Raw genomic sequence first — 115,343 nt, 5'->3', positions numbered from 1 at the left:
GCGTAGACCGAGGCGGACTGGTCGATCATCAGGCTGCCGATGAACAAGGTCGGGATGATCACGGCGACGAAGATGATCAGCAACGTCAAGGCGGCGGCGAGATTGCGGCGGTCGGGCCAGCGCTTGAGCAGCCACTGGTACAGCGACTGGAACAGGATCGCCGCGAGTGCGCTCCACAACAGCGCCGCCGCGAACGACGACACGACCACGCACAACGCGATCGTGATCGCCACCAGGAAGGTGATGAAGCCCCCCGTTTCCAGTCGACGCCTGTCGATCATTGCCGTGTCCCCGTCATAATAGCGGCCGATTGAGCCGGTCCTTTCAAAACGTCAAAGCCGCCCCCCGGTGTGTACCGGAAGGCGGCCAGGACGCCGGCGCTGGTGTGCGCCTAGAAGATCAGCGGAGCTTTTCGCTGCCGTTGACCAGTGCGTCCTTCTGGGCCTGCGGCATCGCCTGCGCGTTCACGTCGGCGTCGTCGATCGCGTCCGACTGGCGGTCGCCGTCCTTGCGAACTGCCTTGGCCTGCTCTTCGAGATTGTCGGCGGTCGCTTCGAGCGCGTCGGCGCGGTTGTCTGCGGCCTTCTCGACCTGGCTACCGAGCTTGTCATCGCCCTTGCCGCCGCATGCTGCGAGCGAGACGGCCATGGCGGCGAGCGTGACGGCGATGGAAAGCTTCTTCATTGGGATAGTCCGTTCTGGTTACGATGCGGTGGCAACCGTCACGCGGGCGTAACGGTTCCGCTATCCCCTTGCCGATCCTTACAAATATCGATTTCGCCGCAATCTGTGGTCAACGGGTAACACTCGGTTGCGTCGAACCATTCAGGCCTTGGCGTGCTCGATCAGCAGGGGCGCCTTGCTGGCCACCGCCGTCTCGACCACGGGCGCGACCCGGTCGAAGACCGCGCTGACGAGCGCTTCGGCGATCCAGCCGACCGCGGCGCCGACGACGAGATCGGAGAGGTAATGCTTCCCGTTCACCGGTTGCGCCGCCGCGACCGCGCCGGAGATCAACGCAGCCGGACCACCGGCGCCCGTGATGTCGCGCGACGCAGCACGTGCAACCGCGACCGCGCCGGCAGTGTGACCCGACGGAAACGACGTCTGCTCGTGATCGTCGCTCTTGCCCGGCTCGAACCGCGTCTTGCCGTCCTCGATCGCCTTTTCGGGGCGGGTGCGGTCGACCGACGCCTTGATAGCGGACTTGACGAAGGTCGCCGCCGCGTGCGCCGCCAGCATCCGTACACCGCCAAGGATCACATCCGGCCTGCGCGCGATCAGGCCGATCACGACCGTGCCGATCGACGTCGCCACGAGCTGTGGCTGGTCGCCGATCTCGGCGAGGAACCCGGTCGCCTTGACCAGCGGTTGGTCACGGTGCTCGGCAGCCTTGTGCGTGGCCTTGCGGTCCGCCTTCTCGACGGCCTTCGCGGCGTCCTTGGTCTTGCCCATCAGTTTTCGCCCTGTCCGTCCATTTCACCGCGCACCTGTGCATGCGCGAGCAAGGCGAACAACCCCGCACCGCCCAGCAAGTTGCCGAGGATCGCCGGTACCATCAGTCCGCCGAGCGCCTCCGCGACGCCGACCTTACCCGAAAACACCAGCAGCCACGCCTCCACCGATCCGACGATCGAATGGCTGAACGCGGCGATCGCGACGACATAGGTGATCGCGACGATCACGAGGAACGACTGTTCGCGCGCATTCGGCAGCGACCAGGCGAGGATCGCGATCATGAACCCGGCCGGGACCGCGTTGACGAACGTCGCGCCCGGCGAGAGTTCGGTGATCGCCATCGACACCTCGATCATCGCGGTACGAAGCTCGCTGCCGCCGAGCAGGCCGGCCGCGATCATCCCGCCGGCCAGCGCCGTCCCGATGAGGTTGGCGCCGAGCACCACACTCCAGAGCCGCAAGGTGCGCCGCAATGCCCAGCCCGACGGCTTGGTCACCAACGGCAACATGGCGGTGATCGTGCTCTCGGTGAACAACTGCATCCGCCCCAGGATCACGACTAGGAACCCGATCGGATAGCCAAGCGAGACGATGACCGTCCGCCACGGCGTATCGGGCAGCGCGTGGTGCAGCGCGCCTTCCGCGATCAGCGAACTGGCGATCGCCATGCCCGCGGCCAGCCCGGAGAAGAACAGCGACGATACCGGACGATCGAGTTCCTCCTCACCCTCCTCGCGAACCGCCTTGTGCAGATCCTGCGCATCGGCGGCCTTGAGATCCTCGACGTCTTCGCCGGGCGGATTGGAAGCGTTGTCGACCATTACGAGAGTGCAACGGTCCGCGTCGCGCTTTGCTCCGGCGCAATCGCCCGCTAGAGCGCGCGGCGATGAACGATCCTTCTGTTATCCGCCGCCTCTATGGCCGTCGCCAGGGCCACAAGCTGCGCCTCGGCCAAGCCGCGCTCGTCGAGGAAACGCTCGCCGACCTGTCGGTGCCCGAGGAAGGGCCGATCGATGCGATGACGTTGTTCGGCGAGGACCGCCCCTTGCACGTCGAGATTGGCTTCGGCGCGGGCGAGCATCTGGCGGGACAGGCCGCGATGAACCCCGACGTCGGCTTCATCGGCTGCGAACCGTTCCTCAACGGCATGGTCGGTGCGCTGGCGCACATCCGCGACGGCGAGCTGACCAACGTGCGGCTGCACATGGGCGATGCGCTGGAGGTGATCGAGCGCCTGCCCGACGCGAGCCTGGACCGGCTGTACCTGCTGCATCCCGATCCGTGGCGGAAGGCGCGCCATGCCAAGCGCCGCATGGTCAACCACGGCCCGCTCGACACGATCGCTGCCAAGCTCAAGCCCGGCGCGGAGTTCCGGCTTGGTACCGACGATCCGACCTATTGCCGGTGGTCGATGATGATCATGAACGCGCGCCGCGATTTCGAGTGGCAGGCGAAGACGCCGCATGACTTCCTCACCCGCCCCGACGACTGGCCCGAGACGCGGTACGAGCGCAAGGCACGGCGGCAGGGTCACGAGGTCTGGTATTACCGCTACCTGCGGGTTTGAAGCTCGGGGCGGCGGTTCGGCAGTCAGGTCGCGATACCGCCGCCGATCGCGCGGACGGTATCGACCGCGATCTGTAGCCGCGTGCTCTGCACTTCGAGCAACAGGCGTTGCGCGTCGAGCGCTGCGGTCTGCGCGGTGACGACGTCGAGATAGTCGGACGCGCCGTCGCGGTAGCGGATGAGCGCCAGGTCGCGCGTGCGTTCGGCGGCGCGGGTTGCGGCCAGCTGGTCGCGTTCTTGATCCACCAGGGCACGCGAACGCGCGAGGTCGTCCTCGACTTCGCGGAAGGCGGTGAGGACGGTCGAGCGGTAGGACGCCGCCGCCTCGTCATATTGCGCGCGGCTGATGCGGACGCGGGCCCGCCGTGCACCGCCGTCGAAGATCGCGAGCGCGGCGGATAGCGGCCCGAGTGCCCAGAAGCTGTTCGAGGCACGAAGGATATTGCCGTTGCCTGCCTCGAACCCGCCCGACCCGCCGAGCGTGAGCGACGGGTATTGGGCTGCGCGTGCCACGCCGATCTGGGCGTTGGCGGCCGCGATCCGGCGCTCGGCCGCGACGATGTCGGGGCGGCGTTGCAACAGTATCGAGGGTACGCCGACGGGAATCGCGGGCGGACGCTGCAACGTGTCGGCGACGGGAATTGTGAAGGTCGAGGGGGTCTCGCCGACCAGCGCGGCAATCGCGTGCTCGAACGCCGCGCGTGCGCCGGCGACCGCTGACAGTTCCGCGCGGGCGCTCGACAGCAAGGCGGCCGAGCGGCTGACGTCGATCCCGGAGGCGATGCCGCCGGTGTGGCGCGTGTCGGTCAGGTCGTAGGCCCGCTGGAACGCGGCCACCGTCTGGCGCAGCAGCACAGTGCGCGCGTCCAGCCCGCGCATCTGGAAATAGGAGTCCGCGAGCGATGCCTGGAGCCCGAGGCGGACGGCGACTATGTCCTGCGCGCTCGCCTCTGCCGAGGCCGTATCCGCGCGGACCGAGTTGCGGACGCGGCCGAACAGGTCGATCTCGTACGCCAGCGACGCGCCGAGCGAGAGGTTGTTATACGTTGCGGCGTTCCCCGGCGACAGCGGTCGACCGGCGGATACGCGCGAACGGCCACCGTCGGCCCCTATCGATATCGACGGCAGTAGCGCGGCACGGGACTCGCCAAGCAGTCCGCGCGCCTGATCGTAGCGCGCGACGGCGGCAGCGAGGTCGGGATTGCCCGCCTCGATCCGCGCTTCGAGTGCGGTCAGCGTCGGATCGTCGAACGCGGTCCACCACGCGGCGGGGAGCGACGTGTCGGTGGCGGCTGGCTGCCAGGGCCCCTGCCCTTGCGGTCCGAGTTCCCTGTACGCCGCCGCGGCCGGGCTCGGCGGAATGCTGTATGGCGGCGCGAGCGAGCACCCGGCCAAGCTCGCCGCCACGACCGCCGCCATGCCCGGCCTAGCGCTTCGCACGGGCCGGTCCTGTCGAAGGCGCGATACGGACCGGGTCGCCGGTCTGGAGCGAGTCCGGCGGGCTGTCGATCACGCGGTCGCTGGCGCTGAGCCCTGCGCTGATCGCGACGCTGTCGCCATCGTCGCGGCCGATCGTGATCGTCTTGAGATGCGCCTTGCCGTCGCTGCCGACGACCGCGACCTGCGTGCCCTTAGCGCCGATCACCAGCGCGCTCGACGGCAGCCGCACGCCGGTGCCGCCCGCACCGACCGGGAACTTGACCTGCGCATAGGCACCCGGCTTGAGCGCACGATCGGTGTTCGCCGCCTGCAACTCGACCAGAACGGTGCCCGACTGCGGATCGACCGCGTCGGCGCTGCGGGTCAGCGTCACGTCGAAGGCGCGTCCCGGATATTCTGGCACGGTCAGCGTAGCGTGCATCCCCTGCCGGGTCTGTCCCGAATAGGCCTGCGGCACGCGGACATAGATCCGCATCCGGTTGACGTCGGCGATCGTGAACAGCGGGGTGGACGCGGCCGTCCCTGCGGTCACCAGTGCGCCGACCTGCGTCGAGCGGCTCGTGACGACGCCCGAGAACGGCGCGGTCAGGCGGGTGAAGCCCTGCAACGCGCCGAGCCGGCGGACGTTGGCCGACGCGGCGTTGGCGATCGCGGACTTGGCGGCGAGGTCGCCGATCTTCTCGTCGGTCTCCTGCTTCGACACCGCATCCTTGGCGAGCAGATCGCGCCAGCGCGTCGCGGTCGACGCGGCGAGCGAGCGGTTCGCGCGGGCGGTCTGGAGATCGGCCTGCGCGGCGGCGACCTGCTGGTCGACCTCGGGCGCGTCGAGGATCGCGAGCGTCTGGCCTGCGCGGACCGGGTCGCCGATGTCGACGAACCATTTGCGGATATAGCCCGTGGTGCGCGCGTAGATCGCCGCGCTGTTATACGCCTGCACGTTGCCCGGCAGCGTCAGCGCATCGCTCGCGCCCTCGGCGGTCGGGCGGATCACGGTGACGATCGGCGTCGACTGTGCGGTGGTCCAGGTCGCGAGTTGCGAGGCCGAGCGGTAGCGCGTGAAGATGCCGAACGCCACCAGCGCCAGCGCGATCACCGCCGCGACGATGCCGACTTTCTTCAGCGACCCGCGCTGCGGTTCGGTGGCGACGGGATCCGGATGAACGATCTCAGACATGCGCTTCCTCTAAAATCTCGTCGCGGCGGGCTTTGGCGGCGGCGCGCTCTGCGTCCTTGCGGTGCACGAGGCTGAAGATGACGGGCACGAACATCAGCGTCGCGAACGTCGCGACGATCAGCCCGCCGATCACCGCACGGCCAAGCGGCGCATTCTGCTCGCCGCCCTCGCCGAAGCCCAGCGCCATCGGCAACATGCCGATGATCATCGCGAGCGCGGTCATCAGCACCGGGCGAAAACGCGTCATCCCCGCCTCCATCGCCGCCTTGTGCGAGTCCCCGAGTTCGGCGAGTCGCTCGCGCGCGAAACTCACCACCAGGATCGCGTTGGCGGTCGCGACGCCCATGCACATGATGGCCCCCGTTAGCGCCGGCACTGACAAGGGCGTGCCGGTCAGGAACAGGATCCAGACGATGCCGGCGATCGCACCGGGCAACGCGGTGATGATGACGAACGGATCGAGCCAGCTCTGGAAGTTCACGACGATCAGCAGATAGATCAGCACGATCGCGCCGATCAGCCCGAAGAAGAGCCCTGAGAACGCGCTGTTCATCGTCGCATATTGGCCGCGCAACGCGACCGTCGTGCCCTTCGGCGCGGACGCCTTGGCATCCGCCAGCACGCGCTTGATGTCGCCCGCCACCGCGCCGAGATCGCGGCCATTGGGGGTCGCGTAGATGTCGATCGCCTGCGCGATGTTGTAGTGCGAGACGACGGCGGGCGAGGTGCCGCGGACGACCGTGGACAGCCCGCCGAGCACCTGCGACGTACCGCCTGCACTGGTGCCGGTGACGGGGATGTTCGACAGGTCGCTCATCGATCCGACGCGGTATTCGGGGGTCTGCGCGACGACGCTGTACGATACGCCGTTCTCTGGGTTGAGGTAGTAGACCGGCGCGGTCTGGATCGTGCCGGCGAGCGAGGATCCGACGCTGGCGGTGACGTCGCGCTCGGTCAGCCCGAGTTGGCCGATCCGGCTGCGGTCGATGTTGACGCGCAATTCCGGGTAGCGCGCCGATTGCTGGATGCGTGCATCGGCGACGCCCGGGATCGCCGCGATTTTCCGCAACAGCATCCGCGCATAGGCATAGTTGCCCGCCGCATCCTTGCCGGTGATCTGCACGTCGATCGGCGCGGGCGCACCGAAGTTCAGGATCTGGCTGGTGATATCCGCGGGCAGGAACGAGAAGGTCGCGCCGGGGAACGCGCCGGGCAGCGTCTCGCGCAGCTTGCGCACGTAATCGGCGGTCGGCGCATGCTCATGCGCGAGCTGGATCAGGATGTCGCCGTCCTGCGGGCCGATCGTGCCGGAGTTGTTGTAGGTCGCGTTGATCGAGCTGACCGGCAGGCCGATGTTGTCGACCACCGACACCAGTTCGTTGGCGGGAATGATCTGGCGGACGCGACGCGCGATCCGGTCGAACTGGGCCGACGTGCTTTCGATCCGGCTGCCGATCGGCGCGCGGACGTGCATCGTGATCTGGCCCGCATCGACCGCGGGGAAGAAGTTCTGGCCGAGGAACGGGATCAGCAGCATCGACAGCGCGACCACCGCGAGGAAGCCGAGCAGGAACGGCTTGCCGGTCGCCAGCGCGCGCTCCAGCAACCGGCCATAACCGCTTCGAAACCGCTCGAACCGCGCCTCGAAACCGCGCTGGAACCTGATCAGCGGATTGCGCGACGTCGGCGTGCCCGCGGCATGGACGTCGCCCGCATGCGGCTTCAGCAGGTACATCGCCATCGTCGGCACCAGCGTCCGCGAAAGAACGAACGACGCGATCATCGCGAAGACGACCGACAGCGCGAGCGGCACGAACAGGAAGCCCGCGACGCCCGGTAGGAAGAACATCGGCACGAACACGATGCAGATGCACAGCAGCGACACGAACGCCGGGGTGACGATCTGCGCGGCACCGTCGAGGATCGCCTGGCGGACGCTCTTGCCCTGTTCGAGATGCCAGTTGATGTTCTCGATCGTCACGGTCGCATCGTCGACCAGGATGCCAACCGCGAGGCTGAGGCCACCGAGCGTCATCACGTTCAGCGTCTGGCCAGTCGCCGACAGCGCGATGATCGCGGCGAGGATCGCCAGCGGGATCGAGATCGCGATGATGACCGTCGACCGCCACGACCCGAGGAACAGCAGGATCATCAGGCTGGTCAGCGCGGCGGCGATCGCGCCTTCCTTGACGACGCCCTCGACCGCCGCCTTCACGAACAGCGACTGGTCGCCGATCGGCACGATCTTGAGGCTGTCGGGCAAGGTCGCCTGGATCGCCGGCAGCGCATCCTTGATCCCCTGGACGATCGCCAGCGTCGAGGTCGATCCGTTCTTGAGGATCGTCATCACCACCGACCGCGACCCGTCGACATGCACCACGTTGGTCTGTGGCGCGCTGCCGTCGCGGACGTGGGCCACGTCGCGCATGTAGATCGTCGCGCCGTTGACGACCTTCACCGGCAGGTTGTTTAGCTCGTCGATCGAGCCCGGCGCGTTGTTGAGCCGGACGTTATATTGAAAGCCGCCGATCTTCGCGAAGCCGGCCGGGTTGATCTGGTTCTGCGCGGCGATCGCGAGGCCGACGTCCTGCGCGGACAGACCCTTCGATTGCAGCGCCTGCGGGTCGAGATCGATCTGCACCTGTCGCTGGCGCCCACCCGACGGATACGGGATCGCCGCGCCCGGCACGGTGACGAGGCCGGGGCGGATCTGGTTCACCGCGGTATCGAACAGCTTGCCCTCGGACAGCCCGACTCCCGACAGTGCGAGCTGCAGGATCGGCACGGTCGAGGCGCTGTAGTTGAGGATCAGCGGCGGGGTGACGCCCGGCGGCAACTGGCGCAGCACGGTCTGCGATACCGACGTGACCTGCGCGGTGGCGGTGCGGATGTCGGCGCCCGGCTGGAAATAGATCTTCACGACGCCGATGCCCGGCATCGACTGGCTCTCGATATGGTCGATGTCGTTGACGGTGGTCGACAGCACGCGCTCGTACGGCGTGATGATCCGCCCCGCCATGTCGTCGGGCGACAGGCCCTGGTACGTCCAGGCCGCGGCGATCACCGGCACCTTGATGTCGGGGAAGATGTCGACCGGCGTCCGCACGGCCGCGAGCACGCCGACGACCGCGACCAGAATGGCCATGACGATGAAGGTGAGCGGGCGCGATAGGGCGACCCTGACGATACCGATCACGGATGATCTCCAATCCGAACGCGGCACGACTGGTGGCGACTCCCGGAGCCGCCAGACCTGCCCGACGATTCCCCTTTGCCGCAGCGCAGCAGGAGAGTGCAAGGGTCAATGTTGCTTACGTTTATGGCGCGACCGCCGTGAACGCACGCGTGCTGGCACTATGCGCGTAGTTCGATGATTTCGGTCGGGGGTGGAGCGGGTAACGGGAATCGAACCCGTGTATTCAGCTTGGAAGGCTGCTGTACTACCATTGTACTATACCCGCATGCTGTTGAAACCGTTGGGTTTCCAAGCAGGCTCTCGGGAGTGTTCCGACACGAGAGCGGTGCGGCGATAGCGCGGGCGGATGATCGGTGCAAGCCGCTAGCCGTCGCGGCGCGCCACATACCGGTCGACGACGGGCGCGCTTCCTGTGCTAGATCGTCGGCTCAATCCTGAACCGGAGCGCTGCCATCGTCGGGCCAAGTGTCATCGTCGCGATCCTGACCTATGGCGCGCTGCTGTTCGGGATCGCCTGGATCGTCGACCGGCGTGGGCTGTCGGTGCGGCTCCAGCGGATCGCCTATCCGCTTTCGCTGGCGGTGTATTGCAGCAGCTGGACGTTCTTCGGCGGGGTCGGCACCGCGGCGACGCGGGGGTGGGATTACCTCGCAATCTATCTCGGGCCGGCTTTGGTGTTCCTGCTCGCACCGAAGTTTCTCGCGCGGCTTGTAAGGTTGGCGCGCGAGGAAGGGTCGAGTTCGATCTCGGACTTCATCTCCGCGCGCTATGGGCGGAGCCGAGGGACTGCGGCGATCGTCGCTGGGACGGCGTTGCTCGCGTCGGTGCCGTATATCGCGCTTCAGCTGCGATCGGTGACGCTGAGTTTTGGCGCAATCGCGGGTGTGGGGAGTTCGGCGGAGGTCGGTACGTTCGTAGCGCTGCTGCTGGCGGTGTTCGCGATCGTCTTCGGGGCGCGGCGGTATGAAGTTGCGGGGCGCAACCCCGGCGTCGTCGCGGCGATCGCGGCGGAGTCGCTGATCAAGCTGCTGTGTTTCGTCGTGCTCGGGGTGGTGACGGTGGCGCTGCTCGCCGACGTGCCGGCGGAGATGCTGGCGCCGCCGATGGCGCGGCTTCGGTCCGGCTTCACCTGGGACGCGCTGACGTCCGATTTCTGGGTTCGGACGCTGCTGTCGGCGCTCGCGATCCTGTGCCTGCCGCGGCAATTCTATGTCGGCGTGATTGAGGCGCAGGGTCCGGAGCCGGTCGCCAAAGCGCGCGGGCCGTTCATTGCGTACATGGTCGTGATCTCGCTGCTCGTGCTGCCGCTGGCGCTCGCCGGGATGACGCTGCTGCCGGGCGATGCCGAACCCGACCTGTACGTGCTGGCGGTGCCGTTACAGCAGGGCCATCACTTGGTCGCGCTGCTCGCGTTTCTGGGCGGTTTCTCGGCGGCGACGGCGATGGTGGTGGTCGAGACGATCGCGCTGTCGACGATGGCGACCAACGACCTGCTCGCGCCGTTGCTGCTCCGGCGGCACGGCGAGGCGGGCGAGGGCGAACTCGGCCGGCGGATGCTGCGCGTGCGGCGGGTCATCATCGCCGCGATCGTCGCGGTCGCGCTGCTGTATGGCCGAAGCCTCGGCGCGGACCTGCCGCTCGCGTCGATCGGGCTCATCGCATTCGCCGGCGTCGCGCAGTTCGCGCCTGCGCTGATCGCGACGGTCGGGTGGAACTTCGCCAACCACACCGCCGCGCGCGCGGGACTGGTCGGGGGCGTGATCGTCTGGATCTACTGCCTGTTGCTGCCGTCGATCGGCGAGGGCGTCGGCCCGGCGCTGGCGCAGTTTACGCGGGGGTGGCTCGATCCCGATGCGTTGCTCGGCTGGCGGATCGGCTCGCCGCTGGTCAATGGCACGGTGTGGAGTCTCGGCGTCAACGTCGCGCTGATGGCGGGTTTGCACGTCCGCGAACGCCAGCGCGGCAACAGCGCGCTCGATCACGTCACGACGCTCGGCGAGTTGAAGTCGCTCGTGGCCAGGTTCGTCGGCGATACCGAGGCGCTGGCGCTGGATCTGGTGTCCGCCGATCCGCGCGCGCCGATCGACGGGCCCGCCGCGCGCACTGCCGAGCGGTTGATCGCAGGCGTGATCGGCGCTCCGTCGGCGCGCAAGATCGTCGCGTCGAGCATTGCCGGGTCGGCGATCGACGTCAGCGACGTGGTCCGCCTGCTCGACCAGCGCGGCCGCTCGCTGCGATTCTCGCGCACGCTGTTGTCCGCGACGCTGGAGACGATCGATCCGGGCGTCAGCGTGATCGACGCGGACCTGCGGCTTGTCGCGTGGAATCCGCGCTATGTCGAGATGTTCGACTATCCCGAGGGCTATGTCGTCGTCGGGCGTTCGATCGCCGACCTGATCCGCTACAATGCCGAGCGCGAAGGCATCGCGGGCGATATCGCGGCGCATGTCGGGCGGCGGGTGGCGCACCTCGCGCGCGGGACGCCACATAGTTTCGAGCGGCAGCGACCGTCGGGGCGGTGGATCAAGATGGTCGGGCGGCCGATGCCGGGCGGGGGGTACGTTCAGAGTTTCACCGACATCACCGCGGAGAAGGAGGCGCAGGCCGATCTCGAGGCGCGGGTGGCGGCGCGGACGCAGGACCTCGCGCGGTCGAACCACATGCTCGGCGAGGCGCGCGCGATCGCCGAGACCGCGACGCGCGACAAGACGCGGTTCCTGGCGGCGGCGAGCCACGATTTGTTGCAGCCGTTGCACGCGGCGCGGCTGTTCTGCGCGGCGCTTGCCGAGGACAGGGCGCCGCATCAGGCCGAGCTGGTGCGCGCGATCGATGGCGCGATCGGGTCGGCGGACACGTTGCTGCGCGCGCTGCTCGACGTGTCGCGGCTCGATGCGGGGGGCGTCGTGCCGAAGGTCGAGCGGTTTGCGCTGGGGGCGTTGATCGAGGAACTGGCGGTGCAGTTCCGGCCGTTGGCGGGCGAGCGCGGGCTGGTGCTTGCGGCGCATCCCGGGGCGTTCAGCGTCGCGACGGATCGGTCGCTGCTGCGCTCGATCCTGCAGAATTTCCTGTCGAATGCGGTGCGCTATTCGGCGGATGGGCGGATCTGGATCGGGGCGCGGCGTAGGGGTGGCGATGTGCTGATCGAGGTGAGGGATAACGGGCCGGGGATCGCGGCGGCGGACCGCGAGCGGATCTTCGAGGAGTTCGAGCGGTTGGAGAGCAAGGGCAGCGCGGGCGGCGGCGTCGGGCTCGGGCTGGCGATCGTCCGGCGGATAGCGCGGTTGCTCGGGTCGGCGGTGGAGTTGCGATCGGACTTGGGGCGGGGGACGACGTTTGCGGTGCGGGTGCCGCTCGCGCCTGCCGGGTTGGACGTGGCGTTGCCGACGCCCTTGGCGACGCGCGCGCTGGTGCCGGGGTTGCGGGTGCTGTGTCTCGATAACGATGCGACGATCCTGGCGGCGCTCGATGCGGCGTTGCGCGCTCGGCGGTGCGTGCCGTTGCTAGCCGCGACGATCGCCGAGGCGATGGAGCTGGCGGCGGACGAGGAGCCGGATGTGGCGCTGGTCGACTTTCATCTGGACGAGGCGGAGGATGGGCTGGATGTCGTGGCACGGCTGCGGGCGATGGTGCCGGCGCCGGCGATTGCGCTGGTGACGGCGGATCGCTCGGTTGCGGACGATCCGCGGTGTGTTGGGCTGGTGGTGCTGACGAAGCCGGTGGTGCCGGCGGATTTGTGGCGGTTTATCGAGGATGCGTCTGCGGCCGCGGCGTGGGGGAGTTGATCCTCCCCCGCAAGGGGGAGGTGGCAGGCGCTTGCCTGACGGAGGGGGAGGAAAGAGGGAACTGCTGTTGCGTGTTCCTCCCCCTCTGTCGCCTCCGGCGCCACCTCCTTCTGGCGGGGGAGGATCAAGCCACGGTCACAAGCCGTCATCCTGACGAACGTCAGGACCCAGAGTTTCGATCGGTGTGGGTGGTATCCTGGGTCCTGACTTTCGTCAGGATGACGTTGGGGCAGTAGGTGGCGCGCGATTAGTCGGCGAAGTGGATGTCCATCGCCCTCGCCGCGAGGACGGCTTGCGTGCGGTTCTGGACGCCTAGCTTGCGCAGGATGGCGGTCATGTGACCCTTTACCGTGCCTTCGGAGATACCGAGGTCGAAGGCGACTTGCTTGTTGAGGCGACCGGCCAGCACGCCGAGCAGGACTTTGAGTTCGGTCGGGGTGAGGCTCGCAACCCGCGTCGCCATGTCATCGACGGAGGCACTCTCACTCGGCGCGTCGCGTTCGCCGGCGAGTGCGCGGGCTACGGCGGTTTCGAGCGTGGCGAGGTCGGCGGTCTTGGAGACGAAGCCTATTGCGCCATACGCCCGCGCACGCGGTGCCGCCTCTGCTTCGTCAGCCGAGGAGATCACCATGATCGGTGTGTCCGGGCGTTCGGCGTGGAGCAGCGCGACGCCCGCGAACCCTTCCGACCCCGGCATCCGCAGGTCGAGCAGGATCAGGTCGAGCCGCTCCGCCGCGCGCACCGCGTCGACCGCCTCACAAAGTTGCCCCGCCTCGATCACGACCGCATCAGGCGCGGCGCGGCTGACCGCCAGTTTTAACGCCTGGCGGAACAGCGGGTGATCGTCCGCGATGAGGATCGTGCGCGTCATGCGGGTACGGGAGCGGCCTCCTCGCGGCCCGCGATCAGCGCATCGACCACCGCGGGATCGGCGAGTGTCGACGTGTCGCCGAGCTGATCGAGCTGGTTCTCCGCGATCTTGCGCAGGATCCGGCGCATGATCTTGCCCGAGCGTGTCTTGGGCAAGGCGGGCGCGAACTGGAGGATGTCGGGGGTCGCGATCGGCCCGATCTCGCGGCGGACCCATTGGACGAGTTCCTTGCGCAGGTCCTCGCTCGGCTCGGCGTTCGCGTTGAGCGTGACGTACGCGTAGATGCCCTGGCCCTTCACGTCGTGCGGCATGCCGACGACCGCGGCTTCGGCGACCTTCGAATGCGCAACGAGCGCGCTCTCGACTTCGGCGGTGCCCATGCGGTGGCCGCTGACGTTGATGACGTCGTCGACGCGGCCGGTGATCCAGTAATAACCGTCCTCGTCACGGCGGCAGCCGTCGCCGGTGAAATACTTGCCGGGATAGGTCGAGAAGTACGTCTGGAAGAAGCGCTCGTGATCGTTCCACACGGTCCGCATCTGGCCGGGCCAGCTGTCGGCGATGACGAGGTTGCCCTCGACCGCGCCCTCCAAAACCTTCCCGTCCGCATCGACCAGTTCGGGCATCACGCCGAACAGGGGCTTGGTCGCGCTCCCGGGTTTAAGCGCGGTCGCCCCGGGCAGTGGCGAGATCATGTGCCCACCTGTCTCGGTCTGCCACCAGGTGTCGACGATCGGGCAGCGACCGTCGCCGACGACGGTGTGATACCAGTTCCACGCTTCCGGATTGATCGGTTCGCCGACCGAGCCGAGCAAGCGGAGCGACTTGCGGCTCGTGCGCGTCACCCAGTCGTCGCCCTCGCGCATCAGCGACCGGAGCGCGGTCGGCGCGGTGTAGAGGATGTTGACCTGGTACTTATCGACGATCTGCCAGAAGCGGCTGTGATCGGGATAGTTCGGCACGCCCTCGAACATCACGGTGGTCGCGCCGTTGGCGAGCGCGCCGTACAGCGAATAGGTGTGGCCGGTGACCCAGCCGACGTCCGCCGCACACCAGAAGATCTCGCCGGGGCGGTAGTTGAAGACGTATTCATGCGTCATCGACGCCCACACCAGATAGCCGCCGGTCGAGTGGAGCACGCCCTTGGGCTGGCCGGTCGAGCCGCTGGTGTAGAGGATGAACAGCGGGTCCTCGGCGTTCATCGGCTCGGGTGTGCAGTTTGTCGACTGGCCCTCGACGCAGTCCGCATACCAGCAGTCGCGACCTTCGGTCATGGTGACCTTGCCGCCGGTGCGGCGGACGACGATGACGGTCTCGACCGCGAGATCACCGTGGTCGAGCGCGGCGTCGACATTGGCCTTCAACGGCACGGTCTTGCCGCCGCGCAGGCCTTCGTCGGCGGTGATGACGATGCGGCTGTCGCAGTCGTGGATGCGGTTGCACAGGCTCTCGGGCGAGAAGCCGCCGAACACCACCGAATGGATCGCACCGATCCGCGCGCAGGCGAGCATCGCGAACGCCGCCTCGGGGATCATCGGCAGATAGATGGTGACGCGGTCGCCCTTCTGGACGCCCTTCGCCTTCAGCGCATTGCCGAGCTTCGACACCTCGTCGCGCAGTTCGGCATAGCTGATCTTGCGGTCGTCGGCGGGGTCGTCGCCTTCCCACAGGATCGCGGTCGCGTCGGGGCGCGCGTCGGCGTGGCGATCGACGCAGTTCGCGGCGACGTTAAGCTGGCCGTCCTCGAACCAGCGGATGTGGAAGTCGCTCTCGTCGAACGACGTATCCTTGATCTTGGTCGGCGGCACGATCCAGTCGAGGCGCTTGGCCTCCTCCGCCCAGAACGCGTCGGGGTCGGTCGCGGCCTCGGCATACATCCGGTCATAGGCGGCGGCGTCGATCAGGGCGTCCTTCGCCCATTCCGCGGGGACGGGATAGCTTGCCTCGGTCATCTGGCTCTCCTTTTGCCGCGCTGTACGCTGTCGTGTCGGCACGATCATCCCGCACCAAAGTAAGGGGTGGACGGAGGGACGCAATGCGCCATGATGACGACGCTAATTCCACGCGTAAGACCAGTGGAAAAGCGCGGAGACGGGGATGACATTCATGGCGTTCAAGAAACGGCTGGCCTTGACGGCGCTGCTCGCGGGCACCGCGCTGGTACCCGGCTTGGCGCAAGCGCAGACGGCGCGCGAGGTCGAGCTCGAGACTCGGCTGAAGGCGCTGGAAGCGGCGGTGCAGGACCTGCGCGGCGAGCTGAACGCAGCGCGGGCGACGGCTGCGGCCCCGCCACGACCTGCTGCTCCAGCGACGTCGACCGCCGCACCGACCGCGGTCGCGTCCGCGCCGAACGATCTGCATCCGACGCCCCCCGTCGGGCCGACCGCGCCGACCGCGCTTGCCGAGGCGAAAGCACCCGCCGCAGCGTCGACCGACGGGTTCAAGGTCGCGGGGACGACGGTCAAGCTCAACGGCTTCATCAAGACCTGGGCGTCGGTCAGTCGCTACAGCGGCGGCAACATCGCCCCCGAGTCGGTCGGTCGCGACTTCTATTTTCCCAGCATGATTCCGGTCGGCGGTCGCAACGAGGGCAACAGCCTGGAATCGCATGCCAAGCAGACGCGGATCGTGCTGGCGACGGATACGCCGATCGCGGGGCACAGCCTGAAGGGTCTGCTCGAAGTCGATTTTCAAGTCGTGCCGGGATCGCAGGGTAACCAGCGCGTCGTCAGTGGATACAACCCCGGCCTGCGTCGCGCGTTCTTCACCTACGACAACTGGCTGTTCGGTCAGGAATGGACGACCTTCCAGTATATCGGCGCGCTGCCCGAGACGACCGACTTCATCGGACCGTCGGAGGGTAGCGTGTTCGTTCGGCAGGCTCAGATACGGTATACGCGCAAGTTGAGCGATACACTGACGGTGTCGGTCGCGGCCGAGAACCCGGAGACGGCGTCGACCGGCCTGACGTCTGCCGCGATCGTCGAGAATGCGGACGATCGCCTGCCCGACGTCGCGGCTCGGCTGAACTACAAGACTGCGTTCGGCGAGTTCTCGCTCGCGGGTCTGGCGCGCAAGCTGACCATCGACACCGGACCGCTGAACGAGAGTGCGACGGGCTGGGGCGTGTCGTTTGCGGGCAAGGTGCCACTCGACGTGTCGGGCCGTTCCGATATCCGCTTCATGGTCACGCACGGCGACGGGATCGGCCGGTATGTCGGCCTGAACCTCGCGCCCGACGCCGTCTTCGCGGCGGTGCCGGGAGCGGAATTGCGGACGCCCAGCCTCACCGCTGGCTTCGCGGCGCTCAAGCTCGGCTGGACCGACAAGCTGCGCTCGACCTTCATCGGCAGCGTCCAGTCGATCGACTACCCGACCGGCGGCGAACCGATCGGCGCCAGCGCGTCGGCGTGGAGCACGTCTGCCAACCTGTTCTTCTCGCCGATCAAGGCCATCGATCTGGGTGTCGAGTTCCGCCACGCGGAACGACGGCTGGTCGACGGCCAGGTCGGCAAGCTCGACCGCGGCGAACTCGCCGCACGCTACTCGTTCTAAAACATAATCGCTCCACCTGAGAGGATACTGCCATGGCGACTACAACAGGGGATGCTTCGCCCCTCGGGCACGTGAAGCAGAGCCAGCCGCTCATCATCATCGCGTCGTCGCTCGGCGCGGTGTTCGAATGGTATGATTTCTACCTCTACGGCCTGCTGGCGACGATCATCACCGCGCAGTTCTTCTCGGGCGTCAACGAGACGACCGGGTTCATCTTCGCGCTCGCGGCGTTCGCGGCGGGGTTCGCGGTGCGGCCGTTCGGCGCGCTGGTGTTCGGGCGGATCGGTGATGTCGTCGGGCGCAAGAACACGTTCCTCGTGACGATGGCAATCATGGGCCTGTCGACCTTCCTGGTCGGCCTGCTGCCAAGCTACGCGTCGGTCGGCGTCGCCGCGCCGATCGCCCTCGTCGTGCTGCGCCTGTTGCAGGGCCTCGCGCTCGGCGGCGAATATGGTGGTGCCGCGACCTATGTCGCAGAGCATGCGCCCGACAAGAAACGCGGGCTGTTCACCAGCTTCATCCAGACCACCGCCTCGCTCGGGCTGTTCGCGGCGCTGCTGATCGTGATCGGCGTGCGGACTCTGGTCGGCGAAGAGGCATTCGCGGCATGGGGCTGGCGCATCCCGTTCATCGTCTCGATCGCGCTGCTCGCCGTGTCGCTCTGGATCCGCATGCAGCTCGAAGAGAGCCCGGTGTTCCAGAAGATGAAGGACGAAGGCAAGACCTCGAAGGCACCGCTGACCGAAGCGTTCGGGCAGTGGAGCAATTTGAAGGTCGTGCTGATCGCATTGTTCGGTGCGGTCGTCGGCCAGGGCGTCATCTTCTACACCAGTCAGTTCTACGCGTTGTTCTTCCTCGAGAAGAACCTGCGCGTCGACGGACCTACCACCAACATCCTGATCGCGATCGCGCTGCTGATCGCGACGCCGGCGTTCATCTTCTTCGGCTGGCTGTCGGACAAGATCGGGCGGAAATACATCATCCTGACGGGCTGCGCGCTCGCTGCGCTGACGTACATGCCGCTGTTCCATGCGCTGTCGAAGGCCGCCAACCCGGCGCTCTATGCAGCACAGGCCAATTCGCCGGTGAGCGTCGTCGCCAATCCCGACGAATGTTCGGTGCAGTTCGATCCGGTCGGCAAGAACAAGTTCGACAAAAGCTCGTGCGACATCGCCAAGGCGTATCTGGCGAAGGCCGGCATCTCCTATGCCAACGTGATCGCGCCGGCCGGCACCGTCGCGCAGATCCACATCGGCGGCACGACCATCCCGGTCGTCAATCCGGCGGTCGTTACGGGTCCTGACAAGGCGGCGGCGATCAAGGCGTTCGGTGCCGAGGTGAAGACCGCACTGACCGCAGTAGGCTACCCCGAAAAGGCGGACCCGGCGCAGATCAACAAGCCGATGGTGATCGCGATCCTCGTCCTGCTCGTGCTGTACGTGACGATGGTCTACGGCCCGATCGCCGCGCTGCTGGTCGAGTTGTTCCCGACGCGGATTCGCTACACTTCCATGTCGTTGCCTTATCATATCGGCAATGGCTGGTTCGGCGGGTTCCTGCCGACCGCGGCGTTCGCGATGGTCGCGGCGACGGGAGATATCTACTACGGCCTTTGGTATCCGATCGTCGCCTGCGCGGTGACGGTGCTGGTCGGGCTGGTGTTCCTACCCGAGACGTTCCGTCGGTCGCTGCACGGCTAAGGTCTTCGGCCTGTAGTTGAACGACGAAGGGGTCGGTTTGGGGTGAACCCAAACCGACCCCTTCGCTATTCCGACGCTGTCACACCCGCCGCCCGATACGCTGGCGGCAAGGACCGTGACGACGTCGTTCAGTAGGTCGTCGAATTGGTCGACGATACCGAACCATAGCGGCCACGCTCGGCAACGACTTCGTCGCGCGTGTACGCGGACGCTGCCTCGTCGAAGCGCGTCCAGCCGTCCTGGCGATAAGCTGCACCACGCGTAGTCGCATCGACCGAACGATGACGATCGAGAACCGCTTCGGCATCGGTCGCGAGGCTGTCGTCGACGCGTGCGCTGAGCAACGTGCCGCCGCGACGGACGCCTTCCGAATAGACATGCGCCTCGTCATCGGTGTGACCGGCGTCCTTCAATGCGCCGACGATCGTGCCGGTGGCCGCACCGCCTGCTGCACCGATACCGGCACCGACGACGGTCGACGCGAGCCAGCCGGCAGCGACGATCGGCCCCAGGCCCGGGATCGCTAGCAGGCCGAGACCGGCGAGCAGGCCGCCGACGCCGCCGACGGCCGCACCGGTCGAGACACCACGGCTGACATCGCCACGATCGTTGACGTCGTCCAGCGACGTGTCGTGATCGCCATGCGCGCCATCGGCGTTGTTAGCGACGATGCTGATCGAGTCGTGCGGTACGCCGAGGCGCTCAAGATCGTTAAGGGCGGACTTCGCATCCGAGTAATCGTCGAACAGGCGGGTAAGGGTCTTGGTCATCGTATCTCTCCTGGAAAATTGGATCAGCGCGCGGTCACGTTGCCCTTGTAGTCGAGCCCGACATTGAGATTCTTGCCGGCCTTGGTCGCGCTGCCACGCCAGACGCCGTCCTTGTCCTTCGCCAGACGCGAGACCGACTGGTAGCCGGCCTTGGTCAGTCGACCGCGAGCCTGATCCTCGGAGAAGGAATTGGCGCCCTTGGCCGGTGCCGCGACATGGGCGGCATCGTTGTTCTTGACGGCCGGGTTGTGCGCGCCGGCATGCGTTGCGGTCTGGGCGACGGCGCTGGAGGCCAGCAGCATTGCGCCGCATGCCATGAATGCTCGAACGGTCATGATACTCTCCTGGGTTTCTGGTTTTGGAAACGGGGACGTTCGCCGGGTGGGAGGCGGCATGTCGACCACGCCGCCTTCCGGTCGGATCAGCGAACCGTACCGCGACGAAACATGTTGACGATCGCGAGCAGGATCACCGCGCCGACCAGCGAGATCAGGATCGACTGGATGTTGAGCGCGCCGTCCATGATCGATGCGCCACCGATCAGCGGCGTGATCAGGAAGCCGGCCAGCAATGCGCCGACGATACCGACGACGATGTTGAGGAAGATGCCCTGCTGCGCATCGGTACGCATGATCATGCTGGCGACCCAACCGATGAGCCCGCCGACGACGAGAAGAATGATGAGGTTCATGATGAGGCTCCTGGACGATGATGGTACGAGTGGATGGTACAGGAGGCTCAACAGTCGGGATCGCCGATCCGTTCAGTTTCGGCGCCGCGCCAGGATTTTGCGATTGGTGCTCACATACCGGTCGCATTGGTAGAAATGTAGCGCCGGGCACGGAACCGCAGCCCCCTTTTGGTCGCTGGACAGGCATGACCAAGACCAACGGAAAGCCGCTTCACGCCCCGACGCTGCATCACCTGGAACAGCTCATGACCGGGTTGCTCGAAGGGGTGATCCTGATGGATCCGACCGGGATGATCCTCAGCGCGAACCCGGCGGCGTTGAAGATGCACGGCGTCAAGGCGTTGGCCGACCTGGGCGAGACCGCGGACGATTACGCGGCGCGCTTTCGGTTGCGATACCGTGACGGTCGCAAGCTGCCGCGCCGCGAATATCCGTTGATGCGCCTTCTTGCCGGCGAAAGCTTTCCCGACCTGATCGTCGAGGTCTCGTCACCGGATGCGGACGAGCCGCGCTGGGTTCATCAGGTCCGCGACATCGTCATGGACGAGGATGGCGGCGATCCCGATTGCCTGGGGATGGTCATCAACGACGTCTCCGAACGGTTCGACGCGGAGGACCGGTTCCAGGCGATGTTCCATGCGAACCCCGCTCCTGCCCTCATCATGCGGGTCGCCGACCAGCGCTATGTCCTCGTCAACCAGGGGTTCCTCGATCTCTCCGGCTACGACCGCGACCAGATCGTCGGCAAGACGCTGTTCGATCTCGACTTCCTCGCCGAGGTCGAGCGCAAGCCGTTCGTCAAGGAACGCGTCGCCGCCGGCAAGACCGTGCCACAACTGGAGGCGGAGCTGCCGCTCGCGGGGGGCGACAAGACGCTGGTCATCCTCGCCGGCCAGCCGATCGAACTCGCCAACGAGGACTGCCTGCTGTTCACCTTCGCCGACCTCGAACCCCGGCGGCGCGCGCAACTGGCGTTGCAGGCGAGCGAACGGCATTTCGCGGCGGTGTTCGAGATAGCCCCCGTCGCGATGGTCATCACTAAAGGCGACGAGAACCGCATCGTGCAGGTGAACGCCGCGTTCAAGAGCCTCACCGGCTACACCGATCATGCGGTCCTCGACCGGATCGCCGACGATCTCCAGCTCTGGAACGACGCCGCACAGCGAGTGGAGCTGGAAACCGAGATCCGCGAGCGGAACGGCATTCGCGGCCACGATGTCCGCCTGCTGCACAAGAACGGCGAAACGCTGGACTGCCTCGTCTCCGCCGAACGGATCAGCGTCGACGGCACGCCCTGCGTCCTGTGGCTGTACCAGGACATCACGGCGCGCCGCCGCGGTGAACTCGAACTGGTCGAGGCGATCGACGCGGTGATGAAGGACGCCAACTGGCTCAGCCGGTCGATCATGGACAAGCTGGCGACGCTGCGAAATCCACGCGCCGGCTCGGGCGCGACGCCGCCCACCACCGAACTCAGCAAGCGCGAGCGCGAGGTGCTCGAACTGATCTGCCAGGACCTCGACGATGCGGCGATCGCCACCCGGCTCGACCTGTCGCGCAACACAGTCCGCAACCATGTCGCGCGCCTTTACGCGAAGATCGGCGTCAACCGGCGCAGCGCCGCGATCGTGTGGGCGCACGAACGCGGCGTGGGGGCGTAACGCGTATCAGGCCTTGTGGTGCGCGTGGAACAGCTTGCCGCCCTCGACCACGTACACGACCGCCAGTACGCCAAGCCCGATCGCGAGATAGCCGATCGCCAGCGGATAGGTCGTGCCGTTGTACGACTGGCCGATCAGCGAGCCAACGATCACCGCGCCGACGCTGGTGATGAACCCCTGGATCGACGATGCGGTGCCGGCGATGTGCCCGACCGGCTCCATCGCCATCGCGCCGAAATTGGAGCCACACAGGCCGATGCACGTCATGCTCAGCGCCTGGAACAGCATGTAGGTCCATAACGATTCCGACCCCGCGGCGATCACGCCGATGTGGACCACCGACAGCGCGATCAACCCCAGTACGGCGGCCTGCGATATGAGGCGCGTGCCGAGACGCTCGACCAGCCGGCTGTTGGCGAACGACGCGCACCCCATCGAAAACGCGCAGACCGCGAACAGGATCGTGAATCGCTCGCCGGCGTGGAACTCGTCGACGAAGATCTGCTGCGCGGACGAGACGAAGGCGATGATCCCGCCGAACGTCATCGACGCCGCGACCGCATAGCCGGCCGAATAGCGGTTGGTCAGCGTCAGCGTGTACGCCTGGCGGAGCGACGCGAACGACAGCGGCGACCGGCGCTCGACCGGCAGCGATTCCCGCAACCGCGTCACCGACCAGGCAAGGACGAACGCCGCGAAGCCGGCCAGCGCGTAGAAGATGAACCGCCACGGACCGAACTGGAGCAGCACCTGCCCCAGGCTCGGCGCCATGATCGGCACGAGGAAGAAGATCATCTGCGCCACGGACAACGTGCGCGCCATCTGGCGACCCGAATACCGATCCCGCACGATCGCGACCGCGAGCACGCGCGTCGATGCGGACATCAGCCCCTGAAGAACGCGGGCGCCGAGCAAGGCCGCGAACGTCTGCGATCCGGCCGCGAAGATGCTCGCCGCGACGAATCCCGTCAGCGTGACGAGCAGGATGATCCGGCGGCCGTAGCGATCCGCGAGCGGCCCGTAGACGAGCTGCCCGGCGCCGAAGCCGAGCATGTACGCGGTGATGATCCACTGGCGGTGGTTCGCGGTGGCGATGCCAAGCTGGTGGCCGATATCGGCGAGCGCGGGCAGCATCAGGTCGACGCCGAGCGCGTTGACCGCCATCAACGCGGCGATGAAGGCGACGAACTCGCCTGGACGCATCGATGGGGCAGCAATTTTGTCGTTCATCGAAGTCGCTTAGGACCGTCCTGCTGCGAACGCCATGCCCGAGCGCTGGACTCGATCGCGATGACGGAAAGGCGATGGCGACTGATCAACGAACGCTAATGCCGTCGACCAGTCGCCGATGCGCTTACGGCTTCTTGAACTTGTAGACGAACTGGTCGGTCGTGCCGCGGATCGCGGGGTCGAATACCGGCTTGGTGTGATCGTCGGCCGGATTGCGCAGTGCGGTGGACTCGCCAACGAACTTGAACCCCGCCGCCTGGACCTGCGCCTTTACTACCGCCGGGTCGATCCGGTGCCGCGTCTCGGTCCCGCTAAGGCCACTGCCGGGGGCATCCGCATGATCGATCACGACGTAGATGCCGCCGCGCTTGAGCATGTTGAACACTGCCTTGTCGAACGCCTTCAACGCGCCCTCGCCGCCGCCGTTATTGGCGATGTCGTGGTAGTTCTGCACGGTCCAGAACAGGTCGACCGGCTTGGGCGAGGTCGGCAGGTTGGTGGTCTGGACGACGGCGGTGACGTTGGCTAGGTTGCGCGCCTGAAGCGCCGGCAGCGTCTTCTCGGCGTATTTCGCGCCGGCTGCCGGCCACACTGCGTAGACGTGGCCCTTGGGTCCGACGACGCCAGTGAAGATTCGGGTCCAATAGCCGGCACCCGGAAGGTAATCGACGACGACATTGCCCGGCCGCACGCCGGAGAAGGCGAGGACGTCGGCGGCCTTGCGGCGGGCATCGTCACCTTGCTGGTCGGCGCGCGCCGGATCGGCAAGCGCGCTGGTGACCGCGGGGCTGACCTTCTGTGCCTGCGCCGTCGTCGCGCCCGCCGCGATCGTCATCGCCACTACAACGCTCGTCCAGATCGTTTTCATCATCCGTCTCCCACCGTCCGGACGACAATGCCGGCTCGGTGGGGAGGATCGGCCGGATGCCGGCGCTAGTCCAGATCGTTTTCGCTGATGACGACGATCTTTTGGTCGGGATCGCGCGCCAGCGCGACGACGCCGAGTTCGGCGATCTCTTCGGCATGCTGCTTGAAGATCGTCACGGCGTCGCCTTCGGGCGATACCGTGCTGAGCGCTTCGAGTACGTCGTACTGGACCGCCAACTGATAGCGTTCCTCGCTCACTTCGGCCTCGAACTCGACCTGGCGCAGGTCACTATTGTCCTCGAGGGTCTTCACGTCGATGTTCAAACGGTCTTCGGCCATATCTTCGCTCCTGCTATGCGCCGACAACAGTCCGGGGGCGGAATCGAGCCATTCCACCCCCGAAAAGTGCGGTTGCCTAAAGCCCGATCTGGAGGTTGGCGCGCAACGACAGCGCGACGCGGCCCTGTTGCTGCTCGGCGTTGAACTCGCCGCCCATCCGGAAGATGCCGTTGCCGCCGACGCCGCGCAGCTTGCCGACCCAGCCGCTGGTGCGCTTGTCGGGGGTCAGCGTGAACGACTGGCCGCCTTCGAACGACGCGGTGGTCGCGCCCAGGCCGCCGCCGACGATCTGGCGACGGCCGCCTTCTGCTTCGACGCGGAACCAGCCATTCTCGAACTTGGGTCCGCCGAAGTTCAGCCCGAGTGCGCCGCTGCCGGTGACCGCGAGCTCGTCGCTGGTCCGCGACCGCACGACCAAGTCGATCGCCTTGCCGCCGCCGGTCTCGCTGTAGCCGTCCTCCTTGAGCTTGTAGTAATCGATCGCGAGGACCGGGCGGAAGGTGAGCATGCCGGTGCCCGCCTCGTACGACAGGCCGCCGGATGCCGCGTAGAGCGCGCCGTCCCAGTTGCTTTTGGCGGTCCGGGCAACGGCCTCGGCGCCGATCGCGCCGGCGAACTGACGGACACCGTCGAACTTCACCTTCGCGCCCGAAGCGCGGGCATTGGCCTGCAGACCGCCCCAATGCCCGCGCCAGTATCCGGCCAGTTCATACTGGTCCGAATTCACCTCGTTGTCCGTGCCGTCGTCGGCATCCTGGCCGTGGAGATAGGCGAGCGAGGTCCCGAAGTTGCCCACGCCCGTCTTGTATTCCGCGCCCGCCGAGACGCCCCAGCCGCTGATGTCGTAGCCTGCCGTATCGGCGACGCTCTTCGACGTGCCCCACGCGACCTGGGTCACCCAATAGCCCCATTTGCCTTCGTCCTTGAACGGGCCGTGCGGGTCGGCGAGCAGGCGGGCGGTTGCGCGCGAGCCCATCGTCACGGTCTCGAACGTGCCGCCGGCATGGTCGGGCAACATCTGGCGGACCGAACCCCGGAACGCCTCGGCCTCGGTGATGTTGAGGAACGCGCCGCCGACCTTCGCGTCGTTGCCGAGCGCCTTGTAGATCGCGTCATACGCCGACGCCTGCGAGCGGTTGAGCCCGAGTTCGGTCGACGATTTACGCGCGATGTCGACGGCCAGGTCGTTGCCCGTGCCGGTCGCGATGCTGCCCTTGTATAGGAAGGGGAGGAGTGTCGTGGTTGCGGTCAGGTTTGCGGCACCGGTCAACGTGCCGGCGCGCAGGACGGTGTAGCGGCCCTCCGCATCGACGACGCTGGTGAGCTTCAGCGCGAGCTTCGAATCCTTGTCGAACGATGCCGTGCCGGCGACCTGGATCATCGTGCTGGTGCCGCCCGCCTTGTCGAGCGTCACCGCGAGGATACCGCCACCGCCGACCGACAGCGACGCGATCGATGCGGCCTTGGTAATGTCGAGCGTACCGCCGTTGACCGCGACCGCGAGGCCGCCCGAATTGACGAGCGTGCCGGAGAAGCGCGACGTCCCGCCGAGCGTCAGCGTGTCGCTTCCACCACCGAAGTCCGCCGCGCCGCTGAATACCGAGGTCCCCGCGAGCGTGAGTGCGTCATTGCCCGCACCGAACACTGCGCCGCCGGTGAAATTGGCGTCGCCCGATAGCGCGAGGCGGTTGTTGCCGGTGCCGAAGCGCGCGGTGCCGGTGACGGTACCGTCCGCGACGTCGAATACGTCGTTGCCGCTGCCGAAGCGGACGTCGCCGACGATCGCGGGCGCCGCGATGCCGGTCGCGACTGCGGTCTGGCGAACGATCGTGCCGGTCGTGTTCGCCGAAAGGTCGATCGCGACGTTGCGCTCGGAGGTGGCGAGTGCACCCGATGCACCGATCCCGCCGCTGTTCTCGACCAGCGTGACGGTGCCCGACCGATCGAGGATGCCGATCGCGGTGCCGTCGGCGGCCTGCGCGGTCGCCTTGATCGTGCCGCTGTTGCGGATCGTGGCGACGGATGCGCCGGTATCGATCAGGACTGCCGTCGAACGCGATGCGGCTGTGCCGCCGCCTGACGCGGCGATCGTGCCGGCGTTGCGGATTTCAGGCGTCGACGCGCCCGTACCAAGCTTCAACGCGGTGGCACTCGCGCCGTTTGCGGTTGCCGCCACGGTGCCGTTGATGCCGATCCCGCCTGCGATCGTCACCGCGCCGCCAAGGCCGCCGATCGCCAGGCCATTGCCCTCGACGCCGCCATAGACGCCGCTGCCCGCGATGCCGCCATCGACGATCAGCCCGAAGCCGGTCCCCGTCCCCGCCACCGCACCGATCGCGATCGTCCGCGTGGCCGAGCCGATCTGTACGGCAGGCGCCGCGCCGTAGGAGGTGATCGCGGCCGAGCCTTCGGTGGCGTCGGGAAGACCGTCCTTGTCCTCGTCGGCATCGGTCGTGCTCGCGTCCTTCGGCGGGATCGCGAAGATGATACCGCCCGACACGTTGCCCGCGACGACCAGCGCGGATCCGCCCTGCAACAGGTCGTCGGCGTCGAGCTTGGTCGTATCGGCGGGCGCCGTCGCATAGCGATAGCCGGTCGAGCCGAGCGCGCCCTGCACCACCAGCGCACCCGCGATGTCGCCATCGACGCGCGCGGCGACCGCGCCCTGCCCGATCGCAGCGATCGTGCCGGCGAGGCGGACGTTGCCGGTGACGTCGGCGATCCGCACGCCGGTCGATCCGTTGCCGGTGACCGAGGTCTGGCCGTTATGCGTGAAGGCGCCGGTCAGCGGTCCGCCGAGCCAGATGCCAGCGGAGTTGTTGCCCTTCACGGTGATCGCGCCGCTGTTGACGATCGCGCCCGTGTACGCGCCCGCGGTGCGGATGCCGGTGCGTCCGGTGCCGGCCGCGAACGGACCGTCTAGGTCGCCGTCCTTGTCGGTGTCGGTCGCGACATAGCTTTCGTCGATGATGATCTTGCCGGTCGCCGCGTTGGTGATCCCGCCGCCGGTGCCGGCGTTGGCGAGGATACCGGTCGATCCGTCGGCATTGGTGACCTGGATCGTGCCTTCGTTGGTGACCGAGTTGACGCTGTCGACGGTGACCGCGGTGCCGCTGGTCGGCGTCACCGAACCGGCGGCGGCGATGCGGATATTGTCGGGGGCGCCGGCCTTGATGGTCGAGGTCCGCACCGTGTCGGTCCGCTTGGTGTCGATCACGGTCTGCGCCTGGGCGCCCGTCGTTACCGCGAACAGGCAGGTGGTGGTCAGCAGGAGACGACGCATACGGAACCCTTTTCGATGTGTTTTCGAGAAGAGGACGGAGACGCGACCCGCGAACCTTTAACGTTGATGCAGCATGGCGCGGCACCACGACCGCGGCGGCGCGTTATCGGCCCAACATCTTCAGGGAAACGCCAGCATGATCACCACCATCGCCGAACTCGACCGCATCCGCGACGACAGCAAGCGGCTCGTCACGACGCGCTCGATGATGTCGGCGGGCGCGGCCGTCGTGCCGATCCCCGGCGCGGATATCGTCGCGGACATCGGCCTGCTTACCAAGCTGCTGCCGGAGATCAGCAAGCGCTTCGGGCTCGATCACGAGCAGGTGCAGAAGCTCGAGCCGCAGCTTGCACAGCAGGCGCTGGTGATGGCGTCGAGTCTGGGCAACACGATGATCGGCCGGATGGTGACCAAGCGCATCGTCGTTGCCCTGCTCCGCCGCGTCGGCGCGCGCGTGGCGGTCGGATCGATGGCGAAGTTCGTGCCGTTAGCGGGTTCGGCGGTGGCGGCGACGATCAGCTTCGGCGCGATGAAGCTGGTCGGTAATTCGCACGTGGAGGATTGCTACAAAACGGCGCTGGCGTTGCTGCCGGCCGATCAGCGGGCACTGGTGAACGCGAAGGGGTGAGTTGTCGCTTGCTAGCTCCCCTCCCTGGAAGGGAGGGGCTGGGGGTGGGTCGGCCTGTTCGAGCCACCACCGTTAGAACACGCGGAAGCCGACCCACCCCCTACCCCTCCCTTTCAGGGAGGGGGGAAGTCAGAAGGCGGCGTCCAGGCCGATGCGGATCGTCCGCGGACGCTGTGGCGTGATCTGCCCGCTCCCGACCTGGAACGGGGTCCCCAACGCGAACCGGTTGCCTACGCTGTCGGTCAGGTTCGTTACCCCGAGCGTCACGCCCAACGCAGGCCGCCCGACCCGCGCCGTCAGCGCCGTATCGAGATAATCGCCCTGCTCCTCGCCCAGCACCGGGCCGACGCCCAACCGCGACCGCCCGACATAGCGCGCCCAGCCATACACCCGCAGTTCCAGATCCCGCCCGACATCACGCCGGTAATCCGCGCCCAGCCGCCCGGCGTAGCGTGCGATATTCGGCACCTGGCTCATCCGCGCGAGCGCCACGAACAGCGCCGCGCTAGGTTCGGTTACGCGGCTGTCGTTATAGGTGAAGCCCGCGTCGAGCGTCAGCCCGGCGACCGGCTTCCACCCGCCCGCCGCACTGAACGTCCAGATCCGCCCGTCGCCGATATTGGCGGTACTCGGCAGGCCGGTGGCGTCGATGAAGTCCGCCTGGATATCCTGCCAGATCGTGTGCGAGACGCTCGCCGTCAGGTACGCGCGATCGACCCCCGCGAGCCCGAAGCGCATGCCACTCTCCAGCGTCCGGACGCGATCATTCTCGAACCGCCGGACGAAATCGCTCTCGATCGCGAGCCCGCCGGGCCGAAACCCCTGCTGGTAGCGGCCGTACAGCGACACCTTCGGCAACACCGCCGCGATCAGCGAGGCGGACGGCAGCACGCTCGTCTCGATCCGGTCCGCCGTCACGCGCGCACGGGCGAGCGCAACCGCCTCCAGTCGCGCCGGTGCGATGTCCTCGCCGGTCCCCGCGAGCGATGCCCGCGTGACCCGTGCGCCGGCGGTGGCGGTCAATCCGCGCACCAACTGCACGCTCCCCTCACCGTACAGCGTCGCTTCGTCGATGCTGTTGGTCACCCCGGTCACCGGCGCGGGCGCATCGACCGGGCCGAGCGAGCGCGACAGTCGCGTGCGATTGTGCGTGAAACTGCCGCCGACCACCCAGCCGAACCCGTTGCGCATCGGCCGCCATACCCGCGTCTCGTTCGCGATCATGTCGGTCGCATTGCGCTGCGCGAATACGCGCGGACTGCCCGCCGCTGCGATCAGGGGGCTGCCGAATGCAGGCCAATTGGTGATCGGCAGCGTCGGATCGACTGCTGGCAGGGTCGCGTCGTAGCGTTCGGTCAGCGTCTGGCTGACGATCCCGGTCGAAGATTTGACCTTCAAACCGCCGATCGTGCCCGAGACGACGACCTGCCCCATCGTATAGTCCGCCGAAAACCCCTGCACGATCGCGCTCGACCGCGTCAGCGGCGGCGCGTCACGGTCGGCATATTGGCTGTCGTCACCCTTGGTCCATTGCCCGATCCCGCCGAGATCGACCGTCCAGCCATTCCCCGCATCGAGCCGCAGCGCAGCCCGCCCACCACCGATCCGCGTCCGGTTCACGTCGCGGCGATCGAGCACCGGATTGTCGATATACCCGCCCTCGCTCACGCCGTAGCCGACGACGCGCAGCGCCACGCGCTCGCCGAGCGGCACGTTCAGCGTCGCGCCCAGATCCGCGCCCGGATCGCCGTGCCACGTCGCCGACAAACCTCCCGCGATCGACGCCGACACTGCGCCCAGTTCCGGCGCGTTCGGCACGGTGCGGATGATGCCGCCGAGCGACCCTGCGCCGTACAGCGTACCCTGCGGCCCCTCGAGCACCTCGACCGACGCGATATCGTAGAGCCGCAGATCGGGATCGGGCGCGTTGTAGCTCAGCCGCAGGTCGCCGAAATACTGGCCGACGGTAGTCTGGGTCGGCCCGGTGAAGCTGGAATCGGCGATGCCGCGGATGAACAGCTTGTTGCGGCCGGCGCCCAGATGCGTCGACGATACGCTGGCCAGCCGCGCGAGGATCGCCTCGGTCCCGCCCGCGCCGCCGAGCGCAAGGTCGACACCATCGAGCAACGCGACCTGCCCTGCGAAATCGCGCAACCGGACATCGCGCTTGCTGCCGGTGACGACGATGTCCGCGCCCTGGACCGCCGGCGGTGCGGCGACCGGAACGACCTTCGGACGCTTCACTGGAATGACGCGCGGTGCGCGAGCGGTCAGCCGCCACCCGACCGCACCCGCTGCGACGACGTCCGCATTCGCCGCAGTCGCCAGCCGGTCGAGCGCCTCGCGCGCGCTCATCCGACCGCGTACCGCGGGCACGCGCCGCGCCCAAAGCCCTGGGTCGCCGACGACGATACTTGTCCCCGACTGCCGCCCGAGCGCCAGCACCGCATCCCCAAGACGCCCCGCCGGCAAGTCGACCGCCCCCTGCCCCGCCTGCGCGGGAGCGGCGACGGCGAGCACCGCGACGACCAGACATCCGCGCATCCTCACGAGCGCGAGGACATCACCCAGTGACCACCACGCTTGCGGATCGCGACACCCAGCAACGGCGCGGCGAGGCGGGGATCGCCCGACAGCTTGGCCGTCGCGATGCTGCCGCTGAACGCGCGCTTGGCGACGCCCGGATCGGCGCGCAGGTCGACGCCGAGCGCGCGCGACAGGTCGTCCGCGACTTCCGCCAGCGTCGCGCCTTCATACGCCAGCACGCTGTCGCGCCACGATCCTACGCTGGCGACATCGACCGCGGTCACGGTCGCCTTGCCGTCGCGCACGACCAGCCCCTGCCCCTTCACGAGCCGGATGCCGTCGCGTCCTGGGTTATAGTCGACTGCGCCTTCCGATACGGCGACGCGCGTCTCGACCCGTGCGTGCTTCACGTCGAACGCGGTGCCGACATCGACCAGACGTGCGCCGCCGACGCTGACCTCGAACGGATCGCTGTCGTCGTGTCGGACCACGAACATCGCCTCGCCGCGCTCCAACGTCGCGATCCGCTGATCGTCGCGATCGAGCATCAGCCGCGTCGCACCGCCCATCGCGATCGTGCTGCCATCGGCAAGCCGAACCGTCCGCATCGTCCCCGCCGCGGTTTCGACGGCATAAGGATGCGCGCGCGTCTCGATCGACTCATACCCTACGAACAGCGCGAGCGACGCGGCGATCGCTCCACCGGCCCATACCGGCCAACGTCTCCGCGCAGGCTGCATAACGATCGGCGCAACCTGCACGGGCGGCACGGTCGCCGCCATTTCCTCGATATCCATCGACATCGCATGATAGGCCACTGCGTGACGCGGGTCCGCCTCCAGCCAGGCGTGGAACGCCGGCCAGTCGTCGAACGCATCGCTACCCGTCCGGACGACCCAGTCCAGCGCGCGCGCTTCGATATCGTCATGCTCCGCCATCATGGCCTCCTATAGCCGAAGACGGAGACGTTGCGATCAAGCCTCATCGTAACGTCGCTTCGCATCGATCATCGCGCGATAGGCCTTGCGCAAGTCGCCCTCTACGGTACTGAGGCTCACCCCGAACTCCGCCGCGACCACGCGCTGCTCGATGCCGTCGATCCGGTGACGTCGGAATATCCGCGCCGCCCGGTCGCCGACCGACTGCAACGCCGACTCCGCCAGTGCCGCCTGCTCGCGCGCGATCACGACGCGTTCGGCGGATGGCTCCTCGGATCGGTCGAGCGACGGTCCCCCCGTCGCCTCGGTCCATTCGCGATCGCGCTTCTCCGCCTGCCGCACCGCGCGGTGGCGATCGAGCATCAGGTTGTTCGCCATCCGGTACAGATACGACAGCGGCGACGCGATCGGCCCGGTCGGGGCGGTCTGGATCCGCACCCACAGCTCTTGCAGCAGATCCTCCGCATCGCCCGCGCCGAGCGAGCGGATGAACCGCAGCAGCGTATCGCGGTTTGCTAGAAAAACGGCCTCAAGGCCCGAGGAGTCCATGTCATGCCCGTGTCGATAGGCCGCCGATCGGCGCTCGGCGGCACCGTGTTCCCGGCGGGACGTACAGCGCTTGGCGGGGAGACACAATCAGCGCGCCCGGCACCGTGTTACTGATGCAACAGCGTCCAGCCCTGCGGCAGGTAGTCGGTCGACATATAGTAGTAGAAGAGGCACGTCCCGTCGCGGCGGTAGGTGCCGCCTTTGACGAGGCCCAGCGCGGTGCTGCCTTCGAACACCGGCGCGCCGCTGTCGCCGGCCTTGCACGTCGGCCCCTCGACCGCGACCCAGGTCGGCAGGCACGCGCCGCCGCACAGATCGCCCGCCGGCGCGAAATCGACCATCGCGATCACCGCACAGCTATAGCCGGTACGCTCGCCGCGATGGCACACGAAGTCGCCCGCGCGCGTGCTCGTGCGGTAGCGCCACGTGGCGACGGGCCGCGCGAGCGTCTTGGCGGTATCCGCGTAGAACAAAGGTGCGTAGCCGACGTCAGGCGCGGTCGCGACGTTGACCTGCACGTCCTGATACCCCCAGCCCCATTGCCCGACGAACGCCAGCGGCCATTCCTCGCGACTGCCGTCCGAAGGGCGCTTGCCGACATAGGATAGCGCGTCCGGGCAATGCGCCGCGGTGACCACGCCGTTGCGCACCCCGTCGGACACGACGAAGCCCGTCGTGCAGGCATAGCGCTTGCCATCGACCGTCCCGACCACGCGCGCCCCGCCCTCGATCGCGCCGCCGTCGACCGGGGCGGGTATGAGCGTGGGGACCGGAGCGACCTGATCCTGCGCCATGTTCGCAGACGGCTTATCAACGGCTTCGATCCGCACCGGAACGCCGGTCATCGTCGCGATCCGAGTGCGCAGCGCGCCATCGCGGTCGAGATCGGCATCACCCGATGCGATCATCACGACCAGTTCGCCGGTTCGCTGATCGACTCCAAGCCCGGGCGGGTGCGGGAGGGAATCGCGTATCTTCGCCTGATAGGCCGTGATCGCGGCGAGCACCGCCTCGCGCGTCACAGGTGCGCCGGTCCGAAAGACGATGGGCACGACCATCCCGCCCACCATCACGGATTGATCCGCGACCGGATCGGTGCCGGTCAGCAGCACGACGATGCGGTAATTCGGCTGATGCTCGATCGCGACGCCGGCCCAGCGATCCTTGTAGGTCTCGCGGAGCGCGTCGGTCGTCGGCACGGTGGCGCCCTGCGCGCGCATTCGTCGCAGCGCTTCGTCGAACGGCACACCGAACCGGGTCGCATATTCTCCCGCGTCCTGCATCAGCGCGTCGACCGGCAGTTGCACCTGCGCCGCCGAGGCCGGCCCCGCCCCGAATGCGAGCAACGTCGCCGCCAGAAACCACCGAACAGATATAGTGAACATGAACGACGAAATCCTGGGCGCGCGGGTCATCTAGCGCCTGATACCGCCATGATCTGAACCGGTGCTGTCGTGCAAGCGATCGAGGTGATTGCGCGCGATCTCGCAAGCGTCCTATCAAGTGCGCCATGAAGATCATGCTCTCCGCCAGCCTCGCCGTGCTCGCCTTTGCGAGTGCCCCGGCCGCCGCCCGGCAACTCACCATCGACGACGTGACGATGCTCAGCCGCGTCGGTGCGCCGACCGCGTCGCAGGACGGGCATTGGCTCGTCTGGGCGCAGCGCGAGACCGATCTCGCGGCGGACAAGGGGCGCTACGATCTCTGGCGGCTCGACTTGAGCACGCCGGGCGCGACGCCGGTGAAGCTGCTCGCCGATCCGCAGGTCAACGAGAACGACCCGCAGATCGTCGGCAACACCGTCTATTTCACGTCCGACAAGGCCGGCGAGGATGCGGTCTGGTCGGTGCCGGTGACGGGCGGCACGCCGCGCAAGCTGACCAGCTTCAAGGGTGGATTCGGCGGCTTCAAGGTCGCGCCGACAGGCGACAAGCTGCTGGTCTGGGCGGATCGCAAGCCGGGCGCGCCGAGCCTCGAGCCGGCGATGGTGAAGAAGGATCCGAACGCGGGCGCCGGCCGGACCTACGACCAGCTGTTCGTGCGGCATTGGGATACGTGGGCGGACGGCACGCGGTCGCAGCTGTTCGTGTTGCCGCTGACCGCCGCAGGTGCGTCCGGCAACGGCGTGCCGCTGGTCGGCGCGTTGGTCGGTGATACGCCATCGAAGCCCAATGGCGGCGGTGAGGAAATCTCGTGGAGCCCGGACGGCCACACCGTCTATTTCGCACTGCGCGAGGCCGGCCGGATCGAAGCGCTGTCGACCAATCTCGACATCTTCTCGGTGCCCGCGGACGGCTCGGCGGCACCGGTCAATCTGACTCCGGCGAACAAGGCGACCGACAACCTTCCGACCGTATCACCCGATGGCCGCACGCTCGCCTATTTCGCGATGCGTCGGCCGGGGTTCGAGGCGGATCGCCAGGTGCTGACGCTGCGCGACATCGCCAGCGGCAAGACGGTGTCGCTGACCGAGCGCTGGGACCGGTCGGTCGGCTCGATCGCGTGGGCGCCGGACTCGAAGTCGCTCTACGTGACGGCGGACGACACGCAGGAGACGCCGCTGTTCCGTGTCGATGCGACCAGCGGTGCGGTCACGCGGCTGACGCAGGAGGGTCACGTCAGCGCGGTCGCCATCACGCCGCGGGGGCCTGTGGTGGCGATCGACAGCCTTATCGCACCAGCCGATTTCTTTCGTGTGGGCACCGGCGCACCGCAGCGGCTCACGCAGGTCAACGCCGCAAGGCTCGCCGGGATCGACATGCCGACGGTCACGCGGTTCAACTTCAAGGGCGCGAACGCGGACACCGTCTGGGGCTATGCGGTGAAGCCGTACGGTTCCACCGGCAAGGTGCCGATCGCGTACATGGTCCACGGGGGCCCGCAGGGATCGAGCAACAACAGTTGGTCGTATCGCTGGAACCCCGCGGTGTTCGCCGGCGCTGGCTATGGTCTGGTCGCGGTCGATTTCCATGGGTCGACCGGATACGGCCAGGGCTTCACCGACGCGATCAGCAACAACTGGGGCGGCTGGCCGCTCGAGGATCTGAAGAAGGGGCTGGCTGCCGCGACCGACAAGTTCGCGTGGCTCGATGCGGACAATGCGTGTGCGCTCGGTGCGTCGTACGGCGGCTACATGATGAACTGGATCGAGGGGCAGTGGCCCGATCGCTTCAAGTGCATCGTCCAGCATGACGGCGTGTTCGACGCGCGCGCGATGGCGTACGAGACCGAGGAGCTCTGGTTCGACGAATGGGAGCATGGCGGGAAGGCCTATTACGAGGACCCGCAGGCGTTCGAGAAATGGAACCCGGTCAATTACGTGGCGAAATGGAAGACGCCGATGCTGGTGATCACCGGCGAGAAGGACTTCCGCATTCCGTACACGCAGGGGCTGGCGACGTTCACCGCGTTGCAGCGGCGCGGGATCCCGTCGCGGTTGCTGGTCAACCCGGGTGAGAACCACTGGGTGTTGAAGCCGAAGAACTCGCGGCAGTGGTATGGGGAAGTGCTGGGCTGGATGGGGAAGTGGACGGCTAAGTAGGGGCTGCCTCTTTCCCTCCCGATGCCACCACCCCGGCTAAATGAGCACCACCCCGGCGAAGGCCGGGGCCCAATTGGAAAGGTCGCAGTAATGACGGGCTGTCCATCGTTACCTCCGTTCCCCAATTGGGCCCCGGCCTTCGCCGGGGTGGTGTTTTGTGGTGGTAGCGTCTTATAACCAGGCGCGACTTGTTTCCCCGCGAAGGCGGGGACCCAGACTGGGCTCCCGCCTTCGCGGGAGAACAAGGTTGAGAGCGGACAACGCTCTCCCGGTCAGTGCGCTTTCGGCTTCTTCACCGCATGGAGCCCCAGCGCGATCGCGCCGCCCAGGATCAGCCCGACGATCCCCGAGAAGAACGCGTTCATCACCCAGTTCACCGCGCCCTTGGCGAACGGCACCGCATGCGAAGCCGCCTCAGCCGTATCGTGGATCCAATGCGGCAGCGTGGTGAACCCGAACTCCTCGATCCCGTGGACGATGATCTGGCCGCCGACCCAGACCATCGCCGCCGTGCCGATCACCGACAGCGCCGACATCACGATCGGCATCCCCTTCACCAGCCCACGCCCGATCGCCTGCACGACCGCGCTGCTGCGCTGCGCCAGATGCAGCCCGATATCGTCCATCTTCACGATCAGCGCGACCACGCCGTAGACGCCGATGGTGATGACGATCCCGACCAGTGCGAGCACGATCGCCTGCTCCCAGATCGGCTTGGTCGCCACGTCCGACAGTGCGATCACCATGATCTCGGCCGACAGGATGAAGTCGGTACGGATCGCGCCCGAGACCTTCTGCGCTTCGAGCGTCGCGGCATCGACCGGCTCGGCGACGACCTCCTCGGCATGACCGCCACCGAACGCTTCGAGGATCTTCTCCGCGCCCTCGAAGCACAGATACGTACCGCCGATCATCAGCAACGGCGTCAGCAGCCACGGCGCGAACGCGCTCAATGCCAGCGCCGCGGGCAGGATGAAGACCAGCTTGTTGCGGAACGACCCCAGCGCGATCTTGCCGATCATCGGCAGTTCGCGCTTGGGCTCGAACCCGACCATGTAGCGCGGCGTGACGGCGGCATCGTCGACCACCACGCCGATCGCCTTGCTGCCCGCCTTGCCGGTGGTCGCGGCGATATCGTCGAGGCTGGCGGCGGCGAGCTTGGTGATCCCGGCAATGTCGTCGAGCAGTGCGACCAATCCTGTCGGCATCGATGGTGTCCTTCGCGTAAGTATCGGCGCTCGGTAACGTGACAGGATTGTCATGCAACGGCTTTCGCACTTGCGGTAGTGCGTGGCGGGCGGAATGGTTGCAGCCGACGCGACCCAAGCGACAGGACGGATCATGACCCCCTTCCCGAACGACGACTTCATCACGAACCTGCCCAAGGCGGAACTGCACCTCCATATCGAGGGCAGCCTCGAGCCCGAGCTCATGTTCGCGCTGGCCGAACGCAACAAGGTCGCGATCCCGTTCAAGAGCGTCGAGGACGTCCGCGCGGCGTACAGTTTCACCAATCTCCAGACCTTCCTCGACATCTACTACGCGGGCGCCGCGGTGCTGCAGACCGAGGAGGATTTCCGCGATCTGGCGGTCGCCTATTTCGACCGCGTCGCGCAGGACGGCGTGGTCCACGCCGAGATCTTCTTCGACCCGCAGACACACACGCATCGGGGCATTCCCTTCGACGTCGTCGCGTGCGGACTGTTCGCGGGGATCGACGAGGCGCAGGCCAAGCACGGCATGTCGGTGGGGCTGATCATGAGCTTCCTGCGTCATCTCGACGAGGAGGATGCGTTCAAGACGTTCGCGCAGGCGGAGCCGTGGCTCGACCAGTTCATCGGCGTCGGGCTTGATTCGTCCGAGGTCGGCCATCCGCCGTCGAAGTTCGCGCGCGTGTTCGCCGCGTCGGCGGATGCCGGGCTGATGCTGTGCGCGCATGCAGGCGAAGAGGGCCCGCCCGCCTATATCCACGAGGCGCTCGACATCCTGCAGGTGGACAGGATCGACCACGGCAACCGCGCACTGGAGGATCCGGCGCTGGTCGCGCGGTTGGCGCGTGACGCGATGACGCTGACCGTGTGTCCGCTGTCGAACGTGGCGCTGCGCAACGTCGACAAGCTGGAGAATCATCCGATCGACCGGATGCTCGATCTCGGCCTGCGCGCGACGATCCATTCGGACGATCCGGCGTATTTCGGTGGCTATATCGGCGAGAATTTCCGGCAGACGGCGCGGGCGAAGACCTTGTCGCGCGAGCAGGTCGTGACGCTGGCACGCAACAGCTTCCTCGGCAGCTTCCTCGACGACGAGGCGCTCAGCGGCCATCTCGCGACGCTCGACGCCTATGTGAAGGCGCATCCGTGATCGGGCGGTTCCTGGCGGTCTTCGAACCGTTCATCCTGATGCTGCTCGGCACCGTCGTGCTGGCGAGCCTGTTGCCGGCCCGCGGCGAGATGGCGACGATCGTCGGTTACGCCGCCGATATCGGCATCGTCCTGCTGTTTTTCCTGCACGGCGCGAAGCTGTCGCGCGATGCGATTTGGGCGGGGCTGCGCAACTGGAAGCTGCATCTGGCGGTGCTGGCCATCACCTTCGTTGCGTTCCCGCTGTTCGGGCTGGGGCTGACCGCGTTGCCGTTCGTGACCGGGCCGCTCGCCGCCGGGTTGCTGTTCCTGACCTTGCTCCCTTCGACCGTGCAGTCGTCGATCGCCTTCACCGCGATTGCGCGCGGCAATGTCGCGGCGGCGGTGTGCAGCGCGTCGTTCTCGAACCTGCTCGGCATTCTCGTCACGCCGGCGCTGGTCGCGCTGCTGATGAACACTTCGGGCAGCGGCGGGATCTCGATCGAGAGTATCGAGGCGATCGTGCTACAACTGCTGGTGCCGTTCGTCGCCGGGCATCTGCTGCGGCCTTGGATCGGCGCGTGGGTGACGCGCAACAAGAGCCTGCTGACGGTGGTCGATCGCGGCTCGATCCTGCTGGTCGTCTACAGCGCGTTCGGCGCCGCGGTGGTTGAGGGGCTTTGGACCAAATTATCGCTCGGCGACCTGATCCTGATCGGGCTGTTGTGCGCCGCGCTGCTCGCCTTCGTGCTTGGGCTGACGTTTGCCGTTGCGCGGCTGATGAAGCTCCCGCGCGAGGATGCGATCGTGCTGCAATTCTGCGGTTCGAAGAAGAGCCTCGCGTCGGGCGTGCCGATGGCGGGCGTGTTGTTCCCGCCAGCGCAGGTCGGCGTGATCCTGCTGCCCGTCATGCTGTTCCACCAGTTGCAGCTGATCGCCTGCGCCGTAATCGCGCGGCGCTATGCCGAGTCCGCGCCACGCGATATTGCTTCAGATTAATATCGTAACCCGCTGCGGGTATTTGCTTTGTTCCGCCGGGGGCTCCATGATCGAGGCTCGATAGGAGAGTTTCGGGTAGATGAACGCGTCGAGCGATATTGCCGGTTCCACCGATGGCGTGGGGCTGGACCTCAATGCGTGCGACCGCGAGCCGATCCACATCCCCGGTGCGATCCAGCCGCATGGCCTGCTGCTCGTTGCCGATGCGACCAGTCTGGCCGTCGTGGCGGGCGCGGGCGATCTCGAGACTCGCCTGACCCCCGACTGGCTCGGCAGCGACCTGTCGGCGCTGTTGGCACAGGACATCGGTGCGACACTCATAGCCAATGACACGGTCGCTGGCGTGGCACTTGCCGGACTGCCGGTAGCGGGCCTGACCGAACGGTTCGACGTCACCCTTCACCGCACCGCCGAGCACGTGCTGGTCGAACTCGAACCCGTCGAAGCGGAGCCCGTCACCGCGGCGGGAATGCTCGGCCGGCTCAACGCGATGGCGATGACGTTCGAGCGCGCGAGCAACCTCCAGACGTTGTGCGAGCGCGCCGCGACCGCGTTCCGGCAGTTGACCGGTTTCGACCGCGTCATGGTCTATCGCTTCCTCGACGACGAGGCGGGCCGCGTGATGGCGGAGGACAAGGCGACAGGGCTCGGCACCTTCCTCAATCACCATTTTCCCGCATCGGACATTCCGAAACAGGCGCGCGCGCTGTACGTGCGCAACCGGACGCGGACGATTCCCACGATCGATTACGCGCCCGCGGTGCTCCGCCCGGCCGGGTTCGAGACGCTCGACCTGAGCGACGTGGCGCTGCGCAGCGTGTCGCCGATCCATCTGCGGTATCTCGCCAACATGGGCGTGGCGGCGTCGGCGTCGATCTCGATCGTCAAGGACGGGCTGCTCTGGGGCCTGATCGCCTGCCATCACGGCTCGCCGAAGGGTCTGACACCCGACATCCGCGCGGCGTCGGCGACCCTGGCCGGCGGGCTCGCGCGCCAGATCCGCGCGAAGGAAGAGGCGGAGACGTACCGCGAAAGGCTGCGGCTGCGCGCGGCGGAGGATGCGGTCATCCCCAAGCTCGCGACCGAGCCGGCCCCGCGCAGCATCGTCGCCGCGTTGCGCGACGATCTCCGGCGGATGCTCGACGGCGACGGCTTCGCCTATGTCGAGGGCACGGTCGTCGACACCGACGGGTCGTGTCCCGGCAAGGACGACATTCTCGATCTCGCCGCATGGGCCCGCACGCGGGGTGTGATCGAGCCGTTCACGACGCATGAACTGTCGGCACTGTTGCCCCGCGCCGAAGCTTACCGTGCCCAGGCGAGCGGCTTGCTCGCGCTGCCACTGGTCGACGAGGGAGCGGTGCTGTTGTGGTTCCGGGCCGAGCAGATCGAAGAGGTCGAATGGGCCGGCAATCCGCACAAGGCGGTGTCGGTCGATCCCAACGCAGTGCTGACTCCGCGCACGTCGTTCGAATCCTGGACGCAGGCAGTCAGCGGTCGATCGCGGCGCTGGACGCGCGAGGAGATCGAGGCCGCGCACCGCCTGCGCCGCGCGTTCCACGACGCGCATATCAATCAGCGCCTGCGCCTGCTCAACGCCGACCTGCAACGGACGCTCGCCGACAAGGATGCGTTGATCGCGCAGAAGGACGTCCTGATGAAGGAGGTCAATCACCGCGTGCAGAACAGTCTGCAACTGGTCGCGGCGTTCCTGTCGTTGCAGGCGAAATCATCCGACGACGCGAAGGTGAAGGAGCATCTCGCCGAGGCGCAGGCAAGGCTCGCCGCGGTCGCGCTGGTGCATCGCCGCCTGTACCGCGACGACCAGGTCGAGTCGGTCGACCTGTCGCGCTATATCGAGGAACTCGCGGGCGACATGCAGACCTCGCTAGGCGAGGACTGGGCGGCGCAGATGACGCTCGATCTCGCGCCCGTGCTGGTCGCCACCGATCGCGCGGTGAACATCGGGCTGGTGCTGACCGAACTCGTCATTAACGCGAGCAAATATGCCTATCGCGGCGGTGCCGGGCCGATCCACATCATCCTCGAACAGCATCGCAACCGACTGCGGCTGATCGTCGCGGACCAGGGCGTCGGCAAGTCGGGGACGCGGATCGGCTTCGGCAGCCGGATGATGAACGCCATCGTCGCCGGGCTGTCGGGCACGATCGAGCAGGACGACAACATGCCCGGCTTGCGCGTGATCCTGACAGCGCCGGTCGACGACGTCCGCTGATCACCAGTTGAAGCGAAGCGATCCGACGACGGTGCGCGAGGCGCCGAAGTAACAGCTGTTGACGAAGAAGCAGCTCGCGATGTGGCGCTTGTCGAACAGGTTGGCGACGTTCGCGGTCAGGCTCAGGCCCTTGAGCGACTCGTCGAACTTGCCGAGATCGTAGCCGAGCACCGCATCGACCAGTACATAGCCCGGTGACTGGAACCGGGTGGTGAGCGTCTGGTTTGCCTCCACCCGAGTCGCGGTGCCGTCGGACTTGCCGACATACCGCACGCCGCCGCCGATATTGAACCCGGACAGCGCGCCGCCGCCGGTACGTGACAGGTCGTAGTTGACGAAGCTTGACGCGCTCCACTTGGATATGCCGAGGGGCTTGGTACCGGTGACGCCGCTCAGCTGGTCGCCGGTGCCGACGACCGGCGTACCTCTCGTGACTTCGGGGACGGTATAGGTGCCGGCGACCGTGACGGTCAGGCCCGGCGTGATCTCCCCCCGCCCGTCGAGTTCGATGCCGCGCACCGCGACCTCGCCGATCTGGATCGAGAAATTAGGGTTGTCCGGATCGGTCGTCGGCACGTTCTGGCGGCGCAGGTCGAACGCGGACAGCGTGAACAGCGCGTTGGTGCCGCGTGGCTGATATTTCAGCCCTGCCTCGTACTGGCGGCCGGTGACCGGCACGAACGATGCGCCGCCGAAGCCGGTGCCGGTCTGCGGCTCGAAGCTTTCCGAATAGCTGACGAACGGCGCGAGGCCAAACTTCGTCTCGTACAGCGCGCCGAGGCGGCCGGTGAACGCGGTCTGGTGGAGCCGCGTCACGCCACTCGCCACCCCTGCCGCGGCGTTGCGGTTCACCGTCGTCTGATCGTACCAGTCGTAGCGGCCGCTTGCGATCAGTTGCAGCCCGCCGATCGCGATCTGGTCCTGCACATAGGCGCCGACCTGGTCGATCTTGCGGAAACTGCGCGTCTGGGTGAGCGGGAAGTTCGGCTGCACGCCGCCATAGACGGGCGCGAACAGGTTCAGGTTCGGGATGCTGGTCGCCGGATTGGTGGTGACGCCGGTGTTGAACTGCTGGTCGTTGTTACCCTGGTTGTTCTGCCAGTCGACGCCCGCGAGCAGCGTGTGCTGCAACGGTCCGGTCACGAATTTCGCGGTCGCGTGGTTGTCGATCGTGATCGTCCGGAACGATTCGTCCGACCCGCCGCCGCCGCGCACGATCGTCGAGAAATCGGTGTTGCGATTGGCGCCCGTGCCGGTCGTGGCGAACGCGGAAAGGTAGATCTGGCGATAATGGAGGTCGACGTCGAGGTAGCGCGCACTGGTCGCCCAGCTAAGCTTGTCGTTGAAGTCGTGGCGGAACAGCAGCGTGGCCGATTTCTGCTTGCGATCGAACGCCTCGTACGCCGGCTCGCTCACGTTGAAGTCGGTCGCGAACTGGCCAAGCGGATTGGCGAGCGCGGAGCCGTAGACCGGCACGCCGCTGTACGACGCAGACTCCGGATCGCGCTGGTAATTGAGGATCAGCGTCACGCTCGTCGCCTCATCGGGCGCAAAGGTCAGCATCGGCCGCGCATAATAGCGCCGGTTGCCGGTCATCGCGACGAACCCGTCCGATCGCTCCGCGCCGGAGATGACGCGGAACAGCCATTTGTGGTCCTTGTCGAGCGGCTGGTTCACGTCGATCGCCGATCGCAACAGGTCGAAATTACCGCCCGCCAGCTCGATCCGACCGCCGGACTCCGCATAGGGGACCTTGCTGGTCAGGTTGACGAGGCCGCCCGGCGTCGAGTTGCCATAGAGGACCGACGCCGGCCCCTTGATCACGTCGACGCGCTCGACGAGGTGAAAGTCGATCTGCGGCGTGGAATAGACGCCGCCGAGCAGCCGCATCCCGTCCATATACTGGCCGGGCGCGAAGCCGCGGACGTAAAGCTGATCGTAGCGGGTGGCGACGTTACCGCGCTGGTTGGGCGAGACGCCCGCGACATAGCCGAGCGCCTGGTTGATCGACAGCGCGTTGCGGAGCGTCAATTCCTTCTCGTCGATGCTGGTGATGACCTGCGGCGTGCGGATCAGCGGCGTCTCGGTCTTGGTGCCGGTGCTGCCGGTCTTGCGGATACGCTCGCCGTTGACGACGATCTCGTCCTGGCGCGTCTGGATATCATCGTCCGTCGGCGCAGGGTCGACCGCGCCGACGACTGCCGGGGCAGGCACATGCTCGGCTGCGAATGCCGGCACTGCGATGCTGCCCAACGCTGTCCCCAACAGCATCCCGACCATGAAACGTCCCCGCATAAGCGATACCCACTTTGATATTGATAATGACTCGCAAAGCCCGCTAAAGGCGGTTTGGAAGCGCGGCAAGGAAAAATGACAAAATGTTCATGCACGGCCGGATCCTGAAAGCCGGCCCTTTTCCGTCGGGCCGAAGAGTGCGTCCGCTCGTCTGGAGCATGGCGTTCCGAAGCCTTACGGCTTTGGTCGGCGGCTATGCCGCGGCGGCCGTGCTGGCGACGTTGATTGCGCGCCTGCTGCCCATCGCGCGCGTCGAAGCGACGAGCTGGGGCATGATCCTGTCGTTCCCTATCTATGCCGGCATCGCCTTATGGTGCTTCCACGAACACCGACTTTTGCGAGTAGCAGCCGCAGTGTGGGGGATCGCGACCTTTGGCGGCGGCCTGCTCTGGCTGCTCGGCGTTCGTCCATGACCTCGGCGGTCGGAACTACGCTGCGCCAGAGCATGGCGTGGATCCACGGCTGGCTGGGGCTGCTGGCGGGATGGATCCTGTTCGCGATGTTCCTGACCGGAACCGCGAGCTATTTCCGGCCCGAGATCACGCAGTGGATGCAGCCCGAGTTCCGCGCGACGCCCGTCTCCACCGCACACGCCGCACAGACTGCGGTAACGCACCTGCAACGAGTCGGCGCGGACGACATCCAATGGTATATCTACCTTCCCGATGCGCGGACTGCGGTCACGCGGATCTTCGAACAGCGCAAGCCGGACCCCAAGGCCGCCAAGCGTCGCGCGCCCGAGATCGTGCTCGATCCCGCGACCGGCGACGTCGTGCGCGCCCGCGAGACGCGCGGCGGGGAGCATTTCTATCGCTTCCATTTCCAGCTGCAATTGCCGCATCCCTGGGGACGCTGGCTGGCCGGGCTGTGCGCAATGTTCATGCTTGGCGCGATCGTGTCCGGCGTCATCACGCACAAGCGCATCTTCGCCGACTTCTTCACGCTGCGCTGGAACAAGGGGCAGCGTAGCTGGCTCGACGCGCACAATGTGTCCGCGGTGCTGGCGCTGCCGTATCACGCGATGATCACCTATACCGGGCTGATCACGCTGGTGGCGATGTACATGCCGTGGCCGGTCGTCGCGAACTACGCCAAGCCCGCCGATTTCGCGCAAGCCGCGTTCGGCACGCCGACCGAGCGCGAGGCGACGGGTACGCCGGCTCCGCTGGTCGCGATTGGCCCGCTGGTCGCCGATGCGAAGCGGCGCTTCGGTGCATCCGTGGCGACCGTCGTGGTGCGCAACCCGAACGATGCCGCGAGTACCGTAACGCTGTACCGCCATTCGAGCGCCTCGCTCAACGGGCGCGGGCCGTCGGTCACCTATGCGGGCAGCGACGGACGGTTCCTGGAGGGCGCGGCCGATGTCGGGCCCGCGCTCGCCACCGCGGGCGTGATGCTCGGGCTGCACGTCGCGCAGTTCGCGAGCCCTGCGTTGCGCTGGGCGTATTTTGTGCTGGGGCTGACCGGTGCGGCGATGGTCGGAACCGGGCTGCTGCTGTGGACCGCCAAGCGTCGCAAGCCGGGTGCGACGCCGTTCTTCGGACTGAAGCTGGTCGAGCGGCTGAACATCGGCGTCATCGCCGGCCTGCCGATCGGGATGGCCGCTTATCTGCTCGCCAACCGCCTGATCCCGGCGGACGCCGCGAACCGCGCCGATACCGAAGTCGCGACGATGTTCTGGGTATGGGGCGGCGTTGCGGTCCTCCAGTTGCTACGGCCGGCGCCCCGCGCGTGGACCGAGGGATTCGCGATCGGCGCGTTAACGTTCGCGGCGATCCCGGTGGCCGATACGCTCACCACATCGCGCGGGCTGCCCGGATCGATGCTGTCGGGCGACACGCTGTTCGCGGCATTCGACGTCGCCATGCTCGCGGTCGCCGCCCTGCTGGCGCTCGGTGCATGGCGCTCGTCCCGAAGCAAACCCGTCGCAAAGATCCGCAAAACACTCTCGGAGACCGTTCATGCTTGAAGCCACGATGCTGTGCTTCTTCGGCTGGCTGCTGCTTGCGGCGACCGCGTTCAAGTATCGCCGCGACCTCGGGATCGTTGCGCCGTCCGCGATCCGCGCGTTGCGCCTAGTCGCGGCACTCGTGCTCGCGGTGGCGCTGTTCCACTGTGGCGCGCCGCTGACCGGCGAGCGTTTCGTGCGGTTCCTGGGCGCGGCGTCGATCGCTGGAGTCGCGCTGGTGATGCTGCTGTCGTTCAAGCCAGTCGAGACGATGCAGCCGGTCCGGATTGCGCTGAAGGTCGCGCGCGTTCGGCGTTGACGGACACCGATCGGAACGGGCGTCATCCGCTGACGTTTCAGGGAGATAGCGTCCTGTTGGCGCGTGCTCCCGAGAAGGACATCATCGTGCGCCGAACCAAAATCTCCGCTCGCCTCTACACGATCGCCCTTGCGGCATCGGCCCTCACCGTCGGATCCGCTACCGCGCAGACGATCGCGCTGACCGGTGTCCGGTTGATCGACGGGCGCGGCGGCGCACCGGTGGACGACGCGACCATCGTGATCGCCGACGGACGGATCGTTGCGGCGGGCAAGGTCGCGGTGCCGGCGGGCGCGGAACGACGCGACTATCGGGGGCGCACCGTGATGCCCGGCCTCGTTTCGGACCACAGCCATGTCGGACAGGTGAGCGGCACCGAGACGGGCGCGAAGAACTACACGCGCGCCAACATCGTCGCGCAACTCGCCCAGTATCGCCGCTACGGCGTGACGACGGTGACGGCGCTCGGCAACAACGGTCCGGCGTTCGTCGGGATACGCGCCGACGCACATGCCGGACGGATCGACGGCGCGGACCTGTTCGGCGTTATGCAGGGGATCGGCGTTCCCAACGGCGCGCCACCGCAGGCGATGCTCAAGGTCGGCCCCGACCAGCTGTTCCGTCCCTCGACGCCCGAGGAAGCGCGCAAGGCGGTCGCGATGATGGCGGCCGAGAAGACAGATCTCGTGAAGCTGTGGCTCGACGATTTCGGCGGCAGCGTACCGGTCAAGATGAGCCCCGCCATCTACCGCGCGGTGATCGCCGAGGCGCACGCGCGCGGGTTGCGGGCGGCAGCACATATCCACGATCTCGCGGACGCAGAGGCGATCGTCGCGGCAGGTGCGGACATCATCGCGCACGGTATCCGTGACACGCCGGTGCCCCCTGCGTTCGTCGCGACGCTGAAGGCGAAGGGCATCTGGTACATCCCGACGCTGCAACTCGACGAAGCGACGTTCGCCTGGGCCGATCGCGCACCGTGGACGCAGACGCCGTTCGCCCGCGCCGCGCTGTCGCCTGCCCTCGCGCAACAGGTCGACGATCCGGCGTGGCGTGCCAAGATACTGGCCGATCCGAAGACGGCCGATGCGCGGAAATCGCTGGCGATGAACCTGCGTAACCTGAAGACGCTGTACGACGCCGGCGTGAAGATCGGGTTCGGCACGGACAGTGGAGCAAGTGCCGTGCGCGTGCCCGGCATCGCCGAACACCGCGAGCTGGCACTGATGGTCGAGGCGGGACTTACTCCTGCACAGGCCTTGCGGGTTGCCACGGCTGCGGGCGCGGACCTGCTCGGATTGCGCGATCGCGGCGTGATCGTGGCCGGAACGCGTGCCGATTTGCTAGTGGTCGATGGCGATCCCTCCCGCTCGATCGCCGACGTCGACAAGGTCGTAGAAACTTGGGTCGCAGGACGCGCTGCGCCATTCTGATACGACGGAGAGCAACTCCGGCAGCAAAAAACACGTTTGAAAAGCGTTGGTTACGCGGGCTTGCGGGAACGGAAAGCCGATCACGCGGTTCTATGCGGCGAGTGGGGGCACTCGAAACAGGATACCATACCGCATGACCAACCGTTCATCGCGCACGCTGATGGCGCTCGCCACCGCGACCTTGATCACGACATCGGGTATCGCCCTGACGAGCGGCGCGATTGCGCAGTCCGCACGGTCGGTCGATGCGCCACCACCGCCGCCGCCCGCACCGACGGCGACCCAGCCGGCAAAGGCCGCGCCCGACATGCAGGTCGTGCTCGACCAGCTCGCCGCGCTCGGTGGCAAGCCGATCGAGACGCTCACGCCAGCCGTCGCGCGGATGCAGCCGTCGGCAGCCGATGGCGCCAAGCAGGTCATGATCAAGCATGGCCTGTCGGCAACGCCCGACGCGACCGTGACGACGCGCGACGTGGCCTATGGCAGCGACGCGAACCAGTTCGCCCGGATCTACAAGCCAGCATCGCTTGCCAACGCCAAGAACCTGCCGGTCGTCGTCTATTATCACGGCGGCGGCTGGGTGATCGCAACGGTCGACACCTACGACGCGGCACCACGTCTGCTCGCCAAACAGCTGGGTGCGATCGTCGTGTCGGTCGAGTATCGCCACGCACCGGAGTTCAAGTTCCCGGCACAGCATGACGACGCAGCCGCCGCATATCGCTGGACGCTGCAGAATGCGGCGAGCTGGGGTGGCGATCCACGCAAGATCGCGGTCGCAGGCGAGAGCGCAGGCGGCAACCTGGCGGTCGCGACGGCAATCTATGCGCGCGACAATCGCCTGACCACGCCGCTGTATATCGTGTCGGTCTATCCGATCGCGAACAGCAGCATGACGCTGCCGTCGCGGATGGATTCGGCGAATGCGAAGCCGCTGAACGGCGCTATGCTCAAGTGGTTCGGTTATTATTACCAGACCAGCCCTGCCGATGCGCAGGACCTGCGGTTGAACCTGGTAAAGGCGAACCTGCGTGGCCTTCCGCCGACGACGATCATCAACGCGCAGATCGATCCATTGCGCTCCGATGGCGAGACGCTGGCAGCGGCGATGCGGGCGGCGGGCGACAAGGTCGAGCAGCGCACCTTCCCGGGCGTGACTCACGAGTTCTTCGGCATGGGCATGGTCGTGCGCGGTGCACAGGATGCGAACACGCTGGCGATCGCGCGGCTGAAGGCAGCATTCGCTGCCAAGCCTAAGCGTTGATCGAGATGGACCGGGGTGGTGCGAACCACCTCGGTTCCCTTGTTGCTGTTGCGCTCCGGCTGGTTGGCTGGTTGAGGGCACCCACAAGCAACTCGCATGACTGTTGATAACTACCCATTATCAATACCTTCCGACTCGCTACATTCGTTGATGTGGGATAGTTTTCCTTTCACAACACTTTTAGTTGATATTTGTCGCTCTCGTTACTCCGCTAGTATTAGGCGAACTTACTCAATGGCTTGCGTCGTAATTTCGACGTGATACATAATTTAATTACAAATCGGCTCGATATTTGATACTCCGTCTATTGGAAGCGGGGCCGATAGATGAACGTTCAATTGATGGTGGCGAGTGTCTTACTCGTTGCCGCCATTACAGGCGCGGTGCGGTGGCAGCAAAAGCTTGCGCGTACCAAGCGTTATGGTGCACGGCGTCATCGGCATCGCAAGCCGATCAAACGCGACAACTGGGCAACGAAATTGCTGCGGGAAAATCCCGCGAGGCGCCTGATGGAGCGGCGCCATTATCGGTCGCCGGGCAAAACAGACCAGACTCTGTAATCTTGCAACCGCGGCCGACAAGCATCGAAGACTTCTAGCAGTCTCCGAAGACCTTGCCCGCCGATCCGGTATCCTACCGCTCGCGTGTCGCGGCGAAGCGGATCTTAGCGTAGCGCTCGGCAATATAGTTCACTTCCCAGGCGCTCTTGGCGAGGAAGACGGGGTTGCCGTCGCGGTCCTTGGCCATCGCGCCGCGGTTGATCTCGGCGAAGGTCTTGAGTTCGAGCGGGTCTTCCGCCGAGATCCAGCGCGCGGTCTCGTACGGCGCAGGCTCCAGCCCCGCCGCGACCTTGTACTCCGCATCGAGCCGCGACAGCAGCACTTCGAGCTGGAGTTGACCCACCACGCCGATGATCCAGTTCGAGCCGATGTCGGGGTAGAACACCTGCGTGACCCCCTCCTCGGCCATGTCGTCCAAGGCTTTGCGCAACTGCTTGGTCTTGGTGAAATCCTTCAGCACGACGCGGCGCAGGATTTCGGGCGCGAAGTTGGGCAGGCCGGTGAAGCGGATCGCGGCCTTTTCGCTCAGCGTGTCGCCGACCCGGAGCGTGCCGTGGTTGGGGATGCCGATGATGTCGCCCGGGAACGCCTCGTCCGCCAGTTCACGGTTCTGCGCGAAGAACAGGATCGGCGAATGGACCGCGATCGGCTTGCCGTGGCCGGTCGGGGTGAGCTTCATACCGCGCTTGAACACGCCCGAGCACAGCCGCATGAACGCGATCCGGTCGCGGTGGTTGGGGTCCATGTTGGCCTGCACCTTGAACACGAAGCCGGTGACTTCGGGTTCGTCCGGCGAGACGGGGGCGGGCTCGGCTGGCTGTGCGCGCGGTGGCGGGGCATAGTCGGCGAGCGCGGCGATCAGTTCGGCGACACCGAAGTCCTTCAGCGCGGACCCGAAATAGACCGGCGTCAAATTACCCGCGCGATAGGCCTCGGGATCGAAGCTCGAATAGCCGCCCTGCGCGAGTTCGGCCTCGTCGTTCAGGCGGATCATCGCTTCGGGGCTGAGGATCTTGGCGAGTTCGGGATCGTCGATGCCGGTGAACGGGATCGCCTTGCCCATGAATTCGCGGCTGTCGCCTTCGGGGCGGCTCAGCGTGTTCGCGTAGAGATCGTACACCCCCTCGAACTCGCCGCCCATGCCGACCGGCCAGCTCATCGGGCAGACGTCGAGCTGGAGCATCTCCGCCACCTCGTCGAGCAGCGAGAACGGATCGCGGCCCTCGCGGTCGACCTTGTTGACGAAGGTGATGATCGGCACGTTGCGCAGGCGGCAGACTTCGAACAGTTTTCGCGTCTGCGGTTCGATGCCCTTGGCGGCGTCGATCACCATGACGGCCGAATCGACCGCGGTCAGCGTGCGATACGTGTCCTCGGAGAAGTCTTCGTGGCCCGGCGTGTCGAGCAGGTTGAAGGTGATCCCCTGGCGCTCGAACGTCATCACCGAGGAGGTCACCGAGATCCCGCGCTGCTGCTCGATCTTCATCCAGTCGGAGCGGGCGCGGCGGGTCTGGCCGCGCGCCTTGACCTCGCCGGCGAGATGGATCGCGCCGCCGAAATACAGGAGCTTCTCGGTCAGTGTGGTCTTGCCGGCATCGGGATGCGAGATGATCGCGAAGGTGCGGCGGGGAAATTGGGTCATGGCGTGGGTCCGGTGAGCCGAGTCGTCGGACTTGGCTGAGAAAAGAAGGTTAGGCCGGGTTAGGCCAACATGCAGTCCGCGCGCGGTGCGGCGGGATGCAGTAGGAGAACGCGGGCTTGGTGCCGCTCTTGGCAGATGTGGGGCGTGTAGGACAGAGGGGGCGTGCGCGCGAGGCTGGTGTTGCCGTGCGGCGCGAGCGCCTCTCGGTGTCCTGAAGGAAACGCTACGTTTGCCCGAACCGGAACGCTCTCCCCTCCCTGGAAGGGAGGGGTTGGGGGTGGGTCGGTCAGCTTTGGTCGCAGCGCTGCCGTGATACGGAAACCGACCCACCCCCTGCCCCTCCCTTTCAGGGAGGGGAGTTCGTCAGTGCCCCTGGACCAGCGTCACGCTCATTTCGATGCGCTTCGTGCCGCCGGCGGGGATCTCGAACACACCGGGTTTGTCGCGGTAGTCGCTGGTATAGCCTTCGGGGTCGGCGATGCCGTGCCAGGGCTCGACGCAGACATAGGCCGCGCCGGGCTTGGTCCAGATGCCGAGCTTCGGCGTGTCAGGGAAGGCGATCTTCAATTGCGGGCCGGTCTTGGCGCCATAGGTGACGGCGGCGGAATGGATTGGGTCCCAGACCAGCGCATCCTTGGCGAACAGCTCGTCGCGCAGGGCGATGACGCGGTCCTCGACCGGCGAGGGGCGTTCGTCGACGGCGATCTGGCCGTCAGGGCTGATCGCCTTCAGCTTGCCGGGTTCGTCCGCGTCGAACGTGATGCGGTGATCGGCGCGAGGCTCGCCGTACGGGAGCGGCCACGCGAAGGCGGGGTGGAAGCCGAAACTGGCCGGCATCGGCGCGTCGGTGCGGTTGTGGATGTGCGCCTCGATCCCGAGCGTCGCGCCGTCGAGCGTGAAGACGATGTCGAGGGCGAACGCGAACGGGTAGGCCTTCCGGGTTTCCTCGCTGTCGGTGAGGCGGAAGGTGGCGGAGGTTTCCGACTGCGCGACGACGTCGAACGTCGAATGGCGCGCGAAGCCGTGCTTCTGCATCGGGTAGGCGGTGCCATCTAGGCGGATGACGCCTTCGTTGACGACGCCGACGACGGGGAAAAGGATCGGGGCGTGACCGGTCCAGAAGGCCGGGTCGGCGTTGGTCATCAATTCGCGGCCGTCGGCGTCGTGGAGATGCGTGAGCTCGGCACCGTGCGGGTTGATCTGCGCGGTGAGGTGGTCGTTGGCGATCGTAATCAGGTCGGTCATGGGGTTCCTTCCGTAAGCCTCAAACGCGCGAGGCTTTAAAACGCTCACCATACCATCCGCGCACCACCCCGGCGAAGGCCGGGGCCCAATTGGGAAACGGTGTTAACGAAGGGCATCGCTTCATCACGATGGCCTTGCCACTTGGGCCCCGGCCTTCGCCGGCGTGGTATGAGGACGCCAGCGCGTGCCCTCACCCTCGCCGCCTCCGGCGTCTCTCCCTCTCCCCTCAGGGGAGAGGGAAGGGCCCCGCGGCTGCTTGGCCGTGGGAAGGGTGAGGGCAAGTTAGACGCGGAGGGTTGCGCCCTGTTTTGCTGCCGCTGCGACCACCTTGTCGGCGATCGCCTTGATCTCCTCGTCGGTAAAGCTCTTCGCGGTCGGTTGCAGGACGATCTCGACCGCGACCGACTTGTGTCCGCCCCCCACCCCTGCCCCGGTGAACACGTCGAACACGCGGGCCGAGACAATCGCGACCTTGTCCGCCCCCTTGACCGCGCGGACCAGCGTGTCGGTGGCGAGCGCGGCCGGCACGAGGAACGCGAAGTCGCGGCGGACGGCTTGAAGTGCTGGCGGCGTGTAAGCCGGACGGGCAAAGCCGGTAGCGCGCTTGGGCGGGATGGCGTCGAGGTAGACTTCTACCGCAGCAACCGCGCCGTCGAGGTCGAACGCCTTCAGCACCGACGGATGGAGCATGCCGAAGCTCGCCAGCACCGTCTTCGGTCCGAGGCGGAGCGTACCGGACTGGCCGGGGTGCCATGCGTCGCCGGCTTCACCCATCACTTGCAGGTTATCGACCGGCGCGCCCGAGGCCGCGAGAAGCGCCAGCGCTTCGGCCTTCGCGTCATACGCGTCGAAGCTCGCCGCTTTCCCATCGCGCCAGCCGCGGGGGCGGCGGTCGCCGGCGAGGACTACGCCTAGCGTCGCGCGCTCGGCGTCGGCCAGGTAGCGGCGGCCGATCTCGAACAGGCGGACGCTCTGCTGGCCGCGCTTGAGGTTCCGGCCGGTGGCAGCGAGCAGGCCGGGGAGCAGCGACGGGCGCATGACTTTCAGGTCTTCGCTGATCGGGTTGGCGAGCGTCCAGGCGCCGCCGCCGAAGGGGGCTGCTTCGGCGTCCGAGAGGAAGCTCCACGTTACCGCCTCGTCGAGCCCTCGGGCCGCCGCCGCGCGACGCGCCCTACGTTCGAGCTTCTGCTCGGGCGTGGCGGTCGGCTTCGCGACGCCGGGCATGCGGGGGAGCGGCATTGAGGGGATAGTGTCGATGCCCTCGATACGGACGACCTCCTCGACGAGGTCGGCGGGGCCGTCGACATCGCGGCGCCAAGTCGGGATCGTCACCGGCCATTTGCCCTCGATCGTCGAGAACAGCGCGTCGCTGAACGCGTCGGCGGACGTGATCGCGCCGATCGTGAAGCCGAGCGACAACAAGGTCCGCGCTTGGCGTTCGGGGGCGACGTGAAGGCCACCGAGGTCTGCGCTCAAGCGCGGATCGTAGTGGATCACGCGGGGCTCGAGCGGGGGTTCGCCCGAGCGCGTGACGTCGCTGGCCGTGCCGCCGCAGATGTGGAGCACGAGCGCAGTGGCGATCGCGAGGCCGTCTTCGAGGAACGCCGGATCGACGCCGCGTTCGAAGCGGCTCCGAGCGTCGGAGGTAAGCGTCAGCTTCTGGCCGGTGCGCGCGATGTGGTCGGGATCGAAATAGGCGCATTCGATCAGCACGTCGGTGGTGTCCGCCGAGACGCCCGAATGCTCGCCGCCCATGATGCCGCCGATATCGTGCACAGCCGCGTCGTCGGCGATGACGGTCATGGTCGCGTCGAGCGTGTAGGTCTTGCCGTTGAGCGCGACGACCTGCTCGCCGTCGTTTGCTTTTCGCGCGACGAGGCCGCCGGAGAGTTTGGCGCGGTCGTATACGTGCAACGGGCGGCCTAGGTCGATCATCAGATAGTTGGTGATGTCGACAAGCGCGGAGATCGGCTTCTGGCCGATCGCGAGCAGGCTGCGGCGCATCCACTCGGGGGAGTCGCCGTTGGTCACGCCCGTGACGGTCTGCGCGAAGAACGCGGGGCAGCCGGTGGTATCGTCGGTGCGGACGTCGGGGCCTGCGCCCTCGCTCGTGAACGCGTCGAACGTCAGCGGGGTGAGCGTGCCGAGGCCGGCGGCGGCGAGGTCTCGGGCGATGCCGCGGACGCCCATGCAGTCCTGGCGGTTGGGCGTGATCGCGACGTCGATGACCGGGTCGGTAAGGCCGGCATAGTCGGGATACGCGGTGCCGATCGGCGCGTCCGCCGGCAGTTCGATGATGCCATCGTGATCTTCGCCGAGTTCCAGTTCGCGCGTCGAGCACATCATGCCGTTGGATTCGACGCCGCGGATGCTGGCGAGCTTGAGCGTGACATCGAGGCCAGGGACGTACGCACCGGGCGCGCCGAACACGCCGACCAAGCCGGCGCGGGCGTTGGGGGCGCCGCAGACGACTTGCAACGGACCGTTACCGGCGTCGACCGACAGGATCTGGAGCTTGTCGGCCTGAGGGTGGCGTTCGGCGCTGAGGACCTTTGCAATCTTGAACGCGGCGAGCTTCTCGCCGGGGTTCTCGACGCCTTCGACTTCGAGGCCGATGCGGGTCAGCGCCTCGACGATCTGGTCGAGCGTGGCGGTGGTTTCGAGGTGCTGCTTGAGCCAGCTGAGGGTGAACTTCATGCGCCGACTCCGCCGGACAAGGTGGGGACGTCGAGGCTCGAAAAGCCGTAATGCTTGAGCCAGCGGATATCGCCGTCGAAGAACGGGCGTAGGTCGTCCATGCCGTATTTGAGCATGGCCAAGCGGTCGATCCCGCAGCCGAACGCGAAGCCCTGCCATTCGTCGGGGTCGAGCCCGCAGGCTTCGATCACCTTGCGGTGGACCATGCCCGAGCCGAGGATCTCGAGCCAGCCATCGGGTTCGGCGCCGCCGACGACGCGCTTACCCTTTACCAGCGTGTAGCCGACGTCGATCTCGACCGAGGGCTCGGTGAACGGGAAGTAGCTGGGGCGCAGGCGGAGCACGATGTCGTCGCGCTCGAAGAACGCCTTCACGAACGTCTCGAGCGTCCACTTCAGGTGGCCGAGCGTGATGCCCTTGTCGATCACGAGGCCCTCGACCTGGTGGAACATCGGCGTGTGCGTCGCGTCGGAGTCCGAGCGGTAGGTGCGGCCGGGAGCGATGATGCGGATCGGCGGCTTCTGGCTCAACATCGTGCGGATCTGGACCGGGGACGTGTGCGTGCGGAGCAGCGAGAAGGTCGTCTTCTCGTCGGCGGTGCCGGCGGCCTTCGCGTCGATCCCCTGCTGGAGATAGAAGGTGTCGTGCATCGCGCGCGCGGGGTGCGTCTCGGGGATGTTGAGCGCGGTGAAATTGTGCCAGTCGGTCTCGATCTCGGGTCCGGTCGCGACCGCGAAGCCCAAGTCGGCGAAGATCTCGGCGAGTTCGTCCATGACCTGGCTGACGGGGTGGATCGTGCCGGCGGGCATGGCGTCCGCGGGGAGCGTCATGTCGAGCGTTTCGCTGGCGAGACGCGCGTCGAGCGCGGCGCGTTCGAGCGTGGCCTTGCGCTCGGCGATGCCGTTGGCGACGGCTTCGCGGAGGCCCTGGATCTGCGGGCCTTGCACGAGGCGTTCTTCCGGCGTCATCTTGCCGAGCGTCTTGAGCAGCGCGGTGATCGTGCCCTGCTTGCCGAGCGCCTCGACCCGGCACGCGTCGAGCGCGTCGAGGCCGGATGCGGCGGCGATCGCCGTCAGCATGTGTTCGCGCATCTGGTTCAGGTCTTGCGTCACGTCATACTCCCAGGGTGGGTTCGGTTAGGCGGGGCAGCCCGAGGCCGATACCCAGATCGTCCCAATTTTCGTTGCGCGCTTCGATCAGGTCGATCTTCCACGCTCTTCGCCAGTCTTTCAGCCGCTTCTCGCGAACGATCGCGGCCTCCATCGTGTCGAACATCTCGTAATAAGCGAGACGCTTGATGCCGTACCGGCGAGTGAAGCCGGGGATCAACCCCTCTCGGTGCTGAACCAGCCTTGCGAGCAGATTCGAGGTGACGCCGATGTAGAGCGTGCCGTAGCGGCGGGAGTGGAGGATGTAGACGCACGGCTGAAAGGTTTCGCGCATTTCGTGCTCCCCTTGTGCCCGTGTGCCGGATCGTTTGATCCATCATCAACACCCCCGTCATCCCGGCGGACGCCGGGACCCACGGTAGCGGGCCGGGTGATGGTAGCACGTTATTGCCGGGTCCGCCGTAACCGTGGGTCCCGGCGTTCGCCGGGATGACGGATAGAGGGTTGGGGACCACGGAAGTTCGGGAACTCAGGTATTTACCCGCCCCAAACGCAGAAAGGGCGCCGGTGGTCTCCCACCGACGCCCTCCCCGAAACTCACCTCAGTCGCGAATTACGCGGCCTGTGGCAAAGCCGCCTTCACCTGGGCGACGATGGCGCTGAAGGCAGCGCCCTCGTGCATGGCGATGTCGGCCAGGACCTTCCGGTCGAGTTCGATCCCTGCAAGCTTCACGCCGTGCATGAACTGCGAATACGTCAGCCCCTCGGCGCGGACGCCGGCGTTGATGCGCTGGATCCAGAGGCCACGGAACGTGCGCTTCTTAACCTTACGGTCGCGATATGCGTACTGTCCGGCCTTCTCGACGGCCTGACGGGCGATGCGGATGGTGTTCTTGCGACGGCCATAATAGCCCTTCGCCTGAACCAAAATACGCTTGTGCTTGGCGCGGGTGGTAACACCCCGTTTTACGCGTGCCATTGTCTAATTCCTTCTCAGCTCAACGCAGGCCGTAAGGCGCCCAGGCCTTCACTGCTGCGGTATCGGCCTTCGACAGCAGCTTGGTGCCGCGGTTCTGACGGATGTACTTGCCGTTGTGATGCGCCAGACGGTGACGCTTGCCGGCGACGCCGTGCTTGAGCAGGCCGGTGGCGGTGAGCTTGAAGCGTTTCTTGACGCCGCTCTTGGTCTTCAGCTTGGGCATTTTTATCCTTTCGGTTACGAAGGAGGACGCTGAAATCGCCGCGGCAGCCCACACTGGCCGGGCGATTCGTCGAACGCGTTCCTTCGAGGAAGCGGGCCGCATAGACGCAATGATCCGCCATATCAACCGTTGTGGAACTGACGCGGCTGTCATGCGATAGGCCAAGCATGGACGACAGCCCGACGCAGCCGATCGAGAACCCTCCCCCGGCCCCTGCGCCGGTCGATACGCAAAAACGTCGCAAGCGGCGGATACTGCGCAACATCCTGCTCGGGATCGTCGCGGTCATCGTCGCGATCTGGCTGGTGCTGTACATCACCAAGGGGCGCTTCCTGAAGCACCCGTTCGAGCGCGTCGTTGGGTCGCTGACGCACCGGACGCTGACCGTGCGCGGCGATTTCCAGCTCTATTTCGCGCCGTTCCGCATCAAGCTGTACGCGGAGAACTTCACGCTCTCGAACCCCGACTGGGCGAGCAAGCCGAACCTGTTCCAGGCGGACAAGCTCGACACGCGGATCGCGCCGCTGTCGCTGCTCTTCGGCAAGCGGCGGCTCTACTGGCTCGACCTCGTCAACGGCGCTGTCGATCTCGAGTGGAACGCGGCGCATTCGGCCAACACCTGGACGTTCTCCGAGAAGAAGGGCGGCAAGTCGCTCGAATTCCCGCGGATTGACGTGGCGACCGTGACGGGCACGACGGTGCGCTATCTCGATCCGCGGATGCGCGTGCTGGCGGACCTCAAGGTCGCCGACATTCGCTCGGTGGATGCGACGATCGGCCGTGCGGTCGGGCTGACGGGCAAGGGGCGGTTGCGCGAGACGCCGTTCACCGTGACCGCGCAACTGCTGTCGCCGGATGCGACCGCCAATCGCGGGCAGAACAAGCTGGTCGCGCGGGCGCGGGCGGCGGGGAACATCATCGACGTCGCGGGGACTCTGCCGAGCATCGCCGATGTCGAGAACGTGCCGCTCGCCGTGACCGCGCGCGGCGCAAACCTGTCGACGCTTCTCGGCGTGATCGACGTCGCGATTCCGAACACGCGGACCTACAAACTGCGCGCGCAACTCATCAAGCAGGGCGACGAATATGCCTTCACGCACCTGCGCGGCTTTGCGGGCCGGACCGATCTCGCGGGCAAGCTGACGATTACCAACGGCGCGCGCATCCATCTCGATTCGGTGCTCACGACCAAGAGCCTCGACATCATCGATGCAGCCCCGTTTATCGGCTTCAATCCCGACATTGTCGAGTCGAAGGGCGCGGTGGCAGCCGCCGCCGCGACCGGTGCCGCACCGCAGCGCCTGCTGCCCGACGGGAACCTGCCAGTCGCGACGATGCAGATCTTCGATGCCGACCTGAAATGGACGATCGGTGTGGTGAAGTCGCGCAATCTGCCGATTTCCAACATCGACCTGACGCTCGACCTGGAGCGTGGGCGGCTGGCGCTGTCGCCGCTGACCTTCTCGATGGCGCGCGGCAACGTGGCCTCGGACGTCATCTTCGACACGCGCGCACGGCCGAGCGCGGTGTCCTACGACATCCGCCTCGCGCCGACGCCATTGGGCCGGCTGCTCAAGGGCTATGGCCTGACCGAGGCCGGGACGACCGGGACCGTCAAGGGTCGCATCAGGCTTGATGGCCGGGGCGACTCGATCCACGATTCGCTGGCGTCGTCGCGCGGGCGGATTGCGTTCGTTTTGCCGTCGGGGGCGCTTTCGGTGCGCAACGTTCAGTTGGCCGAGCTCGACATCGGCACGTTTGCGCAGCGGATGTTCCAGGGGAAGCTGGACGAGCCGGTGCAGATCAACTGCGGGCTGATCGGCTTTACCGTGCGCGGCGGTGTCGCGGCGGCGGACCCGATCCTGATCGATACGCGCAAGAACGTGATCGTCGGCCGTGGCGGTTTCAGCTTCCGCAACGAGGCGGTGGATCTGGCGTTTCGGGCGGATTCGAAGAAGTTCAGCCTGTTTGCGGGGCAGTCACCGGTCGGGGTCGCCGGGATGTTCGCGGCGCCTAAGCTCAGCGTGATCTCGAAGGATCTGCTTGCGCGGGTCGGCAGCGGGCTTGGCCTCGCGTTGGTGGCAACGCCGGTCGCGGGGATCCTGGCGTTCGTCGATGTCGGCGATGCGAAGTCTACCGCGTGCGGGCCGGTGCTCTCCGGGGCTACGGCGGCGGCGCAGAGGACCACCAAGGGCCAGCCGCGGGACGACGTGGGGCATGGGACGACCGCCAAGGCTGAGGACGGGAAGACGTCGGCGGCGGAGCGGCAGGGGCAGCGGAAGAAGTTCCTGGGGATCTTCTGAGGGTATGGGGAGGATGGTACGCCCCCTTCCCTACCTTGCTCTTCCTCGCGTCACCCGAGCGCCGGTTTCGATGGTTGGGCGCGCTTAGAAGGCTAGCGTTGCGTGTCCGTGGGTCCCGGCGTCCGCCGGGATGACGGATTGGGGTGTGAGCGGGGCTCGGTGGTGGACATGCGGGTCGGATATTGCCCGTGGTCGGTTGTTGCCCGTGGCCCGTTGCTGCCTGTGGCCGGTTGCTACCTGTGGCCGGTGTCGCACGTAGGTGTGAGGTACATACGCTGCTCGAGTTAGATAGCGGCTTGGCTACGACGCTGCCGTCGCCAAGCGCTTACTCCTCACCACACCAACCCCGTCACCCCGGCGGACGCCGGGGCCCATGGTTGGGTCCGCTCAGACGGCTAGCGCTCCGCGTCCGTGGGTCCCGGCGTCCGCCGGGATGACGGATGGGGGTGGTAATGTGGGGCTTTGCGGTTTGCGATACCGCTTTTGTGACCCCTCCCGATTGCGGGTTTGGGGAGGGTTGATTGCGTGCCGGACGCCGGCGCGTACGTCGTGCCCTTCCCTAACCCCTCCCTTATCCGTGGGTGTGGCCGTCATGCGCATCGTGACCGTGCCCGTCATCCTGTAACCGGTGCATCGCCTCGAGCACGTCGTCCATCCGCGCAGGATCGCCGATCGCTAGGACGTGACCTTCGCTGTCCGCCGTCAGCGGGTCGCCGTTCCAGTCGCACATGCCGCCGCCGGCGCCTTCAACTACCGGCACAAGGGCGGCGAAGTCGTAGAGCTTCAGGCCTGACTCGCAGACCACGTCGAGATGGCCGCTCGCGAGCAGGCCGTAATTGTAGCAGTCGCCACCATAGACAGGCCCCTGCCGCGGGTTGCCGCCCGAGATCGCGGCAACCAGCGCGAGATAGTGCGGCACGTCGACCTCGTCGAAGAGATGCGGGCTAGTAGTGGCGATCGTCGACCCCGCTAGTTCGCGGCAGGTGCGGGTGCGGACAGGTACGCCGTTCAAAGTGGTCGGACGCCCCGCTACACCAACCCAGCGTTCGCGCTGGATCGGCTGGTCGATGATCCCGAGCACCGGCCAACCATCCTCGACCAGCGCGATCAACGTGCCGAAGATCGCGCGCCCCACCGTGAAACTACGCGTGCCGTCGATCGGATCGAGCACCCATTTGCGGTTGGTGACGCCCGGCTTCTCACCAAACTCCTCGCCGACGATGCCGTCGCCCGAGCGCTCGGCGTCGAGCAACCGGCGCATCGCCGATTCGGCTTCGCGATCCGCACGGGTGACGGGGGATTGGTCGTCCTTGATTTCGACGCCGTGCTCATGGCGGAAATAGGGTCGGATGACGTGGCCCGCGGCATCCGCGAGGCGGTGCGCGAGATCGATATCGGCTTGGGTTACTGGCATATTTCCAGCCTATCGAGCGCGAGCGTCACGGGCAATGGACGGATCGTTCGTGCCAGCGTAGGTCATTGCAATCCAACCGGAGTATCATCCATGCGCCTCGTCTCGACACTTGCCACTGCCGCTGCCCTCCTCGTCGCGGCGCCTGCGCTGGCGGCACTCGCGCCCGGCGCAAAGGCTCCGGACTTCACCACGCGCGGCGCGATCGCCGGCAAGGTGTTCACCGTTCACCTCGCCGAGCAGCTGAAGAAGGGCCCGGTCGTGCTCTACTTCTTCCCGGCGGCCTATACCGGCGGCTGCAACGCCGAGGCGCATGCGTTTGCGGAAGCGATCCCGGCGTTCACCAAGGCAGGCGCGACCGTGATCGGCATGTCGGCCGACAATGTCGAGACGCTCAGCAAGTTCTCCGCCGAGAAGTGCGCGGGCAAGTTCGCGGTCGCCAGCGCCGGACCGAACGTGGTCAAGGGCTACGACGTCGCACTCGGCAAGCAGATGGCCGGGCGCGACATCACCAAGCGCACCAGCTACGTCATCGCCAAGGACGGCCGCATCGCGTTCGTCCATGACGAGATGAACCCCGAGGCGCATGTCTCGACGACGCTCGCCGCGGTCCAGAAGCTGACGGGCAAGTAATCGATCGAAACCGGACCGGCAAATACCTGCCGGTCCGGTGACATTATGCTAACGCTTTCGGGTCTATCGCGTCGGCGAGGACGCGGGGGATGACATGCGCGATGCACGAGTGGCCGGATCGATACGGGACGCAAGACCGGACGCGACGCTGTTCGAGCGGATCGGCGCGTTCCTCGACGAACAGAAGCTGAGCCCCGATCCCGCGCACTACGCGTTTGCCTATGCCGTGATGTCGGCGCCTGGGAGCGAGTTGGCCGCGCAAGTCGCTGCGCTGACGCAGGACGGCGTTCGTCTCACCCGATCGGATATCGAGCGACTCGGGGGAACGGTGATAGACGGGCCGCCGCCAGGCCGATCGCGACGACCGAACGGCGTTGCGGACACCAATCCGGTACCGGATACCGCGATCGCGCTCGTGATCGAGACGCAGCAGCAGGTCGATGGCTTCGTGCAGATCGTGCGGACGATGCAGGCCGAGACGCATGGCTTTGGCCGCGAATTGGCCAGGAGCGCGGCATCGATCACGCAATTGGCGGAGATCGACGAGATCGCCGAAATCACCAGTGCGATGATCGCTCGGATCCACGACAGCGAGGTGCGGCTGGCGGCGGCGACCGCAGAGACGGATTCGCTGCGGTCGAAGCTGATCGAAGCGCGCGATACGGCGCGCCGCGACGTACTGACCGGCCTGCCCAACCGACGCGCGTTCGAGGAAGCGTTCGCGACGCGCGACCGGGATGCCGGGCCCTATTGCCTCGCCTTGTGCGATATCGACCGGTTCAAGCGGATCAACGACGTGCACGGCCATGGTGTCGGCGACCGCGTGCTCACCGCGATCGGCCAGGCGATGGCGGCCGAATGCGCGCCACATCTCGTCGTCCGCCATGGCGGCGAGGAATTCGCGGTGCTGCTCGGCGGGATCGCCTTGGCCGAAGCTGCGGACATGCTCGATGCCGTACGTTCGACGGTCGCTGGCAAGCGCTTCCGCAACCGGGAGACAGATACCGCGCTCGGCGTCATCACCGTCTCAGCGGGCGTGACTGCGATCCATGCTGACGAAGCCGCCGAAACCGCGTTCCAGCGTGCCGACCAGCTGCTCTACACAGCGAAGAAGAATGGCCGAGATCGGGTCTGCGCGGGTTGATCCCGGGAGTTGGCGCAATGTGCGACGTAGAAATGGTGCGCTGTACCAGCTCGATCTTCGCAGGAACAAGAAATCGCGTAAAAACAACGATCTAAGGAACTGGCACGCGCCATGCAACTCATTCGATATCGGCAGCCGGATGGTCCGGCGCCCGACCATCGAAGGACTATCCCATGTCGATCCGTTTCGAAACCGCTCAGCGCATCGCCTTCTCGCTCGTCGGAGCACTGTTCTTCGCAGCCATCGCAGTCGGCACGGCCGTCCCGATCATCCCCATCGCCTGATCGGGACACCCATCATCATGAACCGCAGCATCCTCATCGGCCTCATCGCCTTTTCCACCACCATCCTGCTGATCGCGACCCAGACCGGCGGCGCGCTCGCCTGACCTACGAGGCGCCTGCCGAGCGTCACGGTCATGCGGGTGAGGTCAGCCCCACCGGCCCTACGGGGGCCTCTTCTTCGCGCGAATAGGTGCCGATCAACAGCCCTGCCGCTAGCACATGCCCGGTGATGGCCTCGATCACCGCGGAGCGCCCGGGTGTCGCGCCGACATCCCCTGCCCCCGCGCCGATCGCGAAGACCTGGAACGCATAACGATGCTCACCGTGGCCGCTTGGCGGATCGGGCGGCAACCAGCCTTCGCGCAGATAGGAATTACGACCGACATCGCGACCGTGCGCGTCACCTTCACCGTCAGCAGCGATCGCGCCTTCGGCTAGCTGGCCCGCATCCGCTTCGAGTCCCCAGATGATCGCGTGGACCAGAGGTTGCGGGGCCGGAGCATCGGCATCCTCGACGATCAGCACCATGCGCTCGGTCCCTGCCGGCGGTTCGCTCCACACAAGCGGTGGCGACACGCCTTCCCCGTCCGCAGTGAAGCGCGGCGGCAGGCGTGCCTCGTGCGCGAACGCCGGGCTGGTCAGGGTCAACGTCTCGAAATTCTCGCCCAACTGGACGATCGCAAGCTTGTCGATACCGGCACGCAGGCCGCTCATCGCCTGGCCAAGCCAGGCGGGAATATGTTCGAGCATGGCTTATCCTTCCGACGGGCAGGTTTCGGCGCGGCGGGCGGGGGCCGCGCCGTCATACCAGTCGCTCTGCGGGCCCATCTTGGCTGCGTCGTGGTAGCAGACCTGGGTCTTGCCGCGCTTCGGATCGACGATCACCGTCCAGTTGTGGTCGCCGCAATTATGCTCTTCGCAACCCCAGGACGCGATGCGGTCGCCCATGTTGAACACGGGCGTAGCGGGCCCCGACCGACCACGGATCATCTCGCGCAGCTTGGCATCGCCGACCGCGTTGACGAGGCCGGTCGCAACGTCGGTGCGGTCGAAGAAATCGACGCCGTCGACCGCATCATGCGGGTATTTACCGACATAGGCGGTGATCGGCGTGGTCTGCGCCTGGCCTGCTATCGGGGCGGGCGCGCGCGTTTCGGGCGGGGTGAAGCCGCTGGGCGCGGCGGTCGTGGTGGGATCGTCGTTGCGTCCGCATCCACCGACGAGAAGCGGCACCGTGAGCAACGCGACCGCGATTGCCGTCCTCATGATCGCACCGTCGTCATCACCTGATCTCCTCAACCCCCGATGCAACGCATCGACCGGCATCGTGGTTGCGGAGGGGAGCCGATGCGACCATCTCGGGTCCATGGAGCATGATCTCGATCGTTTCGTCGCGGCGCAGGACAGCGTTTATCCGCAGGCGCTGGCGGAGTTGCAGCACGGGGCCAAGCGCAGCCACTGGATGTGGTTCATCTTCCCGCAGATCGCCGGACTCGGGCAGAGCGCGATGGCGCGAACCTACGCGATCACCGAGGCGGACGAGGCTCGGGCGTATCTCGCGCATCCGGTACTTGGACCGCGACAAATCGAGGTCACGCAGACGGTAACGGCTGCGTCCGGATCCGCCGAAACGATCCTCGGCGGCATCGACGCAGTGAAGTTGCGGTCGTCGATGACGCTGTTCGCCGCAGTCGCCGACGATCCTTCGCCGTTCCGCGCGGCGCTCGACCGGTTCTTCGATGGCGAAGACGATCAGGCAACATTGGACCTGCTACGCCGGACGGCGAACCGATAAGATAGGGGCATTGGCGGCAACGCGTGTAGTGTGACCGCGGGGCCTTCCGCCCCATGAGGTGCCGTGATGGCGAAGAGCCAGAAGAAATCGAGCAAGGAAGTGCGCAAGCCCAAGGCCGAAAAGGCACCCAAGGCGAACGCGTCCAACCCGACCACCAAGGGCAAGCCCGTCGAGATGACGACGCTGAACTGAGGCGCGCCGAAGCGGTTACCGCCCCGGCAAGATCTTCGACCGGGCGATGACGGGACGTCTTCCGTTGTTCCGGTCGATCGGGCGCAGTGCAGAGTGACCAGGACAATCACATGTCCGGCAGCACAACCTGCTGTCTGACCACCCGGTCCGGGTCAGCCCGCCGCGGCGATCTGGCGTAGTGCCTGTTCGAAGACGTCGACGGGCTGGCCGCCCGAAATTAGATGCTGGTCGTTGATCACGATCGCCGGCACCGCATTGATCCCGCGAGCGTGCCACAGTTCCTCCGCCGCGCGAACCTCGTCCGCGTAGCGTCCCGACCGAAGCACCTCTTCGGCGGCAACGGGATCAAGTCCGGCCTTTGCGGCGGCATCGACCAGCACGTGGTGATCGCCTGGGTCGGCGTTGTCGGTGAAATTTGCGGTAAAGAGCGCGTGCTTGAGCGCCGCCTGGCCCCCTTCGATTTGCGCCCAGTGCAACAGGCGGTGCGCGTCGAACGTGTTGTAGAGCCGGCTGGTCTCGGTCATCGCCATCGTGAAACCGAGCTCTCGCGCGCGGTCGACGATCATCGCGCGGTTTACCGCTGACTGCTCGGGCGTGGACCCGTATTTCTCCGCGATATGCTCGCCCATATTCTGCCCGCCTGCAGGCATCGCCGGATTGAGTTCGAACGGCTGGAAGACGATCTCCGCGTCGAGCGCATCCGCCGCGCGGACCAGGGCCTCTTCCAGCGCGCGCAGTCCGATGATGCACCAAGGACAGGCGATGTCCGATACGAAATCGATCTTGAGATGGGCGGTCATGTCAGTCTCCGGAAAGCGCGCACCGCGGTAGATCGCGGCGGTCGGATGAGCAACCGTAGGGCTTTCGGCTGGCGATGGCCGCCCGCATCCCTACATCCGGTCGATGGCCAATCCGACCGCAGACCTTTTCGGCACGCCGCTCCTCCCCGGACTCGCGTACCGCGACGCATTGATCGACCGGGATGAGGAGGCGATGTTGATCGCCCGGATCGACGAACAGGATCTGGCGCCGTTCCAATTCCAGGGTTGGCTCGGCAAGCGGCTGACCCGTTCGTTTGGCTGGCATTACGACTTCGACACGAGCCAGTTCGGTGCGACCGATCCGTTGCCCGACTGGCTGCTGCCGATCCGCCAGCGCGCCGCCGCGTTCGCGAAACTGCCGGAGGAAGCGCTCGTCCAGGCACTTCTGATCCGGTACGATCCGGGCGCGGGAATAGGCTGGCACCGCGACCGGCCAGTGTTCGAGCATGTCGTCGGGATTTCGCTTGGCGTACCGGCGACGATGCGGTTCCGGCGGCGCAAGGCGGGCGGTTTCGACCGAGCCGCCGTACCGCTGGCACCGCGGTCCGTGTACCATCTCAGCGGCGAGGCGCGCCACGACTGGGAGCACAGCATCGCCGAGATGGAGGTGACTCGCTGGTCGATCACCTTCCGCAGTTTTACCGCCAGCGCACGGCAGGACCGGCGCTGACGGTCGAAACTCAGACGTCGAGGTTGGCGACGTTGAGCGCGTTGTCCTGGATGAACTCGCGGCGGGGTTCGACGACTTCGCCCATCAGCTGGGTAAAGATCTCGTTCGCGCTCTCGGCGTTGACCGCGGTGACGCGGAGCATCGAGCGGACCGACGGGTCGAGCGTGGTTTCCCAAAGCTGTTCGGCATTCATCTCGCCGAGACCCTTGTAGCGCTGGATCGCGAGGCCTTTCCGCCCGGCAGTCAGGATCGCGTCCAGCAGGTGGCTCGGGCGCGAGACCTGCGTCGAGCCGCGTGCGGCCACGGCGGTGACCGAGCCGATCACGCCGGCACCAGCCTCCGCACCCTCTTCAGCCTCAGGCTCTTCGGCCGCCGCCGCCTTGCTGGCGGGGACGAGGTTCGAGGTGTGGGCGTAGCTCTCGGCATGCTCGCCCGACAGCGCGTGGAGTTTGCGCGCCTCGGCCGACACCAGGAAGCTGGCCTCGATGATGTGGTGGTCGGTGACGCCGCGCCATGCACGCTGGAAGTGGATGCCGCCGTCTTCGGTCAGCACCGCGGTCCAGCGGGCATCGCCGTCGTCGAGTTCGAGACGGTGCGTGACGACCTGCAGACGCGAGGTGCGATCCTCGACCGACGCTTCCGGATCGAACACACCACCGAGTGCGAGCGCCTCGATCATCCCGGCGTCGTAGCGCTTGGGAACGTAGCGCATCAGCGTCCGCATCCGGCGCGCATGATCGACCAGATCCTTCAGGTCGCGACCCGAACGACCGCCGCCGGGGCCGTCGAGCACCATCGTATTGACGCCGGCATCGACCAGATATTCGTCGAGCGCCGCGTCGTCCTTGAGGTACACCTCGGACCTGCCCTTGGTCGCTTTGTAGAGCGGCGGCTGGGCGATGTAGAGATACCCGCCCTCGATGATCTTGGGCATGTGGCGGTAGAACAGCGTCAGCAACAGCGTGCGGATGTGCGCGCCGTCGACGTCTGCGTCGGTCATGATGACGATCTTGTGGTAACGCAGCTTGTCCGCGTTGAAGTCGTCGCGGATGCCGGTGCCCATCGCGGTGATGAGCGTGCCGATCTCGCGGCTCGACAACATCCGGTCCTCGCGCGCGCGCTCGGTGTTGAGGATCTTGCCGCGCAACGGGAGGATCGCCTGGAAATGGCGGTCGCGGCCCTGCTTTGCCGAACCGCCTGCCGAGTCACCCTCGACCAGGAACAGCTCGGACTTGGCGGGATCACGCTCCTGGCAATCGGCGAGCTTGCCGGGCAGCGAGGCGATGTCCATCACGCCCTTGCGGCGCGTCAGTTCGCGGGCGCGCTTGGCAGCTTCGCGCGCGGCGGCGGCGTCGATGATCTTGGCGACGATCGCCTTGCCGTGTGCGGGATTTTCCTCGAGCCATTCGGCCATCTTGTCGGCCATCAGGCTTTCCAGCGGCTGGCGGACTTCGGACGAGACGAGCTTGTCCTTGGTCTGGCTGCTGAACTTGGGATCGGGCAGCTTGACCGAGACGATCGCGGTCAGGCCTTCGCGCATGTCCTCGCCGGTGAGCTGGACCTTTTCCTTCTTCAACATCCCCGATTTCTCGGCGTAGTTGTTGAGCGTGCGGGTCAGCGCGGCGCGGAACGCGGCCATGTGCGTGCCGCCGTCGCGCTGCGGAATGTTGTTCGTGAAGGCGAGGACGTTCTCGTAATACGAGTCGTTCCACTGGAGCGCGACGTCCATCGTGACGTCGTCGCGCGTACCGCTGATCGCGACCGGCTCTGGCATCAACGGGAGCTTGGCGCGATCGAGATACTTCACGAATGCGGCGATCCCGCCCTCGTAATAGAGCTCGACGGTCTTGCGCTCTTCACTGCGCGCATCGCTCAGGAACAGGCGGACGCCCGAGTTGAGGAAGGCGAGCTCACGGTAGCGATGTTCGAGCTTGTCGAAGTCGAAATCGGTGATCTTGAAGGTGGCGGGCGACGGGAAGAAGGTGACGCGCGTGCCCTTCTGGCCTTCAGCGGCGGGACCGACGACCTTCAGCGGCGCGACCGCGTCGCCGAATGCGAAGCGCATGTAATGCTCCTCGCCGTTGCGCCAGATCGTCAGGTCGAGCCATTCGCTGAGCGCGTTGACGACCGAGACGCCGACACCGTGCAGGCCGCCCGAGACCTTGTACGCGTTCTCGTCGCTGGTGTTCTCGAACTTACCGCCGGCGTGGAGCTGGGTCATGATGACCTCGGCGGCGGACACGCCTTCCTCGGTGTGGATGCCCGTCGGGATACCGCGGCCGTTGTCGGTGACGCTGACCGAGCCATCGGCGTTGAGGACGATGTCGATCCGGTCGCAATGCCCGGCGAGCGCCTCGTCGATCGCGTTGTCGCTGACCTCGAACACCATGTGGTGGAGGCCGGAACCATCGTCGGTGTCGCCGATGTACATGCCGGGGCGTTTGCGGACTGCGTCGAGCCCCTTCAGGACCTTGATCGAGTCCGCGCCATAGTCGCCCATGTTCGGGAGGTTGGGATTGTTGGTTTCGGGGTTGGATGCCATGCCGAGTATATAGGCATTCGAGGGCCGAAACGGAAGCGAAATGGCCTGTAGGGGCTGGGGCGTCGGCGAGTGAAGTATAGGAAGTGCAGACGCTGGGAGCGTTTTGCGGCGAGTGTGCACTTCGGGTGCCGGGCGGGTTGGTTTCGAGGAGGTTCGGAGCGCCATGCGGGGATGGTGACAGGGTCTGGCTGTGTAGGACAGCGCGCTTACGTTAGCACCGCGCTGGCGGAGGCCGGTGTCCAATTGGAAAGGTCGCAGTAACGACGAACTGCACTTCGTCAGCAATGTCCCCCAATTGGGCCCCGGCCTTCGCCGGGGTGGTGCAGGCTTGCCCCTCTCCCCTTGGGGAGAGGGAGGGAGGAGCCGGAGGCGACGGAAGGGTGAGGGGGAGTTGGGATCAGCGTCGAGAACCTCACTCCCCTCTCCCTTCCCACGGCAAGTGCCGCGGGCCCCTTCCCTCTCCCCGGAGGGGCGAGGGAGACCCTTCTCAGAAGCGGTCGGCGCGCTGGCCTAGCAGGGTCACCTCGACGCGGCGGTTGAGGCGCATGCCTGCCGCCGTCGCGTTGGTTGCGACGGGCTGGTTCTCGCCGTGGCCGACGACGCTGAACCGCGCGCGCACCACGTCCATGTCGTCGAACGCCTGGCGAACGCTCGCCGCGCGACGTTCGGACAGGTCCTGGTTATGCGTATCCGTCCCGCGCGAGTCCGTGAAGCCGTCGATCGCCACGCGGATGCCGGGGTTGCCGCGCAGATAGCGCGCGAGCGGCCGCAGCTTCTCGATCGCGCCGGGACGCAGCACGGCGCTGTCGGTGCGGAACAGCACGTCCTCCTGCAGCGTCAGCGTCGCGCCGCGCGGGGTCTGGCGGAAGCCGTAGTTACGCATCGCGCCGCGATCCCATGTCGTGGTGGTCTCGACTACAGTCGTGCCGCCGCGGTCGCCGCGATAGCCGCCCGGGTCACGGCCATAGGCGTCCCAGTCGAACCGGTCGCGGCGGGGGCCGGCGATGCGCGCGAATTCGCGGTTGGCGTCGTCGGCCTCCCGGGGGCTGATCCGGCCATCGCCGTTCGCGTCGAAGTTCGGCATCACGAATGCGATGCCGCGCCGCGTATTGCGCAGTTCGGGGAAGAGCACCGGAACGCCGGCGCCTTCCAGACGATAGCCGGGGCGCGACCACGGCGCGCGGCTCATGTCGTAGCGGCCCTCCGGGCGTCCGCCGTCGCGGACTTGCGCGAAAACGGGGGCGGTGGTCGCTGCGACCATCAGGACGCCGAGGGCTGCGCGGGTGAAATTCCGGGTCATCATGATCTCTCCGTGTCTTCGATGGACGGAGCTTTGCCCGCGCCCGCTTGAACGCGCGGTGAGCCTGCTCGACAGCGCGTGTTCAGCCTTAACGCCCGAGGGCGATTCGGGTCGCGCGGGCGCCGATCGCATCGAACAGCGCGTCTTCGGTGCCGGTCATCCACACTTGGCCGCGGCCCGCGAGACGGGCGAACAGCGCCGCGCGGCGGGCGGGATCGAGGTGCGCGGCGACCTCGTCGAGGAGGAGAACGGGGGGCTGGCCGGTGCGTTCGGCGACAAGGTCGGCGTGGGCGAGGACGATGCCGAGCAGGAGCGCCTTCTGCTCGCCGGTCGAGGCGAGCGAGGCGGCGCGGTCCTTGTCGAGATGGGTGACGATCAGGTCGACGCGGTGGGGTCCGCCGAGCGTGCGTCCGGCGGCGGCGTCGCGCGCGCGGCCCTGGGCGAGGTCGGCTTGCAGGCGCGTGGTGTCGCCGGCCCAGCCTTCGAGTGTCAGGCCGGCGCGGGGGAATAAGCTGTCGTCCTGATGCGCAAGCCTCGTCCCGAGCAGCGTGACGGTCTCGCGCCGGGCAGCATCGACCGCGGCGCCGTGCTCGGCCATCTGCGCTTCGAGTGCGGAGAGCCAGTCGCCATCGGGGCGGCCTTCGTCGGCAAGCAGGCGGTTTCGCGCACGCATCGCCGCGTCGTAGCGGGCGGCGTGATGCGCGTGGCTCGGGGCGAGCGCCAGCGTGAGGCGGTCGAGGAAGCCGCGGCGCTCGCCCGCGGGGGCGACGAAGAGGCGGTCCATCGCCGGGGTGAGCCAGAGGATCGTGAGCCACTCGGCGAGCGCGTTGGCGGTGGTGGTGGCGCCCTGGATGCGAACGATGCGACGCTCGGGGGCGGAGGCGAGCGTGCCGGTGGCAACGTCGACTTCGGCTGGTATCTGAATCTGGCCCTGTGCTTCTGGCTCCCCTTCCGCTTGCGGGAGGGGTCGGGGGAGGGGCGCGCCTTCCTCGGGAGCGGACGCCAGTACGTACGTCGCGCCCCCCCCTAACCCTTCCCGCAAGCGGGAGGGGAATTCTGCCGCGTTCTTCTGCGAGCGCTCGGGAAACAATGTGACTGCTACGCCGAAGCCGCCTGCTCCACCTTGTCGGGCCATCTCGCCCAGCGCCGCGCGCCGCAGCCCGCGGCCGGGCGCTAGAAGCGACACCGCTTCGAGGATATTCGTCTTGCCCGCGCCGTTCTCGCCGGTCAGCACGACGAACCCTGGTCCCGGCGTCAGCGTCAGGTCGGCGTGATTGCGGAAATCGGTGAGGACGAGACGCGACAGCATTGCCTCGGCCTTAGAGCAGTTTCGAAACCGATTGCATCGCCCTTTTCCGTTCGCCGCGAGCGAAGTCGAAGGGCTAGGCTCAAGCTACCTTGCTTCGACTTCGCTCAGCACGAACGGGAGGAGGTGGGGGGGCATTTTGATCCGACACCCCGCCAGCGACGATCGCCTCGCCGTATCAGCCTTCCCTCAGGCGGCAATTCGCTCCGGCACGCTTGCGGGGGCGGCCGCCGCGGTCGCCGCCTTCTGCGTGCTGAGATACGATGCGAGCGCCGGTCCGAGTTCGCGCTGCGCCCGCAGATACGCGACGGGCGTGACGATCCCAAGCCGCTCGCGCGCGGCCTCCAGCGGTTCGTGGAGCAGTTCGAGATAATCCTCGCCCGATACCCATTTCGCTTTGCGACCGTTGCGATAGCCTTCCCAGACCGCCTTCGCGAACAGCCTGCTGCCGGTGACGCGCATGCTCTTCAACGCCGCCGCAGAGCCGATCAGCGCCCAGCCGAGCCCGCCGACCTGCGCATAACTGAACGCGACGAGCGCCGCCTCGCCCATGCTTTCGTCGGCCTTGTAGCCGGTCAGCACGTGCCAGATATCGTGCGTGTCGCGCACCCGCCGTCCGAACCACGCATAAGGATGCGCCAGATCGTCCTCGGACGGCACGAGCCGCGAGACCTCGACCAGACCGTCCGCGGAATAGCCCGTCGTCTCGAGAAAATTGCGATACGCCGCCCCGACCGTGCCGGGCGCGAAGCTCGCGACGAACGCGGGGTCGGAGAAACGCTGCGCCAGTTCGACGCGGTCATAGGCGATCCGCCCACCCTGCTCGGTGGCGATCAACCGCGCGTAGTTCATCGGCGCATTGCCGACGTTGAGCGCGCGCATGATCCGGAACACCTGTGTCGTGTCGTCGCCGTTCGCGAGCAATTTCTTGATCGCATCGAACGCCGTACGCCAATCGCGACGACCGGTCGTACCGGGAAACGGAGGAAGCTTCGCCATCGAGTCGACTCCTTACTGACATTGCTGTTAGTATTGAGCGACTGGCGAGGAGTCAATCGAGGACGGTATCTACGTCGACGCGCATTTGCGTGGCCGCTTGCGCAAGGTCGTGATCGAGCGTCGCTAAGGACCAACCGCGCGCGACGACGATCGCGAGGTGAAGGGCGTCTCCGGAGCGCAGCTTCAGATCACCGCGATCGAGCAACGTTGCCGCCAACGCAAAATCGGTTTCGGTGAGTGGCTCTACGTGAAGTTCTCCGGCGCAAAATCGTTGCCACGCCTTCATCACACCGTTCCAACCAGCGGTGTCGATGACGCCCAATCGCCGTTTCATCGCAAGCGCACCGGAGAACTCGGTGACGACCCAATGGCTGACCGCCAGAGTATCAGACCGTCGCGATAGCCACGCGCGTACGTCCTCGCTTTGCGCCTCGGCGGTGAAGGCCGACACCACCACCGCCGTGTCGCAGTAGAGGGTCAATACCGCGAATCGTTACGCATCTGCCGGACGAGGTCACGTGCAGATGTTGGATCGTAAGGCAGCGACTTCGCCAACGCTTCGAGCGCGCTGACGTCGATGGGCTTGCGGCGCGGGAGCGGCGGTGCCTCGGGGGTCACGCGGGCAAAGGGTTGGCCATTGCGCGTGATCTGCACGGCCTCGCCAGCTTCGAGTCGGTCGATCAGCGTGCCTAGTTCGTCTTTCAGATCCGCGATGTTGATCGAGTCCATGGTCCGGTTCCTGCCTGTCGCACCGCTATACCATGGCGCGACAGGCAGACCGAATCACACGCGCATCGGCATCAGCACATACAACGCGGGCGACTTGTCGTTTTCGCGGATCAGCGTCGGGGCGGCGGCGTCGGCAAGATGCACCTCGACCATGTCGCCGTCGATCTGCGCGAGGATGTCCATCAGATAACGGCTGTTGAAGCCGATCTCGAACGGGAGCGCGACGTAATCGCCGGGGACTTCCTCCGCGGCGGTGCCGTTTTCGGGCGATGTGACGGACAACGTGATCTTGTCGCGGTCGAGCGCCATCTTCACGGCGCGCGTCTTCTCCGTGGCGATGGTGGAGACGCGGTCGACGCCTTCCATGAAGCTCTTCGGGTCGATCTTGAGGATCTTGTCGTTGCCGGTCGGGATCACGCGGCTGTAATCGGGGAACGTGCCGTCGATCAGCTTCGAGGTCAGGATCGCCTGGCCGAGGTCGAAACGGATCTTGGTCGGCGACAGCGAGACGCCGACCGAACCGTCGACCTCGTCGAGCAGTTTGCGCAACTCACCGATGCATTTGCGCGGCACGATCACGTCGGGCATCGATTCGGCACCCTCGGGACGCGGCAGCGTGACGCGCGCGAGACGGTGGCCGTCGGTCGCGGCGGCCTTCAGCACCGGGTTCGAGCTGTCGCCGTCCGCCACGTGCAGGAAAATGCCGTTGAGATAATAACGCGTCTCTTCGGTCGAGATCGCGAAGCGCGTCTTGTCGATGATCTGCTTGAGAGTCTCGGCGGGCAGTTCGAACTGGGTCGGCAGTTCGCCCTCGGCGATCACCGGGAAATCGTCGCGCGGCAGCGTGCCGAGCGAGAAGCGCGCGCGGCCTGCGACGATGCTCATCCGGCCTTCCGACGCGGCGAGCTGGACTTGAGATCCCTCGGGAAGCTTGCGCGCGATGTCGAACAGCGTGTGCGCGGACACCGTGGTCGCGCCGGGCTGATCGACTGCGGCGGCGATCGATTCGTTGATCTGGAGATCAAGGTCGGTCGCCATCAGCTTGAGCGTGCCCTCGGCGGTCGCCTCGATCAGCACGTTCGACAGGATGGGGATGGTGTTGCGCCGCTCCACCACGGACTGGACATGGCTCAGCCCCTTGAGGAGCGTTGCGCGTTCGATCGTCGCCTTCATCGTAATTCCCCCCGCCACCGCAGCCGGACTCGGGGCTGGGGGCAATCCGCAGATGGCTTACCCAACAACAAAGGGTCGGAGCAAGCGCCCCGACCCTTCTTTGATCACGGTAAACGTCGCGTTAAAGCGATCAGAAGCGGAAGCCGTAGCTCGCCACGACCTGATGGCGGTCGGTATCGACGTCGAAGCGGCTGCTGGTGCCGCCGGTCGCATAGTCGATGTTGCCGCGCTCATAGTTCGAATAACGATATTCGAGCTTGGCGTAGCTGTTCGGGCCCATCGCGTGCTCGGCGCCCGCACCGACGCGCCAGCCGTCGAGCTTGAAATTATTGTCGGTGGTCTGGCTGGTGCTGCCGGCGAGCACTTCGAGCTTCGAGTTGGTGTAGCCGCCCTTGACGTACAGCATCGTCGTCGGTGCGACGACATAGCCCGCGCGCGCGCCGACATAGATGTCGCGGCCCTGCTTGACGCGGCCATAGCCGAAGTCGCTGGTGTAATCGTTGCGGTCGCTCTTCGCGGTCGAGCCGGTCAGTTCGGCTTCGGCACCGAGCACGATGTTGTCCGAGGTCGCGATGTCGTAGCCGATGCCGCCGCCGTACAGCAGGCCGTCGATCTTCTGGTCATCGCGCCCGTTGTTGTTGGACACGCTGCTGCCGGCGCCGGTGTGGTCGTAGCCAAGCGTGGCCTCGACACGGGGGCCGGTGAAGGTCGGGTTGGTCTGCGCGAGGGCGGGTGCTGCGACTGCGGTGGTGGCGAGCAGCGAGACGGCGATAAGCGTACGCATTGGGGTTACTCCTTTACTGATCTGTCGCCCCAAAACGCGGGGCGGACCGCTCCAATGGACCAACCGCGCGGGCGTTGCATGAACCCCAGATAAACGCGGAAATCCGTTGCTTTTGCGCCACAGGGGGTTGAAACGCGGGCCATGATTCCAAGCCAACGGCAGGGTGAAGTGGACGCCCGATCAACCGACATTCCGGCCCTACGGAAAGGTCGCGATTTCGTCGCGCGGCACGGCGAAACCGTGTTCAATGCGGCGCATCGGTTGCAGGGGGATGCGGCGCATACGCCGCTCACGCGCGCTGGGTTCGCACAGGCGGACGAGCTTGGGCGGGCGTTGCGTGGTGTGCTGGGCGTTAAGCCAGCGCTGACCCTGTGGTCCTCGCCGACCGGGCGCGCGTTGCAGACGTTGGCGGTGATCTGCGAGCACCTGGAACTGGACTGGCATGATGCGCGGACCGATCCGCGGTTGGTCGAGATCCACATGGGGTCGTGGGGCGGGCGCTATTATGCGGACGTCGTCGACGAGGTCGGGCCGGTGATGCTGCCGGGTGGGACGTTGAAGCCTTCGCCCGATGGCGAGACCTATGCGGAGATCGCGGCACGAGTCGGCGGGTGGCTGGTGGATACGGCGGAGGATCCAGGCGATCGGCTGGTGATCATGCACGGGATTTCGAGTCGGGTGATGCTCGGCGTGATGACCGGTGCGGCGATCGATCCTGTGCTCGGCGCGCCGGTTGCGAAGGGGTTGCCGCAAGGGTCCGTTACGCTGGTCGAGAACGGACGCGCGACGGTGCCGCATCTGGGTACGGGGTTCGCTCCGGCGTGAGTTGGAGCCGGGGCGAAGGACTCCCATCGGGGTTGCGGACTTCTGCGCCCCTCCCTGGAAGGGAGGGGTTGGGGGTGGGTCGGCTTCCGCGTGTTCGAACCGATGAGACTCGAGCCGACCTACCCACCCCCTGCCCCTCCCTTCCAGGGAGGGGGGTTCTGTGGCGTTTGGTTTTGGCGGTGGGGGTGTTTGCGATTGCTGCTCCGGTAGCGGCGCGTGACACGATCGGCGTCTACCAGGGATGGGGTGCGTTCCGGGACGCTACGCCAGCGCGGTGTTACGCGATTGCGCGGCCGGTGATGGCGGGGGGGCGTGCTTCGGGGTTTGCCAGCGTTGCGACGTGGCCGAAGCGGGGTTTGCGCGCGTCCTTGTATGTGCGGCTCAGTCGCGAGCGGGATCGGTCGGCGGGGGTGACGCTGACCATCGGCGAGCGGCGATTCGCGCTGGTGGCGAACGGCTTGGATGCCTGGGCTGGCGATGCGCCGAGCGATCGCGCGATCGTCGCGGCGATGCGGTCGGGGCGGAGCATGAGTGTCGAGGCGGTCGGTGTTGGTGGGCGGCCGTTCGTCGATGTGTATGCGCTGTCGGGGGCGGCAACGGCGGTCGATGCGGCTGTGTTGGCGTGTAGCGGGGAGTGACGTTTTGCGGCTCCGCGTTTCCAATAGACGATCCGAACGAACCTTTACGATCCTCCCCCGCAAGGGGGAGGTGTCGCCGCAGGTGACGGAGGGGGAGGACACGGAACGAACGTGAGCGCGGGCCTCCCCCTCCGTCAGGCTACGCCTGCCACCTCCCCCTTGCAGGGGAGGATCAGAAGGGTGTCTACCGCCCCCTTCCCGCAGCCAGTAGAAAAATCACGAAAATTCCGCTACGGGCTCGCGCATGCAGACCGCCGCGAACCTCATGCCCATTCCGGGGCACATCGATCCCGTGCCCGTTCCCCGCAGCTTCGTGCCGCGCAGCGATGGGCGGATCGACCTGCTCGGGCTGTCGCTTGCCGACCTGCGGATGGCGCTGGAGACGTCGCAGCTCGAGGAGAAGCAGGCCAAGCTGCGCGCGAAACAGCTGTGGCACTGGATCTATAATCGCGGCGCGACCGAGTTCTCGGCGATGACCGACATCTCGAAGACGATGCACCCGTGGCTCGAGCAGCGCTTCGTGATCAGCCGGCCCAATGTGGTCGAGGCACAGGTGTCGACCGACGGCACGCGGAAGTGGCTGCTGCGGTCGGACGACGCGCAGGATTACGAGATGGTGTTCATCCCCGACGCGGATCGCGGCACGTTGTGCGTGTCGAGCCAGGTCGGCTGCACGCTCAACTGCACCTTCTGCCATACCGGCACGATGCGGTTGGTGCGCAATTTGACGCCCGCCGAGATCGTCGGCCAGGTGATGCTCGCGCGCGATTCGCTCGGCGAATGGCCGAGCCAGCCCGAGGGCCGCATGCTCACCAACATCGTGATGATGGGGATGGGCGAGCCGCTGTATAATTTCGAGAACGTCCGCGACGCGTTGAAGCTGGTGATGGACGGTGCGGGGCTCGCGCTCAGCCGCCGCCGGATCACGTTGTCGACGTCGGGCGTGGTGCCGATGATGGCGCGGGCGGGGGCCGAGATCGGCGTGAACCTGGCCGTGTCGCTGCACGCGGTCACCAAGGAAGTGCGCGACGAGATCGTGCCGCTCAACCGGAAATACGGCATCGAGGAATTGTTGCAGGCGTGCGCGGATTATCCGGGCACGAACAACGCGCGCCGCATCACGTTCGAATATGTGATGCTGAAGGATAAGAACGACTCCGACGACGACGCGCGCGAGCTGGTGCGGTTGCTGCGGAAGTACGAGCTGCCGGCGAAGGTAAACCTCATTCCGTTCAACCCGTGGCCGGGCGCGCAGTACGAGTGTTCGACGCCCGAGCGGATCAAGTCGTTCTCCAGCATCGTGTTCGGCGCGGGAATCTCGGCACCGGTGCGGACGCCGCGCGGACGCGACATCGATGCGGCGTGCGGGCAGCTGAAGACCGCGTCGGAGAAGAAGAGCCGCGCGCAGATCGATCGCGAGGCCGCCGCCGAGTCCGACGCTTTTGCTTGAGTGGACTGCGGTCGCGCTGGCGGCAGGGGCTGGGGTTCTTGGCGGTGCGATGAACGCGCTGGCGGGCGGTGGCAGCTTCGCGACGATGCCGACGCTGATCGGACTCGGCGTGCCGTCGACCTTCGCCAACGCGACCAGCAACGTCTCGCTCCAGCCCGGCGCGATGGCGAGTGCGTGGGCGTATCGCCACGGGCTCCAGCCGATCTCCGGCGTCGGCATGAAGACGATGGCCGGGATCACCTTCGTCGGCGGACTGGTCGGGAGCCTGTTGCTGGTGGCGACGTCGGCGCGCGCGTTCGACCTGATCGTGCCGTGGCTGCTGCTGTTCGCGACGCTGGCGATCGCGTTCGGCACGCGCGCATCGCTGTGGCTCCGGTCGCGTGTCGAGATCGGGCCGAAGTCGCTGGTCGCGGTGCAGGCGCTGCTGGGTGTGTATGGCGGGTATTTCGGCGGCGGCGTCGGGCTGATGCTGACTGCGGCATGGGGATTGCTGTCGGGCGCGACGCCGGCAACGCTCGCGCCGCCGCGGACGCTGATGCTGGCGGTCGCCAACCTCGCCGCGACGATCATCTTCATCGCGACCGGGATGGTGGTGTGGGCGCTATGCGTGCCGATGCTGATCGGCGGGATCGTCGGCGGCCATTTCGGCGCGAAACTCGGGCTTTTACTGTCGCCGCAGGTGATCCGCGTGTGGACGCTGCTGGTGACGATCGCGACGACGATCGTGTTCTTCTACCGCGCCTATTCCTGAAGCCCGGTCTTCGCGGCGAGCCATTTCGCCGCGGCCTCGGGGGTCTGCTTGTCGGTATCGCGGTCGACCCGGTAGTTCGCGGCGCGCATCGCCTCGACCGGAATGCGGCCGACCATCGGCTTCAGCGCGGCGAGGAACTTGGCGTCCCCTGCCCGCTTCGGCGCGACCATCAGGATCGCGTCGTAGCCTGGGATCGCACGCCGCGGGTCGGTCAGCACGGTGAGCCCGTCCGCCGCGATCCGGCCATCCGACGAGAAGGCGGAGATGACATCGACGTTGCCGCTCTCCAGCGCGCGGTACATGAAGGTCGGGCTGTACGGCGTCGTCTTGGCGAAGCGGAGCGGATAGGCGCGCTTCACCGCGGCCCATTCGGGACGTTCGAGGAATTCGAGATCGCTGCCTAGCGTCATGCCCGGCGCGGCCTTCACCAGATCGTCGAGGCTGGCGATGCCTTTGGACTTCGCCGCGTCGCCCTTCATCGCGAAGGCATAGGCGTTCTCGAACCCGAGCGATCCGACCAGGCCGACATGATGCTCGCGCCTGGCCCAATCGGCGATCGCGGCGACCATCGCCGGGCGTTCGGGGACGTCGTTGCGCTTCATCTCGTTCGCCCAGATCGTCCCGGCGTAATCGACATAGACGTCGATATCGCCGCTGGAGAGCGCGCCGAAGACGACCGCCGAGCCGAGGCCGTCGCGATATTCGACGGTATAGCCGGCCTGTTCGAGCCGGTCGCCGATCAGCCGCGCGAGGATATATTGCTCGGCGAAATTCTTGGCGCCGACCACGACGGTGCGGTCCGCGCCACCCTTGGGCCAGAGCGGGGCGGTCGCCGCCGCGGTGCCCAACACCAGCACCACCGCGCTCGCGATCCAGAGCCAGCGGCGGCGCGAGCGGATGCCGTATTCGATCGCCCCGATCAGCGCGTCGACCGCCAGTGCGAGCGCGGCCGCCGACACGCAGCCGGCGAGCACCAGCGCCCAGTTCTGCGTCTGCAATCCCGCGAAGATCATGTCGCCGAGGCTCGGCTGGCCGACCGTCGTCGACAGCGTCGCGGCGCCGATCGTCCAGACCGCGGCGGTGCGGATGCCGGCGATCAGCACGGGCGCGACCAGAGGTGCCTCGACCAGCCGCAGTTTCTGCGCGGGCGTCATGCCGACCGCGTCCGCCGCCTGGATCACCGCGGGATCGATGCCGTGCAGCCCCGCGACCGCATTCCGCAGGATCGGCAGCAGCGCGTACAGAGTCAGCGCGATCAGCGACGGGAGGAAGCCGAGCGCGGGGATGCCGCCGCCGACCAGCGCGGAGAGGCTGAGCAGCAGCGGGTAGAATAGCGCGAGCAACGCAAGGCTCGGGATCGTCTGGACGAGGCTCGCAAAGCCGAGCGAGACGCTCGCCACGGTCGCGTTGCGCGCGGACCAGATGCCGAGCGGCAGGCTGATCGCGATGCCGAGCAGCAGCGCCGCCGCGGAGAGAAGGACGTGGTTGGCGAGCAATGGCGGCACGCGGCCGAGCGCGTCTAGGAAGGCGCTCATGCGACCAGCGCCTGGAGGCGCTCGGCTTGCGCGCGCGGCACCTGCACCAGAGCCTGCGCATCGTCGCCACCCTTGCCGGCGACGAGATCTGCGGGCGTGGCGTCGGCGACGATCCGTCCCGCCTTCATCACCAGCACGCGGTCGGCGAGCAACAGCGCCTCCGCCATGTCGTGCGTGACGAGGATGGTGGTCAGCCCGAGCCGGTCGTGGAGTTCGCGGATCCGCGTGCCGAGCGCATCGCGCGTGACCGGGTCGAGCGCGCCGAACGCTTCGTCGAGCAGCAGCAGTTTCGCGCCGGGTGCGAGCGCGCGGGCGATGCCGACACGCTGGCGCTGGCCGCCCGAGAGCGCGTCGGGCATGCGGCTCGCAATGTTGCGGGGCAGGTCGACGAGGTCGAGCAGTTCCCCGACCTTGGCCTCATCCGTGCGCCCGGCGATGCGCAGGCCGATCGCGATGTTCTCGGCGATCGTCATGTGCGGGAACAGGCCGATATTCTGGAAGACGTAGCCGATCCGGCGGCGGAGTTCTGGGGCGGGCTCGTCGGCGACGTCGGCACCGTCGATAGTCACGCGGCCTTCGCTCGGCTCGACCAGGCGGTTGAGCGTCTTCAGCAGCGTCGACTTGCCCGAACCGGACGTGCCGACGAGCGCCACGAAACTGCCGCGCGCGATCTCCAGCGAAACGCCGTCGACGGCAATCGTCGTGCCCCCAGAACCAGGGTATCTCTTGGTGACGCGTTCGAAAGCGAGCGCTGGGGAATTGTCTGGCATCTGCGCGCAGGATGCGGGAAACATACCGGAAAATCAAATGGAGAGGGTATGAGCCAGCAGGGCATTTTCATCACCGGCGGCGGATCGGGGATCGGCCGCGCCACCGCGATACTGTTCGCGCGGAAAGGCTGGCGCGTCGGGCTCGCCGACGTCAACGTCGCTGGGCTTGCGGAGACCGCCGCGCTGCTGCCCGCGGGCATGGTCAGCACCTATCAGATGGACGTGCGCGACCGCGATGCGTGGGTGGCGTCGCTCGATGCGTTCGTCGCGACCACCGGCGGGCGGCTCGACGTGCTGTTCAACAACGCCGGGATCGGATCGGGCGGACCGCTCGCGGAGACCGACTTCGCCGAGATCGACCGGGTGATCGCGATCAACCTGGTCGGCGCGCTGAACGGGGCGCGGATCGGCCATGCGTATCTGAAGCGGACGCCGGGATCGTGCCTGCTCAACACCGCGTCGGCGTCGGCGATCTATGGCTCGGCGGGGCTCGCGCCCTATTCCGCGACCAAGTTCGGCGTGCGCGCGATCACCGAGGCGCTCGACGGCGAATGGGCGGCGGACGGCATCAAGGTGCGCTCGATCGTGCCGAGCTTCATCGACACGCCGCTGCTCGATTCCGCGGCGGGGAACACGAACCACTCGATCCGCGAGACGGTGACGGGTGCGGGGCTGGAACTGACCGGGGTGGACAAGGTCGCGGAGGCGGCTTGGGCCGCGGTGCACGGCGACAAGGTGCACACTTTCGTGGGGAAGACCGCGCACCGCATGGCGTTCGCGGCGCGGTGGATGCCGGGTGCGCTGCGCAAGCGGATGCGCCGGGATATGCGGAAGGGCTGAAAATCCCCCTCCCTGGAAGGGAGGGGTCAGGGGTGGGTCGGCTTCCGCATACCCGAACCTTTCGTGGCTCAAGCCGGCCTACCCACCCCAACCCCTCCCTTTCAGGGAGGGGCGAGACAGAAGTTCTTCAGGCGTCGCCGACGATCGCGTCGATTGCTTCGGCCATCTCGATATCGCGCGGTGACAGCCCACCCGCGTCATGCGTGGTCAGCAGGATTTCCACGCGGTTCCAGACGTTCTTCCACTCCGGATGGTGGTTCGCGCGCTCGGCGATCAGCGCGACCTGCGTCATGAAGCCGAACGCCTCGACGAAGTCGGCGAACACGATCGTCCGCGTGATCGCGTCGCGCGCATCGTCGTAATCCCACTCGTCGAGCCCATCGAGCGCCTCGGCCCGCTCGGTATCGTTCAGCGCTTCGATCATCGGGCTCTCCCTTGCCGCAACAGTTCGCCGACGCGTATGGCTGGCGGCATGAGCGGGCAAGCGACAATATCCGGGGAGGCCCCCGACGCCGATGCGATCGAGGCGATCGCGCGGGCGACGATCGCCAAGTTGCCGCAGCAGTTCGCGGAGCATCTCGGCGACATCGTCTTCGCGGTCGAGGAGTTTGCCGACGACGAGACGCTGGCGGCGCTGGGCCTCGAACATCCGCTCGACCTGTCGGGGCTGTATCACGGCCGCCCGCTCGGCGAGAAATCGTCGATGGACGTCGCGCCGATGCCTGATCGCATCGTGCTGTACCGCCGCGCGATCCTGGAGGAATGGATCGAGACCGGCGTCCGACTAGACGATCTCGTCGCGCATGTGACGATCCACGAGATCGGCCATCATTTCGGCCTGAGCGACGACGACATGCACGCGCTGGAGGATAGCGCGACGTGAGTCTCGCGTTTCGAGACGTTGCGTGCATGCGGGGCGGAAGATTGCTGTTCTCGGGCGTGTCGTTCGACCTCGGGCCGGGCGATGCGGCGATCGTCACCGGCCCCAATGGCGTCGGCAAATCGAGCCTGATCCGCATCGCCGCCGGCCTGCTCGCACCGTTCGAAGGCGCCGTAACCTGTGACGCGGACAAGGCGTTGCTGACCGAGGCGAGTGCGCTCGACTCGGACCGCACGCTCATCGACGCGCTCCGTTTCTGGGCCGCATTGGACACTGCGCCCGCCCCCGATACCCGGATCGCCCACGCGCTGTCCGCCCTCGATCTCGACGCGCTCGCGGGCATTCCGGTCCGCCTGCTGTCGACCGGGCAACGCCGCCGCGCGGCGATCGCGCGCGTTGCCGCCAGCGGAGCGCCGGTGTGGCTGCTCGACGAACCCGCCAACGGGCTCGACACAGTGTCGATCGCCCGACTGGAAACGCTGATCGCGGAGCACCGCGCCACCGGCGGCATTGCGCTGGTTGCCACCCACTTGCCGCTGGCGATTCCCCACGCGCAGGAAATCGCGTGGTGATCGCGCTGATCCGCCGCGATCTGCGCCGCAGCGTGTCGAGCGGTGGCGCGACATTGGTGGTCGCGTTCTTCCTGCTGGTGGCGACGCTGTTCCCGTTCGCGATCGGCCCCGACGCGGCGTTGCTCGCGCGGATCGGCGGCGGCGTGATCTGGACCGCGGCCTTGCTCGCCGCCTTGTTGCCGGTCGAGCGCCTCGTCGGTCCCGATCTCGAGGCGGGGGTGTTCGACCAGTTCGTCGTCCGCGGGATGTCGATCGCGCTGGTCGCGCTGGCGAAGACGATCGCGCACTGGCTGAGCTTCGGCCCGCCGCTGATGCTCGCCGCGGTGATCGCTGCCGCCCTGCTCAACCTGTCGGCCGACACGCTGCTCCGCGTCGAGATCGGCCTGCTGATCGGCACGCCCGGCCTTGCCGCACTCGCGGTCGCGACGAGCGCGCTGGTCGCGGGCGTACGCGGCGGCGGAGCGGTGACGGGCCTCGTGATGCTGCCGCTCGCGGTCCCGTTGCTGATCTTCGGCGCGGGATCGCTCGATCCGGCCGGCGGCGCGGGCGCGGTGAAATTGCTCGCGGCGGTCAGCCTCGTGCTCGTCGCAGGCGCACCGTTCCTGGCGGCGGCGGCGATCCGCGCGGGCATGGACTGAGGCGATGAGCATGACGGACGAGCAAGCCGGCCCCGTACGCGTCGGGCTGATCGGATACGGGTTGTCGGGCAAGACCTTCCATGCCCCGTTGATAGCGTCGGTCGCGGGGCTCGAACTTCGCGCGGTGTCGTCGCGCGATACCGACAAGGTGCAGGCGGACTTTTCGGGAATGGTGGTCCACGCCGATCCGCACGCGCTGATCGGGGCCGAGGACATAGACCTCGTCGTGATCGCGACGCCGAACGAGACGCATGCACCGCTCGCGAGGGCAGCGATCGCGGCGGGGAAGCATGTCGTGATCGACAAGCCGTTCACGCTCGACCTCGACGAAGCGCGCGGGCTTGTCGCGCTGGCGGAAGATCGGGGCGTGCTGCTGTCCGTCTTCCACAACCGGCGCTGGGACAGCGATTTCCTCACCGTGCGCGCCGCGATCGACGCAGGTATCGTCGGCGACGTCACGCATTTCGAATCGCATTTCGACCGGTTCAGGCCGGACGTCCGCGACCGCTGGCGCGAGCGGTCGGGGCCGGGCAGCGGCATCTGGTACGATCTCGGTCCGCATTTGGTCGATCAGGCGTTGCTCCTGTTCGGCTTGCCGGACACGGTTCAGGCATCGATCGCGACGCAGCGCCCGGGTGCGATGACGGACGATTGGGCGCACGTCGTCCTGTCCTATGGCCATCGCCGCGTGATCCTCCAGGCGAGCATGCTGGTCGCGGGCGGCGTCGACCGCTTCACCGTGCACGGCACCGCCGGCAGCATGACGAAGCGATGCGCCGATCGACAGGAGGCGCAACTTCTGAGCGGAATGCGGCCGGGCGACGCGAACTGGGGCGAGGATCCCGATCCGCTCGTGATCCACGTCGCCAACGGGCAACGCGAACAGCGCGCGCTACCCGGCGACCAGCGCCATTATTATCGGGGCATCGCGGCGGCCGTTCGGGGAGCGGCGAAAAATCCGGTCGAGCCGATCGAAGCGCTGGCGGTGATGGCGGTCGTCGAGGCGGCGTTCCTGTCCGCAAAGACCGGCGCGGCGACGGCATTGGCGCTGACCGATCGCGAGCGGGACGCCGCAGCCCGCGCCTTATCGTCCGCGACTGTACAAATCTGAACGATCCGTCCCGGCGGCGCGCGGGTATCGAATGCGTCGCTTGCCAAGCACCGCCGGTCGGTTGCCGATCCGGATCTTCTCTGACAGGATTGCGACGTGCCCGACCCCCTTCACCATGGCCTCAACCAATCGCGGTGGCCCAAGCGGATCGGTCGGCTGATCGATGCGATCTGCCTGGTGGCGCTGATCATGGTGATCGTCACGGTCATCTACGGCTTTTGGCTGCGCGCGATCTGGGCGCATGGCTATTACCTCGCGGTCGCGGTCGCGGTGCTGGGCGCGTTCGTCATCCTGATCGGCCTTGCGCAACAGGCGATCGCCGCACGCGACGTGGCGACCTGGCGCGACATGGCCGAATGGCAGATCCGCGCGGCGCGGGCGGCGGCGGGACAGGCCGGCGCGACGCAGGCGGATGCCGACGACGAGATCGAGGCGAATGCCGCCGCCTATTACGAGATTCTGATCGGTACGCTGGTCGCGCATGCCGAACAGGACGAACGGAGCATCGTCGATGAGCGGTGATCCGCATCTCGAACTGGGCGAAAGCCTGCCGCGGTTCCTGTCGCACTGGCTGGCGGCGTGCTTCGGGCATTTCCTGATGGTGCTGCTGCCGCTGATCACCGATTGGGCGCATGTGAAGAACGCGACCTGGCCGAGTTGGTGGTCGCTGCTGCTGTTCGCGGCGTCGACCTCGCTGGTGGCGGCGATCATCAACGCCAATTTGCCGGTGACGCCGCGCGAGATGATCAAGAGCGTCGCGCTGGGGTTCGCGCTGAACGCGACCATCGTCATGCTGCGGCTGGCGTGATTGGCGCGCGCGTGCCGCTGGTTTCGCGGCTGATCTCGCGCGATGCGGCGCTGGACCGCGACCAGATAGCGCCGCTCCAGCTGCTGCGCGGACTGGCGGCGTCGGGCGTCGTCGTCGAGCATTTGCTGGAGCGCTACGTCCGGCGCGGTGCGATTACCCATGACCTGCCCGATTTCACGACTCGGCTCGGCCAGACCGGCGTCGCCACCTTCTTCGCGATCAGCGGCTTCATCATGGTCTATATCGCGCTGCGGGAGGACCGGCCGCCGCCATCGGGCTGGTCTTTCCTGCGCAACCGCTTCCTGCGGGTCGCACCACTCTATTACCTGACGACGCTGATGATCGTGGCGTTCGGCTGGCTGGCGCAGGCGATGGGCGCACGGACCATCGTCGCGGCGCGCTTGCCGAACGTGGCCGAAATCCTGTTGTCGTTCGCGTTCATCCCCCACCGCGGCGCCAACGGTTTGATCCAGCCGATCTACGAGCTGGGGTGGACGCTGCATTACGAGATGTTCTTCTACCTGCTGTTCGCGGCGGGCCTCGCGGTGCTGGCGCGGCGCGGCGCGTTCCTAGTGCTGGCGGTACTTGGGTTGCTGGTTGCAGCGGGGACCGGCATCGATGCGCCACCCGACCGCGTCGGCGTATCGGTCGCCGCTTATGTCTTTACGCGGCCGATCATGGGGTATTTCGCGATCGGGATCGTGATCGCGATCGTCCGCCGCCGGATCGGCGACCGCCTGCCGGTGCTGCCGATGTCGGTCATCGCGGTCGTCGCCGTGGCCGCGCTGGGAGTCGCCACTATCGACCCGAGCCAGATCGTCGCAATGGCTGCAATCGCAGGAGCGGTGGCCGTAACCGTGCTCACGACACCCGCGGCGACGCGACGGTCGGATGGGTTCGCGGCCTTCTCGCGTGCGTTCGGCAACGCGTCCTACAGCATCTATCTCACGCACAGCTTCGTGCTGGGCGCGTTCGCGTCGGCGACCGTGTCGATCGTTGCATACGGCCTACCGGCGCTGCTCGCGATGGCGGCACTCGCCTGCATGGTGTGCTTCGGCGTGGGGTGGCTGTCCTGGCGGCTGATCGAACTGCCGATCGCGGCGGCGTTGCGCGGACGGCGCCCGTCCAGGGCCGAACTCGTCGCCCCCTGAGCTCAGTTGGCGGTAGGCGATACCGGCAGGACGCGGCGCTCTGGAGTCGGCGCCGAAGCGCTGGTGTCGCCGACTTCGGGACCACGCGGCAGCACCCGCCGCTCGCCAAGGCTGACGGTCGGCACCGGAGAATCGTCGGGCAGGCTGGCGCGATACCCGCTGAGGACGGGTCGCTCGCTCGGCGCAACCGCACCGGATGCGGTGGCCACCGTTGCGGCGGCGTCCGTCGCCGTCGGGGTGACCACCGCGGCGGGCAGCGTCATCGCCGGTTCGTTACCCGCATAGACGCCGCGAAACGCACCCCCTCGCCCGGCCGGACCGTTCCAGCGGTAGAAGATGTGCGCGCCGATCGCCGCGACCTTTTCGAGGCTCGATGCCCAATACGGCACGACGTAGTTGGCGTGATAATGCGTAGCCCAGCCGACCGGTGCGAACACCGCGCCGCCCAGTGCCGATGTCGCAACCCGCGAGGCACGCAGCCAGCCCTTCTGCGACGGTAAGCGACCAAGCGCGCCATCGCAGACGAAGGTGAACTGGCAGCCGGTTCTGCGTTGCGATCCGTCGAGGACGACGCCGCAGACCGTCTTGGGATAGGCGGGATGGCGCACCCGGTTGAGGATGACCTGCGCGACCGCGCGCTCGCCATCGTCCGATTCGCTGCCAGCCTCGTAATAGACCGCCATCGTCAGGCATTGCAGCGAGCGGCTGTAATCCTCCGCCTTCCCGGTCCGCAGCGCGAAGGTGGACGCGGATTCGACGCGCTTTGCCACGGTCGGCGCGGCGGCGTTCCAGGCGACCGCCTGCTCGGGCGTCAGCGGGCGCATCGTCTTGGGCGCGAACGGTGCCTCGATCCGCGCGGTGCTCGCCCAGCGCGTGCCGCCGGTCGCGTCGAACGTCTTGTCCGGCGGCGTCCCGAGGCTGACGACCGCGACGATGATTGATCCCCCAATCATCATCAGCGCCAGCAGGGCGGGCACGATCACGCCGAGGTGAAACCGACGCACCGGCGGCAGCGACGAAACCGTGTTCGGATCGAGGACCAACGTCAAGGGCGCCGGCTCGTGCGACGCGGGCGCCTGTCGCCGAATAAGGTCGAGAAGAGCCATTGCTTCGTCGGGTGTTAGTGAATTGAAGCGCACCGCGCCAGCGCGTAACGACGGGCGATCATGGTCATGCCCCTCGTCCTGCTGCTCGCCGCGCCGCTGTTGGTCCAGTCCCAGAAACCGAATGGGCCGGTGCCGCAGGCTTCCGCCCCGCAAGCGCCAAGCTCGCAAGCCTCAGCGGGGCCGCTCGCCGGGGGGTTGTTCAGCGCTGGGCAGTTGCGGCAGCGCTGTTTGTCCAACGTGCCGGCCGACGCGTCCTATTGCTTTGCCTATATCACCGGCGTGCATGACACGGTCCGCGCGTACGAGGCGTGGCTGAACCAGCGCGAATTCTGCGTGCCCCGGCATGTCCCGCAAGGCGATTTGCGCCAGGCGTTCATCGACTATCTGCGCGACAAGCCCTCCGACCTGTCGGGCGAAGCGGCCTCGGTCGTCGTCGTCGCGCTGAAGATTCGCTACGCGTGCGGTAGCGGCACGCGTCCCGGCGGGACGCCGCCTGCCACGGCTCGGAGCGGCAAACCCTGACCTGCGCTAGCTACTCCGGCCCAAGCCAGAGCAGCGGTTCGGCTTATTTCGACGCGTCGTCGTAGCGATAGCGGTAGTAATCGTAGGACTGGCCGAAGCCCGCCTTCTTGGCGTTGTACTTGGTCATGACGCAGCCAATCACGGTGCCGCCGGCGCGGAGCAGGCGGGACACGGCGTTGCGTGCCTGCCCGAAATGCGCGCTCGAGGCTTCGGCGACGAACACGGTGGCCTGCGCGGCGGCCGTCAACTGCGCCGCATCGGCGAGTGCCAGGACCGGCGGGCCGTCGACGATCACGACGTCGTAATCCGCCTCCAGCGCGGCCAGCAGATCCTGCATCGCCGTCCCCGCGAACAGCGTCGCGGGATCGGGTGGCAGACGTCCGCTCGGCAGGAAGCTGAGTCCGGGGAACGCGGTCGGGAGGATCGACGCGCCGCGTTCGGTCATCCGCGCAAGGACCGACGAAAGGCCGATCTCGGGCAAGGTGATCCCCAGCGTGCGGTGCAGCGACGGACGCCGCAAATCCGCGTCGACCAGCAGGACGCGGCGGCCGAGCCCGGCGAAGTCGCGCGCGAGGGCGAACGAGGTTGTCGACTTGCCCTCCGACTTGCTGCTGCCGGTGACGAGGATCGACCGCGGCGGACCCTGGTTCGACGACAGTTCGATCGACGTCCGGATCGCGTGATACGCCTCGGCGATCTCCGACTTCGGATTGTTGAGCGCGTCGAGCGGCGAATCGCCCCGCGTGTCGGGCACGACGCCGAGCAGCGGGATGTGCAGCTTCTGCTCGACATCCTGCGGATCGCGGATCGAATCGTCGAGATAGTCGCGACCGAACGCATACAGCATCGCCAGCGCGAGCCCGGCGATCAGCGCGAGCGCGACGTTGAGCAGCGGCCGCGGCGACGTCGGGCGGCGGGGCTGCTCGGCGGTATCGACGCTGGAGACGTTGTTGGTCGTGATCCCCGCCTCGGCGCTGACTTCCTTGTAGCGCTGGAGCAGGCCCTCATAGAGCTGGCGGTTGGTATCCACCTCGCGACGCAGGATATTGTAGCGAACGCTGCGGCCCTGCTCGGCGAGCGTGGCGCCTTGGAGCGCGGTAACCTGCTGGATGAGCGCGCGGTTCTGGCGCTCGGCGGTGAGATACTGGTTCTCGATTGACTTGCGCGTCACCTCCGCGAGCTGGCGGATCTGCTGGTCGAGCGTGGCGATCTCGGCAAGTGCCTGGATCACGACCGGGTGGTCGGGCTTCAGGCGGCGGCGGACTTCGCTGAGGCTGGCGATGTCCTCGGCGCGCTTCTGCGACAGGCGCTGGACCGCCTCGTTCGCCTGCACTTCGGGCAGCGACATCAGCGGCGCACGACGCGCCTGCTCCCACCGCGCGCGCGTCCGCAGGCGGTTGGCCTCCGATGTCGCCGAATCGGCGTTGAGCTGGATGAGGTTGGCTGTGACGAGCGACCGCGGCGCGTTATCCGCTTCCTGCTGGCGCGCGCCCGCGCTGGCGTCGATCAGCCGCGCCGATCGAGCATAAGCGATCAGGTCGCGCTCCGATCCTTCGAGGCGCGTCTTGGCGAGGCCGAGCTGGTTCTGGAGGAACCGGCGGGAATAGGAAGACGCGGAGAATTTCCGCTGGATATTCCCCTCGATGAAGTTGGTCGCGTAGCTGTTGGCGATCTCTGCCGCGAGCGCGGGGTCGCGGCTGGTGAAGATGATGTGGACGACGCGCGAGTTGCGGCGAAGGTCGATCGTCAGGTTCTTTTGCAGGACGTCGACGACCTGGTCGGCAAGGCTGGCATCGCCCGGCTTGATCTCGATCTGGCGCGCGCCGGTCATCCGCTTGAGGAAGTCGTCGTTCGCACTCAGCGCGAGGCTGTCCGAAACGCGACGTGCGATCGCCCGGCTGTTGAGCACGTCCGCCTGCGTCTGGAGGAAGCGATCGGCATCGCTGCCGGCGACCTGCGGCTCCGAATCCTCGGTGCCGAGAACCTTCGCGACCTGCTGGTCGATCTGGATGCTCGACTGCGCGGTGTACTTGCGCGGCATCAGCAACGCGGAGGCGATGCCGAGCATCAGCGCGACCCCGACGATCGCGATCATCATGTAGCGATTGCGGAAGATCGTCGCCCAGACTGCGCGAAGATCGATCGCCGGTTCGTCCCCCTCGCCCTCAGGCACGGAAAAGTCTTCGCGCTCGGCAAAATTCGACCCAGGGGCCGAACCGAGGTTCCGCCGGTCGTTCGGCGTGAGAGCGCCCTGAGAGACGTCGACACTCCCCATGAGTCAGTTCTCTTCCTGTGATCTTAGAATTGCGCGAAGACGCCGAAGCCCGCGAGCAACGGTGCCGCGCGCAGAATGTCATGCCAGGCCGACTTGCCCGTCGAATGGCCGACGATGATCGTGTCGCGAGCCGCGATCGCGGGATCGGCATCGTCACCGCGGCGGATCCGCTTCAGATCGAACACCGCGCCCATCCGCTTGCCGTCGATGTAGCGGATCACGATCACCTCGCGCAACGACGCGTCCTCGCTCTCGCCCTTGGCGAGCGCGATCGTGTCGAGCAGCGTGGTCGGCCCGGAAATCGGATAGATACCCGGCTCCTTGACGTCGCCCTGCACGGTGACGCGCTGCGCGACCGAACTGGCGACGGTGACCGTGACTTGCGGATTGACGTAGAACCGCTCGGCCAGCTTTGCGGCGAGCAGGTCGGCGAGCTGCGTGCTGGTGTTGCCGGCCGCCTGGATCCGTCCGATCAACGGCATCGATATGACGCCGGCGGCATCGACCACGACCCCGCGGGTCGAAATGTCGGCTTCCTGGAACACGACGATGTCCAGCGTATCGAGCGCGCCGATACGATAATCCTGCACCCGTGGCTCACCCACCGGCGCCGGGATCGTCTCATACGCGGCTTCGCCGGTTCGGAGGTTAGGGCCGACATTATCGTCGGCGCACGCGCCGAGCATGGCGCTCAGCGCGACCACCCCTATCAAGGTCGCTCGCATCCGTTGATCTTGCCCCTTTGGAATGACGAACCCTCGCACTACCCGGTGCACTCGGTCAAGCGTCTAACCTGTGTTACCGGCGCCTGCATGGGCGTCACTGCCCGGCCGCGGCGGCGATGCGAACCGAATCGATCCAGAACACGCCGGGCTGCCCACCACGCTCGTGCAGGTTGAGCCCCAGGATCTGCACCGGACAGCCGGTTTCGACCGTGACGACACCAGCCATCTGTCGCCAGCCCGCCCCTCGCCCATCGAGCGCGATGCCGTCGGTCGTGATCGTCGCCGGTCGACCGGCGCACGTCAGCGAAAGCGTGGCCGCAACGTCGGCACCGCGGACCATGGCGCTCACCCGCCAGCGGCCCGGCGGCAAGGTGATCGCCTGCGCCAGCGCGGTGCCGCTCGACAGGCCGTCCGAGACGATCTGCAGTGCGTGGCCGCGGCCGTCCGCGCCGCGATCCGCCGGGATCACGCGTACGCCCGGCAAGCTCGGCGCGCCCCAGGCATAGGGGATGACCCCACCCGGCAGTGGTGACGGCAACGCCTCGAACCCGCCATCCGCGACCAGTCCGCGGCCACCGCTCGCGCGCCATACCTGACGCGCGCCGGCCACGTCGCCCCTGTCACCGAGCCGCCAGCGGATCAGCGTGGTTGCCAGCGGCGTCGCGGCGACGCCCGCCTTCTGCAGCTTGCCAAGAAATTCGAGTGTGCGCGGCACCGATTCGGCAGCGTCCTTGGCGATCAGGTTGAAGAACCCCTGCCGCCATTTGGGCGCATCGCCGAGGCGCGCGACGACCGCGTCCACGCCGCCGGGCGACAGATAGGTGCGGCGCATCTGGGGCATCAGCGCGTCGGGCAGCTGCGCGCGGCGCAACAGCGCGTCTATACGCTCCGCGGCGATACCCGTGCTGCCAACCTCCAGCGCGCGCTCCGCCAGCCACAATTGCATCAACGTATCGCGCCAGCCCAGCGCGGCGCCCGCCTGCAGCAACGCGCTGCCGCGAACCGGCTGGTCGAGCGCGAGGTCGGCATAGCCGTGCGCGCGGACCGCCCCCGCGTCGATCGGGTCGATCGTCAGCGCACGGGCCGCGGCAGCGCGTGCCGCGGCTGGCTGGCTGGCGAGTTGCTCGGCATTGGCGAGCGCCGACCAGGCGCTGGCCGACCATGGCGAGACCGCCGTCGCGGCCGCGGGCTGGCCGCGCAACGTCAGGAAGCGACCCGCCGCATCACCACTCACCGCCAACCCGATAATCGCCGGGACGATCGTCATCGCTATCGTCGAGGGCGTCCAGGCGAAGGACGCCGTCGTGCGGGACTGCGGGCGACCGACCGCGGCGATCAGGCCGAGCGCGGCGCCGAACAGGCCTGCGATCCCCGCCATGCGCAGCGGATAATCGACCAGCGAGAACAGCAGGATCAGCACGATCGCCGCCCCGCCCGCGACCAGTGTCGCGCGCTCCTGACGCGTGCCGGCGTGGCGATCGCCGCTCTGCCGGTCGCTCGCGCCGCGATCGCCTGCGTGGCGCCAACCCGATACGAGCGCGACGATCAGCACGATCAGGCCCGCCGCGATCAGGAGCGCTGCGGGCAGCCCCCCTTCGAGGACGAGTTCTAGGAAATCATTGTGCGCGTGATTGACGCTCAGCGGCGAGACCTGCCCGAGCGGCTCGACGCTGCGATAGACTCGCTCGAAGCTGCCGAAGCCGGTTCCGAACGGGAACGTCTCGCGGACGATGTAGAGCGAGTTCTCCCAATATTGATAGCGCAGCTCTTCGGCGACCGTGGTGAAGCGGGCGAACAGGCGCTGGACCAGATCGGTGCGCGACAACAGGAGCCCGCCGACGACATAGAGCGCGGCGGCGGCAGCGACCGACTTGCCGGTGCGCCGGACGTCGCCGACCAAGGCGAACGCGACGATCAGCGAAATCGGCAGCAACAGCAACGCGGTGCGCGAACTGGTCGCGAGAATGCCGAGCGACAGGAAGCCGATGACGCCGAGCATCCCGAGCCGGCGCGCCGCCCCCGTGCCCATCACGCCCGGCACCGCCGCGAAGACGATCGACACCAGCAGGAACGTCGCCTGATGGTTGCGGTTGACGAAGAAGCCGACGCCGAACCCGCGATGCGCGGTTTCGTAGAGGACCGGCGCACTGCCGCCGGCCGCGACCTGCAACGCGGCAAGCACCGTCGAGATCACCGCGGCGATGACGATCAGCCTGAGCATCGTCACCCGCGACTGGAGCGGAAGTGCCGCCACCGTCAGCATCGCGGCCAGCGGCACGAGCAACGTGAGCAACGCGGTAAACGTTGTGTCGGGCGTCATGCTGAACGCGTGCCACCGCGTCGTCCAGCCGAGCAGCGTGAAGATCTGTACCGCCGTCTCGCGCGCCGGCAGGACGTGCCACCATTGTGCAGGCAGCGGCACCAGTTGCGCCACCAGCAGGAGCGCCGCAGCGGCGAACACCAGCAGGAATCGGCTCAGCGCGACCGATCTCGTAGCGGTGGTCGCGGACGCAAGCGTGTTGATTTCGGAGCGTGTCGGACGCGCGGCGCGGACGATCAGGACAAGCGCCAGAATTTGCGCCGCGAGTTCGATCAGCGGATAGCCAGTGCCCGCGCCCCCGCCGAACAGCAGGACGATCAGGAACGCCACCAACGGCGCATGAGCTCGCCAAGGCGCCGACAGACCGAACCTATGAGTGCGAGACCGTCCGCTCGACCGGCCACCCTCTCTTCGGGAGCCGCGACGCTCGTTCATGCCGCTCATGCGGAACGCCCCCACGCACTGTAGCAATGGTGCTCGCTGCGGCACAGCATGACGATCATGTCCACCGGGTCATGCAATCCCGCGCTTGCCGTCAGCGATCGTAGGTTACGTAAAGCCATCGATGGACTGCTTCGATAAGGACTGGGACAGGCAGGTGAGCCAGCCAGGCGATCGATCGTCGCAATCGGCCGGGACGATCGTGCGGATTCGTCGATCCACAGCAATTGGCGAAGATCACGCCCCCAGCCGGTAAGTCATCGACGTCGCCACCCGGACGCTCTTGACGTTACCGAACGCGACCGTGGATCAAAAACCACTGGAAGGCACAGAAAAGATAAAGGCGAAGCACTCGTTCGAATGCTTCGCCTCAATAACTCTCGTGATCGCGTGCCTGACGAGACCGCGTCAGCCGATCAGTTCGGGCTGGAGTCGTCGTCACCACCGCTGGCGACGACCGCAACCACTGCAACCAGTGCAACGACACCGAGCAGCGGCAGCAGGAATGGCGCGCCAGCAATGTCGTTCTTGCGCTTGGCCGAAGTTCCGATGCGCGTCGGCGAACCGGCAGCATCGACCATCTTTACGCTATCGAAGCTGACTGCTTGCGGACGCGCCGGTGCTGCATACGCCGTACCGATGAAAGCCTGGCTAGCGAGTGCCGCTCCAAGAAAGATCTTTTTGAACATGATTTCCGACCCCTGAATACGGCGGTTCCGCGCCTATACTTCAGTTACTCATGTGCTGGCAGAAGAGTCAAGCACGGGAACGGGTCGCTAACCTAGATTAACTGTACAAACTGCATGTTCCTTACAACAGACTTGTTTGTTTTTTACAATTTGCTGCAGTTGCTCATTTTCGTGAGTTCACATCGGCAACGAGACAGCAAGTATGTCTCTTTTCTCGCCCTCCAAGTAGACCGCGCTGAGAACGCCTGTTCGATACGCACCCGTATCGATCCCAATCCGGTTCTCGCGGACATCGACATCGGGGGTGATGCTGTGTCCGTGGACGACGACCGCACCGAAGTCCCGCTCGGACCGGAGGAACTCGCCACGGATCCACAGCATGTCGTCGCGTACCTGCCGCGCAAGGGCGACACCGGGACGAACACCCGCATGGACGAAGTAATAGTCTCCGGACTGCACGCTGAGCGGCAATTGACGAAGCCAGGCGAGCCATTGTCGCGGGATCGCGCGTCGTGCGCCGTTCATATAGTCGCGTGGGTCGTCGTCGGTACGCAGCGGCGCGATGCCGAAGCTGGCGAGCGTCGCATCGCCGCCCACCGCGAGCCATCGTCGCAACGCATCCGGATCGCCGTCGAGCGCCTTGAGCATCGCCTCTTCGTGATTGCCGAGCAGGACGATGACGCGGCTGTTCTGACGCTGGAGACCATAAAGCATCGCCAGCACCTCGGCGCTTTGCGGCCCCCGATCGACGACGTCTCCGATCAAAACCACATAGAGCGACCGGGCCGGCGGCAAGCTTGCAGAATGCTCGCCGATCCGCGCGATCAACATCTGGAGAAGGTCGTATCGGCCGTGGATGTCACCGATGGCATATATTCGGTCACCAGAATCGGTGCTTGGCAACGCAACATCTCCGGTATAGCGTTTCCCGCAAGGTCGTGGGGGAAGCGCGGCGATCTAACTTGAATATGCCATTGCAATCAATTGGTTCGATTGCTGGAATGTTAAAGTCTGCGATAGTGGAGCATTACCCATCCCATGGGCCGGCCAATGACAGCAAGGCCCAGTCACGGACGGTATGTACCAAGTCGAGCATGATCCCGATGGACTGGTGGCGCAAGATGGGGACGCGACAAAGTGGCCGAGATCGGATCAACGTCAGCCCGTTCCCTGCCCGAGCGGTTCTTCGTGAACCCAGGCAATGACAGGGATACTGTCGCATCGCTGGCGGATTCTACGCCACGGCGGGCGAATACGCCTATTGTATCGATCGATCATTTGCGCTTCCCGGTAAATCCGGATAGCGGCCCCCCTATGCGCGTCCTGCTTGTCGCCTCGGCCGGTGGGCATTGGATCGAACTTCACCGCCTTCGCGCGGCGTTCGTCGGTGCGGACTGCCAATTCGTCAGTACGTCAAAAGGCATGACGCCCCCGCTCGGCGACCGCGAGGTGCTCGAAATCGCCGACACCGCGCGGGATTCGGCGTGGGCGATGGCACCTACCCTGCTTGGCCTGCTGCGGGTCTTCCGCGCATTCGATCCAGACCTGGTCGTGTCGACCGGTGCCGCGCCGGGCGCGCTCGCGCTGATGATCGCCAAGATGTTTGGCGCGCGAACGATCTGGATCGACAGCATCGCCAACAGTGAAACATTGTCGCTGTCGGGACGCCTCGTAAAGCCGTTCGCCGATCTGCGAATCACGCAGTGGCACCATCTCGCCGACGAGAATCCGTCGCTGCGCTACCTTGGGCAAATTCTGTGATTCTGGTTTCCGTCGGCACGCAACTACCCTTCGATCGGCTGATCCGCGCCGTCGACGGGTGGGCCGTCGACCATGGTCGCTCCGATGTGATCGCGCAGGTCGGCCCGACCCGCTATCGCCCGGTCGCTCTGAAGAGCTTTGCGCACGTCGCCTACGACGTCTTCCGTGACCTACAGAAGGACTGCCGGGTGATGGTGTGCCATGCTGGCATGGGATCGATCATCACCGCGATGGAATTCGGCAAGCCAATCATCGTGATGCCGCGAAACCACAAGCTCGGCGAACATCGCAACGGCCACCAGTTCGCAACCCTGCGACAATTTGGCGATCGCCCCGGCATCTACCCGGCGGACACGGAAGTCGAACTGCGCGCGCTACTGGAGCGGGTGGATGACCTGACCGCCTATCCGACCCTCAATACCATCGCGTCGGATGCGTTCGTCGAGCAATTGGCGGAGATCGTTCATCGGCCTCCCAAGACCTCGAAGGTCCGACAACTTCGCCATTTTTTTGCCGGCAAGCGGGCCGGCGAGCCCGGAAGTATCGATATCCGATAGATACCGCGTTGCAACAAATTACCTTGATGCGGTATTGCCGGCATGTTAGCCAAGACCTGACAGTGTAAATGGGGGTTTGCGTGAAAAATAGAGCGGCTTTTGTCTTGCTAGCCGCCTTTGCGCTTGCCGGATGTTCGAAATCCGGCCCGCCCCCTATTTCGAGCGGCGAACGCTATGCCGAGGGCGCAGCGAGCGACGACATCTACAAACTAGGCGCCGGCGACAAGATTCGCGTCATTGTTTACAATGAGCCGCAATTGAGCGGCGATTTCTCGGTCAGCAGCGACGGCGAGATCTCGTTGCCGCTGATCGGCAACGTCCAGGTCGCGGGCAAGCCGATCGAGCGCGTCACGCAGGAGGTGCAGGCACGCCTGTCCGATGGTTATCTGCGCGATCCGCGCGTAAACATGGAAGTGGCGACCTACCGCCCGTTCTTCATCCTCGGCGAAGTCCGCTCGCCCGGCCAATATCCCTATCTGAGCGGGCTGACCGCCTTGAATGCGATCGCCACGGCACAAGGCTATACGCCCCGCGCACGCAAGGCGACCGTCCGCATCCGCCGGTTCGGCGATCAATATGAGCAGGAATATGTCCTGACGCCCAATCTGCGGATCTATCCGGGCGACACGATCCGTCTGACGGAGCGGTTTTTCTGATACCGAGCACGATCCGGTCAGGCCGGTCGATACGCTATCGCTTGTTTTCGACGAGCCGGACCTGGGACGCGGACGATATGACGGGGGTACGCAGCATCACGCAGACGCGCGCCGCGTCGAGGCACCGGGCCGCGGCATTGTGGCTTCGGGGCACGCTGATCGCAGCGTCCGCGCTTACCTCCGCCGTTGCCGCCGCGCAGACCAGCAGCCTGTTGCTGCCGCCGGCGACAACCAGCGGTGACGACTATGATCGTGGTCACAATGTCGGTGTCGTCGAACGTGGGCGGCCCGAATACGACGCGCTGGGCGTCCGGCTTGGCAGTTTCATCGTAAACCCGCAGCTGAACACGTCGATCGGTTACAGCGACAACATCTTCAACGACAACACGAACAAGAAATCCGACGTCTACACGTCGTTCGAACCGTATGTGAACGTGGCGTCCGACTGGTCGGTGCATCAGTTGCGGCTTACCGGCGCTGCGGACATCCGGCGTTTCGCCAAGCAGACCATCCGCAATCAGGATGCGTGGAACGTCCAGGGCAGCGGTCGCATCGACGTGACGCGCGACCTGACGGTGCGGCTCGACGCACAGGCAGACCGGACGTACGAGTCGCCGTTCTCCGCCGACGTCGTTGCGAACCTGATCGAGCCGTCACGGTATCTACGGACGTTCCTGGGAACCCGGACGTCGTACGACTCCGGCCGGTCGCGCGTGATCGGGACGATCGATCGCACCTCGTACGAATTCAGTTCGGTGCGCTTTGCCGACGGGTTGATCCGTGACCAGCGGTATCGCGATCGCGTCACCTATGCCGGCACCGGCACCTATGAACTCGGTTTCAGCCCCAGCCTGTCGCTCTACGCGCGGCTCGAGGCCGACCGGAACAACTATGGTCTGGCGCAGGCGTTCGGCAAACCCAACCGCGATTCGAACGGCTATCGCGGCGTGTTCGGATCGAACTTCGATATCGCCGGCGTCGCACGCGGCACCGTCGGCATCGGCTATAGTTATCGGAAGTTCGACGCGAGCCAAACCTATCGCACGACGAGCGGCCTGTCGGTCGAGGCGCGCGCGGACTGGTTTCCCAGCGAACTCACGACGGTCGGTGTTCTCCTGCAACGCCGGTTGATCGACGTCGACTTGTCCAACGCGGGCAGTTCTTGGGACAACCGGATTCGAGTCACGGTCGATCACGAACTTCTGTACAATCTGATCGTCACGGTTGGTGGCGAAGTCAGCAAGCGCGAGTATCCGGAGCGATCGAGTTCCACGCAAGTCTATCGCGCGGAAGTCGGCAGCCGCTACCAGATCACGCGATGGCTCGGTCTCGACGCGAACATCGGCTATGGATCCAACAAACCGAGCGGCGTCGGCCTCGGCAATCCTTTTGACGAGTTGCGTGCACGTTTCTCGATCCGTATCAGACGATAGGACGCAACCATGTCTCAATTGAAGAACAACGGCCTGTCCGCCAGATACTTAGGAAAATCCTGACATGAAGGTCGTGAACGCGGCAGAGCCCGAGACCCGGTTGAGCGACGTGATCCGCACGGTGCGCGATGTCATCCGCCGGCGCATCCTGATCCTCCTGGGCATCACGGCGGTGGTCGCCGCGATCGGCATCATCCTGACGCTGCGGATCACGCCGGTCTATCAGGGCGTGACCCGCATCCAGATCGATCCGAGCCGCAACCCGCTGGCGCGCACCGCCAACGATGCGCAGGCGCAGCTTGCCAGTGAGGCGATCGAGACCGAAGTGTCGGTGATCCGCTCGCTCGACCTGGCGCGCGTCGTCGTCAAGCGGCTCAACCTGCTCAACGATCCGGAATTCAGTGGTGGCCCGCCCCCCGAAGGCAAGCCTGCATTGTCGCCGGCGGCCAAGCTCGATGTCGTCGCGCGGTCGGTCAACAGCCACCTCGACGTCGCGCGCGATCGCCTGACCTATATCATGGCGATCCGCTTCAATTCTGAATCCGCCGACAAGGCCGCACGCATCGCCAATGCGTTCGCGACCGGCTATCTCGATACCAAGGTCGGCAACAAGATCGGCACCGCCGAGCGCCAGACGGCATGGTACCAGAAGCGCATGGACGAACTCGCGGCCGACATCCGCGTCGCCGACGAGCGCGTCGCGCAGTACCAGGCGCAGGCCGGCATCGTCCGCGGTGCCTCGAACCAGACCGGGACGATCGTCGACCAGCAGGTCGCACCGCTTTCGTTGCAGCTTGCGTCGGCCGAATCCTTTGCCGCCGAAGCGCGTTCGAAGGAGCAGTCGGCTAAACAGCAGGTCCGCCGTGGCGCGCTCGACTCGATTTCCGATGTTCGCCAGTCGGCGACCATCCAGGATCTGCGGAGCAAGCGTGCATCCTTGTCGCAGACGCTCGAAGACGTCCGTGGCCGCTACGGCGAACGTCACCCCGATTTCATCAAGGTCCGCGATCAGGTTGCGGGAATCGACGCCGAACTGAGCAAGGAAATGGGTCGGGTCGTGCGCTCGCTCGATGCCGATGCAGGCGCCGCCGACGCACGGGCGGCCAGCCTGCGCCAATCGATGACACAGCTCGAACAGAAGCAGGCCGGCAACGCCCGCGCTTCCGTCATCGCCGCCAGTCTCCAGCGTGATGCCGACGGAAAGCACGACGCGTACGAGAAGATCTCGCAGATGGCGCTCGAATCGCGTCAGGCTGCGCAGAACTCGATCGCGCAGGCGCAGATCATCGACAATGCCGAGCCACCGCAGTCGCCCAGCTGGCCGAACCGTCCGCTGCTGTTCCTGTTGTCGCTCATCGCCGGGTTCGGCGTCGGCATCGCGGTCATCGTGACGCAGGAAATGCTGGTCACCGGCATGCGCAGCATCGACGAGGTCGAAAGCGAGCTGGGCGTGCCGTTGATCGCGGCGATCCCGAATATCCGGCAGGATCACCCTGCCGATATCGTGGTCGACAAGCCGACGTCGCAATATTCCGAGGCGTTGCGCAATGCCCGCGCCTCGCTGCTCGGCGTCCGCGGCCAGCCTCGGCCGAAGATCATCGCGCTTACCTCGGCGCTGCCGGGCGAAGGCAAGACCACCACCGCGCTGGCACTGGCGCGCGTGATGGCGATGAACGGCGACAGGACGATCATCGTCGATGCGGACGTCCGCCGTGCGCAGTTGCGGATGATCACGCAGACCAAGGCCGATGGCGTCGGCTTGGTCGAACTGCTTCACGGCGACGTGACGCTCGACGAGGCGATCGAGCCGAGCGGGTTGCAGAATCTCGACCAGATCATCATCCACAAGCCATTCTTCTCGTCCGAGAATCTGTTCGGCAACGACCTGATGCCGAAGATCCTCGAACAGCTGTCCGAGCGCTACGACACGATCATCCTCGATCTGCCACCGCTCGTCGGTCTGGCGGATGGTCGCTTCCTCGCGGCTCTGGCCGATGCGGTCGCTCTCGTGATCCGCTGGAACAACACGCCGAAGCACGCCGTCACCTCGGCCGCCGCATGGCTGAAGTCGGATGGCGCCAACCTAGTCGGCTCGATGTTCACGATGGTCGACACGAGCTCGCAGGCAGTCGGGTCGTATTATTATTATTCGAAGCAATATTCGGAATATTACCAGGAAGCGTAATGGCGTTGCGCCGTTGGTGAAGGCGATTGCCGCTTCACCAACGGCGTTCTGGCACGGAGCTACCACCGCTACAGGCGGCTGATCAGGCCGCTGCCGATAGGTTGGCGAGAAGACGCTGACGCAGCGTTCGCCACCGCGATATGCAGGTCCGATCGCATTCCGGCGAACAGTCTAAATTCGTCCCTCACGAACATTCGCGCCATCACGCGCCGCGTAGTGAGGAAGACCGTTGGCTGCGCGGCCTACCGAACTCAGTCGTGATGCGCCGCTAGTCCAATCATCGCCTTGAGAACGCTTAACTTATCGCGAATTGGCGAGCCTTCGAACACCGCAATATGGGTCAAGCGATGGGCATATCGGCGAAGCCCGGCGCCTGGTTCCCGACGTATAAGGCGCACGTCTCGACTAAAATCGATTGTCGTGCGGCGCTGGCGTGGGATGGATGATGCGATCCACGTTCGGAGAGGTGAGTATATGCGTTCCAATCTTCCTAAATTTACCACGGTCGCGCTGATTCTGGTCGGCGCCACGGGCCTTGGCGGTTGCGCCACGAAGGGCTTCGTCCGGGAGCAGATCGCTACCGTGAACACCCGCATCGACGGCATAGACGGGCGTCTGCGCACCGTCGAGGGCACGTCCGGCCAGGCGTTGGCACAGGCTCAGGCTGCTGCCGGTCAGGCGCAGCAGAACGGTCAGCGGATCGACCAGATCAACGGTCGCGTCGATGGCATGGAGCAGCAGATGCAACAGCGGCAGCGCAAGCCACGCGGCTAAGCGCAGCATCGCGCACTCCGGTTGCCTGAAGGGACAAATCTGCTGAACAGGACCGCCGCCGTAGACGGGCCGTGCCGTATCGCCTCGCGTACGGGCATAGCCGCGGCGCTCATGATCGCAGTGCTTGCAGCGCAACCGGGTTTCGCCACGCCCCCCCCGTCGCACGCGACCGACCGCAAGGCCGCGTCGCACGCGCGCGACCGCAAGGTCGTGGCGAAACCACGTCCGAAAGCCGTTCCGGCCGAGGATGTGACCCAAGACCCGGAACCCATGCGATCGGAAGCGGCCAGCCGCATGATCGCATGGGTGACGGCCGCCCATGACAATGGGACGCTGCCCTATGTCGTCATCGACAAGCCGACGGCGACGTTGTTCCTGTTCAACGCCAAGGGCGACTATCAGGGGCAGACGCCTGTCCTGCTCGGCGTCGGCATAGGCGATGATTCGACGCCCGGCGTGGGCGCGAAGAACCTCGCGGAGATCGGTCCGGCCGAACGGACGACGCCCGCAGGCAGGTTCGTCGCGAAATTCGGCAAGGCGCTAGGGCGCCAGCGAGTCCTCTGGGTGGACTATACGAATTCGGTGGCACTGCATGCGGTGATCACCACGCACAAGGCGGAGCATCGCGTCGAACGGCTGCTGTCTCCGACGCCGGACGACAACCGGATCAGCTTCGGCTGCATCAATGTCGGCACCAGTTTCTACACGAAGAAGCTTCGCCCGCTGCTTCAGCGAAAAGGTGGCGTGGTCTATATCCTGCCCGATACCAAGTCGCTCGACGAGGTGTTCCCACGCGTGCGCCTGCTGCCGTATCTGAATAGCGTGGCGAGCGAGTAGGTGTATCCCGGCATGGCCATCGTGGCTTTACCAATACGCTGGAACAGTGGCGGATCCCGGTCCGAGCGACGTCGAGAGGGACGAAGACGATGATATTGGCGCTTGCCCTGCTTGCTGCCGCGGCAGACCGACCGGTCGTCGTGAGCGCGCTCACCACCGATCAGCTCGTCGAACAGTGTCGCGGCAGGGACAACGACCCTGCGCCGACATTCTGCACCGGCTACATCCTGGCGGCGTTCGACACGCTGTCGCTGGCCCGCCAGATTTGCCCGTCGCCGACGCGCTCCTCCAACATCGAGGTCATGGCGACTGCGCGCAAATATCTACGGACCCGGGGCAAGAAGGCGACCGGCGCACCGTCGTTCGTGGTGCGTGACGCGCTCAAGCGCGCGTTCCCCTGCAAACGGAAGTAGCCGGCTCCGATCTCGGACTGACGCTAGCGGGCAGAGAGCGTCAGTCCGCCTGAACCGCTCCCGCGCCTGCGAAGCGATCCATTAGCGAACCGACGAGCATTGCCGGTCTGCCAACGGACGATAGGCGGCGGGTTTGCACGGAGCAGGCTCGCCCCATATCCAGCTCGACCCGACATAGCCGAGATAGACGCGGCCGAAGACGTCGGGATCGGCGCCGACCACGCTGACCTGATCGAGCGTACCAACCGGGAAGTCGGTGAGCTGCTGCCAGCTCGCAGCGTTGTCGACCGAGCGCCAGATGCCGTATTCGCCAGCCACGCGCCCCGACAGGAACAGCGTCGGATAGGTCTTGCCCTTCGCCGCCTTGCCGAACGCGATGTCGTCGACGCGGGTGACGCCGGGAACGACTTGCCAGGTCTTGCCGCCGTCGATGCTGCGACGCAGGCCGGTATCGCTGGTGTGCTCGAAGGCGGAGGTGAAGAACAGGTTGCCGGGGTGGCCGGGGACCGACCGGAGCTTTGCCGCGAGTTCGCTCGACGGTGCGAGTTCGCCGTCGAAGACCTTGTCCCAGCCGACGCCGCCGTCGGTCGTCCGCCACAGGCCCTGGAGACCGGCGTTCGCGCCACCGCCACTATGGTAGAGGTAGAAGGTGCCGGGGATGGCCTTGTCCGCGGTCAGCGTCTTGCGCTGCATCCACTGCGCCTGAAACGATCCGGGCGTGTCGCCACTCGCGCCGGGCAGGCGGACCGGTGTCCAGCTGCGGCCGCCGTCCTTGGTGTAATAGGGTTGGCGGTTGAACGCGGGTGCCCAGATGATGTTCTGCGGATCACCGGACGAGACCGCGATCGTCCCGAACGACATCCGCCAGGGGTCGTCGTCCTTGGTGCCCGGGGGGGTCGGCAGCGTCGGGAACTTGGCCCATTTGCGGCCGCCGTCTGTGCTGGTGCCCGCCATCACCGCATTGCCGTCCTCCGAACAGCAGCCCATCCGTGCATCGGACGCGTTGCTGACGACGAAGCCGGGCTTTGCCGGCGTCCAGTCGAGCTGCGGTACCGTCATCAGCGCACGCTCGCCGGGACCGAACGTCGTCGAATAGGCGTTGAGATCGTCCTTCACATGGATACCAAAATCCCAGCCGGCAAAGATCGGCGAGCCGCCGGACGGCTGGATGACGTCGTTGGCGACGAGCTCCTCGATCCCGCGAGTCTGGCTGACCCAGTCGAGCGCGCCCGTGCCGGGCGGTACGTCGGCATGGAACACGCCCATGCCCGCCGCGACCCAGACCCGGTTCGGCACGACGGGGTCGAACATCATGTCCGCAGTCGTGAAGAACGGCGCGTTGGCGACGCGGAGCCAGGGGGGATCGCCCTCCCCCGCCTTCGCGCTGTGCGATACGCTGTTCCAGGTCGCGCCGCCGTCGGTGCTGGCATAGCCCTGCCCGCCTCTATCCACGACGATGACCTGATCGGCATGCGGATTGGCGGCGACCGCGGCGTATTCGCGGACGGTCAGGCCGAGGTCCGCGGTGAGATCGCGCCAGCGCCCGTCGCGGTACGACCAGATCGATTTGGTGAGATCATCGACGCCGAAGAACGTGCCGCGGCGATCGAAAATGCCGCGCTGAAGCGTCAGAGGCTGCACCCCGACCGCCGGAAGCGGCCGGAACGTCGCGCCCGCATCGCTCGACACGAACATCCCCGTACCCGACGCGAGCGCGAACAACCGCCCGGTCGGCTTGCCGCCGGCGGGTCGCTCGAACCAGAGCATCGTGCCGGGCGTCTGCGCGCCGGCATCGGGCTTGCGATCCTTGCTGACCGGGACCGAGCCGACATGCGTCCACCGCGCGCCGCCATCGGTCGAGCGCCACAGCCCGGTGGCGGGGGTGCCGAGCAGGACGATGTCCGGATTGGTCGGATCGACCGCCATGAACGGGCCGTGCAGGCGGAACTCGCTGTTCGCGTCCCACACCATCGGGAAGGGATTGCCGGCGTTGGGCTGGACCCAGTGCCTGCCTGTATCGTCGGAGCGATAGACCCGGCCCTGCAGCGCCATGTAGAGGCGTTGCGCGCGCGAGGGGGCGACGACGATCTCGTACGCGCCCGCCGCGGCGCCGTTCTGCGTGCGGATGCTGTCGGGCATCGACGCGGCGGTGACGAGCTGGCTCCAGCGGTTCGCCGACGCGTCCCAGATATACGCGCCATAGACGTCGGTGCGCGCGACGAAGGTCTTGCCCGACGCATCGCTCGACAGGCCCGAGATCATGCCGCCGCCGCCGATCGCGACGTGCTTCCACTGATAGGCCTCGGACGCGACCGGGCCACCCGCCTGCGACAAAGCGGGCGGCGCGGCGTGCGCCGGGTGATCGCCCCCGAACCAGAAGGCGGCGATCCCGGCGGCGAGCGCGAGCAGCGTCACGACGCCCAGGATCCACGGCCAGCGACGGCGGCGGGGCTGGACGAAATCCTCGTAGCGGACGGTGCGGCGTACATGTGGTTCCATCGAACTCCCTGCCGATCCCGGCCCCGCGCGAGCGCTGTCAATCATGCGTTCTGGTTGCCAGATAGTAGATCGCGACCGGACTTGTCACGAGATAGCGCCAGCCGAGCCGCACCGGTTCGCGCGCGGCGCGGTAGAGCCACTCCAGCCCGGTCGCCTGCATCCAGCTCGGCGCGCGCGATACGCCGCCGCCATAATGATCGAACAGCCCGCCACAGGTCCGGATCCACGCGACCCCACCGAGCAGATGGCGGTTGTCGAGCGCGAACCGCTCCTGCGCGGGGCTGCCCATGCCGATCCACAACACGTCGGCGCCGGACGCGCGGACCTTCGCGCAGATATCCGGGATCGCGTCGGGCGAGAAGAATCCGTGGCGCGTGCCGACCACCTTGAGGCCGGGGAAGCGGCTGCGGAGGTGCTGCGCGGCGCGCGCCGCGACACCCGGGCGCGAGCCGAGGAAGAAGAAGCGGATGTCGTCGCGCGCGGCGATGGTGGCCGCGTCGAGCAGGAAATCGGTGGTGGCGATACGCTCCTCGAGCGGCTCGCGACACAACAGCCGGCTGGCGAACACCAGCGGCATGCCGTCGGCATCGACGATATCCGCGCCGTCGATCATGCGTCGATACTCCTCGTCGCGGTTATAGGCGGCGATGACGCTGCCATTGGCCGAGGTGACGATCCGCGGTTCCACCAGCGTCCCGGCCCGCGCGCGCGCCGTGTCCGCAAGCATCAACGCCGCGAGTTCGTCGCGCCGCAGCCGGGCGATCTTCATGCCGCCGATCGTCGCGGTCCGCACGCGGCCGTCGTCGCCGACCGAGGTGTCGACGACGTTCGGCGCAGTCCCATGATGATCGCGTTCGAACAGCGGCTCGTCTCCCCGTCCAGGTCTTACAAGACCGCAAACGTCTGACCTGTATTGAGGATGCTATGCGCGAGCCCACCAAGGCATGGCAAGCCCGAGACGGTAATTGCGGACGTTACGGTGCCAGTCGATAGACGTCGTATACTTCATCGCCCGATGCAGTCCGCAATGTAGCGAGCTTGGTGGTCGCCGCGCGGAACTTGGCGATGTCGTCCGGATCGAGGACCAGCGGCCCGAACGTGCCGCGATCGATCACCGTGCGCTGCCCGATATCGTCGAGCGACGCGGAGAGCAGGATCACGACCGGCCTGTGCGTGGCCGCGGTGAGGCGCTTTGCGGTCGCGAGCAGGCGACCCGGGCTCATCGGCGATGTCTCGGCGAGCGTCATCGGCACGAGCGACGTGAACCGGTCGCGCCTGACGGACCAGGTCGGGTTCGCGCCATAATAGGCGATGCTCTCGATCAGGAAGTCCGGGTCGGCGATTACGACCGATCGGGACAGGCCTTTGGTCGCGAGCAGATCGACGAGCGCCTTCGCCTCGCCCTGCGGTTGCGACTTCGCCGCCTGGACGACGGCGCGCGCGGTCGCGGGAAGCTGTGCCGCCAGCAATGCGAGAAAGGCGATGCGGCCGATCCGCTCTGCGCGGCGGGCGAATACCGTGTCGTGCGAGCCGCCAAACCCCTTCGCCGTCAGCCAGTGCAGCACGACGAAGAACACGATCAGCAACGCATCGTGGCGGTAATGACCCGGATAGACGAACACGAACAGCAGTTGCAGCCCGCCCAGCGCCGCGATCGCCGCGACCAGGGCGGCGGGGCGGCGCGCAAAGGCGGCGACGCTGCCGGTAACGAGCACCGCCGCCAGGATCGTGACCGGCAGGCTCGCGTTGAAGTTGCCGAAGATTCGCTGGAACTCGACGCCGGGTATGAGGTGGAGCAGCGTCTGGCCGAAACTCCGGTGCACGGCGGCGGGGGCATCCTCGACCGACGGATAGACCGATACGAACGCGAGCAACGCGCCCGCGGCGGCGACGATCATTGCTATTAGCCATTGCCGCTTCGCCCGGCTCCAGCCCCAACCATCCTGCGCGATCAGGTCGCCAAGCCAGAAAATACCGAACGCGCCGGCCAACACGACCGCATGGACATTGGTGTTGCAAAGCAGGAACAACAGGCCGCCGAGGACCAGCGGGTGATACCGGCCGCGCTTCCGAACTTTTGGATAGGCCCAGGCGACAAGCAACAGCAGTAGCATCGCGAGCCCGTAGTTCCGCGCCATCACGACATAGTCAAAGGTCGCGAACCCGCCGAACAGCGTCAGGATCATCAACGGCAGGGACAGGCGGGCGACAAATGCCAGGATCGCCGCGGCAACGATCCCGATCGCCAGCGCGAGGCCCGGCAGGACGAGTTTCGTCCCCCACAGGTCCGTGCCGAACCGCAGCAGCACATGCCAGAGCAGTGGATGCCCGTAACCGCGCGCCGCCGCCGGCATGTCGAGGATCGACGCCCCTTGCGTCGCGAGGCTGAGCGCGCGGACCTCGTCGCGCCACATCACGTGATGCGCGACCAGGAACGTGACGAGCGCGAGCCATGCGACGAAGATCAGGAGGCGTAACGGCCAATGGCGAGCCGGCGGTCTCGCGGCGCCATCTTCAGCGGGAAACAGCCCGTCCACCAGCCCCCACAACCGCGCCGAACCGATCGCGCGGGCCATCAGCGGCGCGACAGCCGGGCCGGCCTCCGCAACAACCGCGTCATCCGCCCACGCAGCGCGTGATGCGCGCCAGGGCTAGCATCGGACTCGCGGTAGGTGATTGCGATCGCGATCAACAGGAACACTTCGACGAGCGACGCGGTGTTCAGCAACGTCGATTCGGCCAGATTATGCCCGGCGCAGAAGATGATGATCGCCACCAGCAGCGATCGCCGCGGCTTGCCGATCGACTGGCTGAGCAACAGCCGCAGCAACGGCCAGACGATCATCACGACGATCGCCAGCAGCAGGCCGGGCAGGCCGATCGTGACGAGCAGGTCGAGGAAGCCGTTATGCCCATGCGCGGCATACACCGCGACCCAACCACTGGTCAGCGTCCAGATCGGACTGTCGGGGCCGATTTGCCAGAACGAGCTGAAGCCGGCGCCAGTCCAGAGATGCTCGCGCGCATATTCGAACAACAGCGGCCAGATCGCGCCGCGGCCGGTCAAGGCACCGGGATCGTTGACGAAATCGCTCAACGCCGTGAGGTTTACGAACAGGATCTGCAACGCCAGCCCGACGACCATCGCCAGACAGATCCCGACGGCGAAGCGGTGGCTGGCATCATAGGGCCGGATCGCAAAACCCATCGCCAGCGCAAGGACGAGCGACAATTCCGACGTGCTCGAATGCGTATAATACAGGAAGATCGCCGCCGCCGCGATCACCAGCGCGGAAACGATTCGCGGGAACTGCCGGTTGTCGAACGTAAAGAACAGCACGGTGAACGCGCAAGCCGCCCCAGCGACGTTCTTGTGCGGGATGATCCCGCGCCAGTCACCGACCACCGACGATTCCTCGCCGAACACCTCCGAATGGACGCCGTAGGGCGTCAGGAACACCATCAGGTAATTGACGATCAGCACCGCGATCAACACGTAGCGAATGAGCTTCAGTGCGCGTTCGGTACCGAGGTCGTTGATCTGCCGGAACGTCACCCAGACGACGAGCGCGGTCAGTGATATGCGCCGGAACGAGATGAACGGCGCGATCGCCCAGCTTACCGAGAAGAAGCAATAGGCGAGCAACAGCGCAAGTCCGAGGGGAATGCAGAACAGTTGACGCTTGCTCGGCATGCCGCTGCCCGCGAGCAGCATCACGAAGATGACGACGTGCAGCACCTGGTTGGCCGCGTCGCCCTGGCCGATAGCCCCGGAAAACGCCCATTCCTGGAACGCCGACGTGCCGACCAGCACCAGCGCGAGGAACACCACGAAACACGCATTGGCGATGGCGTAGCGCCGCCGCGTACGCAGGCGCGTCGCGCGTTGCTGGGGCGTGATCGGCCCCGATGCGGGTCGTCGCGCTACGTTGATCGCCGTCGCCATGACCTGTTCCTATCGCGCCGGTGCCGCGGGAGCCAGTACCGCCTCGTACCGATCCAGCATTCGCGCGTTCGACGCCTCGCCGCCGAGCCGCAAGGCGAGATCCGCCCAGTGCGACCGGCGTGCGGGATCGTCCTGCAATCCCCGGAGTGCGGTCGCCAGCGCGGCCGGGTCCTCGAGCGGCACGACGATCCCGCACCGCGTTCCGTCGCGTGCGGTGATGCCCTCGACCTGCACCGGCACGTCCGACACGACCAGCGGCAGGCCGAGCCGCGCCGCCTCGATCAGCGCGAGGCTGTGCCCCTCGTAGCGGCTGACCTGGACGAAGACGTCGGCGGAGGCGGCTCTGGCGAGTGCGGCGTCGCGCGGAATCAGGCCGGCGAACGTCACGCGGTCGCCGAGGCCAAGGTCCGCGACGAGCGTGCGCAACGCCGCCTCGTCCTCGCCGCCGCCGACGATCTCCAGATCCGCGCCCGGCACTTGGGTCATGGCGCGGATCAGCATCGGATAGTTCTTCTGGTAGGACAGCCGCCCCAGCGCGACGATGCGCAACCGGTCGCCCCCCGCCTTTGCCCGCGGCAAAGCATCGAGGACCCGTTCGACCCGCTCCGACAGCGCGTTGTGGATCGTGAGCGTCCGCGCGCGATAGGTGGCGGGCTTGTGCGCCAGCGTCGCGCCGACCGCGTCCGACACGCTGATGATCCCGGCGACACACGGCAGGCTGCCGGTCCAGCCGTCGATCCGGTCGAGCAGGCGGTTATGCGTGTCGGTCGGCGAGTGATGCGACAGGAACACGCGGGTGCGCACGCGCGCGATCGTCACCGCGAGCGGCAGCAGCACGTTCGCGGCGGGCATCGCCGACACGACCGCGGCAGGTCGCTCACGCCGCAGATAACGGACCAGCGCCGCGAACGTGCGGACCGCGCCAAGCACCGACTGCGGGCGGGCGTCGGCAACGTGGTGCCAGACCGCCATGTCGACGCCTTCGCGCTCCGCGTCGGCGGGCGGATAGAGGACGAAGCGCTTCACCGGATGGCCGCGTGCGATCAGTCCCTCGGCGATGTCGTCCCAGAGTTCGCGCAAGCCGCCGGCCGTCGAATGCGTCATCGTAAAATGGATAGCGCCGGTTCGAGCCGTCATGCCGGCCCGTCCAGTGCCGCGACGGTGTGCGCCGACAGCCAGGCGCGATCCTCGGCATCGTCGCGGACCCAGCGATCGATCATCTCGCCCCATTTTACCAGGTTCTGCATCCGGTGCCACGCCGCCGCCGACCCTTGCGACACCCGTGCATACAGCGCCGGATCGGTCATCAACCGCGCAATCGCATCGGCCAGCGCGCGCGGCTTGCCGGCCGCGAACACCAGCGCGCTCTGGCCGTCCTCCAGATGCCCGTCGAACATCGGATGATCCGACGCGATCACCGGCGTGCGCGAGGCGAGCCCCTCGAACAGCGTCAGCGGCAGGCCTTCGGGGAAATTGTGGCGGCTGGGGACGATCACTGCATCTGCGTCTTGCATCATCGCCGGGATCGCACCGTTCGGGACGAGGCCGAGAAACCGAACACGATCGGCAACGCCGAGGCGTGTCGCGAGCGCCGCGAACTTGTCCGTTGCGCCCAGGCCCGCGACATCGAGCCGGACGTCGAGGCGGTCCTTCAGCAACGCCACCGCGCGGACCAGGTCGCCGACGCCCTTCTTCGCGCTGATCGAGCCTACGAACAGCAGCGTGAAGGGCGGTCCCGACGCGCGCGTCTTGCAGGCCTGCTTCTCGGGCGTGCGATCGTGCGGGAAGTCCCACGCCAGCACCTTGTCTGCGCGCAAACCGATCCCGACCAGCGCCCGTGCGGCATTGGCGCCGTGATTGGCGACCAGCGTCACGCGGCGATCGTTGAGCAGCTTCGGCAGCCGCCGGAACCTGACCCAGCGATAATAGGGGTTGGCGAACGAGTCGGCCATGATCACGCCCAGCCGGACGTCGTGCTCGATCCCCCACCGGATCAAATGCAGCATCGGCCCGAACACGATCAGGTGGGTCGGCGCGAACCGCTCGATCAACGCCAGCACCGGTGCGGGATCCTGGTCCGGGTTGGTATCGGCGCCGATCACCGTCACGCCGCTGTCGAGCGTCTCCCAATAAGACGGCGCGAGCGAGCACAGGAACCCGACCGCTTCGTGCTTTGCCTGCCACGCGGCAAGCTGGTCGAGGACATAGCCGTGACCGTAATAGGTCTCGCCCCCGGTGGCACGACGCAGGCGATCGGCCTCGCGGTAGTCGCCGGCATAATGGACGATCAGCAGCCGGGTCATCCGATCCTCCCGAGGCCCGCGAGCGGCGAGCCGAACCCGAGCTGCCAGCGCACCGCGAGCATCACCGCGAACACCGCGCAGGCCGCCCCGATCGCGAGCGCGTCCTGCCGCCAGAAGCTCATCCGCACGCGGTGCAGGCCGACCGCGATATAGCCATATTGCAGCAGCTCGGTGACCGCGACCGCGACGACCGCGCCGGGAAAGCCCGCGAGCCGGTGGCCGGTCGGCAACAACACCGCGAGCGTCGCCAGCCGCATCATGTTGGCGACGCTCGCATAGAAAGGCCGCCCCGCGCTGAGCAGCAACGCCTCGTTGAGGTTGGACAGTACCGCGAATACCGCACCGCCGAGCAACACCGACAGCATCCAGCTCGCCGCCTGGTAGCGCGGATCGTAGATTACCAGGATCAGGCCGTCCGCTACCGATGCCGCCAGCGCCAGCGCCGCGCAGACGCCGAGCGTGAACACCGCGCGCGAGCCGGCGATCGCCGCCATCTGCCCCGCCCGGTCGCCTTCGGAAACGCTGGCAAGCGCTGGGAAGATGATCTGATAGCTCATTCGCCGCGCGAGCGTGGTCGGCAGCTCGGCGATCGCACGCGCAATGCCGTAAATGCCGAGCAGCGCGAGCGGCGCGACCCGGCCGAGATACAGCCGATCGAGATTGGTCGCGGCGTACATCACCAGCGACGTGATCGCGATCCACTTGCCGAAATGGATGATCCGCCGGACGACGTCGCGGTCGAAGCGGAGTCGCTGGCCGGGGTCTGGCAGCAGATAGCTCAGCGCCGAACGGATGGCGACCGCGAGAACCAGGCCGATGACCGGCGCCCAGACCGAGCGCAACCATGCCGCCAGCGCGACCTGCACCGCGAACGCCAGCGCCTCGCACGACAGCTCGAACAGGTTGCGGCGGCGGACCTCCATCTGCTTGACCAGCACGAAGATCGCGGTCGAGTGCGCGCCACCGATCATCGGCGACAGCGCCGCGACCAGGAAGATGCGGACGTCGATGCCGTAGGCGTGCGCGAGGAATGGCGCGGCGATCAGGAAGACCAGGCTCAACAGCACGCCGCGCAGCAATTGCAGCGTCCAGGCGGTGTCGCGAAACTGCCGGTCGAGCCCGTCGCGGTGGTGGATGATGTTCTGCTCGATGCCGACATCGGTCAGCAATTCGACGCCGAGCCGGATCGCGTTGACGACCACCATCACGCCCAGGATCTCCGGCGCGAGCAGATAAGCGAGGACGATGTTGAGCCCGAACTTCAGCACGGCGGACACGACGAAGGTGCCGGCCGTCCAGACGAACTTGCCCAGATAGCCGGAGGCGGTGCTCATCGCCCCGGCGCGGACAGGTCGCGCGCGGCAACGGGCGCACCGGCGGGGCGGCGCGCGCGGACGAGGCCCTGGAGCATGCCGATCGCGATCACGTTCCACGTCACCAGCGAGTAGATCCCGACCCGCAGGCTCCGGCGGCGCATCGTCAGGAACGCGACCGGCAGCAGCACGACCGCGAGCAAGGCGATCCCCTGCCCCATCGCGAGTGCGGCGAGCATCGCCAGCCACCAGCCATAGACGATCACGCTGTAGCGCAACTGGGCGAACCCGCGCAGGACCTGCGACCAGTGCGGGCGACCCCAGGCGGCGCGGATCACTTCGCCCGGCCCGCCGGCATAGCCGGTGCGCAACCGCCGCCACATCAGCTGGTAGCCGCCGGTCGCGTGCCCGTGATGCTCGACCGCGGGCACGTCGATCCGCGCCAGTCGCCAGCCGTCCGCGCGCAGCCGGGCGCCGAGCTCGTATTCCTCGAACGCGTGGAGGTTGCGGTCGGCGAAATACCCGACGCGCTGCACCGCGGCGACGCGGTACAGCCCGCCGCAATCGAGCCGGTCGACATCGCCCGCCACCGCGCTCCCCTTCACGCGATCGTTGCGCGCGCGCAGTTCGAACTCGATGCTGTCGGTGTTGACCTCGCGCACGCGGCCTCCGACCGCAGCGTGACGGGGGTTCGCCTCGAGGAACGCGATGCCTGCTTCGAGGAAGCCGGAGTCGAGCACCATGTCGCCGTCGAGCAGGTAGAAATAGTCGACGCCGGGAGTCTCGGACGCGGCCTGGAACGCGAGTTGCGCCCCCGTGCCACAGGACCGCTCGGCAGGATCGGCAAGCTGCGCGATCCGCGTGCCCGGATACGCCTGCGCCAGCTTTATCGTCGCGTCGGACGATCCACTGTCCGCGAGCACGACCAGACCGCCGCCGACCCGGTCGAGCGCGGCGCGCGCGCTGCCGATCGCGGCGTCGATATGCGCCGCCTCGTTCAGCGCCTTGATCCCGACTGCGACCGTCACTCTGCCCCCGTATTCCCACGCGAGCGATAGCGTGCCAGATACGCGGACGCCATCGCCTCCGGACTGAAGCTGCGGGCGATGTCTGCGCCGTAACGTGCCGCAGTGACGCGCGCGGTCGCCGGATCGTCGATCACCTTCGCCAGTTGCGCGCCAATCCCCGCGACGTCGTCAACTGCGGCCTTGAACGGATAATCGGCCGGGATCGCTTCATCGAGCCCCGGAGCATCGGTCGTCACCAGCGCGATGCCTGCCATCAACACCTCGAGCGGGAGCAGCGCGAACCCTTCGAACCGTGACGGCAGCAGGACTGCATCATACTCTTGCAGGCGTTCGGACAGGCGCTCGATCGGCGCGGTCATCCGGACGTCCCAGCCCGCCAGGCCCTCCTCAAGCCCCTGCGCCACCGAGTCTCGCATCGCGCCGGAGCCGGCGATCGTCACCACGACGTC

At 66.7% G+C, this 115,343-nt stretch carries 103 protein-coding genes and 1 tRNA gene (2 of these 104 running past the window's edge); 44 read left to right on the top strand and 60 right to left on the bottom strand.

Features of this window, described 5'->3' with window-relative positions:
- The 4 genes from C8J25_RS00815 to C8J25_RS00800 all read right to left on the bottom strand — a co-directional run.
- A protein-coding gene (locus C8J25_RS00815; protein WP_107951867.1) for an AI-2E family transporter crosses the window boundary here: on the bottom strand, window positions 1–281 show its start. The gene continues 796 nt to the left of window position 1, outside the view; the window shows 281 of its 1,077 coding nt (coding positions 1–281); its start codon is at window positions 279–281; the stop codon falls past the left edge of the window.
- A 118-nt stretch (window positions 282–399) separates the two neighbouring features.
- Window positions 400–684 carry a lipoprotein gene (locus C8J25_RS00810; RefSeq protein ID WP_056061318.1) on the bottom strand — a complete coding sequence of 95 codons (285 nt, stop codon included), beginning with the start codon at window positions 682–684 and terminating at the stop codon, window positions 400–402.
- 141 nt (window positions 685–825) lie between these two features.
- Entirely contained in the window at window positions 826–1,455 is a 630-nt protein-coding gene (locus C8J25_RS00805) for a phosphatase PAP2 family protein (protein ID WP_107951866.1), read from the bottom strand.
- Complete coding sequence (locus C8J25_RS00800) at window positions 1,455–2,279, bottom strand: formate/nitrite transporter family protein (protein ID WP_107951865.1); 825 nt, start codon at window positions 2,277–2,279, stop codon at window positions 1,455–1,457. Before C8J25_RS00800 ends, C8J25_RS00805 begins: the two co-directional genes overlap by 1 nt.
- Before the next feature lie 65 nt (window positions 2,280–2,344).
- Between C8J25_RS00800 and trmB the strand changes: the two genes are divergently transcribed.
- Window positions 2,345–3,025, top strand: coding sequence for a tRNA (guanine(46)-N(7))-methyltransferase TrmB (gene trmB, locus C8J25_RS00795; protein ID WP_107951864.1), 681 nt, complete (start codon window positions 2,345–2,347; stop codon window positions 3,023–3,025).
- Window positions 3,026–3,048: 23 nt separating this feature from the next.
- Here the strand turns inward: trmB and C8J25_RS00790 are convergent, their stop codons facing one another.
- The 4 genes from C8J25_RS00790 to C8J25_RS00775 form a co-directional block, all read right to left on the bottom strand.
- Window positions 3,049–4,443 carry an efflux transporter outer membrane subunit gene (locus tag C8J25_RS00790; RefSeq protein WP_107951863.1) on the bottom strand — a complete coding sequence of 465 codons (1,395 nt, stop codon included), beginning with the start codon at window positions 4,441–4,443 and terminating at the stop codon, window positions 3,049–3,051.
- Between the two features lie 7 nt (window positions 4,444–4,450).
- On the bottom strand, window positions 4,451–5,638 hold the full coding sequence (locus tag C8J25_RS00785) for an efflux RND transporter periplasmic adaptor subunit (protein ID WP_107951862.1): 1,188 nt from the start codon (window positions 5,636–5,638) through the stop codon (window positions 4,451–4,453).
- Window positions 5,631–8,834, bottom strand: a complete 3,204-nt coding sequence (locus C8J25_RS00780; protein ID WP_107951861.1) for an efflux RND transporter permease subunit — start codon at window positions 8,832–8,834, stop codon at window positions 5,631–5,633. Before C8J25_RS00780 ends, C8J25_RS00785 begins: the two co-directional genes overlap by 8 nt.
- A 191-nt stretch (window positions 8,835–9,025) precedes the next feature.
- Window positions 9,026–9,099: transfer RNA gene (locus C8J25_RS00775), tRNA-Gly, on the bottom strand.
- A gap of 277 nt (window positions 9,100–9,376) precedes the next feature.
- Here C8J25_RS00775 and C8J25_RS00770 point away from each other — a divergent pair.
- Complete coding sequence (locus C8J25_RS00770) at window positions 9,377–12,616, top strand: hybrid sensor histidine kinase/response regulator (RefSeq protein WP_244186638.1); 3,240 nt, start codon at window positions 9,377–9,379, stop codon at window positions 12,614–12,616.
- Between the two features lie 247 nt (window positions 12,617–12,863).
- Here the strand turns inward: C8J25_RS00770 and C8J25_RS00760 are convergent, their stop codons facing one another.
- Together C8J25_RS00760 and acs are read right to left on the bottom strand one after the other, a co-directional pair.
- A complete protein-coding gene (locus C8J25_RS00760; protein ID WP_107951858.1) occupies window positions 12,864–13,487 on the bottom strand; it encodes a response regulator transcription factor in 624 nt (207 codons plus the stop codon).
- Entirely contained in the window at window positions 13,484–15,439 is a 1,956-nt protein-coding gene (gene acs, locus C8J25_RS00755) for an acetate--CoA ligase (protein ID WP_107952529.1), read from the bottom strand. Before acs ends, C8J25_RS00760 begins: the two co-directional genes overlap by 4 nt.
- Window positions 15,440–15,593: 154 nt before the next feature.
- On the opposite strand from acs, the gene C8J25_RS00750 reads away from it, so the two are divergent.
- Together C8J25_RS00750 and C8J25_RS00745 are read left to right on the top strand one after the other, a co-directional pair.
- Window positions 15,594–17,042: a DcaP family trimeric outer membrane transporter gene (locus C8J25_RS00750; RefSeq protein ID WP_244186636.1), complete on the top strand. Its 1,449-nt coding sequence runs from the start codon at window positions 15,594–15,596 to the stop codon at window positions 17,040–17,042.
- A gap of 32 nt (window positions 17,043–17,074) precedes the next feature.
- Window positions 17,075–18,742, top strand: coding sequence for an MFS transporter (locus C8J25_RS00745; protein ID WP_107951857.1), 1,668 nt, complete (start codon window positions 17,075–17,077; stop codon window positions 18,740–18,742).
- 128 nt (window positions 18,743–18,870) lie between these two features.
- On the opposite strand, the gene C8J25_RS00740 is transcribed toward C8J25_RS00745, so the two are convergent.
- The 3 genes from C8J25_RS00740 to C8J25_RS00730 all read right to left on the bottom strand — a co-directional run bounded on the left by C8J25_RS00740 (window position 18,871) and on the right by C8J25_RS00730 (window position 20,203).
- Window positions 18,871–19,512, bottom strand: a complete 642-nt coding sequence (locus tag C8J25_RS00740) for a general stress protein (RefSeq protein ID WP_107951856.1) — start codon at window positions 19,510–19,512, stop codon at window positions 18,871–18,873.
- 23 nt (window positions 19,513–19,535) lie between these two features.
- Window positions 19,536–19,847: a hypothetical protein gene (locus tag C8J25_RS00735; protein WP_107951855.1), complete on the bottom strand. Its 312-nt coding sequence runs from the start codon at window positions 19,845–19,847 to the stop codon at window positions 19,536–19,538.
- Window positions 19,848–19,933: 86 nt separating this feature from the next.
- The gene (locus C8J25_RS00730) at window positions 19,934–20,203 is read right to left on the bottom strand and encodes a GlsB/YeaQ/YmgE family stress response membrane protein (RefSeq protein ID WP_056061356.1); all 270 of its coding nucleotides are present in this window, start codon (window positions 20,201–20,203) and stop codon (window positions 19,934–19,936) included.
- A 185-nt stretch (window positions 20,204–20,388) separates the two neighbouring features.
- Between C8J25_RS00730 and C8J25_RS00725 the strand changes: the two genes are divergently transcribed.
- Entirely contained in the window at window positions 20,389–21,864 is a 1,476-nt protein-coding gene (locus C8J25_RS00725; protein WP_107951854.1) for a helix-turn-helix transcriptional regulator, read from the top strand.
- Window positions 21,865–21,870: 6 nt separating this feature from the next.
- Here the strand turns inward: C8J25_RS00725 and C8J25_RS00720 are convergent, their stop codons facing one another.
- The 4 genes from C8J25_RS00720 to C8J25_RS00705 all read right to left on the bottom strand — a co-directional run bounded on the left by C8J25_RS00720 (window position 21,871) and on the right by C8J25_RS00705 (window position 27,583).
- Window positions 21,871–23,067 carry a multidrug effflux MFS transporter gene (locus tag C8J25_RS00720; protein ID WP_107952523.1) on the bottom strand — a complete coding sequence of 399 codons (1,197 nt, stop codon included), beginning with the start codon at window positions 23,065–23,067 and terminating at the stop codon, window positions 21,871–21,873.
- A gap of 151 nt (window positions 23,068–23,218) precedes the next feature.
- Complete coding sequence (locus C8J25_RS00715; RefSeq protein WP_244186634.1) at window positions 23,219–23,962, bottom strand: class I SAM-dependent methyltransferase; 744 nt, start codon at window positions 23,960–23,962, stop codon at window positions 23,219–23,221.
- A gap of 65 nt (window positions 23,963–24,027) precedes the next feature.
- A complete protein-coding gene (locus tag C8J25_RS00710) occupies window positions 24,028–24,300 on the bottom strand; it encodes a hypothetical protein (RefSeq protein ID WP_107952519.1) in 273 nt (90 codons plus the stop codon).
- A gap of 76 nt (window positions 24,301–24,376) precedes the next feature.
- On the bottom strand, window positions 24,377–27,583 hold the full coding sequence (locus C8J25_RS00705; protein ID WP_107951853.1) for an autotransporter outer membrane beta-barrel domain-containing protein: 3,207 nt from the start codon (window positions 27,581–27,583) through the stop codon (window positions 24,377–24,379).
- A gap of 136 nt (window positions 27,584–27,719) precedes the next feature.
- Here C8J25_RS00705 and C8J25_RS00700 point away from each other — a divergent pair, with 136 nt between their 5' ends.
- Entirely contained in the window at window positions 27,720–28,211 is a 492-nt protein-coding gene (locus tag C8J25_RS00700) for a hypothetical protein (RefSeq protein WP_107951852.1), read from the top strand.
- A gap of 129 nt (window positions 28,212–28,340) precedes the next feature.
- Here C8J25_RS00700 and C8J25_RS00695 read toward each other — a convergent pair whose 3' ends face one another.
- The 4 genes from C8J25_RS00695 to C8J25_RS00680 all read right to left on the bottom strand — a co-directional run bounded on the left by C8J25_RS00695 (window position 28,341) and on the right by C8J25_RS00680 (window position 33,609).
- Window positions 28,341–30,755, bottom strand: coding sequence for a TonB-dependent receptor (locus C8J25_RS00695; protein WP_107951851.1), 2,415 nt, complete (start codon window positions 30,753–30,755; stop codon window positions 28,341–28,343).
- Between the two features lie 2 nt (window positions 30,756–30,757).
- A complete protein-coding gene (locus C8J25_RS00690; protein ID WP_167397632.1) occupies window positions 30,758–31,675 on the bottom strand; it encodes a FecR family protein in 918 nt (305 codons plus the stop codon).
- Between the two features lie 36 nt (window positions 31,676–31,711).
- Window positions 31,712–32,224 carry an RNA polymerase sigma factor gene (locus C8J25_RS00685; RefSeq protein ID WP_107951849.1) on the bottom strand — a complete coding sequence of 171 codons (513 nt, stop codon included), beginning with the start codon at window positions 32,222–32,224 and terminating at the stop codon, window positions 31,712–31,714.
- A 107-nt stretch (window positions 32,225–32,331) separates the two neighbouring features.
- Entirely contained in the window at window positions 32,332–33,609 is a 1,278-nt protein-coding gene (locus C8J25_RS00680; RefSeq protein ID WP_244186632.1) for a S1 family peptidase, read from the bottom strand.
- A gap of 125 nt (window positions 33,610–33,734) precedes the next feature.
- Here C8J25_RS00680 and C8J25_RS00675 point away from each other — a divergent pair, with 125 nt between their 5' ends.
- Window positions 33,735–35,765, top strand: a complete 2,031-nt coding sequence (locus tag C8J25_RS00675) for a S9 family peptidase (protein WP_107951848.1) — start codon at window positions 33,735–33,737, stop codon at window positions 35,763–35,765.
- Between the two features lie 272 nt (window positions 35,766–36,037).
- Here C8J25_RS00675 and C8J25_RS00670 read toward each other — a convergent pair whose 3' ends face one another.
- A complete protein-coding gene (locus C8J25_RS00670) occupies window positions 36,038–36,973 on the bottom strand; it encodes a DUF808 domain-containing protein (protein ID WP_107951847.1) in 936 nt (311 codons plus the stop codon).
- Window positions 36,974–37,106: 133 nt separating this feature from the next.
- Here C8J25_RS00670 and C8J25_RS00665 point away from each other — a divergent pair, with 133 nt between their 5' ends.
- From C8J25_RS00665 to C8J25_RS00655, 3 genes are all read left to right on the top strand, one after another.
- The gene (locus C8J25_RS00665) at window positions 37,107–38,129 is read left to right on the top strand and encodes an adenosine deaminase (protein WP_107952515.1); all 1,023 of its coding nucleotides are present in this window, start codon (window positions 37,107–37,109) and stop codon (window positions 38,127–38,129) included.
- Window positions 38,129–39,106, top strand: coding sequence for a bile acid:sodium symporter family protein (locus C8J25_RS00660; protein WP_425275445.1), 978 nt, complete (start codon window positions 38,129–38,131; stop codon window positions 39,104–39,106). The genes C8J25_RS00665 and C8J25_RS00660 overlap by 1 nt, the downstream gene beginning before the upstream one ends.
- Window positions 39,107–39,185: 79 nt before the next feature.
- Window positions 39,186–41,342, top strand: a complete 2,157-nt coding sequence (locus tag C8J25_RS00655) for a histidine kinase dimerization/phosphoacceptor domain -containing protein (RefSeq protein ID WP_107951845.1) — start codon at window positions 39,186–39,188, stop codon at window positions 41,340–41,342.
- Here the strand turns inward: C8J25_RS00655 and C8J25_RS00650 are convergent, their stop codons facing one another.
- On the bottom strand, window positions 41,343–43,637 hold the full coding sequence (locus tag C8J25_RS00650) for a TonB-dependent siderophore receptor (protein ID WP_107951844.1): 2,295 nt from the start codon (window positions 43,635–43,637) through the stop codon (window positions 41,343–41,345).
- 137 nt (window positions 43,638–43,774) lie between these two features.
- Here C8J25_RS00650 and C8J25_RS00645 point away from each other — a divergent pair, with 137 nt between their 5' ends.
- From C8J25_RS00645 to C8J25_RS20150, 6 genes are all read left to right on the top strand, one after another.
- On the top strand, window positions 43,775–44,050 hold the full coding sequence (locus C8J25_RS00645; RefSeq protein WP_146173253.1) for an iron transporter: 276 nt from the start codon (window positions 43,775–43,777) through the stop codon (window positions 44,048–44,050).
- The gene (locus C8J25_RS00640; RefSeq protein WP_107951843.1) at window positions 44,047–45,606 is read left to right on the top strand and encodes a PepSY-associated TM helix domain-containing protein; all 1,560 of its coding nucleotides are present in this window, start codon (window positions 44,047–44,049) and stop codon (window positions 45,604–45,606) included. The genes C8J25_RS00645 and C8J25_RS00640 overlap by 4 nt, the downstream gene beginning before the upstream one ends.
- Window positions 45,599–45,904 carry a DUF3325 family protein gene (locus C8J25_RS00635; RefSeq protein ID WP_107951842.1) on the top strand — a complete coding sequence of 102 codons (306 nt, stop codon included), beginning with the start codon at window positions 45,599–45,601 and terminating at the stop codon, window positions 45,902–45,904. Before C8J25_RS00640 ends, C8J25_RS00635 begins: the two co-directional genes overlap by 8 nt.
- Window positions 45,905–45,990: 86 nt before the next feature.
- Window positions 45,991–47,337 (top strand): amidohydrolase family protein, encoded by a 1,347-nt coding sequence (locus tag C8J25_RS00630; RefSeq protein ID WP_208622479.1) that lies wholly within the window; start codon window positions 45,991–45,993, stop codon window positions 47,335–47,337.
- Window positions 47,338–47,470: 133 nt separating this feature from the next.
- Window positions 47,471–48,601: an alpha/beta hydrolase gene (locus C8J25_RS00625; RefSeq protein ID WP_244186630.1), complete on the top strand. Its 1,131-nt coding sequence runs from the start codon at window positions 47,471–47,473 to the stop codon at window positions 48,599–48,601.
- Between the two features lie 326 nt (window positions 48,602–48,927).
- A complete protein-coding gene (locus C8J25_RS20150; RefSeq protein WP_146173252.1) occupies window positions 48,928–49,161 on the top strand; it encodes a hypothetical protein in 234 nt (77 codons plus the stop codon).
- A 73-nt stretch (window positions 49,162–49,234) separates the two neighbouring features.
- On the opposite strand, the gene C8J25_RS00620 is transcribed toward C8J25_RS20150, so the two are convergent.
- The 7 genes from C8J25_RS00620 to rpmI form a co-directional block, all read right to left on the bottom strand.
- Entirely contained in the window at window positions 49,235–50,803 is a 1,569-nt protein-coding gene (locus C8J25_RS00620; protein WP_056484981.1) for a peptide chain release factor 3, read from the bottom strand.
- 363 nt (window positions 50,804–51,166) lie between these two features.
- The gene (locus C8J25_RS00615) at window positions 51,167–52,048 is read right to left on the bottom strand and encodes an aldose 1-epimerase family protein (protein WP_107951840.1); all 882 of its coding nucleotides are present in this window, start codon (window positions 52,046–52,048) and stop codon (window positions 51,167–51,169) included.
- Window positions 52,049–52,330: 282 nt separating this feature from the next.
- A complete protein-coding gene (gene pheT / locus C8J25_RS00610; RefSeq protein ID WP_107951839.1) occupies window positions 52,331–54,745 on the bottom strand; it encodes a phenylalanine--tRNA ligase subunit beta in 2,415 nt (804 codons plus the stop codon).
- Complete coding sequence (gene pheS / locus C8J25_RS00605; protein ID WP_208622496.1) at window positions 54,742–55,836, bottom strand: phenylalanine--tRNA ligase subunit alpha; 1,095 nt, start codon at window positions 55,834–55,836, stop codon at window positions 54,742–54,744. Before pheS ends, pheT begins: the two co-directional genes overlap by 4 nt.
- Window positions 55,837–55,858: 22 nt before the next feature.
- A complete protein-coding gene (locus C8J25_RS00600) occupies window positions 55,859–56,188 on the bottom strand; it encodes a GIY-YIG nuclease family protein (protein ID WP_107951837.1) in 330 nt (109 codons plus the stop codon).
- A 279-nt stretch (window positions 56,189–56,467) separates the two neighbouring features.
- Window positions 56,468–56,833, bottom strand: a complete 366-nt coding sequence (gene rplT, locus C8J25_RS00595) for a 50S ribosomal protein L20 (protein ID WP_056054375.1) — start codon at window positions 56,831–56,833, stop codon at window positions 56,468–56,470.
- Window positions 56,834–56,852: 19 nt separating this feature from the next.
- On the bottom strand, window positions 56,853–57,056 hold the full coding sequence (gene rpmI, locus C8J25_RS00590) for a 50S ribosomal protein L35 (RefSeq protein ID WP_031395289.1): 204 nt from the start codon (window positions 57,054–57,056) through the stop codon (window positions 56,853–56,855).
- Between the two features lie 167 nt (window positions 57,057–57,223).
- Between rpmI and C8J25_RS00585 the strand changes: the two genes are divergently transcribed.
- Window positions 57,224–59,359, top strand: coding sequence for an AsmA family protein (locus C8J25_RS00585; RefSeq protein ID WP_107951836.1), 2,136 nt, complete (start codon window positions 57,224–57,226; stop codon window positions 59,357–59,359).
- Between the two features lie 571 nt (window positions 59,360–59,930).
- Here C8J25_RS00585 and C8J25_RS00580 read toward each other — a convergent pair.
- Window positions 59,931–60,773, bottom strand: coding sequence for an inositol monophosphatase family protein (locus tag C8J25_RS00580; protein WP_107951835.1), 843 nt, complete (start codon window positions 60,771–60,773; stop codon window positions 59,931–59,933).
- 90 nt (window positions 60,774–60,863) lie between these two features.
- On the opposite strand from C8J25_RS00580, the gene C8J25_RS00575 reads away from it, so the two are divergent.
- The 3 genes from C8J25_RS00575 to C8J25_RS20570 all read left to right on the top strand — a co-directional run bounded on the left by C8J25_RS00575 (window position 60,864) and on the right by C8J25_RS20570 (window position 62,935).
- On the top strand, window positions 60,864–61,403 hold the full coding sequence (locus C8J25_RS00575) for a peroxiredoxin (protein ID WP_056061405.1): 540 nt from the start codon (window positions 60,864–60,866) through the stop codon (window positions 61,401–61,403).
- A 94-nt stretch (window positions 61,404–61,497) separates the two neighbouring features.
- A complete protein-coding gene (locus tag C8J25_RS00570) occupies window positions 61,498–62,547 on the top strand; it encodes a GGDEF domain-containing protein (RefSeq protein ID WP_107951834.1) in 1,050 nt (349 codons plus the stop codon).
- The gene (locus C8J25_RS20570; RefSeq protein ID WP_167397623.1) at window positions 62,519–62,935 is read left to right on the top strand and encodes a hypothetical protein; all 417 of its coding nucleotides are present in this window, start codon (window positions 62,519–62,521) and stop codon (window positions 62,933–62,935) included. Before C8J25_RS00570 ends, C8J25_RS20570 begins: the two co-directional genes overlap by 29 nt.
- Window positions 62,936–62,963: 28 nt before the next feature.
- Here C8J25_RS20570 and C8J25_RS00565 read toward each other — a convergent pair whose 3' ends face one another.
- Both C8J25_RS00565 and C8J25_RS00560 read right to left on the bottom strand, forming a co-directional pair.
- Entirely contained in the window at window positions 62,964–63,581 is a 618-nt protein-coding gene (locus tag C8J25_RS00565) for a YbhB/YbcL family Raf kinase inhibitor-like protein (RefSeq protein WP_107951833.1), read from the bottom strand.
- A 3-nt stretch (window positions 63,582–63,584) separates the two neighbouring features.
- Window positions 63,585–64,097 carry a hypothetical protein gene (locus C8J25_RS00560; RefSeq protein WP_107951832.1) on the bottom strand — a complete coding sequence of 171 codons (513 nt, stop codon included), beginning with the start codon at window positions 64,095–64,097 and terminating at the stop codon, window positions 63,585–63,587.
- Between the two features lie 100 nt (window positions 64,098–64,197).
- On the opposite strand from C8J25_RS00560, the gene C8J25_RS00555 reads away from it, so the two are divergent.
- Together C8J25_RS00555 and C8J25_RS21250 are read left to right on the top strand one after the other, a co-directional pair.
- The gene (locus C8J25_RS00555; protein WP_107952510.1) at window positions 64,198–64,626 is read left to right on the top strand and encodes a DUF1810 domain-containing protein; all 429 of its coding nucleotides are present in this window, start codon (window positions 64,198–64,200) and stop codon (window positions 64,624–64,626) included.
- Between the two features lie 66 nt (window positions 64,627–64,692).
- The gene (locus tag C8J25_RS21250) at window positions 64,693–64,818 is read left to right on the top strand and encodes a hypothetical protein (protein WP_259457500.1); all 126 of its coding nucleotides are present in this window, start codon (window positions 64,693–64,695) and stop codon (window positions 64,816–64,818) included.
- Between the two features lie 152 nt (window positions 64,819–64,970).
- Here the strand turns inward: C8J25_RS21250 and C8J25_RS00550 are convergent, their stop codons facing one another.
- Window positions 64,971–65,618: a DsbA family oxidoreductase gene (locus C8J25_RS00550; RefSeq protein ID WP_107951831.1), complete on the bottom strand. Its 648-nt coding sequence runs from the start codon at window positions 65,616–65,618 to the stop codon at window positions 64,971–64,973.
- Window positions 65,619–65,721: 103 nt separating this feature from the next.
- On the opposite strand from C8J25_RS00550, the gene C8J25_RS00545 reads away from it, so the two are divergent.
- Entirely contained in the window at window positions 65,722–66,309 is a 588-nt protein-coding gene (locus C8J25_RS00545; RefSeq protein ID WP_107951830.1) for an alpha-ketoglutarate-dependent dioxygenase AlkB, read from the top strand.
- A gap of 10 nt (window positions 66,310–66,319) precedes the next feature.
- Here the strand turns inward: C8J25_RS00545 and gyrB are convergent, their stop codons facing one another.
- From gyrB to C8J25_RS00505, 8 genes are all read right to left on the bottom strand, one after another.
- A complete protein-coding gene (gene gyrB / locus C8J25_RS00540) occupies window positions 66,320–68,851 on the bottom strand; it encodes a DNA topoisomerase (ATP-hydrolyzing) subunit B (protein WP_107951829.1) in 2,532 nt (843 codons plus the stop codon).
- A 487-nt stretch (window positions 68,852–69,338) separates the two neighbouring features.
- Complete coding sequence (locus C8J25_RS00535) at window positions 69,339–70,154, bottom strand: OmpA family protein (protein WP_244186628.1); 816 nt, start codon at window positions 70,152–70,154, stop codon at window positions 69,339–69,341.
- A gap of 85 nt (window positions 70,155–70,239) precedes the next feature.
- Window positions 70,240–71,460 carry a DNA replication/repair protein RecF gene (locus tag C8J25_RS00530; RefSeq protein ID WP_107951828.1) on the bottom strand — a complete coding sequence of 407 codons (1,221 nt, stop codon included), beginning with the start codon at window positions 71,458–71,460 and terminating at the stop codon, window positions 70,240–70,242.
- Window positions 71,461–71,646: 186 nt separating this feature from the next.
- Complete coding sequence (locus C8J25_RS00525) at window positions 71,647–72,456, bottom strand: Coq4 family protein (protein WP_107951827.1); 810 nt, start codon at window positions 72,454–72,456, stop codon at window positions 71,647–71,649.
- Window positions 72,457–72,508: 52 nt separating this feature from the next.
- Complete coding sequence (locus C8J25_RS00520; protein WP_107951826.1) at window positions 72,509–72,937, bottom strand: type II toxin-antitoxin system VapC family toxin; 429 nt, start codon at window positions 72,935–72,937, stop codon at window positions 72,509–72,511.
- Window positions 72,934–73,185 (bottom strand): type II toxin-antitoxin system Phd/YefM family antitoxin, encoded by a 252-nt coding sequence (locus tag C8J25_RS00515; protein WP_107951825.1) that lies wholly within the window; start codon window positions 73,183–73,185, stop codon window positions 72,934–72,936. Before C8J25_RS00515 ends, C8J25_RS00520 begins: the two co-directional genes overlap by 4 nt.
- Before the next feature lie 54 nt (window positions 73,186–73,239).
- Complete coding sequence (dnaN, locus tag C8J25_RS00510; protein WP_056017955.1) at window positions 73,240–74,358, bottom strand: DNA polymerase III subunit beta; 1,119 nt, start codon at window positions 74,356–74,358, stop codon at window positions 73,240–73,242.
- A 130-nt stretch (window positions 74,359–74,488) separates the two neighbouring features.
- Window positions 74,489–75,142, bottom strand: a complete 654-nt coding sequence (locus C8J25_RS00505; protein ID WP_107951824.1) for an outer membrane protein — start codon at window positions 75,140–75,142, stop codon at window positions 74,489–74,491.
- A 168-nt stretch (window positions 75,143–75,310) separates the two neighbouring features.
- Here C8J25_RS00505 and C8J25_RS00500 point away from each other — a divergent pair, with 168 nt between their 5' ends.
- The 4 genes from C8J25_RS00500 to C8J25_RS00485 all read left to right on the top strand — a co-directional run bounded on the left by C8J25_RS00500 (window position 75,311) and on the right by C8J25_RS00485 (window position 78,806).
- On the top strand, window positions 75,311–75,967 hold the full coding sequence (locus tag C8J25_RS00500) for a histidine phosphatase family protein (RefSeq protein WP_244186626.1): 657 nt from the start codon (window positions 75,311–75,313) through the stop codon (window positions 75,965–75,967).
- A gap of 179 nt (window positions 75,968–76,146) precedes the next feature.
- Window positions 76,147–76,605 carry an invasion associated locus B family protein gene (locus C8J25_RS00495; RefSeq protein ID WP_244186625.1) on the top strand — a complete coding sequence of 153 codons (459 nt, stop codon included), beginning with the start codon at window positions 76,147–76,149 and terminating at the stop codon, window positions 76,603–76,605.
- A 244-nt stretch (window positions 76,606–76,849) separates the two neighbouring features.
- Window positions 76,850–78,055, top strand: coding sequence for a dual-specificity RNA methyltransferase RlmN (rlmN, locus tag C8J25_RS00490; protein ID WP_056061442.1), 1,206 nt, complete (start codon window positions 76,850–76,852; stop codon window positions 78,053–78,055).
- Window positions 78,048–78,806: a sulfite exporter TauE/SafE family protein gene (locus tag C8J25_RS00485; RefSeq protein ID WP_107951822.1), complete on the top strand. Its 759-nt coding sequence runs from the start codon at window positions 78,048–78,050 to the stop codon at window positions 78,804–78,806. The genes rlmN and C8J25_RS00485 overlap by 8 nt, the downstream gene beginning before the upstream one ends.
- Here C8J25_RS00485 and C8J25_RS00480 read toward each other — a convergent pair.
- Together C8J25_RS00480 and C8J25_RS00475 are read right to left on the bottom strand one after the other, a co-directional pair.
- Entirely contained in the window at window positions 78,797–80,341 is a 1,545-nt protein-coding gene (locus C8J25_RS00480) for an ABC transporter permease/substrate-binding protein (protein ID WP_107951821.1), read from the bottom strand. The genes C8J25_RS00485 and C8J25_RS00480 overlap by 10 nt on opposite strands.
- Window positions 80,338–81,111: an ATP-binding cassette domain-containing protein gene (locus tag C8J25_RS00475; RefSeq protein WP_107951820.1), complete on the bottom strand. Its 774-nt coding sequence runs from the start codon at window positions 81,109–81,111 to the stop codon at window positions 80,338–80,340. The genes C8J25_RS00480 and C8J25_RS00475 overlap by 4 nt, the downstream gene beginning before the upstream one ends.
- A gap of 48 nt (window positions 81,112–81,159) precedes the next feature.
- Here C8J25_RS00475 and C8J25_RS00470 point away from each other — a divergent pair, with 48 nt between their 5' ends.
- Window positions 81,160–81,951: an SDR family oxidoreductase gene (locus C8J25_RS00470; RefSeq protein ID WP_056485057.1), complete on the top strand. Its 792-nt coding sequence runs from the start codon at window positions 81,160–81,162 to the stop codon at window positions 81,949–81,951.
- A 127-nt stretch (window positions 81,952–82,078) separates the two neighbouring features.
- On the opposite strand, the gene C8J25_RS00465 is transcribed toward C8J25_RS00470, so the two are convergent.
- A complete protein-coding gene (locus C8J25_RS00465; protein ID WP_055881974.1) occupies window positions 82,079–82,375 on the bottom strand; it encodes a 4a-hydroxytetrahydrobiopterin dehydratase in 297 nt (98 codons plus the stop codon).
- Window positions 82,376–82,423: 48 nt separating this feature from the next.
- On the opposite strand from C8J25_RS00465, the gene C8J25_RS00460 reads away from it, so the two are divergent.
- From C8J25_RS00460 to C8J25_RS00435, 7 genes are all read left to right on the top strand, one after another.
- Window positions 82,424–82,834: a metallopeptidase family protein gene (locus C8J25_RS00460; protein ID WP_107952504.1), complete on the top strand. Its 411-nt coding sequence runs from the start codon at window positions 82,424–82,426 to the stop codon at window positions 82,832–82,834.
- Window positions 82,831–83,403, top strand: coding sequence for a heme ABC exporter ATP-binding protein CcmA (ccmA, locus tag C8J25_RS00455; RefSeq protein ID WP_107951819.1), 573 nt, complete (start codon window positions 82,831–82,833; stop codon window positions 83,401–83,403). The genes C8J25_RS00460 and ccmA overlap by 4 nt, the downstream gene beginning before the upstream one ends.
- A complete protein-coding gene (locus C8J25_RS00450; RefSeq protein WP_107952502.1) occupies window positions 83,400–84,041 on the top strand; it encodes a heme exporter protein CcmB in 642 nt (213 codons plus the stop codon). Before ccmA ends, C8J25_RS00450 begins: the two co-directional genes overlap by 4 nt.
- 10 nt (window positions 84,042–84,051) lie before the next feature.
- Window positions 84,052–85,152, top strand: a complete 1,101-nt coding sequence (locus C8J25_RS00445; RefSeq protein ID WP_107952500.1) for an oxidoreductase — start codon at window positions 84,052–84,054, stop codon at window positions 85,150–85,152.
- A gap of 96 nt (window positions 85,153–85,248) precedes the next feature.
- Window positions 85,249–85,674, top strand: a complete 426-nt coding sequence (locus C8J25_RS00440; RefSeq protein ID WP_107951818.1) for a hypothetical protein — start codon at window positions 85,249–85,251, stop codon at window positions 85,672–85,674.
- Entirely contained in the window at window positions 85,664–85,960 is a 297-nt protein-coding gene (locus C8J25_RS20565; RefSeq protein ID WP_056061473.1) for a hypothetical protein, read from the top strand. Before C8J25_RS00440 ends, C8J25_RS20565 begins: the two co-directional genes overlap by 11 nt.
- A gap of 11 nt (window positions 85,961–85,971) precedes the next feature.
- Window positions 85,972–87,111 (top strand): acyltransferase family protein, encoded by a 1,140-nt coding sequence (locus C8J25_RS00435; protein ID WP_167397630.1) that lies wholly within the window; start codon window positions 85,972–85,974, stop codon window positions 87,109–87,111.
- Window positions 87,112–87,113: 2 nt separating this feature from the next.
- Here the strand turns inward: C8J25_RS00435 and C8J25_RS00430 are convergent, their stop codons facing one another.
- Window positions 87,114–88,160 (bottom strand): cell wall hydrolase, encoded by a 1,047-nt coding sequence (locus tag C8J25_RS00430; RefSeq protein ID WP_244186623.1) that lies wholly within the window; start codon window positions 88,158–88,160, stop codon window positions 87,114–87,116.
- Window positions 88,161–88,277: 117 nt separating this feature from the next.
- Between C8J25_RS00430 and C8J25_RS00425 the strand changes: the two genes are divergently transcribed.
- Entirely contained in the window at window positions 88,278–88,739 is a 462-nt protein-coding gene (locus C8J25_RS00425) for a Rap1a/Tai family immunity protein (protein ID WP_107951816.1), read from the top strand.
- 43 nt (window positions 88,740–88,782) lie between these two features.
- Here the strand turns inward: C8J25_RS00425 and C8J25_RS00420 are convergent, their stop codons facing one another.
- The 5 genes from C8J25_RS00420 to C8J25_RS00400 form a co-directional block, all read right to left on the bottom strand.
- Complete coding sequence (locus C8J25_RS00420; RefSeq protein ID WP_167397629.1) at window positions 88,783–90,912, bottom strand: GumC family protein; 2,130 nt, start codon at window positions 90,910–90,912, stop codon at window positions 88,783–88,785.
- A 125-nt stretch (window positions 90,913–91,037) separates the two neighbouring features.
- On the bottom strand, window positions 91,038–91,739 hold the full coding sequence (locus tag C8J25_RS00415; RefSeq protein WP_107951814.1) for a polysaccharide biosynthesis/export family protein: 702 nt from the start codon (window positions 91,737–91,739) through the stop codon (window positions 91,038–91,040).
- Between the two features lie 94 nt (window positions 91,740–91,833).
- On the bottom strand, window positions 91,834–94,389 hold the full coding sequence (locus C8J25_RS00410) for an O-antigen ligase family protein (RefSeq protein WP_167397628.1): 2,556 nt from the start codon (window positions 94,387–94,389) through the stop codon (window positions 91,834–91,836).
- Between the two features lie 527 nt (window positions 94,390–94,916).
- Window positions 94,917–95,189 (bottom strand): hypothetical protein, encoded by a 273-nt coding sequence (locus C8J25_RS00405; RefSeq protein ID WP_107951812.1) that lies wholly within the window; start codon window positions 95,187–95,189, stop codon window positions 94,917–94,919.
- A gap of 177 nt (window positions 95,190–95,366) precedes the next feature.
- The gene (locus C8J25_RS00400; RefSeq protein ID WP_107951811.1) at window positions 95,367–96,092 is read right to left on the bottom strand and encodes a metallophosphoesterase family protein; all 726 of its coding nucleotides are present in this window, start codon (window positions 96,090–96,092) and stop codon (window positions 95,367–95,369) included.
- Window positions 96,093–96,503: 411 nt separating this feature from the next.
- On the opposite strand from C8J25_RS00400, the gene C8J25_RS00395 reads away from it, so the two are divergent.
- The 8 genes from C8J25_RS00395 to C8J25_RS00360 all read left to right on the top strand — a co-directional run bounded on the left by C8J25_RS00395 (window position 96,504) and on the right by C8J25_RS00360 (window position 103,805).
- Entirely contained in the window at window positions 96,504–96,950 is a 447-nt protein-coding gene (locus C8J25_RS00395) for a glycosyltransferase family protein (RefSeq protein ID WP_107951810.1), read from the top strand.
- A complete protein-coding gene (locus C8J25_RS00390; protein WP_107951809.1) occupies window positions 96,947–97,507 on the top strand; it encodes a glycosyltransferase in 561 nt (186 codons plus the stop codon). Before C8J25_RS00395 ends, C8J25_RS00390 begins: the two co-directional genes overlap by 4 nt.
- Window positions 97,508–97,611: 104 nt before the next feature.
- Window positions 97,612–98,163 (top strand): polysaccharide biosynthesis/export family protein, encoded by a 552-nt coding sequence (locus tag C8J25_RS00385; RefSeq protein WP_235524626.1) that lies wholly within the window; start codon window positions 97,612–97,614, stop codon window positions 98,161–98,163.
- Window positions 98,164–98,204: 41 nt separating this feature from the next.
- Window positions 98,205–99,596: an outer membrane beta-barrel protein gene (locus C8J25_RS00380; protein ID WP_107951808.1), complete on the top strand. Its 1,392-nt coding sequence runs from the start codon at window positions 98,205–98,207 to the stop codon at window positions 99,594–99,596.
- A 64-nt stretch (window positions 99,597–99,660) separates the two neighbouring features.
- Window positions 99,661–101,781 (top strand): GumC family protein, encoded by a 2,121-nt coding sequence (locus C8J25_RS00375; protein WP_107951807.1) that lies wholly within the window; start codon window positions 99,661–99,663, stop codon window positions 101,779–101,781.
- A 474-nt stretch (window positions 101,782–102,255) separates the two neighbouring features.
- Window positions 102,256–102,555, top strand: a complete 300-nt coding sequence (locus C8J25_RS00370) for a hypothetical protein (RefSeq protein WP_107951806.1) — start codon at window positions 102,256–102,258, stop codon at window positions 102,553–102,555.
- A 111-nt stretch (window positions 102,556–102,666) separates the two neighbouring features.
- The gene (locus C8J25_RS00365) at window positions 102,667–103,392 is read left to right on the top strand and encodes a hypothetical protein (RefSeq protein WP_107951805.1); all 726 of its coding nucleotides are present in this window, start codon (window positions 102,667–102,669) and stop codon (window positions 103,390–103,392) included.
- Window positions 103,393–103,481: 89 nt separating this feature from the next.
- Complete coding sequence (locus tag C8J25_RS00360; RefSeq protein ID WP_107951804.1) at window positions 103,482–103,805, top strand: Rap1a/Tai family immunity protein; 324 nt, start codon at window positions 103,482–103,484, stop codon at window positions 103,803–103,805.
- Between the two features lie 81 nt (window positions 103,806–103,886).
- Here C8J25_RS00360 and C8J25_RS00355 read toward each other — a convergent pair whose 3' ends face one another.
- From C8J25_RS00355 to C8J25_RS00315, 9 genes are all read right to left on the bottom strand, one after another.
- Window positions 103,887–106,304 (bottom strand): WD40/YVTN/BNR-like repeat-containing protein, encoded by a 2,418-nt coding sequence (locus C8J25_RS00355; RefSeq protein ID WP_107951803.1) that lies wholly within the window; start codon window positions 106,302–106,304, stop codon window positions 103,887–103,889.
- 37 nt (window positions 106,305–106,341) lie between these two features.
- Entirely contained in the window at window positions 106,342–107,097 is a 756-nt protein-coding gene (locus C8J25_RS00350) for a WecB/TagA/CpsF family glycosyltransferase (protein WP_244186617.1), read from the bottom strand.
- Between the two features lie 181 nt (window positions 107,098–107,278).
- Window positions 107,279–108,880, bottom strand: a complete 1,602-nt coding sequence (locus C8J25_RS00345) for a hypothetical protein (protein ID WP_107951802.1) — start codon at window positions 108,878–108,880, stop codon at window positions 107,279–107,281.
- Window positions 108,880–110,250, bottom strand: coding sequence for an O-antigen ligase family protein (locus tag C8J25_RS00340; RefSeq protein WP_107951801.1), 1,371 nt, complete (start codon window positions 110,248–110,250; stop codon window positions 108,880–108,882). Before C8J25_RS00340 ends, C8J25_RS00345 begins: the two co-directional genes overlap by 1 nt.
- Before the next feature lie 9 nt (window positions 110,251–110,259).
- A complete protein-coding gene (locus C8J25_RS00335; protein ID WP_167397627.1) occupies window positions 110,260–111,354 on the bottom strand; it encodes a glycosyltransferase in 1,095 nt (364 codons plus the stop codon).
- Between the two features lie 29 nt (window positions 111,355–111,383).
- Complete coding sequence (locus C8J25_RS00330) at window positions 111,384–112,553, bottom strand: glycosyltransferase family 4 protein (protein ID WP_107951799.1); 1,170 nt, start codon at window positions 112,551–112,553, stop codon at window positions 111,384–111,386.
- Window positions 112,550–113,887, bottom strand: coding sequence for an oligosaccharide flippase family protein (locus tag C8J25_RS00325; RefSeq protein ID WP_107951798.1), 1,338 nt, complete (start codon window positions 113,885–113,887; stop codon window positions 112,550–112,552). The genes C8J25_RS00330 and C8J25_RS00325 overlap by 4 nt, the downstream gene beginning before the upstream one ends.
- A complete protein-coding gene (locus tag C8J25_RS00320; protein WP_107951797.1) occupies window positions 113,884–114,894 on the bottom strand; it encodes a glycosyltransferase family 2 protein in 1,011 nt (336 codons plus the stop codon). Before C8J25_RS00320 ends, C8J25_RS00325 begins: the two co-directional genes overlap by 4 nt.
- Window positions 114,891–115,343 carry the 3' portion of a glycosyltransferase family 4 protein gene (locus C8J25_RS00315; RefSeq protein ID WP_167397626.1) on the bottom strand. 720 nt of this gene lie beyond the right edge of the window, so 453 of the gene's 1,173 nt are visible here — the last part of the coding sequence; its start codon lies beyond the right edge, outside the window — the gene reads right to left on this strand; its stop codon occupies window positions 114,891–114,893. The genes C8J25_RS00320 and C8J25_RS00315 overlap by 4 nt, the downstream gene beginning before the upstream one ends.

Origin of the sequence: Sphingomonas faeni (assembly GCF_003053745.1) — a bacterium.
Classification (GTDB): Bacteria; Pseudomonadota; Alphaproteobacteria; order Sphingomonadales; family Sphingomonadaceae; genus Sphingomonas; species Sphingomonas faeni.
The sequence above is the reverse complement of the archived record's forward strand: the minus strand, read 5'-3'. Positions and strand labels throughout refer to the sequence as shown.

Coding starts and splice junctions, on each gene's coding strand:
- C8J25_RS00710 (WP_107952519.1), bottom strand. CDS start 24,300: ATGGCCGAAGACCGTTTGAACATCGACGTGAAGACCCTCGAGGACAAT.
- C8J25_RS00785 (WP_107951862.1), bottom strand. CDS start 5,638: ATGTCTGAGATCGTTCATCCGGATCCCGTCGCCACCGAACCGCAGCGC.
- C8J25_RS00650 (WP_107951844.1), bottom strand. CDS start 43,637: ATGCGGGGACGTTTCATGGTCGGGATGCTGTTGGGGACAGCGTTGGGC.
- C8J25_RS00640 (WP_107951843.1), top strand. CDS start 44,047: ATGACCTCGGCGGTCGGAACTACGCTGCGCCAGAGCATGGCGTGGATC.
- C8J25_RS00325 (WP_107951798.1), bottom strand. CDS start 113,887: ATGAGCACCGCCTCCGGCTATCTGGGCAAGTTCGTCTGGACGGCCGGC.
- acs (WP_107952529.1), bottom strand. CDS start 15,439: ATGACCGAGGCAAGCTATCCCGTCCCCGCGGAATGGGCGAAGGACGCC.
- C8J25_RS00545 (WP_107951830.1), top strand. CDS start 65,722: ATGGCCAATCCGACCGCAGACCTTTTCGGCACGCCGCTCCTCCCCGGA.
- C8J25_RS00635 (WP_107951842.1), top strand. CDS start 45,599: ATGCTTGAAGCCACGATGCTGTGCTTCTTCGGCTGGCTGCTGCTTGCG.
- C8J25_RS00565 (WP_107951833.1), bottom strand. CDS start 63,581: ATGCTCGAACATATTCCCGCCTGGCTTGGCCAGGCGATGAGCGGCCTG.
- C8J25_RS00790 (WP_107951863.1), bottom strand. CDS start 4,443: ATGGCGGCGGTCGTGGCGGCGAGCTTGGCCGGGTGCTCGCTCGCGCCG.
- C8J25_RS00345 (WP_107951802.1), bottom strand. CDS start 108,880: ATGGCCCGCGCGATCGGTTCGGCGCGGTTGTGGGGGCTGGTGGACGGG.
- pheT (WP_107951839.1), bottom strand. CDS start 54,745: ATGAAGTTCACCCTCAGCTGGCTCAAGCAGCACCTCGAAACCACCGCC.
- C8J25_RS00365 (WP_107951805.1), top strand. CDS start 102,667: ATGATCGCAGTGCTTGCAGCGCAACCGGGTTTCGCCACGCCCCCCCCG.
- C8J25_RS00445 (WP_107952500.1), top strand. CDS start 84,052: ATGACGGACGAGCAAGCCGGCCCCGTACGCGTCGGGCTGATCGGATAC.
- pheS (WP_208622496.1), bottom strand. CDS start 55,836: ATGCGCGAACACATGCTGACGGCGATCGCCGCCGCATCCGGCCTCGAC.
- C8J25_RS20570 (WP_167397623.1), top strand. CDS start 62,519: ATGGCCGAGATCGGGTCTGCGCGGGTTGATCCCGGGAGTTGGCGCAAT.
- C8J25_RS00575 (WP_056061405.1), top strand. CDS start 60,864: ATGCGCCTCGTCTCGACACTTGCCACTGCCGCTGCCCTCCTCGTCGCG.
- C8J25_RS00665 (WP_107952515.1), top strand. CDS start 37,107: ATGACCCCCTTCCCGAACGACGACTTCATCACGAACCTGCCCAAGGCG.
- C8J25_RS00370 (WP_107951806.1), top strand. CDS start 102,256: ATGCGTTCCAATCTTCCTAAATTTACCACGGTCGCGCTGATTCTGGTC.
- C8J25_RS00745 (WP_107951857.1), top strand. CDS start 17,075: ATGGCGACTACAACAGGGGATGCTTCGCCCCTCGGGCACGTGAAGCAG.
- C8J25_RS00760 (WP_107951858.1), bottom strand. CDS start 13,487: ATGACGCGCACGATCCTCATCGCGGACGATCACCCGCTGTTCCGCCAG.
- C8J25_RS00810 (WP_056061318.1), bottom strand. CDS start 684: ATGAAGAAGCTTTCCATCGCCGTCACGCTCGCCGCCATGGCCGTCTCG.
- C8J25_RS00680 (WP_244186632.1), bottom strand. CDS start 33,609: ATGTTCACTATATCTGTTCGGTGGTTTCTGGCGGCGACGTTGCTCGCA.
- C8J25_RS00740 (WP_107951856.1), bottom strand. CDS start 19,512: ATGACCAAGACCCTTACCCGCCTGTTCGACGATTACTCGGATGCGAAG.
- C8J25_RS00475 (WP_107951820.1), bottom strand. CDS start 81,111: ATGCCAGACAATTCCCCAGCGCTCGCTTTCGAACGCGTCACCAAGAGA.
- C8J25_RS00505 (WP_107951824.1), bottom strand. CDS start 75,142: ATGCGTACGCTTATCGCCGTCTCGCTGCTCGCCACCACCGCAGTCGCA.
- C8J25_RS00425 (WP_107951816.1), top strand. CDS start 88,278: ATGGTCATGCCCCTCGTCCTGCTGCTCGCCGCGCCGCTGTTGGTCCAG.
- rpmI (WP_031395289.1), bottom strand. CDS start 57,056: ATGCCCAAGCTGAAGACCAAGAGCGGCGTCAAGAAACGCTTCAAGCTC.
- C8J25_RS00460 (WP_107952504.1), top strand. CDS start 82,424: ATGAGCGGGCAAGCGACAATATCCGGGGAGGCCCCCGACGCCGATGCG.
- C8J25_RS00615 (WP_107951840.1), bottom strand. CDS start 52,048: ATGACCGACCTGATTACGATCGCCAACGACCACCTCACCGCGCAGATC.
- C8J25_RS00625 (WP_244186630.1), top strand. CDS start 47,471: ATGACCAACCGTTCATCGCGCACGCTGATGGCGCTCGCCACCGCGACC.
- trmB (WP_107951864.1), top strand. CDS start 2,345: ATGAACGATCCTTCTGTTATCCGCCGCCTCTATGGCCGTCGCCAGGGC.
- C8J25_RS00675 (WP_107951848.1), top strand. CDS start 33,735: ATGAAGATCATGCTCTCCGCCAGCCTCGCCGTGCTCGCCTTTGCGAGT.
- C8J25_RS00585 (WP_107951836.1), top strand. CDS start 57,224: ATGGACGACAGCCCGACGCAGCCGATCGAGAACCCTCCCCCGGCCCCT.
- C8J25_RS00415 (WP_107951814.1), bottom strand. CDS start 91,739: ATGCGAGCGACCTTGATAGGGGTGGTCGCGCTGAGCGCCATGCTCGGC.
- C8J25_RS00535 (WP_244186628.1), bottom strand. CDS start 70,154: ATGATGACCCGGAATTTCACCCGCGCAGCCCTCGGCGTCCTGATGGTC.
- C8J25_RS00355 (WP_107951803.1), bottom strand. CDS start 106,304: ATGGAACCACATGTACGCCGCACCGTCCGCTACGAGGATTTCGTCCAG.
- C8J25_RS00620 (WP_056484981.1), bottom strand. CDS start 50,803: ATGACCCAATTTCCCCGCCGCACCTTCGCGATCATCTCGCATCCCGAT.
- C8J25_RS00700 (WP_107951852.1), top strand. CDS start 27,720: ATGATCACCACCATCGCCGAACTCGACCGCATCCGCGACGACAGCAAG.
- C8J25_RS00375 (WP_107951807.1), top strand. CDS start 99,661: ATGAAGGTCGTGAACGCGGCAGAGCCCGAGACCCGGTTGAGCGACGTG.
- C8J25_RS00340 (WP_107951801.1), bottom strand. CDS start 110,250: ATGGCGACGGCGATCAACGTAGCGCGACGACCCGCATCGGGGCCGATC.
- rlmN (WP_056061442.1), top strand. CDS start 76,850: ATGCAGACCGCCGCGAACCTCATGCCCATTCCGGGGCACATCGATCCC.
- C8J25_RS00530 (WP_107951828.1), bottom strand. CDS start 71,460: ATGCTGTCGCGTCTCGTCCTCACCGATTTCCGCAATCACGCCGACCTG.
- C8J25_RS00330 (WP_107951799.1), bottom strand. CDS start 112,553: ATGACCCGGCTGCTGATCGTCCATTATGCCGGCGACTACCGCGAGGCC.
- C8J25_RS00725 (WP_107951854.1), top strand. CDS start 20,389: ATGACCAAGACCAACGGAAAGCCGCTTCACGCCCCGACGCTGCATCAC.
- dnaN (WP_056017955.1), bottom strand. CDS start 74,358: ATGAAGGCGACGATCGAACGCGCAACGCTCCTCAAGGGGCTGAGCCAT.
- C8J25_RS00335 (WP_167397627.1), bottom strand. CDS start 111,354: ATGACGCATTCGACGGCCGGCGGCTTGCGCGAACTCTGGGACGACATC.
- C8J25_RS00705 (WP_107951853.1), bottom strand. CDS start 27,583: ATGCGTCGTCTCCTGCTGACCACCACCTGCCTGTTCGCGGTAACGACG.
- C8J25_RS00550 (WP_107951831.1), bottom strand. CDS start 65,618: ATGACCGCCCATCTCAAGATCGATTTCGTATCGGACATCGCCTGTCCT.
- C8J25_RS00580 (WP_107951835.1), bottom strand. CDS start 60,773: ATGCCAGTAACCCAAGCCGATATCGATCTCGCGCACCGCCTCGCGGAT.
- C8J25_RS00525 (WP_107951827.1), bottom strand. CDS start 72,456: ATGGCGAAGCTTCCTCCGTTTCCCGGTACGACCGGTCGTCGCGATTGG.
- C8J25_RS00750 (WP_244186636.1), top strand. CDS start 15,594: ATGGCGTTCAAGAAACGGCTGGCCTTGACGGCGCTGCTCGCGGGCACC.
- C8J25_RS20150 (WP_146173252.1), top strand. CDS start 48,928: ATGAACGTTCAATTGATGGTGGCGAGTGTCTTACTCGTTGCCGCCATT.
- gyrB (WP_107951829.1), bottom strand. CDS start 68,851: ATGGCATCCAACCCCGAAACCAACAATCCCAACCTCCCGAACATGGGC.
- rplT (WP_056054375.1), bottom strand. CDS start 56,833: ATGGCACGCGTAAAACGGGGTGTTACCACCCGCGCCAAGCACAAGCGT.
- C8J25_RS00570 (WP_107951834.1), top strand. CDS start 61,498: ATGCGCGATGCACGAGTGGCCGGATCGATACGGGACGCAAGACCGGAC.
- C8J25_RS21250 (WP_259457500.1), top strand. CDS start 64,693: ATGGCGAAGAGCCAGAAGAAATCGAGCAAGGAAGTGCGCAAGCCCAAG.
- C8J25_RS00405 (WP_107951812.1), bottom strand. CDS start 95,189: ATGTTCAAAAAGATCTTTCTTGGAGCGGCACTCGCTAGCCAGGCTTTC.
- C8J25_RS00470 (WP_056485057.1), top strand. CDS start 81,160: ATGAGCCAGCAGGGCATTTTCATCACCGGCGGCGGATCGGGGATCGGC.
- C8J25_RS00395 (WP_107951810.1), top strand. CDS start 96,504: ATGCGCGTCCTGCTTGTCGCCTCGGCCGGTGGGCATTGGATCGAACTT.
- C8J25_RS00690 (WP_167397632.1), bottom strand. CDS start 31,675: ATGGCGGAGCATGACGATATCGAAGCGCGCGCGCTGGACTGGGTCGTC.
- C8J25_RS00465 (WP_055881974.1), bottom strand. CDS start 82,375: ATGATCGAAGCGCTGAACGATACCGAGCGGGCCGAGGCGCTCGATGGG.
- C8J25_RS00805 (WP_107951866.1), bottom strand. CDS start 1,455: ATGGGCAAGACCAAGGACGCCGCGAAGGCCGTCGAGAAGGCGGACCGC.
- C8J25_RS00515 (WP_107951825.1), bottom strand. CDS start 73,185: ATGGACTCGATCAACATCGCGGATCTGAAAGACGAACTAGGCACGCTG.
- C8J25_RS00800 (WP_107951865.1), bottom strand. CDS start 2,279: ATGGTCGACAACGCTTCCAATCCGCCCGGCGAAGACGTCGAGGATCTC.
- C8J25_RS00655 (WP_107951845.1), top strand. CDS start 39,186: ATGAACGCGTCGAGCGATATTGCCGGTTCCACCGATGGCGTGGGGCTG.
- C8J25_RS20565 (WP_056061473.1), top strand. CDS start 85,664: ATGAGCGGTGATCCGCATCTCGAACTGGGCGAAAGCCTGCCGCGGTTC.
- C8J25_RS00720 (WP_107952523.1), bottom strand. CDS start 23,067: ATGCGTCCAGGCGAGTTCGTCGCCTTCATCGCCGCGTTGATGGCGGTC.
- C8J25_RS00600 (WP_107951837.1), bottom strand. CDS start 56,188: ATGCGCGAAACCTTTCAGCCGTGCGTCTACATCCTCCACTCCCGCCGC.
- C8J25_RS00480 (WP_107951821.1), bottom strand. CDS start 80,341: ATGAGCGCCTTCCTAGACGCGCTCGGCCGCGTGCCGCCATTGCTCGCC.
- C8J25_RS00735 (WP_107951855.1), bottom strand. CDS start 19,847: ATGACCGTTCGAGCATTCATGGCATGCGGCGCAATGCTGCTGGCCTCC.
- C8J25_RS00670 (WP_107951847.1), bottom strand. CDS start 36,973: ATGCCGACAGGATTGGTCGCACTGCTCGACGACATTGCCGGGATCACC.
- C8J25_RS00360 (WP_107951804.1), top strand. CDS start 103,482: ATGATATTGGCGCTTGCCCTGCTTGCTGCCGCGGCAGACCGACCGGTC.
- C8J25_RS00695 (WP_107951851.1), bottom strand. CDS start 30,755: ATGCGCGGATGTCTGGTCGTCGCGGTGCTCGCCGTCGCCGCTCCCGCG.
- C8J25_RS00555 (WP_107952510.1), top strand. CDS start 64,198: ATGGAGCATGATCTCGATCGTTTCGTCGCGGCGCAGGACAGCGTTTAT.
- C8J25_RS00560 (WP_107951832.1), bottom strand. CDS start 64,097: ATGAGGACGGCAATCGCGGTCGCGTTGCTCACGGTGCCGCTTCTCGTC.
- C8J25_RS00715 (WP_244186634.1), bottom strand. CDS start 23,962: ATGAAAACGATCTGGACGAGCGTTGTAGTGGCGATGACGATCGCGGCG.
- C8J25_RS00685 (WP_107951849.1), bottom strand. CDS start 32,224: ATGGACTCCTCGGGCCTTGAGGCCGTTTTTCTAGCAAACCGCGATACG.
- C8J25_RS00730 (WP_056061356.1), bottom strand. CDS start 20,203: ATGAACCTCATCATTCTTCTCGTCGTCGGCGGGCTCATCGGTTGGGTC.